This is a genomic window from Nonlabens sp. SY33080 (genome assembly GCF_011784885.1).
GTDB lineage: Bacteria > Bacteroidota > Bacteroidia > Flavobacteriales > Flavobacteriaceae > Nonlabens > Nonlabens tegetincola.
This window is the reverse complement of record NZ_CP050461.1, coordinates 2,422,199-2,537,541: the sequence shown is the minus strand read 5'-3', so window position 1 is coordinate 2,537,541 and position 115,343 is coordinate 2,422,199. Positions and strand designations below refer to the sequence as shown.

Below are 115,343 nucleotides of genomic sequence, written 5' to 3'. Positions count from 1 at the left end.
AACAATGTTCTTTACAACCCAGAAATTCCTCCCAATCTTACTATGAGTAAAGAAGAGTATAAAAAGGGTAATAACCCTACTATCAATCATTTTTACGAAAAACTACTGCTACTTAAAGACCTCATGAACACCTCTACTGGAAAGCGACTGGCACAATCACGACATAATTTTATGGAAAACTTTCTTGAACAGTTCTATGCAGAATGGAATGGAGAGCAATAGTCAAAAGTAAAAGATCTTATGAAAAAGAATGATCCCTTTTTACAGTTAAGCAGACAGTACTTTCTGATCAAATTGCAATATTTAGGTTTTAGATTTCACGGATGGCAACAACAACCTAATGATATTCCTACAGTCGAACGCATGATTAATAGAACGCTTAGGTTTGTTTTTGACCATAATGATTTTAAAGTAGTTGCAGCTGGTAGAACAGATTCAAAGGTATCTGTTAATGAAACCTGGGTAGAACTTTTTCTCGATGCAAAGGAACCTTTAAATCAAGAGCACTTTTTAGAACAATTTAATTTAAACTTACCTAGTGATATAAGAGCTTTAGAAATAAAGAAAACCACTGCAGACTTTAATGTTATCCAGCATCCTAAAATTAAAGAGTACATCTATTTATTCTCTCATGGAGAGAAGTTTCATCCTTTTTGTGCGCCATTAATGGTTTACATGAAGGATGAACTCAATATAGAACTCATGCAACAAGCTGCCCAGATGTTTGTAGGAACTCATGATTACTGGTCCTACACCTATAAACCTAAACCTACTACAAATACAATTTGCACCATCGAAAGTGCAGTGATTGAGGAGAATGAAATGTATACAGCAAACTTTTTTCCTGAAATCAGTTATGTTTTTCGAGTACGAGGCAGCGGTTTTAAAAGGTATCAAATTAGGCTTATGATGGGGATTCTCTTTGATATAGGGCATGAAAAGATTTCACTTGATGAGTACAAAAAAACATTAATAGGAAGTAATAGAATTCATTTGAGTCATGTTGCTCCACCTAGTGGTTTACAACTGTTTAAGACAGATTTAACAAGGCAGTGATACTTCTGTGAGAACAATTCATTTAGTTTAGACCTTTTAAAACCCGATATTATGAAAACAAAAATTCTATTAATGGCATTTTTAATAGGTGCCGGAAGTTTATTTGCCCAAGAATTGGATGATAAGCTTGATAAAAGTCCTATGGATGCTACTTTTTATCCAGCTGAAGCTGCTAAGAGAGCGTTTAGAAAGGGCGTTACTGCTCCAAAGGTTAGAGTATTATATTCAAGACCAGCATTAAAAGGCAGAGAAATATTTAAAAAAGAAAAAGAAGATAAAGGTATCACCATGTATGGTCAAGCATGGCGATTAGGAGCTAATGAGAGTACCGAATTATTATTAATGCAAGACGCAATGATAGGCGGTAAAAAAATTGCTGCAGGTAGATATACGATTGTGGTAACTCCACATGAGGATTATTGGGTATTCCACATCAATTCAGAAAACGATGGATGGGGAAACTATGGACATAAACCGGAATTAGATCTTGTAACTGTAAAAGTTCCAGTAAAAAATGTTGAAAATAGTCTAGAACATCTTACAATCGCATTATACTCTCCTAATGAAGACAATGTAATTCATTTAAAAGTGGGTTGGGGAACTTACCGTGCTGAAATGCCAATTACGCTCATGTAATTGAAGTAACATAAACAAAAAAAGCTGACTTAAAAGTCAGCTTTTTTTGTTAGTAATTTAAACGGTTATTATTCTTCAGGAGCTAACTCAATAACTAGACCATCAAGCTCTTCGGTAATTGGAATTTGACAACCTAATCTAGAATTATCTTTTACAAAACTAGCTTCCCACAACATAGCTTCCTCGTCATCATTGCGTTCTCCTAGATCATGATCACTAATTATATAACATTGACAAGTGGCACACATTGCCATTCCACCACATGTAGCCTGTACAGGAAGTTCGTATGACTTACAAATTTCCATTACATTCATATTCATATCTGTAGGAGCAAGTAGTTCATGCTTCTCTCCTTCTCTATCAATCACGGTAATAGTTACATCGACTGCCATATTGCATTAAGCTTTTTGACCTATTTTTTTTACAACAGCTTTTTCAGCAACTTTATGCGATCCATCAAAACCAGATACACCACCTACTGTTGTATATTTCATAACATATCTTTTGTCTGGAAATATACGTTGATAAGCACTTTGACACATTAAAGTTGCCTCATGAAAACCACAGAGTATTAATTTCAATTTCCCTGGATATGTGTTAACATCACCAATAGCATAAATTCCCGGTATGTTAGTTTGATAATCTAGAGTGTTGTCAACCTTAATAGCATTTTTTTCAATCTCTAATCCCCAATCGGCGATTGGACCCAATTTTGGGGCAAGCCCGAATAATGGAATGAAGGCATCACAGTCAATCACCTCCATTCTTTTTGCTTTATCATTATGCTGAATTTCAACAGACTCCACTCTACTCTCACCATTTATCGCCTTCACTTCTGCAGGAGTAATTAACCTAATTTTATCCTGCTCAACTAGTTCTTGAACTTTTTCAACGCTATCTAATGCACCTCTAAATTCTTCTCTCCTATGAACTAGTGTCACTTCACTAGCAACATCGGCCAAATAAATAGTCCAATCCAAAGCACTATCGCCACCACCAGCAATTACTACTTTTTTATCGCGATAATCCTCTGGATTTTTAATCATGTAGACTAGACCATTGTCTTCATACTTGTCTAGATTTTCAATAGCTGGTTTACGCGGTTCAAAGGATCCCAATCCACCAGCAATCGCCACTATTTTTGTGTGATGCTGCGTTCCCTTATTTGTAGTAACTATAAAGGAACCATCTTCTTGTTTCTCTATAGTTTGTGCTCTTTCTCCTAATGTAAAACCAGGTTGAAAAGGCTCTATTTGTTTCATTAGATTATCGATCAAATCACCAGCAAGAACATCTGGAAAGCCAGGAATATCATAAATGGGTTTTTTAGGATATAGTTCGGTAAGCTGCCCACCTGGTTGCGCAAGTGCATCAATTATATGACATTTAAGTTTAAGTAATCCAGCTTCAAAAACCGCAAATAATCCTGTGGGACCAGCACCGATAATAAGAATATCGGTTGTAATCATTTCTTTACTCATGATTTGATTTGTATTATACTACAAAGGTCGCTATCAACGTATTGCTATCCAAATAAAAGCAGACAATGTTAAAAAGAAATGATCTTAAAGTTTTGAGAAGAAAACAGTCAAGGAAGCGAGTGTAATAAAAAGAAAACAGCCCATCTTAATATCGTCAGATCACTCGCTTAACATGACCTTTCAAAACTATCGGTTAAAACTTAACGGTACGAATATACTTCATAAAGTAATACCCTACCAAAACAGTAGGGTATTATTTTTTACTTTAATAAATCTGCTAATGTTTGATTTTCTAATATAGCGAGTGTATTATCCCTTACTTGAGCCATAAGTCTATTCACACTGCAGGTTTCTTCGTCTTTACAGTCTTCGCACTTTTCATAAAAATTTAAACTTACACAAGGTAACATAGCAATAGGCCCTTCCAATATTCGGTGGACCGTACTCATTTTTATTTCATTAGGTGTAGTTAACAACAAGTATCCTCCACCTTTTCCCTTACGACTGGTAAGAATGTCCTGCCTACGTAATTCAAGTAAGATGCTTTCTAGAAATTTATGTGGGATGTTTTCTGCTTTGGCAATTGTCGATATAGCTATAGGCTTTTCATTGCCGTTTTTTGCTAGATATGTGAGTGCTTTAATCCCGTATTTTGTTTTTCTGGATAACATAGCTGCTTAATTTTACACAACGGTAAATATAAAAAACCTTTTATCTTAAAACCGGTTGTCCAGTGGTCATTGCTACCTTTATGATATCTGATAATAGACCGCGAGCTGTCACCTGTTTACCAGCTCCAGCTCCTTGAATGACTAAGGGTTGTTTTCCGTAAGATTTTGTGTAAACCTCAAAAAAACCATCACTGCCTCGTAATAAACCAGCAGGCGATTGTTTATCTACTACTTCTAACTTTACTGTAAGACTTTCTTTTTTAAGATCAAGAATACCTAGATGGCGTAATACGCTATTTTCACCTAGATTCTTCTTTAAATTTTGAAAAGGTGTGTCAAGTTCGTTTATACGGTCAAGGAATTCTTGCTTTCCAATATTCCTTAATTCAACTGGTACTAGATTATCGACCTCAATATCATCCAATTCGATCACATACCCTGCTTCACGTGCCAATATCAGTAATTTTCTAGCAACATCCATTCCAGACAAATCATCTCTAGGATCTGGCTCGGTATAACCATCTACAAGTGCGTCCTGTAACAACTGTGAAAATTGTTTCTCTTCTTGAGAAAAACGTGAAAAAATATAGCCTAGAGAACCAGAAAAAACTCCTGATATTTTCACGATCTCTTCACCGCTTTTATACAATTGCTTTATCGACTCTACAATAGGTAAAGCTGCACCTACATTAGTCTCGTATTCAAACCGTAAATCCTTAAAAGCCGCTATTTCACGAATTTCTTTGTAGTAGGTATAATTTAATGTGTTTGCAATTTTATTAGCTGTCACGATATGAAAACCCTTTGATAACAACTCTACGTAATAAAGGCTTAAATCTTTACTCGCGGTAGCGTCTACGGCAATTTTAAAATCTGGAATAGTGGCAAACGATTCATAAAAAGCATCGGGCTTGCGATCCATACCTTTAGATTTAAATTCATTTTGCCAGTCCTCATCAACACCCGATTCCTTTAAAACAGTATGTGTGCTGTTGGCCAAACCTACAATTCGTAGATCTAATTCGTGTTTTTCTTTGAAGAAGGTATGGGATTCAAGAACCTGTTCTATTAGAGTTTTACCCACATTTCCTATTCCAAAAATATATAAGTGTACTAGTTTCATCCTTTTAGTATTTTTAAGCAAGTGCTTTTGTTTCTGAAACCAAATGAAGTTTCACGCGTTTTTTTACAATCCGTTTTAAAATATTAATTAATTGATCGTGTTCAATGAGAAATGCATCGTGACCGTGAACAGATTGTATAATATTCAATGACGATGGAACCTTGTTTTTAATTGTTTCATACGTAGCTATATCTTCCTCAGCAAGGAAAAAACCGTCACTATTTATACAAATAATATCGATACTAGCTTTAGACTTAATAGCGATGGACTCAATATCATTGCTTCCATTTGTAACGTCAAATTGACTTAACAAATGATTTAAATGTCTGTATGCTGGTAGTGTAAATCGTTCTTGTAATGCAAGACCATGATAATTTAACCATGCTTGTACAGTTCCAGCATCTTTTTCAAATTTTTGATTAATGCCTGCTGGCGATCTATATAACGTCATCGCATGTTGTCTAGCTGTTTCAATAGGTTTATCACTGTTTTCTAAAATGGTTTGTTGTACATGACAACACGCTTGTAACCATAAAGTAGACTTCCAGTCTGCAGCAATAGGAACAATACTTTTAATTAGGGACGGCGCAATCGTAATTAACTCCCATAGTACAGCTCCACCTATACTTCCTCCTAAAGCTAGGTCAATGGTTGAGATGTTTAAGGTGTTGATCGCTTTCGCGAAAGCGTATCCCACATCTTTTAAATTCCAATCTTGATAATTAAAGATAAGCTCATCAACTTCTTCTGAGTATCCGTTTCCCGGTATATCAAAGGTCAATACGGTATAACGATCAAGGTCGATGACCTTTCCCAAACCTACCAATTGTGGCCACCAAGAAGTAACATTTGAATTGCCCGTGAGTGCATGAGTAATCAGAATTATGGGCGCGGTATGTAGTTCACGCCCAAAAATCTGATAGGAAACACTAATATCTTGAATTTTACCAGATACTGTTTTAAAGTCTGGAATTCTCACTTTTTTTAACTGTGACATATTAAATTTTTACAGTTTGTGATACTTTTTCAAAAGCAGATTCTAGATCGGCTATTAAGTCATCAACGCTTTCTAGACCTACCGAAAGTCGAATTAAATCTTTTGAAACACCTGTACTTAATTGCTGTTCATCAGACAATTGTTGGTGTGTGGTACTGGCAGGATGTATAATTAGAGATTTTGTATCGCCTATATTAGCTAAAAGCGAAAACAACTCCGTTTTATCGGCGATAGTTTTTGCTCCTTCAAAACCGGACTTTACTCCAAAGGTGACGATTCCACTTTGTCCTTTAGGCAAGTACTCTTGGGCAAGCTGATAATACTTACTCGATGATAGACCAGGATAATTAACCCAGGCAACTTCTTCCCTTGACTCTAACCAATTTGCGATTTTAAGTGCATTCTCAGAATGCTTTTGGATTCGTAACTCTAGAGTTTCTAGGCCTTGTATGATTTGCCATGCATTGAATGGTGAAATTGCCGCACCTAAATCTCTCAAACCTTCAATTCGCACCTTGGCAATAAATGCTGCCGCTTCTAAAGCCTCACTATACACAAGACCATGATAGCCCGGTGAAGGCTCTGTAAATTCAGGGAATTTACCATTTGTCCAATCAAACGTTCCCGCATCTATAATAATTCCTCCTAGCGCTGTTCCATTCCCATTTATGTATTTTGTAAGTGAGTGGATAACAATATTTGCACCATGTTCAATAGGGTTGAGTAAAAAAGGTGTTGCAACGGTATTATCAACAATTAACGGCACCTTTGCTTGTTGAGCTTGTGAACTTATTTTTTTAAGGTCGAGCACATCTAGTTTGGGATTTCCAAGTGACTCTACAAAAACAGCTCTGGTGTTTTCTTGTAACGCATTGATAAAAGAATCTGGCTCATTAGGATCTACAAAAGTGGTGGTAATCCCAAGTCTTGGTAAGGTTACTGATAGTAGGTTATAAGTACCACCATAAAGAGAATTGCTTGCAATAATATGATCACCAGCTCGCAATAAAGTTAGTAAGGTAGTTGATATCGCACTTGTACCAGATGCTGTGGCTACAGCAGCAATACCACCTTCTAGGGCAGCTAATCGCTGCTCAAGAACATCTACTGTAGGGTTGTTAATCCTAGTATAAATAAAACCAGGTTCAGCTAGTGAAAATAAATTTGCAGCATGATCGCTGTTATTAAAGACATAGCTTGTGGATTGATACAAGGGTACTGCTCTTGTACCAGCGTTTGCTTTAAAATCATGACCTGCGTGTAATGAAGTTGTTGAAAATTTTTGTGACATTGTAATTGTTTAAAAAAATTAATTAAATGCCCAAAACCGTATGAAATAGATATCCTCTTGCTCTATGCAAGAATCGATAAATCAAAAAAGAAACGTAATGGAGTAGTTACCTACTGGCCTGCGTATCATCTCTCCTATTAACTAGGCAGAAAGTAGCACCTTCTTAATTTAGAATTAAGGGTTGCTAAGGAGTCATCGGGTCTGTTCCCTCGTCCTTTCTTGATAATTTCAGTATGGTAATGAACGTGAGTACAAATATTCAAAAAGAAATTTTACAATTCCAAAGTTTTAATGAAATTTAATCCCTATTAATTTACTAGGATTTACAAATAGCTGTTTTTAAATACATTACACCTAATTAAAATAAAGTTAAACTCTCAAATTGTTAATTTAATATGAACTCTTAATAACTATTAATTTAATAACTCTTACATTTGTTGCCGATTAAACGAGGACAGATTTGGCTGATTGCGACCTCGAATTGAGATTTCTTAATTCATAAACGCTAAAACAGTAAGACTATCTAACTATACAGCCCAATTTTGTTCTTAATTATTAATGCGTAGTATGCTTTAAGGTATGCTTTCGCGAAAGCGTAATAAAAATATGCCCTATTTATTTACAAGTGAATCTGTGAGTGAAGGTCACCCAGATAAAGTCGCAGATCAAATAAGCGACGCTTTATTAGATAATTTTCTTGCTTTTGATCCAGAATCAAAAGTTGCTTGTGAAACTCTTGTCACAACTGGTCAAGTAGTTCTTGCCGGCGAGGTAAAAACTGATTCTTACATTGATGTTCAACACATCGCAAGAGATGTAATTAACCGTATAGGTTATACTAAAGGAGAATATCAATTTTCTGGAGATTCATGTGGTGTTATTTCTTTAATACATGAACAATCTCAAGACATAAATCAAGGTGTGGATAGAGCTACAAAAGAAGAACAAGGAGCAGGTGACCAAGGAATGATGTTTGGTTATGCTACGAATGAAACTGAGAATTTCATGCCACTAGCACTGGATATCTCGCACAAAATATTAATCGAACTAGCAGCCTTACGCAGAGAAAATAAGGATATTACTTATTTAAGACCAGATGCCAAATCACAAGTAACTATTGAATACAGTGATGATAATGTACCCCAACGTATAGATGCTATAGTAATATCTACACAACACGATCCGTTTTCTAATAATGATAATGAGATGTTATCGAAAATTAAAAAAGATCTTGTTGAAATTTTAATTCCTAGAGTTATCGCCCAGCTTCCAGAGTATGCTCAAAAGCTGTTTAATGATAATATCACCTATCACATCAATCCGACTGGAAAATTTGTAATTGGTGGTCCTCATGGAGATACTGGACTTACTGGACGTAAAATAATTGTAGACACTTATGGTGGTAAAGGAGCTCACGGTGGTGGAGCGTTTTCTGGTAAAGATCCTTCTAAAGTAGATCGCAGTGCTGCCTATGCTGCTAGACATGTTGCAAAAAATTTAGTTGCGGCAGGACTTGCAAGCGAGGTGCTTATACAAGTAAGTTATGCAATAGGTGTGGTAGAACCTACCTCAATCCTAGTAGACACTTATGGAACCGCAAATGTTGAAATGACTGATGGTGAGATTTCTAAAATCGTAGCCGAGATATTTGATATGAGACCTGCGGCAATAGAAAGTAGGTTGAAATTACGTAACCCGATTTATGAAAAAACAGCGGCTTATGGTCACATGGGTCGTGAACCTTATGTTGAAAAACGTGTTTTTGAAAGCCCTTATAAAGGTCGAGTAGAAAAGGAAGTTGAATTTTTCACTTGGGAAAAACTGGACTATGTAGACCAAGTTAAAGAAGCTTTTAATTTATAAGCTTTATAAGTGTTTCAATAAAAAAAGGGTAGCTTTTAAAAGCTACCCTTTTTTTATTGAGATAGATTTTTTTATCTGTATTCGATGGTAACTACCTCTTCTTTAACAGGCTCAACAATTAATTCCTTTTTAGTCTGATCCTCGTTATTAACTTGTGCATCTTCAGAATGACCGCCTAATATAGGAGCCACTACTAAACCAATTAAACAAGTCAATTTAATCAAAATATTCATGGAAGGACCAGATGTATCCTTAAATGGATCTCCTACTGTATCACCAGTTACTGCAGCCTTATGAGCATCTGACCCTTTGTATGTCATTTCACCGTTGATTTCAACACCTGCTTCAAAAGACTTTTTAGCATTGTCCCAAGCGCCACCAGCATTGTTTTGGAAAATTGCCCAAAGAACACCACTTACCGTTACACCAGCCATATAACCACCTAACATCTCGGCAATAGCAAGATGATCCATTCCAAATATCATAGGGACAAATGCAATAATCAATGGAAAACCTATGGTTAACAAACCAGGTAGTAACATTTGTTTTAAAGATGCCTGAGTTGATATAGCTACACATTTATCGTACTCTGGCTTTCCAGTTCCTTCCATTATTCCAGCTATTTCCTTGAATTGACGACGTACCTCATAAACCATTTCCATAGCTGCCTTACCTACCGCATTCATGGCAAGTGCGCTAAATACAACAGGCACCATGCCTCCTACAAATAACATCGCAAGAACAGGAGCCTTATAGATATTGATACCGTCTATTCCTGTGAATGTAACATAGGCTGCAAACAAGGCTAATGAGGTTAATGCTGCCGATGCAATTGCAAAACCTTTTCCGGTTGCTGCCGTAGTATTACCTACTGAATCCAATATATCAGTACGTTCTCTTACGATAGGGTCTTGTTCACTCATTTCGGCAATACCACCAGCATTATCAGAAATTGGTCCAAAGGCATCAATTGCTAATTGCATTGCAGTTGTAGCCATCATTGCACTTGCTGCAAGCGCAACACCATAGAAACCAGCAAAAGCATAAGATGCCCAAATCGCTCCGGCAAATAAAATTACTGAAGGAAAGGTAGAAATCATTCCCGTAGCTAGACCTGCAATAATGTTTGTTCCTGCACCGGTTGAAGATTGTTGTACAATCTTAAGAATTGGTCTTTTTCCCAAACCAGTATAATATTCTGTAACCGAGGATATAACTGCACCTACTACTAATCCAACAAGAGTTGCTAGAAAAACATTAAAAGAAGAAACCTCAACAGGATTTGTTATACCAAAGAAATCCATTTTCATCGTTTCTGGCAACATCCAGGTACACAGGCCATAACAGGCTATTGCTACAAGAACAATAGATGTCCAGTTTCCTATATTTAAAGCACCCATTACCTGAGCTTCTTTAGCCTCATTACTTTTAATTTTAACAAGCATCGTACCTATTACAGATATGATGATACCTACACCTGCAATTGCCATAGGTAATAAGATAGGACCTATTCCTCCAAACCCTTCACTAGTTATATCACCACCCATATCTCTAATTACATAATTTCCTAAAACCATAGCTGCTAGAACCGTTGCCACATAGGATCCAAAGAGGTCTGCGCCCATTCCTGCTACATCACCTACATTATCCCCAACATTATCTGCAATGGTTGCTGGATTACGAGGATCATCCTCGGGAATGCCAGCTTCTACTTTACCTACTAGATCTGCTCCAACGTCGGCTGCTTTAGTATATATTCCACCACCTACTCTAGCAAACAGTGCAATCGATTCTGCTCCAAGTGAAAAACCTGCTAGTGTTTCCAGTACAATAGTCATAAGATCTCCTGCTGTTCTTGTTTCACCCATAAATTCTGTTGCAGCCCATTCCCCATTCATAAATAACTGGAAAAACAAGATAAAGAATGCTGTGAGTCCTAATACAGCTAGACCAGCTACTCCTAGACCCATTACTGTTCCTCCACCAAATGAAATTCCAAGGGCTTTAGGCAAGCTCGTTTTTGCAGCTTGTGTAGTTCTAACGTTAGTTTTTGTAGCTATCTTCATTCCAATATTACCAGCATAAGCAGAGAAGACGGCTCCGAAAACAAAAGCAATAACAATCATCCAGTGTGTAGTAGGGACAACTACTGATACAATCGCCAGTAAAACACTGACAATGATTACAAAAATGGAAAGCAGTTTGTATTCTGCTTTTAAAAATGCGAGTGCACCTTCATAAATATGATCCGAAATTTCTTTCATCGTTCCATCTCCAGCATCTTGTTTCATAACCCAAGATTTTTTGATGACCATATAAACTAGGCCTAAAAGCGCCAGTGCAACTGGCAAATAAATCATGTATGATTCCATAAGTAATAAAATTGTTTGGTTTAAAATCTTGCTAATGTAACAAATAAATGTTAAGAAATCGATTGAGTAACTTAAATCTAATGGCCTTAATTATTGAAATAATGAAATAAATGTTAAAGCATCAATCGACCTTAAAAGGAGGTTCCATAAAGTTTTCTTATTTTTTGTTTAATTTTTATCTAATAAGCTTAAACAAAAAGATATGTGTGAGTACTTTTATAAAAAAAAGATGATACAAGATTTAGGTAATTCCAACTTTGAAAATTATGTAGGAGCGTCAGAAGGTTTCTCTGAAATGGCCTACCAAATGACCTCACATGTACTTACTTTAGGATATGCGGTAATGTTTGCAGGGCTTCTGTACTTTATCCTCACCATTAAAAACGTTGACAAAAAATATAGAATGTCCAACATACTATCGGCAGTTGTAATGGTTTCTGCGGCATTATTGCTATATGCACAAGCAGGTAACTGGACTTCTAGCTTTTCCTTTGATCCTGAAGCAGGTAAGTATTTTTTAAATCCAGATGGAGACTTGTTTAACAATGGATACAGGTACCTTAATTGGTTAATCGATGTTCCTATGTTACTTTTTCAAATTCTATTTGTGGTTACACTAACTAAATCTAAAGTTAGCTCTGTGAGAAATCAATTTTGGTTTTCAGGAGCGATGATGATTATAACCGGTTACATAGGTCAATATTATGAAGTAACAAATCTTCCTGCCTTTTTCATTTGGGGTGCTATCTCAACGGTATTTTTCTTCCATATATTATGGTTAATGAATAAGGTTATTAAAGAAGGTAAAGAAGGTATTCCAAAAAAAGGCCAAAAAATACTTTCTAATATTTGGATATTATTTTTAATCTCATGGTTCTTATATCCAGGAGCGTATTTAATGCCTCACCTAGCAGGGATAGAAGGTTTCTTATACAATGAGTCTGGTGTAGTAGGTAGACAGATCACTTATACGATTGCAGATGTTTGTTCTAAAGTTATTTATGGTGTTTTACTAGGTAACTTAGCTTTAGTCTTAAGTAATAATAAAAAAATGATTGAGACAGCATAATAGTAGTTGGTTGTTTGTTGATTGAAAAAGCCGATACTTTAAAATAAGCATCGGCTTTTTACTGTTTAATTACTAGGTATGGGTTTGTAGTATGCCACGCTTTCGCGAAAGCGCACACCTATATTTACTATTAAAAACTAAAACCAAAACTACCGGTTATTGCCATCGACCTAGCATCGGGTAAGAAGTTATAACTACCTCTAAAACTAACATCAATGCGCAATATTTTAAAGATATTACCTATACCTGCGCTATATTCCCAGTAAACATCCTCTGGAGCGCGGTACATTAAACCACTGCGATTTATAGCCCTGTTTTCATCACTGATAGTTCCATATACTGCCTTTACACCTACCAACTCTCTAAGCTGTAAATCTCTTAATCCTGGTATACGAGAAAACAAACGACCATTGAAATTATGATCTAAATGTATGGTGGCGTATTGATCTGTAACGAACTCGTAGAAATCCATCGTATTAAATGTTCCTTGTATATTAAAATAAGTTTGATTTCCTGGAACTACATTAAGTAAGGATAATGGAACGGTTCCAAAAGTTTTACCAGCTTCAACCCGAGCAGTCAATCGTCCAAAGGCACCTATTTGAAATGGGTGAGAATAATAAAAAGAAAACTTATCATAATTAAAGTCACTATTCAAAAGATCTTTAATCCCTTTGGTATAATTCATATACAAAATGGGATATGCGCCCTCATTTATCAATGTTCTATCAACTCCATAATTAGACATTTTTCTACCAGGCGTATAAGTGGTGGTTAATGTTATTGCAGATTGTTTTACTTCACCTGATACCTCACCTGTGTCAGGATCCAAATAATCCAAACTAAAAACTCCTGGATTAGCTGTTTCTATGGTTCTATAACTACCGTTTAATCTAACTTCAAAATTATAAACCGGTTCAAAACTTACACCTACGGTACTTAAGTTAATGTTAGATAATCTGTTATTGTTACCTGCACTTATCAGTGCGCTTGAAGCTAGACTGCGACCTAGTACGTCGTTTGTATTTGTTAAACTCGCTCCTAGTTGTTCTACATCTCTTCTGTTTCCTGCGTATACAGTAAGCCTGCTACGCTTGTCTAATAACGCTTTTCCAGAAATCCCATATTTAAACTTGTCGTCTCTAAATCCATAGGCGGTATATCCTTCAATACGCCACGGGTCATTGGAAGTAAAAAAAGTTCTTCCACCAGCTCTTAGTCTTAATCCTTCAACATCGTTAAATCCAAAGATTGAAAATATAGGTCCAATATCGTAACCATCCATTTCATAGTAACCAGATGCGAGTATGGTCCCTAAATTGTACAGTCGCTTAAATTTCTTATTCTTTTTAAGCGTGTCCAGCATTACATAAATTTGTTTCTCGTCTTTGTTAAGTTTTTCCAATCTATTTTGATCCCAATACGCCTCGTCACGATTATAAACTTCTGGATCAAAATCATTGACCCTACGCTTGTAAAAGTCTGCTGGTTTTTCAATATCAAATTGATAATTATCATAAAGGGTAGTACGCTTACCGTAAATACCCTTGGATTTTTCTTTTTTATTGAGTGCAAAATCACTCATGAAATAATCTCTGGTGATTAAGAATAAACTGTCATTGAGAACGTCAAATTCTTGCTCTATATAAATCTCTTTTACCCAATTAATATTAGCACTTTTAGTGGCTTGCATATTTATTTCTTTGATAGCATAGGATTCTGCAGCCACCCAAAAGTCACCTTTAAAAGTAAGTTCATTTTTACGTCGAGGATAGTAGATAATATTATAAGATTCGACACCATCAACTAAAGCGGTATCTCTCAAGACGTAATTATAAGTATCAATACCTGCTTTACCTACTGGGCTAGCAAAGCTCTTATCAAAGAATTTTAAATATCTATCGTAGACATCTATATCATTGTACAGATCTTTTACGAATGCGATTATAGTTTGATTGTTTGAAAAACCTGAGTTTTTATTAGCCTTGACATCTTCCTTTTTTTTATTTAATTGATTATCTCCGTATACCTTAGCGAGTGACTCATTAATAAAAATAGGCAAGTAAGTTTTACCTGTAACCCTACTTGTATCTGCATAATCAAAAATAAACTCCATCCCTCTAAAAAGCTTAGAATTAATCATGGCACTATCGATAGTGTTCATATCAAATTCTAATTTCTCGTATTTATCATATTGATACTGCTTAAATTGAGCTAGACCATTCTTACGTCTATTCTCCCATACTTTTCTCAAAATATCTATGGCAGGATTATTCTTTTTTGAAGTTTTACCAGTGTATACAACCACTTCATCTAACGAAGCTGTTTCAGTTTCCAAAGTGATAGTTAAATCTAGGGAAACTTTAGCATTAAGTTTTATAACTTGGGTTTTATAACCGATAAAGGAAACTTCTATACTGTCAAATGAATTATCAGATTGTAGGTAAAATCTTCCGTTGTCATTAGTGATCGTACCTTCACTTGAATTTGGAAACACCACATTTGCAAAAGCAACTGTTTCTCCTAGATCATCATAAACTACTCCACCTACTTTAGTTTGAGCCATGGAATAAGAAGAACATATAAAAATGGAAAACAGTAATAAATGGAGACTTCTCAATAAACAGGTAGGTAATTTTTCCATGACAAGTGGGATAGGTGTCAAATTATATAACAATAGAAGAAACGAATATAAGTAAGTGAAGTTATAAGTCTATTACTTTTTAATCACGAAGTGTTAACCTTTTAATTTAAAAACCCATAAACGAGAAACCAATTCTCATGAAAAACTTACTTATTTCATTGTTTTTAATTATTAATACCGTATGCCTAAGTCAGGTTGGTATAAACACCACAAGTCCTAATGCAAATCTTGAAATTGCAGCAGGAACAACTGCTGAATACAACGGTATTTTATTACCGAAAAATGATGAATTTCCAACTACCGCAACTTCAAACCAAGATGGCATGATGATATACATAACAGGTAACGGATCTGTTACAAAGGGTTATTGGTATTACGATCACGGTAGTGGCTGGAAAAAGCTAATTCAAGGAGAAAATGAAGGTTTCTTAAAAACATATTTAAATCCCAAATTCCCTGATGGAATGAACGAGCTACAACCAGTTACTGTAAACTTGAGCTTAGGCAGCTTTACTGTTCCTACTGGGAAAAATTTATATATTACCTCTGTTTATCGCGGGAATGCCGCCCTTACTTTACAAGCATTTGATTTTTCACAATCCTTATCTTATACGTTAATAAGTAATACTCGTGCTACCTATGGATTTCCGACATTTAATAATCCTATTATCATAGGACAACAAGATTACGCGTTAGGTAATTGTGTAATCAATGGTTTTTTAGTAGATGCCACTATAGTACCTATCTATGCAAATACTTCGTATACTGTTCCTGCAAACAAGGTATTCGTTTATCTAACTTCCAATCAAACTAACACTAACCCTATAAATGAAATTGAAATTGACGGATCCTTTGTTACCAATACAGGAACAAATAATAGTAATTCTGGCAATGCAGAAGCTTCCACCATGCCTCTATTTGTTGATGAAGGTCAGATAATAAGGTTAAGAAATGGAGGAATTATGAATGGTTACTTAATAGACAAATAAAAACCCAGCTAGAAAGCTGGGTTATAAACTCTTTATGTTATAGAAATCTATTTTCTATACATCACTTTTTTGACACCTTCTATCACATCCTCGTGATTAGGTAACCATTCCTTTAAAAGTACTGGTGAATAGGGTGCAGGAGTGTCTTGAGTATTAATTTTATAAATAGGAGCATCTAAGTAATCAAATGCTTCAGCTTGAACCATGTGCGAGATCTCTGTAGATACATTTCCAAATGGCCATGCTTCCTCAAGAATAACCAATCTATTCGTTTTCTTTACCGATTCAAGAATCGCTTCTTTATCATATGGTCTCACTGTTCTTAGATCTATGATTTCACAAGAAATACCATCCTTCTCAAGCTCTTCTGCTGCTGTATACGCTTCTTTAATAATTTTTCCAAATGAAACTATCGTAACATCAGTTCCTTCTCTTTTTATATCAGCAACACCTAGTGGCAATACATATTCATCCTCTGGCACCTCACCTTTATCACCATACATTTGCTCAGATTCCATGAAAATTACTGGATCATCATCTCGAATTGCAGCCTTCAATAAACCTTTGGCGTCATAAGGATTTGACGGTACAACAACTTTAAGCCCAGGACAGTTTGCAAACCAGCTTTCAAAAGCTTGTGAGTGAGTCGCGGCAAGTTGCCCAGCACTAGCTGTAGGTCCACGAAAAACGATTGGACATTTAATTTGTCCACCTGACATCTGACGGATTTTTGCAGCATTGTTTATAATTTGATCAATACCTACAAGAGAGAAATTGAACGTCATAAACTCAATAATAGGACGATTACCCGTCATGGTAGACCCTACTCCTACTCCTGCAAAACCTAACTCAGATATTGGTGTATCAATAACACGTTTAGGACCAAACTCATCCAACATTCCTTTTGATGCCTTATAAGCACCGTTATATTCTGCCACTTCTTCACCCATTAAATAGATAGACTCATCACGTCTCATCTCTTCACTCATGGCCTCACAAACGGCCTCACGGAATTGTATTGTTTTCATAGAACTGTTTTAACAATAAGGACAACAAAAATAAAGCACTACTATCAATAAAAATGCTAAAAAGCGTTATAAAATATTTGATATTTTCGATCCTTACAGACTACAACGTTTGAGAATAGCGTATATTTGAAGCACTACTACCTATAATTCAAGTTAAAATTCCATTTTTTTGTAAAAATTTATTATGCACGCATAGTTTTTTTGCCGATTTTATCGTAATTTCGCAAACGTTTGAAAAAGACGATAAAAGCATATAAATATGAAGATTTTAGTTTGTATAAGTCATGTTCCAGACACGACTTCAAAAATTAATTTTACCGATAACGATTCAAAATTTGACACTAACGGTGTACAATTTGTAATTAATCCCAACGATGAGTTCGGTCTTACTCGTGCCATGTGGTTTAAAGAAAAACAAGGCGCAAGTGTTGAGGTTGTAACAGTAGGTGGTGCAGAGGTAGAACCTACCTTAAGAAAAGCACTTGCTATAGGTGCCGATACTGCAATTAGAGTAGATGCTCCTGCAACAGATGGTTATTCTGTAGCTCAAGAACTTGCGGCAGTAGTTAAAGAAGGTGGTTATGATCTAGTTATAGGAGGACGTGAATCGATCGACTATAACGGTGGTATGGTTCCTGGAATGGTTGCTGCAATGACAGGTGCTAGTTTTGTAAACACTTGTATCTCTCTAGAAATCGATGGGAATAACGCTACTGCAATACGTGAAATCGATGGTGGTAAAGAAACAGTAACCACTACACTTCCTTTAGTTATAGGTGGTCAGAAAGGATTGGTAGAAGAAAGCGACTTACGTATTCCTAACATGAGAGGAATTATGATGGCTCGTAAAAAGCCTTTGAATGTAAAGCCAGCTGCTCAAGGTTCAGAAGAAACAAAAACTGTTTCATTTGAAAAACCAGCTCCTAAAGGTGATGTTAAGTTAGTAGATGCAGACAATCTTGATCAGCTTATCGACCTTTTACACAACGAGGCAAAAGCTATTTAAATAAAACATTAATGTGGTAGAGTTTACGCTTTCGCGAAAGCGTAATTACCACAAACTTTAAACACAACACATATGTCAGTTTTAGTATATACAGAATCAGAAAACGGTGCATTCAAGAAAAATGCATACGAAGTGGCTAGTTATGCAAAAGGTATTGCAGACATGCTAGGTACAGATGTTGCTGCAGTTGCATTTCATGCAAACGGCGCTGGTGATCTAGGAACTTATGGAGTGAATAGATTACACAATGCAACAGACAGCTCTCTAGAAAAATTTAATGCAGGCGCTTATGCCAAGGCTATTGCACAAGCTGCCAAGGCAGAAAATGCTCAAGTAGTAGTTATAAGCTCTAGCGCAAATTCAAAATACCTAGGATCCCTATTAAGCGTAGCTCTTGAAGCTGGATACGTTACTAATGTAGTAGGATTACCATCTAGTAGCTCTCCATTTACAGTAAAGCGTAGTGTTTTCACAAACAAAGCATTTGCCAATACAGAAATCACAACCGATGTTAAACTGGTAGGACTTTCTCAAAATGCTTATGGCCTTAAAGAGAATGCAGTTGAGTGTACGGTAAATGAACTTGCTACTCAAATTGAAGAATCAGATCTTAAGGTGCACGTGCAGTCTGTAGATAAAGCTACAGATAAAGTAAGTATCGCAGATGCAGAAATCGTAGTAAGCGCAGGTCGTGGTCTTAAAGGTCCAGAAAATTGGGGAATGATTGAAGAACTTGCAGAAGTTCTAGGAGCCGCTACGGCTTGTTCAAAACCTGTATCTGATATGGGATGGAGACCTCATGGTGAACACGTAGGACAAACTGGTAAGCCAGTTGCTACAAACCTATACATCGCAATTGGAATTTCTGGTGCGATACAACACCTAGCTGGTATTAACGCTTCAAAAACTAAAGTTGTTATTAATACAGACCCAGAAGCACCTTTCTTTAAAGCTGCTGATTATGGTGTAGTAGGTGACGCTTTTGAAGTTGTACCTGCTCTAATTGAGAAATTAAAGGCTTTTAAAGCAGCAAATTCATAATTTCTAGATTATTTCTTAAGAAAATCTTAGATTTAAGGCTGTGCAAAAGGAGAAAAACCTCATTTTTGCACAGCTTTTTTAATTCATGAAATAAATTTATGAGTCTAAAACGACTTAGCATACGAGGAATATCTTACAGCCAAACACAAAATGGCGCTTATGCACTCGTATTAAAGGAAGTAGATGGCACTAGACAATTACCTATTGTCATAGGAGCTTTTGAAGCACAAAGTATTGCCATAGCACTGGAAAAGGAATTAAGTCCACCCAGACCACTTACTCATGATTTATTTAAAAACTTTGCCGAACGTTATAGCATTGTTGTAAAACAAGTAATTATACACAAGCTAGTCGATGGTGTTTTTTACAGTAGTTTAATCTGTGAAAGAGATAAGATAGAAGAAATAATTGATGCAAGAACTAGTGACGCCATAGCACTTGCAGTACGTTTTAAAGCTCCTGTTTTTACTTATGAAAACATATTAGATGAAGCAGGGATTCAACAAAACATTACACCAGACAAAGAATTATCTCAAGATCCTGTAGACAGTGATGAGGTTGTTGAAGAATTGATGAGCTCCACAACAGATACAAAAGAAGATTATAGCAATTACAGCTTAAAAGAACTTAATAAAATGCTAGGCGATGCTGTTTCAAGAGAAGACTACGAATTGGCAGCACAAATAAGAGACGAGATCTCAAAACGATAATCCAATCACCACATGACAGCTCTAACAGCAAAACTTAAATACGTTTTACCTATTTTATTGTTTTTGGCACCCGTTTTTGGACTTGCTCAAACGGAAAGTACCACCGCGGCATTTGAATCCACTAAGGCTTTTGGAATAACATTTGAAAGTCTCTATCGTGGACTCATAGGAATGATTTTTATAATTGGAATCTGCTTTTTATTAAGTTCCAATCGCAAACAAATAGATTGGAAACTAGTAGGGATAGGTCTGGCCTAGCAAATATTATTTGCCATAGCAGTACTTAACTTTGAAACAGTAGCTATCATATTTGATGCAATATCTACCGGTGTAGTAAAATTTCTTAATGTTAGTGAGGCTGGTGCCGAGTTTGTTTTTGGGAGTTTTGTTGACGATAAACAATCATGGGGTTACATTTTTGCATTTAAAGTTCTACCTACCATAGTATTCTTTTCAGCTTTTACATCACTCATGTACTACCTAGGTATTTTACAAAAAGTGGTATTTGTATTTGCATGGGTAATGAGTAAAACAATGAGACTAAGTGGAGCAGAATCACTTGCTGCCGCAGCAAATATTTTTATTGGACAAACCGAAGCACCTCTTGTCGTTAAACCGTACTTAGAAAAAATGACTAAGTCAGAAATACTGTGTTTAATGGTAGGTGGTATGGCAACCATTGCCGGTGGTGTCCTTGCAGCTTTCATAGGGTTTTTGGGACAAGGAGATCCAGAACAAGAAGTATTTTTTACAAAACAATTGCTCACAGCATCTATTATGAGTGCCCCAGCAGCAATTGTAATAGCCAAAATGCTATTTCCTGAAACTAATCCTGAAAAAATTGATCGATCATTAAAAGTATCTAAAGATAAAATAGGAACTAATATACTTGATGCTATTTCACGAGGTACTACCGATGGTTTAAAGCTAGCTGTTAATGTAGGTGCTATGTTATTAGTATTTACAGCACTTATCGCCGTTGTAAACTGGACATTAGGCGATTTAATAGGTGAATGGACAGGACTTAATGTGGTAATTAACGATTACACTAACGGTCAATACGAGAATTTATCAATGCAGTATATATTAGGGAACATTTTTGCCCCAATAGCATGGATAATTGGAGTTCATAGTGACGATATTGTATTGATAGGACAGCTACTTGGTGAAAAAACAATACTTAATGAGTTTATTGCATATGGCTCATTGAAAGATCTCAAAGAAGCCGGTAAAATCGCACACCCTAAATCGATTATTATAGCTACCTATGCATTATGTGGATTTGCAAATTTTGCTTCGATTGGAATTCAAATAGGTGGAATAGGCGTACTTGCTCCTAGTCAAAGAGCAACTTTAGCTAAATTCGGAATCAAAGCATTGATAGGTGGAACTTGCGCAGCATTACTTACTGCTACCATAGCCGGAATGCTTTACGGTTAATTAACACTAATTTTAGCTACACCTTAACATTTCTTTAATAATTTGTATAAATTTGCAGACGAGTTTAAAACAATGACGTCTACAAATTATTTCAAAAAATATGAATACCCTAATGCCGAGTTGCTCTGCTACGACAACTACGTCATTGGCAAAGTTCATGAAGGCGCGACCGTAGATACTGAGCTAGCGATGCGCATGCTTACAGATGTTAATGAGTCTTATAAGGATAAAAAAGTAATTTTCATCTCAAACCGACAATTTGGCTATTCCGTTGACCCAAAAGTGTACAAACTAGTTAATCCGAAAAAGTTAATTGGTATTGCAATTGTAGGTCACACCAAAGAGCAAAAAATTCAGGCTACAATTGAACAAACTCTATATTCAGGATCCTTTGGTTTTTTTGATTCTTTAGATAAAGCAATCGCATGGGCTCACAGTTTTTTCCCAGAGTTAAGAAATTCCTCTGCTGGTTAAAACCACAATTAATTAGTTGTCTTTATATTTGATTGTTGGCATTTCGCTTTCGCGAAAGCGAAATATAACTAGTAGTAATTTTACACAATAACATTTTCATACATGAAGCAATATCACGACTTACTGCAATTAATTTTAGACCAAGGTATAGATAAAGGAGATCGCACCGGAACTGGAACTCGCAGTATTTTTGGACATCAGCTTCGATTTAATCTTCAAGAAGGTTTCCCGTTAGTAACAACCAAAAAAGTACATCTTAAATCAATAATTTACGAACTGCTGTGGTTACTTTCTGGAGACACAAATATTGCCTTTCTAAAGGAAAACAATGTACGTATTTGGAATGAATGGGCCGATGAGAATGGTGATCTAGGTCCCGTTTATGGTCATCAATGGCGCAACTGGAATAGTGAAGGCATTGATCAAATAAAGGATGTTATCCATACCTTAAAAACAAATCCCAACAGTCGCCGTATGATGGTAAGCGCCTGGAATCCTAGCGTTATGCCAAACACTAGCGTAAGCTTTTCAGAAAATGTAGCCAATGGAAAAGCTGCATTACCACCATGCCATGCTTTTTTTCAATTTTATGTAGCCGATAATAAGTTGAGCTGTCAACTTTATCAACGCAGCGCCGATGTTTTCTTAGGTGTTCCCTTTAATATAGCTAGTTACGCCTTACTTACCATGATGGTTGCACAAGTGTGTGGATTTGAATACGGTGATTTTGTTCACACATTTGGTGATGTTCATATATACCACAACCTAATGGATCAAGTTAAATTACAACTTACTAGAGAACCTAGAAAATTACCCGTCATGAAGTTAAATCCAGAAATTACTGATATTTTTGACTTCAAATACGAAGACTTTACTCTTGAAAATTACGATCCTCACCCAGCCATTAAAGGTGTCGTTTCTGTATAGCCTATTCTTTTTAGGATTATGCCAACTTATAAGTGCTCAAGGCACATTAACCGATCCTTTTGAAAACTACAGAAGTATTGACAATACACAATACAAACACTCTAAGACCTTATATGTATTTGATCTTAACATAAAGCCGCACAAGGACTCGACGCTGGCTATTCTAGAATGGCGGTCACATCCTAATTTGTATAAATACATGATAGAGATGTATGACCAACCAGGCGGAGAATTAATCTATAGACAAATTCACAGGTCCAAGGAAAATTACATGCCAGCTTCTGGACATTTTGTAGTTTATCCAATAACTGGAAAACTGTCTGGAACACCCTTAAGCATCAATTTAAACGAAGCCAAGGAACGAGAATTTGAGCCCAAGAACACCTCTAGATATCTACAAATAAAAAAACGTGAAGCCGAACAAAGGGAAATAGACAAAAGAAGAGAAGCCAAAGAGGCTCAACTGGAACTAGAGCGTAATTCAAGATTAACACCTCAATCTTTTTTAATGGTGCTGTACATTCTGATTATAGCAATCTTTGTTACTGTGGTAGTCCTGATTTTCAAAAATTCAGGAAAGTAATGCACTAGCCTACTTCATAAGGTATTCATAAAAAAAGCACCTTGAGTATCTTAATTCAAAAAAGGTTATAAATTTGAGTCGATGTCCGAACTCAAAGAACTATTTCTATCTACTAGACAACAAACTGAGAACATATGTAGGCCTTTAAAAACTGAAGACTATGTGGTTCAACCTATTGTTGACGTATCGCCACCTAAATGGCATCTAGGACATACTACCTGGTTTTTTGAAGAATTTGTATTATCCAAATTTTATAAGGGATACAAAAGGTTTCATGATCACTATGCTTACGTATTTAATAGTTATTACGAAAGCGTAGGAAAAAGAGTAGTTCGTACGGATAGAGGAAACCTATCTAGACCATGTGTTGAAGATATTTATAAATACCGTTCCTATGTGACTACTCACATGAATGAGTTTTTGAATCAAACTTTAACTAAGGAGCACACAGAGATCATAGAGATAGGAATTCATCATGAAAAACAACATCAGGAATTATTACTTACCGATATCAAATACATATTAGGTAACAACCCTTTACTTCCTGTTTATGATATTGACGCTACAGATGCACTTGTAGAGCCTCAAAACCAGGAATGGCTTGAAGTCCCAGAAGGTATCTACAAGATAGGCCATTCCAATGAAGGTTTTTCATACGATAATGAAAAACCACAACATAAAGTTTATGTTGAGCCCTATTCAATTTCTAACAAATTAGTTACGAATGGCGAATGGCTTGAATTTATAAATGACAATGGGTATAATCAAGTCTTACTTTGGCACACCGAAGGCTGGGATTGGGTTCAAAAAAACAACATTTGTGCACCACAGTATTGGTTCAATGAAAACAACCAGTGGAAACATTACACACTTAATGGTGTTCAAAATATTGATCCTAAAGCTATAGTAACGCACATAAGTTACTTTGAAGCATTTGCATTTGCTCAATGGTGCAAAAAAAGAGTACCTACAGAATTTGAATGGGAAATTGCAGCACCTAACTTTAATTTTGGCAAAAGATGGGAATGGACTGAAAGCGCCTATCTTCCCTATCCCAAATATCAAAAACCACCAGGAGCAATTGGTGAGTATAATGGTAAATTCATGGTGAATCAAAAAGTGCTACGCGGTTATTCGATCGCTACACCTGATCATCATGCCCGTTTGACTTACCGTAATTTTTTTCACGCACCACTAAGATGGCAATTTACTGGCCTTAGACTGGCCCAATCGATATGACAAAACAAGAACGTTTTCAAAAAGAATTTCAAGAACACGTAAAAGAAGGATTAACAGCTTATCCCAAATATTTAAGCTCGAGATATATTTATGATGAAAAAGGAGATGTACTTTTTCAAAAAATCATGGCCCTACCGGAATATTATTTAACTCAGGCCGAATACAATATAATAGACCAGCATAAAGATGCTCTTGCACAAATCGCTATAGATGAGAAGGGAATAGACCTTATTGAATTAGGAGCTGGTGATGGTAAAAAGACTAAGGTTTTACTTAAGCACCTAAACGATCGTAACGCAAATTTCACTTACATCCCTATTGATATATCGCAACACTCCATAGACGAACTCACCAGCAGTATTAAAGATCTATGGCCAGATATGGATGTGCAAGGAGAGCAAGGAAGGTATTTTAGCGTATTAGACAAACTCGCTTCCTACAATAACAGACCAAAGTTAATCATCGTTTTAGGTTCTAATATTGGAAATCTAGAACATCCAGAAGCTATTAAATTTCTGGAGCAAATCCAGAACAGTATGAGTGATAAGGACTATCTATTCATGGGGTTTGACCAAAAGAAAGATCCACTTACCATTCAAAATGCTTACTCAGATAAAACAGGAGTCACCCAAGAATTCAACAGGAACCTACTATATAGAATCAACAAGGAAATGGATGCAAATTTCCCTGTAGACACCTTTGAACACTGGGAATCCTATGATCCAGAAACAGGGACTGCTAAAAGTTTCTTATTAGCCACACAACCTTGTACGGTAAAGATAAACGCTATAGAATTAGATATCAATTTTGATAAATGGGAAACCATTCACACGGAGATTTCACAAAAATACGATGATCGCACGGTAGAGTGGCTAGCGCAGCAAGCAGGTCTAAAGATTAAAGAAATTTATGAAGATAACGACCAATTGTTCAAAAACTATTTGTTTATAAAAAATTAAATCATGAAAGCTATTTGGAACAACACTGTTATTGCTGAGAGTGATCAAACTCTAGTTATAGAAAACAATCATTACTTTCCTCCTAATTCAATTAAAAAGGAATTTTTTAAAGAAAGTAATACACAAACAAATTGCCCTTGGAAAGGTGTTGCAAGTTATTACAGCATTGACGTTGATGGAAAACAAAACAACGATGCTGCTTGGTATTATCCTGAAACAAAACACGCTGCTAAAGATATAGAAGGCTACGTGGCATTTTGGAAAGGCGTAGAAGTTGTCGAGTAATAGTGTTTACAACGCTTTCGCGAAAGCGTAATCACCAAAAATTACTAGAGTAACCTTCAAAAAAATAATTTAGCTCAAAGGCAAAGTGCAATAAAAGATAAGAATTAGTAAAAATATTTTAAAGAGCTGCTTGTCAATCTAAATATAAATATTACTTTTGCACTCCGATTTTAGTTAGAAAAAATCGTAATAGAGAATTAAAACAGTTTCATAGTGAATACTTTAAGTTACAAAACGATATCAGCAAACAGTGCTACAGTCAATAAAGAATGGGTACTTATAGATGCGGCAGACCAGCCATTAGGACGTATGTCGTCAATTGCTGCAAAGTTTTTAAGAGGGAAATACAAGACAGACTTTACTCCTCACGTAGATTGCGGTGATAACGTGATTATCATAAACGCAGACAAAGTAAAGTTAAGCGGTAACAAATGGAGCCAGAAGACTTACATTAGACACACTGGATATCCAGGTGGACAGCGCTCTTTAACTGCACAGGAACTTTATGATAAAGATCCAAGCCGTGTAGTAGAAAAGGCGATAAAAGGTATGTTACCTAAAAATAAATTAGGTAGTGCGATTTTCCGCAACCTTAAAGTATATTCTGGTGCAGAGCACGGTCATGAAGCTCAGCAACCTAAAACTATTAATCTTAACGAGGTAAAGTAATATGGATACGTTACACAAAATAGGTAGAAGAAAAACAGCTGTTGCGAGAGTATACCTTAATGAAGGTTCTGGTAATATCACTGTTAACAACAAAGAATTAAATGCATACTTTACCACTGCACCTTTACAGTACAAGGTAAAGCAACCATTTTCTCTTACAGAGAACGTTGACAAATACGATGTAAACGTAAATGTAAATGGTGGTGGAATCACTGGACAAGCAGAAGCTGTTCGTCTAGCTATTTCAAGAGCACTTGTAGAAATAGATGCAGAAAATAGAACTGCGCTTAAACCTGAAGGACTTCTTACTCGTGACCCAAGAATGGTAGAACGTAAGAAATTCGGTCAGAAGAAAGCAAGAAAGAAATTCCAGTTCTCTAAACGTTAATCAACAAATACTCATCCCACTTGTTTTTCAAGTGGGATTTGTTCTTTTTTATTTTCAATAATTTGCTGTCAAGCCTGGTTGCCACCAGAGCGTAGTTTAGCATCTAAATGAAATAGGCGATTGATTCATTTTCAAGACCACTAGTTCATTGCTATCTGACAGAACGTAAACTAAATTAATATGGCAAATCAAGTTGAAGTCAAGTCGTTACTTGACGCTGGTGTACACTTTGGACACCTTACCCGTAAGTGGGACCCAAACATGGCTCCGTACATCTACATGGAGCGTAATGGTATCCACATCATTAATCTTTACAAAACAGCTGCAAAGCTAGATGAAGCATGTGAAGCATTGCGTAAGATCGCTGCATCTGGTCGTAAAGTTCTTTTTGTTGCTACTAAAAAGCAAGCTAAAGATATCGTTGCAAAGCATGCTGGTGAAGCAAACATGCCTTACATCACAGAAAGATGGCCAGGTGGAATGCTTACTAACTTTGTAACTATTAGAAAAGCTGTTAAGAAAATGGCTCTTGTAGACCGCATGAAAAAAGATGGTCGCTATGAGACATTATCTAAAAAAGAGCGTTTACAAGTAGACCGTATGCGTGATAAGCTAGAAAAGAACTTAGGTTCTATTGTAGACATGACTCGTATGCCTGCTGCTTTATTTATTGTTGACACAGTACGTGAACACATCGCAGTAAAAGAAGCTCTTAAATTAGGTATTCCAATTTTTGCAATGGTTGATACTAATGCAAATCCACGTAATATCGATTACGTTATTCCTGCAAATGATGACGCATCAAAATCTGTAGATATAGTTGTAAAAGCTGCTGCCGATGCTATCAAAGCTGGTTTAGAAGATCGCAAAAAGGAGAAGAACGCAGAGCAACCATCTCCAAAAGCTGCTAAAAAAGAAGCTTCAAACGAAGAAGAAGAATAAACATTTAAAAACACACAATCATGTCTAAAATTAGTGCTGCAGACGTAGGTAAGTTAAGAAAAGCTACCGGAGCTGGAATGATGGACTGTAAAAAGGCCCTTGTTGAAGCCGAAGGTGACTTTGATAAAGCAATTGAAATCCTTAGAAAAAAAGGTCAAAAAGTAGCTGCAAAGCGTGCAGACCGTGATTCTTCTGAAGGACTTGTTGTTGCTAAAGTTAATGATGATAACAATAGAGCTGTTCTTATTTCTTTAAACTGTGAAACTGACTTTGTTGCAAAGAACGATTCATACAAAGAACTCGCTAATCAATTCGTTGATATCGCTTTAAATCACAACTCTAAAGAGGAGTTTCTTAAAGCAGATTTTGATGGAATGACTGTTGAGGAAAAGCTTATCGAACAAACTGGTGTAATCGGTGAAAAAATCGAAATAGGTAGCTTTGAAGTTTTTGAAGCTCCATTTATCGGTTCTTATGTTCATGGTGGGAAAATTGGTGCTGTAACTGGTCTTTCTACAAATAGCGATAACAAAGAAGAAGTTGCTAAAAACGTATCAATGCAGGTAGCTTCAATGGGTGCTACTACTTTATCTTACAAGGATTTTGATCCTGAGTTTGTAAAGGCAGAAACTGAAGCTCGTATTGCTGCTATAGAAAAAGATAATATTGAATTAGGTCGTTTAGGTAAGCCACAAAAAAATGTTCCAGAATTTATTTCTAGAGCACAACTTACTGACGATGCTATCGCTGCTGCTAAGAAACGTTTTGAAGACGAACTTGCTGCAGAAGGTAAACCTGAGGCTATTTGGGATAGAATTATTCCTGGAAAGATCGATCGTTACATTTCAGACAATTCAACTCTTGACAAAGAGCAAGCTCTTCTAGACCAAGATTTTATCATGGATGACAAAAAGACTGTTGCTCAGTACGTAGAATCTAAAGGTGCTGAAGTAGTAGGATTTAAAAGAGTTTCTCTTTCTTAATTAAAGAGATCTTTATACAATCAAAACCGCTTAGTAATCTAAGCGGTTTTTTTGTGCTTTACAATTATCTTTATATCATGAAGAAATTACTCCTAATTATTACTCTCACACTGATTTGTAATTGCTCAAAAGTACTTACTTCCAGCTCTTACTCTCATGAGAGTGACACAAGGTATATATTTACTACTATAGGTACTTTACCTTCATCCATCAATGAAAGCTCAGGGATAATAGCTCATAATAAACAACTATATACCCATAACGATTCGGGTGATACACCGTCACTTTTTAAAATTGACACTACTGGTCGGATTCTAAATAAAACCACCTACCAAAACATAAACAATTATGATTGGGAAGACATTTCTAACTCTGAAAACCACGTATATATTGCAGATATAGGTAACAATGCTGGTAACAGAAAAGACCTTACCATTTATCAGATAAACATATCAGATATAGAAAATAGCGAAGCTGTTTCTGACAATCTACACATTGAATATATAGATCAAAACGATTTTAGCATAAGAAATCAACAGCATCCTTTTGATGCAGAAGCAATTGTATATGTTCAAGACAAATTGCTCTTGTTTTCTAAAGATTGGAAAAACTTTACCACAAATGTTTACAACATACCGCTTGAGGTTACCTCGTCATCATTAAAAGCAACTCATACTTTAGCTATCAATGGTCTTATTACGGGTGCTACTACCAACAATCAAGGTACAATTACCCTTTGCGGTTATAATTCAAATTTAGAGGCGTTTGTTACATTCATTAAAATAGATCAAAAAGGGTATACGATTTTGGATAGATACAACCTACCGTTAGAAGGAGCACAAGTTGAAGCTATAACCTATTACGACTCTAATGAAAAGTACGACATTTACTATCTTACAAGTGAAGCGGTAAGTATCAAACTAGGCGATGAAGAAGCAAATAGTCTTGGTGAATTATATAAGTTAAAGGTAAAAAGAGACTAATACACCTTATCCCCATTCTTAATATAATCCGACCATTTCTTGCTGTACGTATGAACTTTATGGGTAGTGTTCCCATTTAAATCCACAACTTTATAACCAGTGTCAAACCACGTAAACAAGCCTCCTTGCAAATTATAGACGGTCTTAAACCCTTGTTCTAGGAGTTTTTCACCGTAATTCTCTGACCTTACCCCTATTGAACAATATACTACCACCATTTGAGATTTATCTAAATTCTCAATTCGTGAAGATTTAAAAAATTGACCTACCCAAATCGCATTCGGTAAGTGACTCACTTCAAATTCCGCACGTGTTCTCGTATCTAAAAGGATATAATCGCTCAAATTGTTGGATAATGTGTCAACTGTAATATAGGGCACAGTGTCATCATTGTATTTCTTTAATGCATCCTGAATTTGATCATTCTGAGCTAGTGCAATTGTAGAAATTAAAAAAAATAAAGCTGTTAGATATCTCATTTCTTAATGCGTTTTTCATTTTGCTTCACAAATGAAGCCCAACCAGAATAACTTTTGCTCACTTGGGGTTTCCCACTATTATAGAAATGACAAACAGCTGCTGCCAGACCATCAGTACTGTCTAAATTCTTAGGAAGTTCCTTTAATCCCAGAAGACTTTGTAACATGCGAGCCACTTGTTCTTTACTAGCCTGACCTCTTCCTGTAATAGCCTGTTTAATACGTAATGGAGCATATTCTACAACAGGAATATCTCTAGATAAACCTGCAGCCATAGCTACGCCTTGAGCTCTACCTAGTTTGAGCATTGATTGAACGTTTTTACCAAAGAATGGTGCTTCTAGCGCTATTTCATCTGGATTGAAGGTATCAATAAGTTCGATCGTGCGCTCAAATATTTTTCTTAGCTTGATATAAGGATCCTTTATTTTCCGCATATCAAGCTCGTTCATTTGAACAAAACTCATCTTGTTTCCCACCACCTTTATCACTCCAAAACCCATTATAGCAGTTCCTGGGTCAATCCCTAATATTATCCTCTCAGTTTTGTCGTAATTTGCGATCATGATCTCCTTATCCTACAAAACTAAACAATTACTAAGCATCCTTTTAAAAACGGCTGTTTTTTTAATAAGTATTGTATGGATCTACTTTACATGGAAGGACCGTTCCATGAATTTTAAATGGTTTATAGTCTCCATAAATCTGGAAATGATAAGTTGGATTATTCTTATGATTGCAATAAGCTTAATTAGTTGGCTTATCGAGAGTCGCAAGTGGCAATACCTTGTAAAAGAGTTTTATGAATTACGCTTTCGCGAAAGCGTACTACAAAACTTAACCAGTCAAGCTGCAAGTTTTATCACTCCTTTTAGGTTGGGAGAGTTTGCACTCAAATCACTTTTTTTTTCCAAAGCACACAGAAAAAACGTCGTTAGCAAAGTGTTTTGGGCCAATTTTAGTCAAATGGTTGTCACCTGTACATTTGGAATTGCATCAATAATCACTCTTTCAAGCATAAATGACAAACTAGATATTTATTTCATTTTACTAGTCTTAAGCATACTCATAATAGGATTATTCTCTGTAAGATTTATAGATAAAAAATTGCAAATTAGAGCCACTCCTCAAACACAGCTGGTAATCACTATTGGCTATTCCTTATTAAGATATTTAGTTTTTGCAAGTAATTGGATAATAGTATTATGGGCGCTTAATTATGATTTTGAACTCATTGATGTAATGTTAAAAATAGGCCTTTACTACCTACTAGTCTCTGTTGTTCCCGTTTTACAATTATTAGATCTTCCTGTAAGGTATACGGTTGCGAGTATCGTTTTTGAATCTACATTACAACAAGAAGAGGTAATATTAATCGCTAGTACTATAGTTTGGTTTACTAATACCGTTGTACCTACTTTATTCGGTTGTGCCTTATTACCTTTTAAATCATTCAAACTAGCACAGGCATGATCGTTCTAATCTTGGTCGTAGTTTTAGGATACTTTTTTATTATAACAAGTCTTTCTCTCGAGGCACACTCCTATCGGCCAGAAAGGCATTTCAATCACAAAAAATTAAAGTTAAATCCACCTACTGGCTTTAGTGTGCTAATTTGTTACCGTAACGAAGCTGGAAATCTATTGAAGCTCCTTAACGCCTTAGTCGATTTAAATAAAAATCGTATAGACGTAGAATTTATTTTTATAAATGATGAATCCACAGACCATAGTGAGTCTATTATCAATAAATTCTCTTCCCGATTAAATATGATTAATTTAAATCGTGTAAAACAATCAGCAAGCGGTAAAAAGGACTGTATTGAACAAGGAGTAGCAAAAAGTAAATTCTCACATATTGTAACGATTGATGCAGACTGTACTCCTCATAAAAATTGGTTACAATCTTACAAACAGTTCTACGACAATTATCCTGAGGCTCATTTTGTAAGTGGCCCAGTTGAAATCAGGTCTAAAAATACCCTGAATGAACAGTTGCAAAGACTAGAAATGAAAGCCCTTCAATTAACAGGAATAGGTGCGTATGGATGGAAAAAACCTTTCCTTGCAAATGGAGCTAATATGAGCTTTACCAAGGAAGTTTTTTATCAAGTAAATGGATATGCTGGAAATAACCATATTTCTAGTGGCGATGATATATTCTTACTAGAGAAATGTTGTGAAGTTGATAGTGCAAGATGTTATTTTATTAGAGATAAAGATGCCTTAGTCTTCACAGAACCAGTACAGACCTTTCGCAACAACATTAATCAACGTGCAAGATGGGCACAAAAAGGAACTCATACTAGCAGTATGCTGAATAAACTTGTTGCAGTACAAGTATTGTTCATGAGTGTGTTGTTCATATTAGCCCCATTTCTCTTATGGATGCAATTAATATCAATAGAGCTCTTCCTAACGATATATTTTCTGAAACTAATAGCTGATTACATCTCAAACTTTATCTACGATCATCACTTTAAAGATCACAAAGAATGGAAGTGGCTACTACTGGTGTACTTTACCTATCCGTTTTTGGTTTTATTAATAACCTATAAGAGTTTATTTAAAATTACGTGGCGAGGACGATCCCTTAATACTCAACCTCAATAGGTTCAAACACTACTGGAACAATAAAACTTGATGAAACTGGAATATCTTTTTTTAAGGCGCTATTGATACGAGGTAATTCGATTAATGCTTCTGATAGAAACAAGGTGATTTGATCACTATTTACATGATGAGCATGTGTAATTAGACTATCATATTTGATGTTACCTTCTTTCGTTACCGTTATGGATATTGATATACTATCCTGTTTAATAAGCTCGATTTTGTTAGTTGACGATGCAAGCTTTTTATGAATAAGGGAATGCAGTTCACGAGAAAAACATTCTTTATTATCTAACATTTCATCACAATTAGGAAATAAAGGATATTGATCAAGCTTTGAAAGATCTACTTTTTCAAACTGTTGTTGTGCAATTTTTGAAGCACGTTGTTGCCTTTCTTGCTCATTCATACAAGAACTTGAAAGAACTATCAATAACACAAGTAAAGACAACCTGTAAATCATAGTGCTAATTTACAATTAGTTTACTATTCCTTAGCCTCCATAAAATCTATCTTTCTCAAATCGCTCAATCTGGCTTGTGCCATTTCTTTAAATGAGCTTTTTGGGTGTGCTTTTATGAAGTTCTCGTAGTATTTGATAATTGTTTTTTTGTCTTTGAAATATTCATCTGCGGCGATGACTAATTGGTAATGGACAAGATCATCGTTTTTATTTTCTTGATAAGCCTTCTTTATAAAATTTAAAGCCTCTTTTTCATTGCGCTGACCTCTGTAAATGGTAGCCTTTTGTAAAAATTCATTTGACAAGGCCGGTCTACGAATTTCAATGGATCTATCTATCATTTCATGGGCCATTTCCCAGTTTTCCATTCTAGAATATGCCTTAGATAAATAGAAGTAAGATAAAGCGCTTTCCTTTTCAAACATTTCGATATATTTTTTAAGCCACTCTATTGATTTTTCATATTGTTGCGATTCAAAATAAGCAATACCAATAGTTCGTGTCGTATAGTCTGTAACCTTACCATTTTTAATTAATAATTCAAGTTCATCAACTGCATTTTCATACAGCTTGCTATTGTAAAAAGCCTGAGCTAGATATAACCTTGCTTTATTATTCTCAGGATGTTTTTTTAATATCTCTCGAGCATATTTAATGGCATAAATTTCATTACGTGTTTTAATATAAGATGCTATAAGTGCATAGTAACTATTTAGATAATCTTCATTTAAAGCAATAGACGTTTTAAATGATTCGGTAGCTTTTTCCTCTACACCTAATTCTTGTTGCGCTTTTCCTAGGTAATAGTAATAAGTAGCATTTTCTGGAAAACGTTCTGTCAAGTTTATAAAAAGAGTAAAGGCTCTTGCTGGATTATTTGACAATTCTATTTTCCCCAGTTGAAATTGCGCTTGAACGTGTTTAGAGTCTCTTAAAATAGACTGAGAAAGGTAAAAAACAGCTTGCTCTCTATTTCCTAGTTGCTGGTATATGCGCCCCAATTTATAAGCAGAATCAGCATCTTCTTTTACCTGGTATAAGGGAATTGCTTTTTTAAATTCACCTGCCTCGTACAAGCTGTCAGCTTGACTTTGTGAAATGGAAAAATTGATATTAAAAACACAAACAAATAAAAGAAATATTAGACTTTTCATTTTTAGGCACGCTTATTGAAGAAAGATAAGAAACTTTTACCATGAAAAAAATAATACTTTTAGTAATTGCAGCAGTAACATTTGCAGCATGTGAAGGACCACAAGGTCCACCGGGTTTTGATGGATTAGATGGAGTTAATGTAACAGCCCAGTCATTTGAAATTACAACTGACTTTTTTGCACCGGATTATGCACAACTAATTCCTTTCCCAAATAACATTCAAACTTTCCCAGATGACATGGTACTTACGTATTTATTGTGGGATGAAGTTCCAGGAAATAACGGCGGCACAGTTGATGTATGGAGATTACTACCACAAGTATTGTATACTGATTTTGGTGAATTTCAATATAATTACGATGCAACAAACGGTGACGTAGAGTTGTTTATTGACGCTCCTGCAACGACCGATTTGTCTCAACTTGCTCCTGCAGACTTACAAAATCAGACATTCAGGATAGTAATTTTACCTGTCGAATTAGCTGGTACTGTAGATGTAACCAATTATCAAGAAGTAATGAGCGCAGCACAATTATCTACCAATGATATTATAGTAATCGAATAGTAATTGACTGCACAACCTATATGAAAAGGCGGTCTTCACCATGTGTGAGGCCGCTTTTTTTATTGGAACAAACGAGAATTTTTTATTAACCAATTTGCAACACCATCTTGTTTATGATGGTCAGTAACTTCGACAGCAACCTCTTTCACCTTGTCTCTTGCGTTATCAACCGCTATCCCATAACCAACTTCTTTAATCATGGTAACGTCGTTGTAATTATCTCCAAAAGCAACAACCTGTTCAACAGTTACGTTGGAATAGTCGTGCTTTAAAAGCTCCTTCAATGCTTCTATTTTGGAAATTCCATTTGGAGTAATTTCGGTATACGTGTTTTTTGATCTGTATAAGTGTACGGGTAATTTTTTAGATTCCGCTTTCGCGAAAGCGAGATCCATAAACTCCTCGTCACCCATCAACATTATTTTATGTGCACCACCTTTATGTCTAGTCTGATTGAAATATTCTAAAGTACGCCCGTAATCCTGAACAACTGGCTCTACCTTTGTATTATTGATTTCTCTATTTGCCCAGAAATCCAACTCAGGAACAAACCACTCCTTACCTCTATAAATACTACAATGTAAATTATGTGTTCCGGCAATTTCGACAAAATCAGAAATGGTATTAAAAGGTATCGTTATATCAACTATTGACTGATCCTTTGAGATTACAAGCGCTCCATTGTAACAAATCATGGGATGATCTGTGATTTTTAAATCTTCTTGTAGGTGAGTCATGGCTTGCGGCATGCGTGCAGATATCAAAATTTTAGGAATATGAAGATCTTTAAATGCCTTTATAGTTGAAGATGAAACCTCTCGATTATCATTCAAAAGAGTCCCATCTATATCGGTAGCTAATAATTTTATCATAGCGTAAAAGTATCTAATCACCTTTAAACAAAGCTGTTTAGAATGCTATCATAAGGTTAAAAAATAAATTAATTGAAAAAAGTAAAAAATTGTTTGTGCAAAACTAAAAATAAGTATATATTTGCAACCGCTAAAGCAGAAAGCTGCGATAGCAAAGTTCTTTAGAACACGGTCTGGTAGTTCAGCTGGTTAGAATACATGCCTGTCACGCATGGGGTCGCGGGTTCGAATCCCGTCCAGACCGCTTTTCTTTTTAAAAGAAAACAAATCAAGTTGTGTGGTCTTCAATTTGAAGACAGAAAGTGTGAAAACACTTTGTGAGAAGCTTTTCCAAAAGGAGAGGCTTTTTTGTTTTACGGCTATTTTGAATTGAATCCATTTCTACATTTTATTCTACCGATTACAACACCATTAAAACATTGAATACTCTAGATAGTACTTTTGAGTTAATGTTTATCATTAATTTTGCTATACATCAACTATTAAACTAATCAGTGAATCCTAAAAGAATATTCTTTATTGATGCAGTAAGAGCATTTGCTATTTTAATGATGTTACAAGGGCATTTCATCTCTACCTTACTGGCGCCAGAATTTCATGTACAAGGAAACTTTTTTTACGAGATATGGAATTATTTTAGAGGAATAACCGCGCCTACCTTTTTCACGATCTCAGGATTAATATTTTCATTCCTTTTGTTAAAATCTAAAAAACAAGGAATAGCAAATGAACGCATAAAAAAAGGGTTTTATAGAGGTTTACTTTTAATAGGAATCGGCTACTCTTTACGTATCTCTTTATTTACCTGGCTAGATGGAAGACTAGGTACTAATTTTTTACGGGTAGATGTTTTACAGTGTATAGGTCTATCACTTATTATTACTGTAGGATGTTATTATCTAGTTCTTAAAAATTCTCTTGTTTTTTCCCTAATTCAATTTATTCTGGGTGTAAGCATCTTTCTACTAGAACCGTATTATAGAGAATTAGATACCAGCCAGCTGCCTGTTTTTATAGCCAATTATTTATCAAAAAATAATGGTAGCATCTTTACTATTTTGCCTTGGTTAGGATATATGTCCATAGGTAGTTTTATTGCCTCCATTTTTTATAAATATCATTTGAAAGAAAAGTTCAAGTCCGTATTAATTATCGGATTTTTTGTGGTTGGTATTTTATTGATTTATCACTCTAGCTGGTTTTTAATGATCTTATACCGCACTACTGATATTGAGCTATTTAAATCGGTCGCCTACTACAATTACCTTATTACTAGATTAGGAAATGTTTTTATTCTTTTCGGTACTTTTTATGCGCTCGAAAGGTTTTTTAAAGACTCTAAGCTTTTGATAATTGGGCAAAAGACTCTTTCTATATACGTTATCCATTTTATAATTATTTACGGGTCTTTTACTGGTTTTGGACTGCATCAATTGATAGGTAAAACATTAAATCCGTACACTGCTATTATTGGAGCGTTTACCTTTATACTTATCGTTTGTGCTCTGGCATTATACGGTGCTCGCACCAATAAATTTTTATATTCAAGAGCTAGAGAATACTTTAAAACAGAGCCATAAAAAAACTTCCCTCGGTAAAGGGAAGTTTATATTATTGAAGACTCAATTATTTTATTGATTGTAAATGTAATTTTGAAGCTGTCTTATTTTTTCATCATCATTAAATTTGCCTCCATAAAAAGCAGTCACGGTAGACGACGTATCATCCTTTACTCCTCGAGAAGAAACACACAAATGTTTAGCGTCTATCACAACTGCAACATCTTCTGTATTCAGAATCTCTTGTAGATCTGTCCCTATTTGATTTGTCAATCTCTCTTGGACCTGTGGGCGCTTTGCATAATACTGTACAATTCGATTAAGTTTTGACAAACCTATCACCCTGCCAGATGAAATATAGGCCACATGAGCTTTACCTATAATTGGAACAAAATGATGTTCACAGTTGGAATAAAAAGTAATATTCTTTTCAACCAACATTTGATTGTATTGATACTTATTATCGAATAATGCGATTTTGGGTTTATTTGCAGGATTAAGACCTGAAAAAATCTCGTCTATATACATTTTGGCCACTCTTCTGGGTGTTCCTTTGAGTGAATCATCTGTAAGATCAAGACCCATGACATTCATGATTTGAGAAAATAAATTGGCAATCTTATCCTTTTTCTCATCATCACTCATCATAAAAGCATCAGCTTTCATAGGTGTTTCCATTCCAGTAAATAAGTGATCGTCTCCTATTTCATCAAAGGTTAAATTGTTAAGTAGATTATCATTAGTAATCAACTCATCAACCTCAAGTTCTTTGTTTTTCATACGGTTTAATTCCAGTGAGTTTAATAACTCCAGTTCAATTAATTTTATCTAAAGATAGTATTTTGTTTAATTTATAATGTTAATTATTAAACAATTTAAAATCCCATAGATTAGTAGTAAGAATTTTACAAACTTACATATACATAAATCAAGCCAATTATTAAGTAGCCAATAATTGGTGATTTGCTATAAGATATATTGAAAACTAGATGAAATTAAAACTGCAACAGCAGATATTTGACATAAAAAAAAGCCCGCTTAAAGCGAGCTTTTCTTTTGTGCGGATGACAGGAATCGAACCTGCACACCTTGCGGCACTAGATCCTAAGTCTAGCGTGTCTACCAGTTCCACCACATCCGCATTACTGATAGTACCCTTACGGGACGGCAAATATACTAACTTTTCACATATTACAAATTCTTTCAGATAAATATTTTACCTCTTCCTTATCTTTACCTAAAACAACAACACATGAACACTAAACCTTATATAAAAAAACACAAGGATAGATTCATAAATGAATTGATTGAACTACTTAAAATTCCGTCCATTAGTGCTGATCCTGCTTATAAGAATGACGTGATAAAAACTAGTGAACATATCAAAAAGTCGCTTGAGGATGCTGGTTGTGATCAAGTAGAAATTTGTGAAACCCCAGGATACCCAATCGTCTATGGAGAAAAAATAATAAATCCAGATCTTCCTACTGTTTTGGTTTACGGTCATTATGACGTACAACCACCAGACCCTATTAATCTTTGGGACAGTCCGCCATTTGAACCGGTAATAAAAAATACTGAGCTTCATCCAGAAGGAGCAATTTTTGCTCGTGGTGCTTGCGATGATAAAGGACAAATGTACATGCATGTAAAGGCGCTCGAATATCTTACTGCAAATAACGAGTTGCCCTGTAATGTTAAATTTATGATTGAAGGTGAAGAAGAAGTAGGAAGTGAATCTCTAGGTTGGTTTTTAGAAAACAACAGGGAAAAACTAGCCAATGATGTCATTTTAATCTCTGACACAGGTATGATATCAAAAGAAGTACCTAGTATCACTACAGGTCTAAGAGGATTAAGTTATGTAGAAGTAGAAGTTACGGGACCTAATCGTGATTTACATTCTGGCCTTTATGGTGGTGCAGTAGCTAACCCTATTAACATTTTGTGCGATATGATAGCACAATTACATGATGAGAACAACCACATTACTATACCTGGATTTTATGATAAGGTCGAAGAATTAAGTAAAGAAGAACGTGCCGAAATGGCCAAAGCTCCTTTTTCACAAGAGGACTACAATAAAGCCCTAGACATAGCACAGGAACACGGTGAAAAAGGATACACTACAAACGAACGTAATAGCATACGTCCTACTCTAGATGTGAATGGTATTTGGGGTGGCTATACTGGTGAAGGTGCAAAAACTGTCATTGCAAGCAAGGCCTATGCAAAAATTTCAATGCGACTAGTCCCAGATCAAGATTGGAAGGAAATTACCGATCTTTTTCAAAAACACTTTGAAAGTATTGCTCCTAAAAGTGTAAAAGTTAAAGTTTCACCTCATCACGGTGGTACTGCCTATGTTACCCCAATTGATAGTGTAGGATACCAAGCAGCTAGCAAAGCCTATGAGGATACTTTTGGTAAAACTCCTATACCACAACGCAGTGGTGGATCTATACCTATCGTAGCTTTATTTGAAAAAGAATTAAATAGTAAATCTATTCTTATGGGATTTGGATTAGACAGTGATGCTATCCACTCACCTAATGAGCATTTTGGTATTTGGAATTATTTAAAAGGGATTGAAACAATTCCACATTTTTATAAACACTTTGCAACGATGAGTAAATAAATCACTTATGATTGCATTAAAAATCCCATTCACTTACTGAATGGGATTTTTTTATTGACGCTTTCGCGAAAGCGAAATATTTAAAACTATTTATCGTACACTTACGTTCTCTGAAAAAACAACCAATCCATCAGTTCCTGAACCGGTTAACCTATCAGCGAAAATCTCGATCCTATCACCAGGTTCAAGGGTTAATATCCCATTCAAGGCAACATTTTGAATTTGAGTATTGCTAGCAATTTGAACCACACTATTAGTTTCTAAAACGAGACTACCGTTTTTTGCAATCGCAAAAGCGTAAAAATCATTCACAGCATCAGTAACACGAATACTAAGTGAAACATTTATCTGAACATTTCTTCTTTTTTTGCCTTCATAAATCAGGTCATTATTATTATCCTCGGCTCTAAATCTAAAAAGGTCGGTAGCCACAAAATCAGTAGCGCTTTTAATTTGTACAGGAGCACCACTAGATATGGTCTGTGGGTAACCTGTCGTTAATGTACCACTATAATAAATATTCCCAGCTGCTACCTGATCGGACTCAAAGGGTATACCAGAACAATTTACATTCCAATCTTTTGTGAAACTAAATCCCGTATAAGAGCCTGTAGTATATCCATCAACAAATTGCCCATCACCTACAAAACTTAGTTGAGATAATGTGGCATCGTTTACAATGGTAGGATTTGCGCTTACATCAATTCCAATCTCAGTTCCGTTGGACTCTATACGACCACCATTCATTTGTAAATTGCTAAAAGAACCTGTAAGCTCCATGAACGTACCTGTATTGGATTGTGTCCAGAAAATATTACTTACAAAGAAGTTAGTAATATTATTGATAGTAAATCCATCATCATTATCAAGATATTGTGTTACGCTAAAAAATACCGTGCTCAAACCAGTTAATGTTCCAACCTTACTGGCATTGGCAACAATAGTATTGTTAATAAGTAATAATTCTCCAGCAGTTGCATTGATATCAAATATTTGTGTTTTTGTTCCAGCTGGTAAAGAGCCTGAAAGTGTTAAATTACGCAATCCACCACCCGTAGTACCTTCAAATAGACTACCGCTAGAAACATTAATCAAAATATCTTCAGATGAATCTACTCCTTCTACATAAGCTCCGTTCAAATCAATAGGAAAGTCAACCAATATCGCACCATTAATTTCGTAAAGAAAATTAGTATTAAGAAGATACTTAGTACCACCACCAGCTACCAATTCATCCGACAGGTCGTCAATACTTTTTACCAATTTGTAATTATCCCTTAATTGCTTTGAACCTAAAGAAACCCAAACAGTACCGTCAAAATACTGGAAAGCATTTAAATCAGTATCAAAAACTAATAATCCCGTTGCTGGACTTGTAATAGCATCCCGTTGGGCAGTAGTCATTCTAGGTGTGAGAAGACCTTTATCAACTGAATCTATATCCAGCATCGCACTAGGGTCTGGAGAATTAGTATTTATACCTACTTGTGAGTGAGCTATACTAACCAACAGTAGAAAAAACAGAAAAATAATTTTATTCATTACAATTGAATTTGAGTTAATTAAAAAAATAATGAATTCGACCGCAAGAATAATTCAAATTATAATTAATTTAACGATGGGTAATCTTTTTTAACAAAAATTAGGTCGTTTATCGATAATAAGTGCATTACAATTTTTCTTCTATCTCTCAAAGGAACGGCATCCTATAAGACAAGAGCTTGATATTGAGGCAAGCCTAGCTCTATAGTTAATTATTACTGAATTATATATTTTTTATATGACTTCGTTGAATACGTATTACATCGACAATGAAATTCGATTTTGATCGTAACCTGGTAAAATTTGTCACTAATTTCATAAAACACACTTCTACACTTGTAGAATTAAAATTTATTTCTACATTTGTAGAGTTAATTCTAATTATGTAGAACATGAAACTGTCAAAAAGTGAAGAAGAACTAATGAATCATCTATGGGAACTTGACAAAGCCTATATGAAAGATTTATTAGAAAACTATCCAGAGCCTAAACCAGCAACAACAACCGTTGCTACCTTATTAAAACGAATGACCGATAAAGGTTTTGTAGGTTTCAAGCTTTTTGGTCGTAGTCGTCAATATTATCCACTAATTAAAAAAAGTGATTATTTCTCTAAACATGTAAATGGCTTGATTAAGACTTTCTTTAATGACAGCGCTTCACAGTTTGCCTCTTTTTTTACAAAAGAGACGAATCTAAGCCAGGAAGAATTACAAGAATTACGGGATATTATAGATAGTCAAATTAAAAAGAAATAGTTATGGAACATTACCTTCTCAATAGCACTGCTTCTTTATTTGTACTATGGTTGTTTTACAAACTTACACTTGAAAACAGTTCATGGCATCATGTTAAAAGATATTACTTGCTTTTAGCAACAATTTTCTCTTTGTTAATTCCATTTGTGGTTGTAAACACAGTCGTTGTTTCAGTTGATCGTGCATCTGCTTTTCTAGTAGAGCAACCAATAATAACAGATTTATATAATGAGCAACCAACTGAAACCTTTGATTGGACCGCAGTTCTATTATCTGTTTATGCAGTTGGAATTCTCATCATGTCATGGCGATTTGTAAAAAACATCATCAGATTTAGGGTTGAAAACGAAGATGAGATTAAACCTTACAATAACTATCAATTAATACTTCGTCATGCATTTACACTCCCACATTCTTTTATCAATAGAATATTTGTATCTAAAAATCAGTATGCTAACAATCAAATACCTGAACTCGTTTTAGAACATGAAAAAGTACATTTGGATCAACGTCATTCGATAGATGTTTTGATGATCGAACTGTTATTAATTCTTCTATGGTTCAATCCCGTTTTATACCTTTTACGATACTCTATAAAATTAAATCATGAGTTTCTTGCCGATAAAGCTGTATTGGACAAAGGTGTAGACACCACAGAATACCAAGAAACACTTTTGAATTATAGCCAGCATAGTCATTATACCTCACTAGCTAACACCTTTAACTTCCCAATCATTAAAAAAAGATTCCGCATTATGAAAACTAAAACATCTAACACCAGCCTGTTCATTAAATCAGTTGCCTTAATTCCAGTACTTGCTATTTTAATAATCAGCTGTGGAAAAGAGGAAACTAAATTTCAGGAAGTTGAGCAAGTAATTGAAGAAGTAGAAGTACCTGAACAAAACAAAAAGATAATTGTCGTAGATGCTAGCACCACAGAAGGCTATCTAAAAATAGACAATGAAGACTATCTCTATAAAATCAATGATGATCAAATAAACATTTATAACAAATTCGGAGAACTACAGGATTTTGAAAAACAAGGATACACAGTGTCTAAAGAAATCATTGAAGAAAAAGAAGTGACTGAGGAGTTAGGCAATCTAAGTGCGATAGAATACATAAATCAACATAAAGAAGAACTCAACTATTACTTGAGAAATGATCAAATAGATGCAGATAATGCGATTTCCATCATTGAAAAAGTAGGTCAAAATGGTGTTGAAATAAGTCCAGACAGCAATGGAATCATGTCTATAAAAATCCTGGAAACGAATGATAATAAGAAGCTATTGCCGCCGCCGCCGCCGCCGCCGTTGACTAAATCAGGTTATATTAAAGTAGATAACAAAATACATTACTATACCACCAAAGATAATGACGGTAAATTATATGACAGAGATGGTAATGTCATTGACATTAAAAACAAAAGAATTGAACAAATAGATCCAAAGGATTTACCGCCACCACCGCCACCGGCGCCAGAGTATGAAGACTTGGTAAAATACAATTTGTGGGCAAAAGAAATCAATGCAAAAAATAAACTAGCTACTGAAAACGGTAACGCTGAATACCCTATTGTTAAATTAAAGGAAGTGGAAAAATATAAGGCTATTTATAATAAACTAACCAAAGCTCAAAAAGCAAATGCCCAGCCATGGCCCAACTTACCGCCACCGCCACCTGCTACGAATAATAAAATGTAAATTCAATACACAGCCAAACAACTAGAACATTTTCAATTTTAACTTCCTATGTAACATTCCACAATTTCAAGCGTTTATAAGATAACCTCAACTTGTAAACGCTTTTTTTTATGCAATCCTTTTTCATATTCTGCAGCGGCGCCGATGCCGATCTCCTAGACCAGTGTACAGCTGGTGAACGTAACAAATACGCCGGTATAGGTGCCACCGTTTTCTTTACCGCTCTTATGGCATTTTTTGCTGCGAGTTATGCGCTCTTTACCGTTTTTGATAATTACTGGATTGCGGGCTTTTTTGGCTTTATTTGGGGTTTACTCATCTTCAATCTGGATAGATACATTGTTTCCACACTAAAGAAAAGTGATAAAAAAATTAATGAAATATGGCAGGCAACACCACGTATATTATTGGCCATTATAATCGCTATGGTGATTTCAAAACCGCTTGAACTTAAAATCTTTGAAAAAGAAATTGATCAAGTCTTGCTAGAAGAAAAAAACGCGATGACACTAGAAAATCAGGAGCAAGTCGCTGCCTTATATGAGGTTGAGGAATCCGCTTTCGCGAAAGCGATCCAAGATCTAAAACAAGAGATTACAGATAAGGAAAGTGAAGTAAATGAACTCTACAACACTTACATCGCCGAAGCAGAAGGACGAGCAGGAACAAACTTGCTAGGTAAAGGTCCCGTTTACAAGGAAAAACGAGAAAAACACGATGCAGCTCTTGCAGAATTAACAGACCTAAAAGCTATTAATGCAGAAAAAATTGAGGCGCTAGAAACTCAAATGGCCACGCTCGCAGAACAAGAGAAAGCACAAATCGCAAGCACTCAACCCATCATAGACAAATTTGACGGACTTATGGCTCGTATTGAAGCATTAAATCAATTACCTTTTATTACTTCATTTTTCATCTTTCTACTTTTCCTAGCCATCGAAACATCGCCTATTATAGCCAAACTTCTCTCACCAAGAGGTGAATATGATTTAAAGTTAGAAGAACGACTAGCAGTAGTGGAGAATTGGGTAGCACAACAACGTCAACAGCATGCCATCTTGTTACAAACTGATCGCGAAGTAAACAATAGAGTTTATGCAGATATTGCTGAGGAGGACGCCCTATACAACCATCGTAAACGTGTAGCCCGAGAACTCATGCAACAACAAGCAGATGCGTTTTATAAGAAAAATAAAAAGGTACTTAGTTAAGGCCTTATAAATGGTTCAAAACTACCTAGTATAAAAACTAGGGATGTTCTTAGCTTTAAAAAAACACTTTGAACTACAATCATGCAATCTATTAAAACTAAAAAACCATGTAAAAGTGCAAAATGGGATCTAATGGATTCTAGTACAAAAGGCAAGTATTGTACATTATGTTCTAAGGATGTTCACGATTTTACTAAACTAGATCGTAATCAAATTGTCAACCTCATTAATGAACAAAAAGAATCCGTTTGTGGCTTATTAAACACCAATCAAATCTCTAAATCAAAGAGAAGGAATCTAGAGTCCATTTCAAAATATGCAGCTATATTAACGCTTCTTTTTGGCTCTTCAGATATTAAAGCAACATCTTATGTTGATGACTCAAAAAATTTTAAAAATCTATTCTATTCTACCAAAAAAATTAAGGTTCCGCATAGAACCTTAATAATTCAAGATTCAATCCTAATAAAAGGTAAATTAATTGAAATTGAGACCAATACACCAATTAAAGCTCTTTTAAAAATTGAAGAACTAAAATTATCAATTGAAAGCGACACGACTGGAAGATTCGCAATCCCTATCGCTAAGAACTTTACTAAAGATTCGATTGAGCTATCAATTACTTCTTTAGGTTATCATAAAAAAACAATTAGAATACCTATAAAGGCACACAGCGAGACAGTTATTGAATTAGAACCGGAACTCTATTTAGGTGAAGTAATTATAGTTAGAGAAAAAAAATGGTGGCAATTTTGGAAATGGTTTTAACCAATTTTATACAATCCATCCATGTTGTCTTGCGTGTTTTACTGCTTCATTTGACTCTTCGACTAGGATCATAGGACAAATGGTAAAGGAGTTTGCAATGGCTTTTACTCGCGCCATTTTCTTACTGTGTTTCACTGATCTTAAATAAATAGCTAAGATTCTATCTGGGAACTGTTGAGCAACCTCTTTATAATAATCTGCATCGTGCTCGCCGCTATCGCCTATCAAGATAAATTTGAGATCGGGATAATGTTTTAAGATATTTAATAATTCATGGGCTTTATGTGGCCGTTTAAGCTTTGGTGTGCGATCCCAAGGAGTAGGAAAATCTCTTAATAAAATAGGCCCTTTCGGAAATCCATGAAAATCCAAAAACTTTTCTAGATACTTGTATAGATTCCACGGACTATTGCTCAAATAAAACATAGGATTGTGATCATTTCCTCCCATACCGCGATGTAGCAATTGATACAAACTGGCAGCACCCTTTAAAGGCACACGCCTATCATAATTTTTAAAAAAAGTATTGAAAGCAACACGCATTTTCAAAAAACTAGTCACACCAGTATGCATGATGGTATCGTCGATATCGCTTATGATTCCGTAAGACGAAGTTTCTTTAGGGATTAAAATCTCACCGCTAAATCGGTTGATAGCTATACGCTTTTGAATTTTTGCTTTCGCGAAAGCGGCATTATCCTCGTGAAAACTTACTACAACAGGCAAGTAACCAGACTCATCTACCAGATCGAGCAAATTGTAATCAACCTCTAAATTGAATAAAAAGTATCCTTCATGATCGGCTCGCGTTTCAAACTTATCACCGTTTGATAAGGTTAACACTACTAAAGCATTGCGAATTTCATCGGTAGCAAAAGTGCGCCAGGTGTTACGTAAGGTTTGATAGAAGGTTTGTTGCTCATAGTGTTTAAGAGGTTGATCCTCAAGCGCTCTACCACGCACGTATAAGTGATGCTCGCCGCCGTAAGTACGGTAAACATCTAGAATCCAAGGATCTCTTTTGAACAACGCCATTGTGTGAATTTAGATAATCTTATTCAAATCTCATGGCTTTTACCGGTGATATCTTACTAGCGACGTAACTAGGCAACAATAAAGATAACAGGCAAACTACAAATGTTCCTGCATTTAGTAAAAGGACATGGTACCAACTTATGTACACAGGAGCCTGTGTAACGTAGTAATTTTGTGGGTCGAGAGTTATCGGGCTGAAGAAATATTGAACGGCTATTAAACCTATTCCTAATATATTGCCTATTATCAATCCTTGTAAAACAAGGTTCATAGCATTGTATAAGAAAATTTTACGCACGGTCCAATTGCTGGCGCCTAGAGATTTAAGAACGCCTATCATACGAGTACGATCCAAAATAAGCACTAATAACGCTGTTATCATATTTATAATTCCTACAACCAGAATGATTCCTATAATCCCATAAATATTTGAATCTAATAAACTTAACCACTGGAACATACTTGGGAATTGCTGTGTAAGCGTTCTTGCATTAAGGTTAAAAGGTGTTTTAGTTTGTATAAGTTTACCTACGTCATCTAATTGATCAAAATCTGCAATAAACACTTCAAAATTACCTACCTCATCCTCGTTCCATTTATTGATTTTTTGAATATGACGTAAATCTCCTAGAACAAATTTAGAATCGTATTCCTCTAGTCCACTGTCATATATACCTGAAATCACAAACGCCTTAGCTATTGGAGTAGATCTATCTGACCTCATAAAGAATGTAGGAGCTTTATCTCCTACCTCAAGTTGCAATCGTCTAGCAATATCGTCAGAAATCAATATTTCTTTGGATGCTTTATCAGTATCTAAATCAGGAGCTTGTCCCGAGATAATAAAATCACTAAAGTATTCCCATTTATAATCAAGCCCTATTCCTTTAAATATTATTCCTTCAAAATCCTTTTCAGTACGAATCATGGCACCTTTAGTGGCTACAGCTTGTATGTGCTCTACTTGTGGTGCTTCATTAAATTTAGGATAAAAGTCTTGATGAATACTTATAGGTTTTACTGTTGTGATAGAATTATTTCTGTCAAATAAAGCAATGGTAACGTGACCATTAAAAGCACTCACTTTTTCCTTTATTTTTCGCTGTAATCCAACTCCAGTGGCTATAGCAATTAACATTACGATTACACCTATTGCGATTGCTGCTATGGCAATTTTAATTATAGGTGCACTTACACTATTTTTATAAGCGGTACTACTTTGTATTCTTTTAGCTATGAAATATTCTAAATTCAAACTCTCTTTTTCTGCAATCAAATATAGCGTTTTACTGCTTTTACTAGTGTTTACAAACTGTAAACCTAAGGTAGAAAAAGTCGTTGCCATAAATGACGCTGCGATTGAAACCGCTGTTGACTCATCGATAAGTCCTACCTATCCCAAACCTGCTGCAGATCGTATTGGAATTTGGGGTCGTGGTTTTGTAAACAAAACCGTTGCTGTAGTAGGAAATCAAACAAGCGTAGTTCAAAAAATTAAAGATCAGGACACCACTTATGTACATCTTGTAGACACTTTACTATCGCTTGGAGTCAAAGTAAAAAGGGTGTTTGCTCCAGAACATGGGTTTAGAGGTACTGCCGATGCTGGCGCAACCATAAAGGATGGAATTGATGCAAAAACAGGTGTACCAGTTATATCGCTTTATGGAAAAAACAAACAACCTAAAGACGAACACATTACCGATGTGGATTTTGTCATTTTTGACATTCAAGATGTAGGCGCTAGATTTTATACTTACATAAGTACTTTACATTATGTAATGCAAGCTTGTGCAGCAAACGATCGAAAGTTATTTGTTCTAGATCGGCCTAATCCCAATGGACATTATGTCGATGGACCTGTTTTAGAAAAAGAACATCAAAGTTTCGTCGGCATGCATCCAATTCCGGTTGTACATGGAATGACTATTGGTGAATATGCTCAAATGATCAATGGTGAAGGTTGGTTAGATTATAAGTTGCAATGTCCTTTGTCTATTATTAAAATGAGTGATTACAGTCATGACAGTAAGTATTCAATACCCATAGCTCCTTCTCCAAATTTACCCAACGATAAATCCATCAATTTATATCCTAGCCTTTGCTTTTTTGAAGGAACAACGGTTAGTGTAGGTAGAGGTACGGATAAACAATTTCAAATTTTTGGAGCTCCTTATTATAAAAATGATTACGAATTTTCCTTTACTCCACAATCAAATCCAGGAGCACAATATCCAAAACATGAAAATAAAACTTGTTACGGTATGGATTTACAAGAGAGCAAGTCATTAAGCAATCTAGATCTTGAATATTTAGTTACCGCTTACGCGAAAGCGCCCAACCAAAGTGAATTCTTCAACTCCTTCTTCACCAAGCTCGCTGGAACAAAAAAGCTGCAAGAACAGATTCAAGCTGGCTTAACGCCTGAGGAAATTAGAGACAGTTGGCAAAATGACCTTAATGCCTTCTTGAAAATCCGTAAGAATTATTTACTATACCCTTAACTATAACCACTATGGAATCATTTTTTAATTCTCAATCCTATCATCAATTACTTGAAAGACTGGATTCTATTAATCCTGACAACGCACCTTTATGGGGTAAAATGACGACGGCACAAATGATGAATCATTGTCAAGAGCCCTTAAAGATTGCTCTGGGTTATAATGATAAAAATCTGAAATCAAATTGGGTCGTCAAACTATTATTCAAGAAGATGCTTTACAGCCCAAAACCTTTTAAAAAAAACGCTCCTACTCCACCTGCATTTCGATCAACCGCTACTTTTAATTTTGAAGAACAAAAAGCAGAATTAAAGAAATGGATGCAAAAATTGTATAACGATAGACATAATCCTAATAGGGCACCTCATCCTGTTTTTGGTACATTTACGGAAGAACAATGGGGAATTTTACAATGGAAACACCTTAATCACCACTTTGAACAGTTTGGAGTTTAAAGGAATTATTCAGTTACTTCTACCATATAGAAAATATGGCCTTTTTCTAAATCTTCAATTAGTAAGCTGTTATCAGTTTGTTGGTAAACAGCCCATTTTTTAAAAGATTGATTTTTACTTTCTATCAATATAATTCCTTTATCTTCAGTTGTTTCCCATTTAAGTTTAGCGTCCATAAACAAAACTTTAGTCGAAACAATTTCAGGAGATAAAAAGTGTAATGAAAAATCAAGAAGTAGAAGCTCTTCCCTAGAAGACTCCGGTGATTGATCACGCATTCTTACCTCTTTAGTTTTCCATTTTTTAAGAAGTTTGACCGTATCAACTTCAATGGTAGCATACTCTAATTTTTTAATATAAGAGTAATTCACTTTAGTATTAGCTACCTTTCTTTTATGCATGATGAGATGTGCATTTCCAGAAACTAGCACTCCTGTTTCATCACCGTTCCAATAGAATACTCCACTTTTATCACTAAACCTTATTACATTTTCTTCAATCTCATAGGTTAAGTTGTACGATTTTCCAGCAAAGTTAAGGACAGAGCTATTGTCTTTATTCAATTTAAAAGATAGGTCTTGAAACATCCTAGCTAATCTATTAAGTTCAACAGCTGTTGGTTTTACACCTTGAATGGCTGTCGTATCAACTTCCTTAAAGCTCCACTCTCCTAAATACTCTTGAGCTGTGAGCTCAATAGAAAAGAAAAGAATAAGAAATAATGAACAAAAACTTATTCGGCAGATTTGTTGAGCATGCTCCATAGTTGATCCTTTAACTCGGTTAGGTTGTAATGTGTAGCGCTAGAAATAAACATATAAGGCCTTCCTTGGAAAGCTCCTTGATCATCTAGTGATTCCCTCATTTCTATCATAAGTTCATCATCTAGCATATCAGATTTTGATATACAAATAAAGCGCTCTTTATCTAATAGTTCTGGATTGTATTTTTTCAACTCATTTACTAGTACATCATATTCTGCACTGATATCATCCGCATCAGCCGGAATTAGAAATAATAAGGTTGAATTACGCTCTATATGTCTTAAGAATCTATGCCCTATTCCCTTACCTTCTGCAGCGCCTTCAATAATACCTGGAATATCGGCTATGACAAAAGTTTTGAAATCACGATATTCTACAATTCCTAAATTAGGCTTAAGAGTAGTAAACTCATAATTGGCAATTTTAGGTTTAGCCGATGTTAGAACTGATAATAAAGTAGATTTACCTGCATTAGGGAATCCTACTAATCCAATATCTGCAAGAACTTTAAGTTCAAAAATCACATCCAGTTCCTCACCTTCGGTACCAGGCTGCGCATATCTAGGAGTTTGATTGGTAGAACTTTTAAAATGCCAGTTACCACGACCACCCATTCCTCCTTCACAGATGATAAACTCCTGACCATCATCTAGAATTTCGGTAATGACCTGGCCTGTTTCAGCATTTTTAACCACTGTTCCTATAGGAAGTTCAATGGTTACATCCTGACCATCCTCACCAGTACGACGTTGCTTGGCACCATTTCCTCCTGCGCCGGCTTTAAAATGTCGTTTGAATTTAAAGTGATATAAGGTCCAAAGATTTTTATTACCCTTAAGAATAATATGACCACCACGACCACCATCTCCACCATCTGGACCACCTTTTTCTACATACTTTTCCCTGTGCAAGTGCGTACTACCTTTTCCGCCTCGACCAGATTCTAAGTGTATCTTAGTATAGTCTACAAAATTTCCTTCGGTCATTTTTTCAATTTCTTATTTAATTAATAATGCTTATCGCATTTTTAGAGTGAGGTCAATGTTATAACTTATCAAACTCTACACTCAATCGCTGTGTAATTTCATCAATAGCTCCTACTCCATCAACTCCATAATACTTGTCTTGAGCAGCATAGTAGTCTTTAAGTGGTGCTGTTTGCTTATAATAAACTTTTACTCGGTCTCTAATAACATCTTCATTAGCATCATCGGCACGACCGCTTGTTTTTCCTCTTTCAAGTAAACGCTTTACTAAAATTTCATCTTCTACTTCTAGTGCAACCATACCGCTTACCTCAGTATCCATGGACTGCAATAAGTTATCAAGTGCCTCGGCTTGAGCGTTTGTTCTAGGAAACCCATCAAAAATAAAACCTTCGGCTTGAGGATTTTTTTCGACTTCGGCTTTAAGCATTTTGATCGTTACCTCATCAGGAACCAAATCTCCTTTATCTATATAAGATTTTGCAAGGGTACCTAGTTCTGTTGCATTTTTGATGTTGTATCTAAAAACGTCTCCTGTAGAAATATGAACGAGGTTGTATTTTTCCTTTAAACGTTCTGCTTGAGTTCCTTTTCCAGCACCAGGAGGACCGAATAATACGATGTTTTTCATTTTATTAGTTTGTACGTAAAGCTGGGGTAATTCTCTCCCCAAATTATTATAATCCATGCCGTATCCCACGACAAATTTGTTTTCAATATTAAGACCTATGTAGTCTATTTTAAGTTCTTGTTTGTAAACATCAGGTTTTAAAAACAAGGTAGCTACTAGTAGTTCTTTGGGATTTAGTTGTGTTAGCTTTCGCGAAAGCGTAACCACAGTAAGCCCAGTATCTACTATATCTTCTACTACTACGACGGTCCTATTGGTTAAATCTATATCCAATCCTTCTAACTTTACTTGGCCAGTACTTTGTGTTCCGTCGTAACTTTTTGCCTTGATAAATGCTATTTCACAAGGATGCTGAAATTTGCGCACCAAATCTGCAAGGACCATAAAACTACCATTCAGAATCCCGAGAAATATCGGCTTTTTATGTGCTAAATCACGATTAAGTTGATAGGCAAGATTATCAACAGCGCTATCAATTTCCCTAGCGCTCATAAAGGGTTTAAAATAAAGGTCGTGTAGTTTGATCAACTCGTAGCTTTTATGCAAAGATAGTTATAATGAAAATAGCCAATTTCTATTGAACGTGCTTATTTTTGAAGCATGGAACAAACTTATTTTTCTTCAGACTTTAGATTAGGGATTTTGGGCGGTGGCCAGTTGGGCAAGATGATGCTTTATACAACGCGCAAATGGGACATTCAAACCTATGTAATGGACAATGCTGAAACGGCTCCGGCGTTTGAAGGAAGTACCGTTTTCTTTGTAGGCGATATAATGAATTACGATGCTGTGATGGAAATGGGAGAACAAGTGGATGTTCTTACTATTGAAATTGAAAACGTCAATGTACAAGCACTTCAAGATTTAGAAGATAAGGGCATTGCAGTTTCACCTAGTGCCAGCGTACTTAATTTAATACGTAATAAATCTAGACAGAAAGAGTTTTACCGCTCACAAAATATTCCTACTAGTCCTTTTGAAACCTATGACTCTCCAAAAATGGATCACGGTCGTGAATTCCCGTTTATTTGGAAAAGCGCCGAAGGCGGTTATGACGGTAAAGGCGTCAAAGTAATTCGAAATCAAGATGATTTAAAAGAGTTACCTGAACAACCATGTTTATACGAGGACATGATTGATTTTGACCTAGAGCTTGCGGTTATCGTAGCACGTAATGCAAGTGGTGAAATGAAAACCTATCCTGTTGTTGAAATGGAATTTCATCCAGAGGCTAATCAAGTAGAATACGTGTTGTGTCCGGCAAGGATTAGTGACGATATTTCTAATAAGGCACGTGAAGTGGCTTTAAAAGTGAGCGAGGCTTTTAATCATGTAGGCTTACTCGCAGTAGAAATGTTTTTGACTAAGGATGGAGAAATACTTGTGAATGAAGTAGCTCCACGACCTCATAATTCTGGTCACTATTCCATAGAAGGCTCTATGACCGATCAGTTTGAACAACATATAAGATGTGTTTGCAACCTTCCATTAGGTGATACAGAAAGTGTTATAAGTAGCGTAATGGTAAATCTTGTAGGTGAAGAAAATCATACTGGCAATGTTATTTATGATGGAATTGAAGAAATTCTATCTATGCCTGGAGTAACTCCTCATATTTATGGTAAAAAACAAACTAGACCTTTTAGAAAAATGGGGCACGTTACCATAGTTAATAAGGATATAAACGAGGCACGTAAAATAGCCGAAGAGGTTAAAAAGAAAATAAGAGTTATTGCAGCAGAATAACCAATTATATTTTTAAAGAAAGAAAGCCCCAATTACAAATGGTAATTGGGGCTTTTCATCAACCAAACAAAAAATATTTTAGGCAATATTCTCCATTGCATTCACTCGATTAAGTGCAGTTTGAATGTTGTCTCGGTGTTTATTTAAAATTGTTCTTGTAGAAACTGGCAGCGATGTTTCGGCTAGAACTTCATTGTACTCCTCTACAGCCGCTTTTTCTCCACGTATGGCTTCTTCAAGTATAGTTTCTTCCTTATCAGATGAGAAGGTAGATTTTATATTCATCCATGCTCTATGGGCATCACCAGTGATACTTGTTCCTTTATCTGGTTCTTGACCAAAACTTCTTATTTCAGATTTTAGCTCATGACCAAAATCATATCGTTCTTGTGCTTGTTGAGAAAAGAAATCTTTCAATCTACTGCTATCTACCTGGTCTTTTGCTTCCTTGTAACCGGCTTCGGCGTCGTAGTTTTTCTCTAATAAATCGTTTAACTTGTTGGCAACTTTTTCTGTGTAACTCATAGCTTTTGTTTTTTAATTTATCTAAAAGTTAGCACGATCATAGGTTAGATACAGGTCACTTCACAAAGCTTTAGTAGGATATTAAAATCATTTTTTGAAATAGAATCAATAACCTACTAATTATGTTAAACCTGCTGTAAAATAAATGCCATAGCATTAACATAACCCTACTTATAGTTCTGTGCAATGTCCTCTAACTCTTCATACCATTGAGCACCAAATTTTCGTATCAACGAATCTTTCAAAAATTTATATACTGGAACCGACAATTCTTTACCCAACTCACAAGCATCATTACAAATTTCCCATTTGTGGTAATTCACTGCGCTAAAGTCGGTGTATTCTTGTATACGCACAGGATACAAATGACAAGAAATAGGTTTGTAAAAAGGTGTTTTACCTGCATGATAGGCTGCCTCGATACCACATTTTGCAGTTCCATCCTCATTAAAAATGGTATAAGCACACTCGGCACCATTTACTAAGGGCGTTTCCAATTCACCATTCTCACGCTCGATCCAGGTACCTTGTTCCTCTATTGCGGCCCTACCTTTATCATTTAAAAAGGGTTTGATATTTTCATACTCGTTATCGAGAATTTCCAATTCCTTTTGCTCGAGCGGCGCGCCTGCCTCACCAGCAACACAGCATATTCCTTTACAAGCGCTTATGTTACAAACAAATTCCTTTTCTAATAGATCGTCCGACACTATGGTTTTCCCTAACTGAAACATCTTCCTTACTTTTTTGCAAAGATACTTCAGTCGTACTATTGATGTAATTTTTTTAGATACGCTTTCGCGAAAGCGAACTCACACCTATTCCATTCCTATTTACTTTCAATTATATTTGCACAACTTTGTAAAAAACACCCATGGAATACAAGAGAATATTACTCAAACTATCAGGAGAAGCGTTAATGGGAGATCGCCAGTACGGTATAGACCCAAAACGTCTTGCAGAATATGCCCAAGAAATTAAAAAAGTCACTGATATGGGTGTAGAGGTAGCCATTGTAATTGGTGGCGGTAATATTTTTAGAGGTGTAGCAGGTGCTAGCGCAGGAATGGATCGCGTGCAAGGTGATCATATGGGAATGCTAGCAACGGTTATTAACGGACTGGCCTTACAAAGTGCTTGTGAAGATGCAGGAATACCTACTAGACTGCAAACTGCAATTAAAATTAATGAGGTGGCAGAACCTTTTATACGTCGCAAGGCAATACGTCATTTAGAAAAAGGACGTGTCGTAATTTTTGGCGGTGGTACTGGTAATCCCTATTTCACAACAGATAGTGCTGCTGTACTACGAGCTATTGAAATTGAAGCCGATGTAATCCTTAAAGGAACAAGAGTTGATGGAATTTACACTGCAGATCCAGAAAAAGACACTAGCGCCACTAAATTTGACTTAATAAGCTTTGAAGAGGTTCTTAATAAAGGCCTGAAAGTAATGGATACCACAGCGTTTACTTTAAGTCAAGAAAATAAATTACCAATAATTGTATTTGATATGAATACAAACGGTAATTTAGTAAAGCTTTTAAATGGAGAAAAAATAGGAACAAGAGTACAATAATTGAAAACGGCAATATATTTGTACAAGTGCTCAATAAATTGACATCATGAACGAAGAATCAACTTTTATTTTAGATACAGCTAAAGAAGCTATGGCTGGTGCTATCAAGCACTTAGAAAAAGAATTACTTAACATACGAGCTGGAAAGGCTAGTCCTGCTATGTTAGGAAGCGTGACTGTAGACTATTACGGTAGTCAAACGCCACTTACCCAGGTTGCAAATGTAAGTACTCCCGATGCGCGTACTATAAGTGTACAGCCATGGGAAAAAGCAATGATTCCTGAAATCGAGAAAGGTATCATGATTGCAAACTTAGGATTGAATCCCATGAATAATGGTGAGAGTATTATCATTAATGTTCCTGCTTTGACAGAAGAACGTCGTCGTCAACTTGCAAAACAAGCTAAGGCAGAAGGAGAAGATTCAAAAGTAGGTGTGCGTAATGACCGTAAAAATGCTCTTAATGATTTAAGAAAACTTGATTTATCAGAAGATGAACTTAAAAATGCAGAACAAGAAGTTCAGGTTCTTACTGATAAGTATGTTGCCAAAATTGATGAAATGATCGTGGTTAAAGAAAATGAAATCATGACTGTTTAAAAATATCTTTTATAGTATTTAAAAAGCGAGCCTTGAAAGGCTCGCTTTTTATTTTTAGGTATAATTAAATCTTATCACACCGCTCTATCCTTTTATACAGTTTCTCCTTTTTAAAGTCACTAGGTTGTATCTTTGTAATCAGATTAAGTGATACCCATGAAAATAGAGAAAAAAGATGTTCTCAAGGCTCTTGAAACTATATCAGTTCCTGGTGAAGGACAGAATATGGTGGAAAGTGGAGCCATTAAAAACGTTATAGTATTTGGAGAAGAGGTAGTGGTTGATGTTACTATAAACAATCCTAGCTTACAAGCAAAAAAGAAAACTGAAGTTTCCATCCTACAAGCTATTCACAAAGAGGTTTATCAAAAAGCTCAAGTGAAAGTTAATTTAAAGGTTGAAGCACCAGTTCAAGAAAATAAAGCTCCTCAAATTAAAGGAAAACCTATACCAGGAATTGATAATATCATAGCAGTAGCAAGTGGTAAAGGTGGTGTAGGAAAATCTACTGTAACAGCAAACCTTGCTGTTTCATTGGCAAAAATGGGATTTAATGTCGGATTATTAGATGCCGATATCTACGGTCCTAGTGCTACGATTATGTTTGATGTGATTAATGAAAAACCACTTTCTGTTAACGTGGATGGGAAATCCAAAATGAAACCAGTGGAAAGTTATGGTGTAAAGGTACTGTCCATCGGCTTTTTTACGCAACCAGACCAGGCAGTAGTATGGCGTGGCCCTATGGCAGCAAAGGCTCTTAATCAAATGATTTTTGACGCTGCATGGGGAGAATTGGATTTTTTACTAGTTGACCTTCCTCCAGGTACTGGTGATATTCATTTAAGCATAATGCAATCACTACCTTTAACGGGTGCAGTAGTAGTATCAACTCCTCAAAATGTAGCATTGGCAGATGCTCGCAAGGGTGTTGCTATGTTTCAACAAGAAAGTATCAACGTTCCTGTTCTAGGAATTATAGAAAACATGGCTTATTTCACTCCGCCTGAATTACCTGAAAATAAATATCATATCTTTGGAAAGGATGGAGCACGTAATCTTGCAGAAGATTTACAAGTAAGATTTTTAGGAGAACTACCATTAATGCAAACGATAAGAGAAGCCGGCGATGTAGGTAGACCTGCAGCCATGCAAGAAGATACTCTAGTTGAACAAGCATTTATTGATATTACTCGTAATGTAGTTGAAGAAACAGTTAAACGAAATGAAAACTTACCACCTACTCAAGCTATTAAAATAACTACTATGGCTGGATGTAGTCCGGTGAACAAACAAAAGCAATAATGACAGGAGCAGCATTACAAGCAGCAGTTGAAGCTGGATTAGAGGAAATCCGACCATTTCTACAAAGAGATAATGGAGATATTGAATTGGTTGAGATAAAAGACGATAAACATGTTATTGTTAGATTATTGGGAACTTGTGTAGGTTGTCACGTAAATCAAATGACTTTAAAATCTGGTGTTGAACTTACCATTAAAAAACATGCACCACAAATAGAGAAAGTTGAAGATATTTCTGGAATCGCAGAAAAAGAAGAATCACGAGATACTTTATAACTTTCATATAATTTCAAAAAAAAAGGCGCTTCATGATTATGAAGCGCCTTTTTTTATTTAATAACTTGAATGTTCTCTATTGCTTAGTAAAGCGTATTTCCAACTCATAAGAGGAATCACCGTCCACTTCATCAAGTGAAAGTGTCATGTTTGAACTTGTGAGTGTTTGCACTTCAAAAGTCTCATCTGCATCAGACAAGTAAATTGAATTTCCAACTACAGAATAAGTCCCAGAACTGGTTAAGGAATCAATGTCTGTATCTGTATCTACTACTACACCATTTACTTGCTCTTCATAATCATAAGTATAAGTACCAGAGCTCGTGTAAGTACCATTAGCATTAAATACAAAAATGGCGTTGTTAAAGGCAGTACCTTCTTCTAGGTATACCCTTGTTACTGAACTACCATTTACCGTTTCGTTGTAGGTTTCTTGAGATCTAAAAAAAGTCAAGGAATAAGTTCCAGCAATATTCTCGGCATTTACCGGTAAATTTTCTGGTCCATCATCCTCACCACATGATATGGTTGCAATTGTTAGTAAAGACAGAAATAAAATTTTTAAAGTTTTCATATCGTTAATTTGATTGATTAATTCTTCAAAAATATCTATTTCATTAATTACTCTATATTTTTATAAGTTAAATACTGCTAATTGTTAAGCAACTAGACTAATTCTGGAACCCCAATAGCTGCATAAATACCATCAAATAACTCAATACGTTTTTGTAAGGATTCATTTGCGACATGTGCTGCTTGTTCCCATTTCACACTATCATCGCCACACAAAAGAGCCACCATTTTATGCGCCATTGGGCCGTGCTCATCACCATCTAACTCAATGTGTCTATCAAAATAATATCGTATAGCAGTAAGATCTACTCCTTCTTCTACTCGCATTCCTTTAAGAATTTCAGTAAACATTTCAGGAATTAAATCTTCACGCCCATAAGTAAATGCAGCAGCAATTTCGTGAGGTTGATTACGCTCAATAATTTCAAATGTGAAGGTCAAAAATCTTTTGACAAAATCTGGTATGTCCGTTTTTGAAATTTGTTCAATAGGATTATTATGGTTAGAAATCGTTACAATTTGATTTACTATCAAATCTGTATTAACATCTAGTCCTTCCATGGCATTTAAATACATTTCAAAATGACTCAATCTATTGCCATCTTGATCAAGATCAGATTCTTCAGCTAGAACAATTTCATTAATTAAATATCTAGTATCATTACTACCTTTAGGAAACCACGGAGTAGTTGTACAGGTAAGTTCTCTTTGTAGAGCTTTGAGCAAAGACATAAAATCCCAAACAGCAAAAACATGATGAGTTGTAAAAACCTGTAAATCTCCTAAATTAGAAATAGCATTGTATAAAGGATGACTCAACAATCTTTTACGATTGTCACTAATTCTAGATTCAATTATCGTTGTATTCATAGCTCAATTTGTGCAAAAATAAAAGGCTGCCTATTGTTGTAGGCAGCCTCTATAATATATTTAACGATTACCTACTTAAAAGCATTTTCTCCAGTAATATCAAGTCCGGTGATCAACAAATGAATATCGTGAGTTCCTTCATAAGTAATAACACTTTCTAGATTCATCATATGTCTCATGATACTATATTCACCTGTTATTCCCATTCCTCCCAAAATTTGTCGAGCCTCACGAGCAATCTTAACAGCCATTTCAACATTATTACGCTTTGCCATAGAAATTTGTGCGCTTGTTGCCTTTCCTTCTTCACGCAACACTCCTAATCTCCATGCTAGTAGTTGTGCCTTGGTAATCTCAGTAATCATTTCGGCAAGCTTCTTTTGCTGTAATTGAAAAGCTGCAATTGGTTTCCCAAATTGGATACGTTCTTTTGCATATCTAAGCGCTGTATCGTAGCAATCCATTGCAGCACCTATAGCACCCCATGCAATACCAAAACGAGCACTATCTAAACAACTAAGAGGAGCACCTAGACCAGAGCGTCCTGGTAAAATATTACTTTTTGGAACTTTTACATCCTGAAAAATCAACTCACCTGTAGCGCTTGCTCTCAAAGACCATTTGTTATGAGTCTCTGGAGTAGAGAAACCTTCCATGCCTCTTTCTACAATAACTCCATGGATACGACCTTCTTCATTCTTTGCCCAAACCACTGCCACATCACAAAATGGGCTGTTTGATATCCATAACTTGGCTCCATTTAAAATAATATTTTCTCCATCTCCAGCATCTTTAAAATTAGTAGTCATTCCTCCTGGATTACTACCGTGGTCCGGTTCAGTAAGACCGAATGAGCCCATAAATTCACCACTTGCTAGTTTAGGTAAAAACTTTTTTCTATGTTCTTCACTACCGTATTTCCATATAGGATACATAACTAGCGATGACTGGACTGATGCTGTACTGCGCACACCACTGTCACCTCGTTCTATTTCTTGCATGATCAAACCATAAGAGATTTGGTCCAATCCTGCACCACCATATTCTTCTGGAATATAAGGACCAAAAGCACCTATTGATGCTAATCCTGGTATAATACTTTCAGGAAACTTGGCATCCTGTGCTGCTTGTTCAATGATAGGTGAAACATCACGTTTAACCCAAGAACGAGCTGCATCACGTATCATTTTGTGTTCCTCGGTAAGTAACTCATCTAGGTTGTAATAATCTGGTGCTTCAAATAGATCTGGTTTCATAGATATAATTTGTATAGAGTAACTACATCGTTTGAGTGTAGTTCCAATAGTTTTTGAATTGGTCGTAAAAATAAGAGAATGCTCACTTATTGCCCAGAAAAATGATAAGGATTACATTTTTAAATAAAAGTCCTTTGTAAGTGCGATATACTCATCGGTATACTCATGCCTAGAATGTTCAATTACCATATGCTGGGTAACTAGTTTTTGATTGGATTTTATTACGCTTTCGCGAAAGCGTAATTCCATAAACACTCTTTTAACAGGACTATCCACAGTTCCACGTACGTACATTTTACGTGTAGGCATCATAGTGAAGTAATCGGCAATTTCAAGAACTCGTTCTTCTCTATCTACAGGAAATACGAGTGCAAAAGTACCATCGATAGCAAGAAGCTTATAAACTCCATAGAAAAGCTCTTCAAAAGGTAAAGCATCGTCAAATCTTGCTTGTTGCCTACGACTCTCGATTTGATCATCAGATTTAATTGACTGAGCATTATAAAATGGTGGATTACTCACCATAAAATCATAGCGCTCATCAACCTCATCATAAAACTCTTGAAAGCTAGCATGATATGCATATAGCTGGTCTTTAAACTTGCTAGATTCAAAGTTTAATGCAGTTTGCTCAAAGGCATCGTGATCGATCTCTATAGCCTCAATAAACGCTTGTGGAAACCGTTGAGCGCACATTAAAGAGATGAGCCCTGTTCCTGATCCTATGTCTAATATTTTGTGTGGTTGCTTATCAAGACTACACCATGCTCCTAAAAGAACACCGTCGGTACCTACTTTTTGAGCAACCTTATCTTGAACGATGTCAAACTGTTTAAAAGAGAACGTACTCATTACTCTAAATACAACTCAATTAAACCTGGTGGTGTTTCTACTAATATTTGTTTGTTGTCACGGTCTACATTTAAAATAAACTCGTCGTGAACTGGTATAAGAATTTCTTTCTCACCTTGCTTTATTTCAAAAAGAGCTTGTGAGGTTGTATCGTTAACACCATCTACAATTCCCACCTCGCCATAATTAGAATCAACAATGGTAAAACCTATGATTTCATGGTAGTAAAATTTATTACCTGTAAGCGGTGGTAATGCAGTAAGAGGCAAATACAGATCCTTCTGAAGCAAGGAATCTGCCGTAGGTTCATCGTCTACATCTTCAAATTTGATACGCAGTAATGCAGATTTGTGTAGTTGACTGCGTTCAATAAAAAATGGAATCAAGTTTTTGCCTACTTCGACAAAAACTGATTCCATTTCAAGAAAAAGATCCGGTTCATCAGTGTCTAACTTGACAAGGATTTCACCTTTAAAACTAAATTTGTTTACGATCGTACCTACGTAAAAACAGTCTTTTTTACGCATGATATATCGATTTACTCTTCTTCTCCTGTTGCGTCTTCGCTAGCTGCAGCTGGCTCTTCCACTTCTGGTTCTGGAGCATTTGCTGCGATACGAGCTTCGTTTACTGCTTTTTCTGCTTCTAGAGCTTCAGCTGCAATTTTATCTGCATCAGCCTTAAGACCAGCAGCTTTGTTTGCAATTTTTGCTTCTTTTTCAGAAACCCAAGCTTGGAATTTTTCTTCAGCTTGTTCTTCAGTGATCGCACCTTTTTTCACACCACCTTTAAGGTGCTTTTTAAGTAACGCACCTTTGTAGCTTAAAAGAGCACGAGCTGTATCAGTAGGCTGCGCACCATTCTCTAACCACTGTACAGCACCATCTACATCTAGGTTGATAGTTGCAGGGTTAGTGTTAGGATTGTAAGTTCCTATTTTTTCAAGGAATCTACCATCTCTCTTTGCGCGAGCATCTGCTGCTACGATCCAGTAAAAAGGCTTTCCTTTTTTACCGTGTCTTTGTAATCTGATTTTTACAGGCATAACATTAAAGTTTGCGGGAACACGTCCCTTTTTATTAATTTAAGGCTGCAAAAGTACCATTATTTTAATAATGAGCATCATATATAAAGATTTAATTCTTATTAAATCCTTACATTTACCCCAAACTTAATGAAATTACCGATGAAAAAACTAATTGTAGCTGTCCTTACTTTGATTGCCATTGTAGGATGTGAAAAAAATCTAGATGAAGATAACAGCCCTGCAATCCAGGCTGTGCGTAATGGAGAATTTTTCAAAGCGCAGGATATGGCTGCTTCAATCGACATCGATGGAAGACTGATTATTCAAGGAACTAATCAATTAGAATCTCTAACAATTTCTCTAGACGACAGTAGTCCTGGAACCTACATTCTAGGTCAAGGTGCATCTAGTGAGGCTACTTATGTTTTTAACAACTCTCAATCTTTTTCTAGTAACGCAAATGATGGCCGTGGTGAAGTTACGATCACCTCTAGTTCCAATTCAGGTTTTGTATCTGGAACCTTCGATTTTGTCACCTACACTGCAAATGCTGCCGACTCCCTTTACATGAGAAAAGGTGTGATTTTTGAAGTCCCATTAGGAGGAACTATTAACCCAGGAAATGGCAATACAACAAATTCTTTTGCTGCCGATGTAGATGGACAAGCTCTTAATCCATCACTTATATCGCCTAATGTATCATCTGGTACGATTCTAATATTTGCAAGTAACCAAAACATAAGCTTATCTATTTCATTCCCTGATACTATCGTTCCAGGAGTTTACTCATTCCCAACGGATGCTACAGGATTATATGCTCAAGGTACTTCTGGTGAGACTGCTCAAAGTGGGACAATTGAAATTCTAACTCACGATACAGCAAACAATTCAATTACAGGTACATTTAATTACACTACTACTGGTGGAATTGTAATTGACAATGGAAGTTTTGATGTACAATATTAAAACTAACTAGAAACACTCATAAAAAAAAAGCTGCTCCACGAGCAGCTTTTTTTTTATACGCCTTACTTTCATCTATCACTTCATGTAAATATATTTTCCTTTATAATCAATAATCGCCTGTGAACTTATCAAAAAGTCTGCACCTAACAATCCCTGAATAGAATGCATGCGTTCACTTTTAAGCGCGGTATTAATAAAGGTCATATCCATTGATAAAACCGTCACATCTTGATCTTCCCAATCACCCAGTTCTAGTACATTATGATGAGCTATTCTTGGACGCAAGGAACCACTCGCGGTACCTATTGCTTTATCCATAAACTCTGTATTCAATTGAAACTCTTTATACAAATCTTGATTCACACAAGTTGCGCTAGCTCCAGTATCAATAATAAATCTGCCCTGATATCCATTTAACACAGCTTTGGTTACAATGTGACCGCTTTTTTTAGACAATCGTATTGGATGTGCTGTATAACCTTGACTGACGAGCCATTTTTTTAATGATTTCATATTCTTTGAATCTGGGTTTAAAGATATTCCGCTTTCGCGAAAGCATACCTACAACAAACCTTATTTTTGCAGTATGATTTTAACTGATACGCACACTCATTTATACAGCGAGGCCTTTGATGAAGATAGAGATGAAATGATCTCGCGTGCCAAGGCAGCAGGAGTTCAACGATTTTTTGTACCAGCTATTGATTCTGAGTATACAGATCGCATGTTACAATTAAAAGCAAATTATCCTAGCGAAGTGTTTTTAATGTGTGGTTTGCACCCTACGCACGTAAAGGAAAATTATAAAGATGAGTTAAAGCATGTTTCTCAAATGCTAGAACAACATGAGTATGTCGCTATTGGAGAAATAGGTGTTGATTTATACTGGGACAAGTCCTTTAAAAAAGAACAACTAGAAGCATTTCACACTCAAATCAAATGGTCATTGGACCGTGACTTACCCATTGCTATTCATTGTAGAGATGCGTTTGATGAAGTTTTTGAAGTTTTAGAAGACTATAGAAACACTTCTTTAAAAGGAATTTTTCATTGTTTTACGGGAACGATTGATCATGCAAAGCAAGCTGTGGACCTAAATTTACACCTGGGAATAGGTGGCGTTGCTACATTTAAAAATGGCAAAATTGATCAATTTTTAAATAAGATCGACCTACATCACATCGTGCTAGAAACCGATGCTCCTTACCTTGCTCCTGTGCCTTACAGAGGAAAGCGCAATGAAAGTGCTTACACTAAACTTGTTGCGGATAAACTTTCTTTGATTTACGATGTTAGTGTGGAAGAAATCGCAAGAATCACCACGGATAATAGTAAAAGAATTTTTGGGATATAAGTACATTTGCGACTAGAATGGAAGTTTACGACGACATACGATTTTTTAAGGATGATGAAGTGCAAACTGTCTTACAAAGTGCAGTAAGGCATCCTATGATTAAAACCTTATTCCAATATACATTTCCAGACAAATCCGACGATGAGATTAAGGATATCGTAACTAGATGCACGTCTATAAATGAGTTTCAAAGAGAAGTTATAAGTAAAACGGTAACGCGTGTAATCGACACCACAAGTGCTGGCATGACTAGTAGTGGTTTTGACGAACTAGATACTAATACATCCTATTTATATATATCAAATCATAGAGACATCGTACTAGATACCTCGTTGCTCAATCTTATTTTATTTGAAAAGAACTTAATAAGAACAGCAAGTGCTATAGGTGATAATTTAGTACAGCGCCCGTTTGTAAACATGTTAAGTAAACTTACTCGTAATTTTATAGTAAGAAGAGGTGGATCACCTAGAGAGACATTACTTAGCAGTATTAAACTTAGCGATTACATCTTTCACCTATTAAAGGAAGAAAATCGCAGTGTATGGATTGCTCAAAGACAAGGTCGAACGAAAGATGGAAATGATCATACGGAGCAAGGTGTTCTTAAAATGATAGCACTGGCTGCTGGTAAAAAAGACATTGCAAACTATTTAAACGATTTAAAAATAGTACCCGTTTCTATTTCTTATGAATACGACCCTACTGACGCCTTAAAAGTACCTGAATTGCTTGCCAAAGCGGCAGATCAAGAATACGTAAAGTCTGAAAACGAAGATTTTAACAGTATCATGTATGGTGCATTAGGACAAAAGAAACATATTCATATACACGCTTCAAAACCATTGGAAATAGTAAAAATAGTTGGTGAAAAAACAAACAAAACTTTACAACGTGTTGTTGACCAATTAGACACCACGATACAAAGTAATTATCATTTGTGGCCAACTAATTATGTTGCACACGATTTATTACATGTTTCTAGAAAATACAGCAAACATTATAGTGAGCATGATATGGCTCAATTTGAGAGACGATTGAGACTACGTGTTGATGTAGAAGATCAAATGACTGTAACTAGCTTTTTGAAAATGTATGCCCAACCTGTAACTAATAAAGAACTCCTAAACGCAGAATAATGAAACCAAATATCCTGCTTATCTACACAGGTGGAACAATTGGAATGATGAAAGACATTAAAACAGGTGCTTTAAAAGCATTTGATTTTGACAAACTTCTATACCACATTCCAGAGCTTAAACAACTAGACTGTACAATAGAAACCATTTCTTTTGAAACACCTATCGATAGTTCTGATATGAATACGGAAGAATGGCGCTTGATAGGAGACATGATTTATGATCGTTATGACAATTATGATGGGTTTGTTGTTTTACACGGCAGCGACACCATGTCGTTCACAGGCAGTGCACTCAGTTTTATGTTTGAAAACTTGACAAAACCTGTTATCCTAACAGGATCTCAACTGCCTATAGGCGATTTAAGAACTGATGCAAAAGAAAACTTAATTACAAGCATACAGATAGCTACGTTACGCAAGAAAAAGAAGCCCTTAATAAGGGAAGTTTGCATTTACTTTGAATATCAGCTATACAGAGCAAATCGTACCGCAAAAATGAATGCAGAACATTTTGAAGCCTTCAGTTCGCCTAATTTTCCACCTCTCGCTATAAGTGGTGTGCATTTAAATGTTGATGAAGATCTTTTATGGAAAGGATACAAAAACCGAGAGGTTCAAGTACATAGAGTCATACCTCGTAGTGATGATAGAATGCACTATCGACCACAAATGATAGCCGATGTCGTTGTACTCAAATTATTTCCTGGAATTACAGAGAACACCGTACAAGCCATATGTAATATTCCAAATCTAAAAGGTATTATCCTTGAAACTTATGGAAGTGGCAACGCTCCTACTAAATCTTGGTTTATTGATGCAATGAAAGATTGCTTGTCAAAAGATATTCGTGTTGTAAATGTAACACAGTGTCGTGGTGGATCAGTAGATATGGGTAAGTATGAAACAAGTCGTGCTTTGAAGGAAATGGGCATGATAAGTGGTAAAGATCTAACTACTGAAGCAGCTCTAGCCAAAATGATGTATTTACTTGCCTACATCGAGGATGATTTAATGTTTAAAGATTGTTTTGAAACAAGTTTAAGAGGTGAGATAACTAATTAGAAATTGGTAAACATAAAGTATTACGGTATTTTTGCGATCAGTTTTACAAAAATAGTGAGGTGGCCGAGTGGTCGAAGGCGCACGCCTGGAAAGTGTGTAAACGGCAAAACCGTTTCGAGGGTTCGAATCCCTTCCTCACTGCTAGAACCGTTGTTATCCCTTTGATAGCAACGGTTTTATTTTTTAAAATTAAAATTTTGTCAATCCTTTCCCTTAGAAACCTCTCTTTTTATAAAATCAAGTAGGTATTCCAACATGGTTAAAACAATCAACGGAATACACAATATTAAAGGACCATAAAGCAATTCTAATTCTACATTCCCTAAAATGTTTATTGATAGCGACAACACATTGAAATACGCAAGCAGAGCAAGAACTATGGAAAAAAGCAGAAACTTAAAAACTTTATTTTTTTCGTTCATTACTCAGGTAAAATAAGTAAAGGCACTTGACTTACTTTACCTATTTCCATTACCATATTAGTAGAAAACCAACTTGTAAATAGATTGTGTTTGCGATTTACGATTGCCACCATGCTACTATCCCTGCTCTCTACAAAATGTTTTACAGCTAGATTTACATCGCTACCCGTTAAAACATGAAAACTATGTTTGTTGTTGGATAATGCATCATCTAAAATTTGTTTATTATCTTCTTGAACTGTTTCTAGGCCGCTACTGGTATCAACATGTAAAACACAGATAGCTGCATCTTGAATAGTTGCAAGATCTATTAGGCTTTGCAATCTTAAACTACTATAGGCACTTTTATAATCAGTAGGAAAAACTATTTCTTTAATTTCTTCTACCTCTGAGTCATGTGGAACAGTAAGAATAGTACAATTACCAGCCTCTTTCATGGTCGCTATTGTATTACTACCAAATACACTTTTTTCATAATTAGTTATTCCTTTACTACCCATTACTATCAAAGAGATATTTTCAGTAGATAAGGTTTTTGTAACCGCAGTGGCTACATCATCATGCATTAAGTGTGTTTTATAGGTATGCTTTTCATTAGCACATTCTAATGCAATCTTTTCAAGCATTTTATTAAGTAAAACATCTCCTTTATCCTTTGGAGATTCATAAGTGAATGAAGCATCGTTGCCTTGTTTTAATTCATTGCGGCTATGATATTCAGTATCGTAAGCGTGCAATAAATGAAACATACAAGTTTCATCTTTAAAAAGCGTTGAAACATAAGTGAATGCGTGCCATGAATTTGAAGAAAAATCTGTTGCTACGAGGATATTTTTTGCCATAAAAACGGGTGTTTTCGTATTAAACCTATAGGTATAAATTTAATAAAAAAACAAAGGTGTTTAGCATAAACTACAGCTTTATTTCAAGCTTTATTATACCTGATTAGGCATCGATCGCATAAACTTTCAACGTTTCCAAATTTGTAAATTTCAATGCGTTACTATCAGTTCCTTTTAGAATAATATTAGGGGCACATCCAGCTTTTTCTGCTTCGATCCATCTTAATACACACAAACACCATTTATCACCTGGTTTAAGACCTGGAAATTGATATGCAGGTATGGGTGATGAAAGGTCGTTCCCTTTAGACTTTGTAAACTCTAAAAATTCTTCCGTCATAACAGCACATACCACATGGGTACCTACATCTTGTATCGACGTCCTGCAGTATCCATCACGCCAATAACCTGTAATCGGATTGGTACAACAGGACTCTAAAGCAGTTCCTAGAACGTTTTTGGGTCGCGTGTTATTTTGAGACATAGTTACCAAACATTTGGTTTAAAAATTAGTAAGTCGTAATTATGTCAAATTCCTATTATTATAAAAAGAAGACCCATTTAATTCTGAGACTCTTCCTTGCGGCGCACTGTATATTCATCTACCACTTCAAGCTCTGTACGGAAACTCAGAACCTTATCTGCCCATTTCTCAAGACCGTCTTTTTGCAACGCTTCAGAATGTTTGTCTTTATACTCCTGCAAGGCCTGTGCGCTATAAGCTTTGTATTGAATTGAGTAGGTATGGGAACCGTCTTGCTCCTTGACGAGCACTTTAGTAAACCTAGCTTCCATAAATAGCCCTGTTCCCAGCACTTGTGGTATATGTTCACGCATCCATACTATCCATTGATCGTGAACACTAGAATCTACATTACAGGTTACATTATAAATTACCATAATTAAAAAGCTTTTTCATTAGTATCACCACGCAATCTGCGGTATCGACGTCTAGCATCTGTGAAGTAAATGCTATCTGCGTGTGAGAAAATTATTTGTTCAAAATATTCTTGTGCTTTTGCAGGATCATCAAGTACTTCTTCATATAACTTTCCTAGCTCGTAAAGCGCATCATCACTCAAAATACCATCACCATGATTTTTGATAATCCTAGTGTAATTCTGGATAGCATTTTGGGTATCTCCTTCTACCTGATATAGCATTGCCTGTCTTAACAATGCCTCATCTTCAATGTCGTCGCCTGCATGGTTTTGCAGCACATTATTATAGGCTTCAATAGCTTGCTTTCTTTTGTTTTGATATTGTTTTAATTCCGCTTTCGCGAAAGCGGACAAAGCAACATACGTAGTATCTTGTCCAGAGTGGTCAGAAATCGTTAGGCTCAATTGCATGGCATCATTTGCTATAAGCTTACTGCTAGCGCTACGTAATACTTTTAATTGAGTAAGTGCCCAAGGAAAATCTCCTTTATAAAAACTGGTACGAGCTACTCTATATTGAGATTCCTGAGCCAATAAATCATTGGGCAAATCATTTTGAATTTGACTGTATAAAATAAGGGCTCGATTAAATTGCTCTTGAAGGACAAGGACATCGGCTAGTAACATTTTTACCCTAGCCTTATCAAATTGAGAAAAATTAGCTTTATTGAGATCTGCCAATAAATCAATGGCTAGTGATGCATTGTCATTTTTAAAAGCCAAGAACTGAGCATAATCTAGTTGTAACCTAAAACTGCGTTGATCACGACCATAGAATTCAAGCAGCTGCTCATATTCTTGCTTTATTTGAGAATATTCATCAACTGAAGCTCCATTAGAGCGTAATTTAAGTTTGAGTACCTGAGCATTGTATCTAGTAAAGGGAGATTGAGCATTCTCAATCATAAAGTCCAGTATGTCAAATGCAGCAGGAATATCATTTTCCTCGACTGCGACCTCGGCAAGGTCCTGCAAGTTGTCCATACTTTCTTTATCCCTATTGTAAATTGCCTTTTCTTGAATAAAAGCATTTTTAAAATCCTTTTGCTGCACAAACAACCATGAAAGCAATTGATTGTATAAAACATCTGGATTTGAACGTAATCTTTTAAGAAGTACTTTACGCAATATCGTATTAGTCTCGGACAATGCGTCGTCAGTTATATATTGAGAAAAAAGAGCTTGTGCTCTTGCCCTGTAAGCGACATTTTTTTCAATGAGTTTAATGTTTTCCTCAAACATTTTCTCCATATCACCTAGTTCACCATACAATCTAGCCAACTGAAAACTATAATTTGCTTGTGGCCTAAGCTGGGTTCCTATTTCATAGACTTGTAAAGCCTCATCCAGTTCTGTACGTTTTTCAAACCTACTTGCGATACTGTAAGTAAGCTCTGGCTTTTCTTTTACTAGATCGATTGCTTGTTGATAATAGCTACTAGCTATCGAATCATTTCCTTGCAATACTTGATTATAACCTTTTTCTATTAGTAGGGTTTGTTTGTATGCAAAAGATGTAGATACCTTTTTATCAATTAAAGAATCTACTTTACCGTATTCTTCTAATTGATGATAAGCATCAATTAAAGAAAATACGGTATTGTAGTTCCTATTTTTCTTATCGTTGACTAATTTTTCATATATGCTGGCTGCCTTACTGTACTCGCCTTGGTCCATGTAGTTTTGCGCCAACTGCAAACTTTGGGCCGTTGACCACGTCACTAAAGACAAAAAAAGAAGCGTTACAGCATATTTCATAAATTATTGTATCATATCAAAACCGCAGTAAGGTACAAGAACTTCAGGGATCTTAATACCATCAGCTGTTTGATAGTTCTCCAAAATCCCTGCCATTATTCTAGGTAATGCTAGTGCGCTCCCGTTAAGAGTATGTAACAGTTCTGTTTGTTTTTCACCTGCACGGTATCTTAATTTCAAACGATTTGCTTGAAAGGTTTTAAAATTAGAAACACTACTTACTTCTAACCATTTTTCTTGTGCCGTACTATAAACTTCAAAATCATAAGTAAGTGTTGAAGTAAACCCAAGATCACCACCGCACAATCTAAGAATACGATAAGGCAATTTCAATTCATCAAGAATATTCTTTACGTGGCTTACCATATCATCAAGAGCCTGATCACTTTTATCAGGATGCTCTATTCTTAAAATTTCTACTTTATCAAATTGATGTAAACGATTAAGACCTCGTACATGTGCTCCATAACTTCCTGCTTCCCTTCTAAAACAAGGAGTATAACCAGTCATTGCAATAGGAAGGTCCTTTTCTTCTAATAGATCACCTCTATAAAGATTAGTAATGGGAACCTCGGCAGTAGGAATTAAATACAAATCATCATTACCTACATGGTACATTTGACCTTCTTTATCGGGCAGCTGACCTGTGCCGTATCCGCTTGCCTCATTAACAAGGTGTGGCACTTGCATTTCTTGATAACCTGCTGCTGTATTTTTATCTAGAAAGTAGTTTATTAAAGCTCTTTGAAGTCGCGCTCCTTTATTTTTATAAACAGGGAATCCTGCTCCGGTAATTTTATTACCTAGTTCAAAGTCAATAATATCGTATTTTTTAACTAGTTCCCAGTGCGGTTGAGCTTGTTCATCTAGCACTGGCACGGCACCATGCTCCTCAACAACTTCATTATCCTCGTCTGTAGAACCTGCTGGAACACTTTCTTGAGGCACATTAGGAATGTTGTACAACAACTCTTGTAAGTCATTTTGAGCAGTTTGTAACTGCTCAGCAAGATTCTTTGAAGATTCTTTAAGCTCGCCAGTTTGTGCTTTTAGCTCATTAGCCTCTTGTGCTTTACCAGATTTAAATAATTCTCCTATTTGTTTGGACAACTTATTACTTTGAGAAAGTGTTTCATCTAGTTGAGCTTGCAAACTTCTTCTGCGCTCATCTACTTCGATAGCTTGTTCTAGCATAGGCATGGCATCAATATTACGCTTGGTAAGTGCCTGAGCAAATGCCTCTTTGTTTTCTCTGATTGCTGCAATTTGTAGCATTGAAATAAGTTTTAATTATTTAAGCCGATAAAATTACTGATTCTCCTTGTATTAAACGAGAATCAAGGTCGGTTTGTTGGCGTATCTTGTAAAGGTGACGGCATTAACCAATTTGCGTGTTTAAATTGAGACCATGGTTGTGATGCGATGTCAATAGTATCATTTGTAAACTTTGATCTAGGTCTACCATTTATAGAAACACTTGAAGAGATATAAACAGCTACATCTTCACCTTTATCAGCATACTCTTTTTTAAGTCTTTGAGCCAGTTGCCACATGAAATCAGGCTTCGTATTTGCCGAATTAAATTGTTTTCTAGACAATCTTTCTTTGATATTTACGCGTTCACGCTTACCAGTTTCTTTATTCTCCACATAATAAACAGCTCTTCCAGAACGACTGCGCAACATCATGCGCCAGCTTAATCGATGACCTTCTTCAGTCCATAATACATCATCCTCTATCACCCAATGACGCAATGGAAGAACTAGCATAACAAGCAGAAAACTAATAGTAAACACTTTTATAATACCTGCGTGTTTTGGTACAATCACCTCTCGTGCAGCATAAAAAGTTTTTTTACTTAAAAATCTTTTATGAACGGTTTCAGTGGTAAGAAAAAACAATAAAAATGATAGTGCGAGATAAGGAAAAACACCAATCTTAAAAACTATAGAGTTGAATAAATGGAAGAATACACTTGCTATAATTGCAATCCACCTAGTTCGTTTCCACAATAACAATGGGACAATAATTAAATCGAAAAGTAGCCCGTAGTATAGAATAGCAACATGAGCCCAATCTTGTTGAAGAATCTCATAATCACGTCCACGAGTAGACATCAAAAATTTCTCAAAACTTCCATCCAACCAGTCTGGGTAAAACTTAGCTATACTGGCATAGCTGTAAACGATCCATACAAATCCGATGATTAGAATATAAATCCATCGACTCATGTGAATTTTCAATAACTCTTTGTTCTTCTTAGCATCAATAGATCCAGCTTTATGAGCAGGTAAGAAAACAAGTAACCAATTAAGTAACATAATCAAATAACAATGATTATTGTAACTAGATTTTTGAAGTAAATAAACGTAAGTCCATGTAATCGCATAAAACAGCATTGCCATCCTATACTTGTACCCTAACATAATAAAGATACCTGCTATTCCCATAGCACTGTATAGAACGTACATGCCATATCCTGGCAATGGCTCTAAAAACTCAAAACCTATGAATGTAAATGTAAACTCAGTATCTATAAATAAACGTTTAACAGCACCCAAGGCAATACTTCCAAAAGCCTCGCAAGTAAGAATGAGTCCATAGACCATTCTAAAAACAACAAGAGCAGAATTATCTACTTGGGTAAAAAACCATTTATTTATCGTCTCTCGCATAATCTTGTGTACGCTTTAAATCATCATCCATAGCACTTACGAGTTCCTGCATGGTATCAAACTTCTTTTCATCCCTTAACCGTTTATGAAAAAACAGCTCCATTGAAGTATCATACAAATCACCATCAAAATCTAAATAATAGGTTTCAATGGTACGGTAGTTTCCATTCCCAATGGTAGGGTTAACACCTATGTTAGTCATTCCAAAAAAGTGTTTCCCGTTAATACAACTAGATGTTATATAAACTCCATTTCCTGGAATTAATTTGTACTCTTGGTGAACATGTAGGTTTGCAGTTGGGTAACCAATAGTTCGGCCTATTTGTTTACCAGATCTTACATGACCTTTTAAACTATAAGTTCTATTCAAATAGCGATTTGCTCGTTCTATCTCGCCGCTTTCTAGTGATTGTCTCACTTTAGTACTGCTTACTGCAACCTCTTCTACTTCTTCCTTTGAGATTTCAATTATATCAAAATGGTACTCACTAGCATATTCTTTAAGTTCTTGAATGCTTGCACTACGATTACGACCAAAACGATGATCATAACCTATAACGACAACACTAGCCTTTAATTGATCAACCAGTATTTCCTTAACATATTCCTGTGCGGTAGTTCTTGAAAACTCTATTGAGAAAGGGTGAATGACCATGTTCTCAATTCCTTGATCTTTTACAAGTTCTGTGCGTTCCTCGATACTATTAATTAATTTCAAATCATGGTCTGGTTGCAATACCATTCTAGGATGAGGAAAAAAGGTAAGAAGCACACTCGTCAAATTGTCTGCTTGAGCACGATTAACCACACGTTGTAAAATTTTTTGATGTCCATGATGCACACCATCAAATGTACCTATGGTAACCACACTCTTTTTATCTGAGTTAAATTCGGATATGTTATTATATATTTTCAATTCGCAATTAGTCGATTACTTTATTAAGTCTAGTATACTATTTTTTCAGCTTGATGATTTAAGTTTTGTACGCTTTCGCGAAAGCGTACTAACTCTACTCACTACTTACCATTAAATTCATTCATAGCATTAGACAATCCTGCATGAATAAAAGCCAAAGCAGCATTTGAAGCTTTGTCAATACGTTCTGGTAAAGCTGCTTGTTCTTCCTTATTCCATTCTCCCAACACATAATCAACCTGTCGACCTTTACCAAATTGGGCCGAAATACCGAATCGAAGCCTAGGGTAGTTAGGAGTATTCAACGTAATTTGAACGTCCTTGAGACCGTTATGACCACCATCACTACCTTTTCCCTTCATGCGTATTGTCCCGAACTCCAGATTAAGATCGTCTGTAATAATTAGGATATTCTCTTTTTCTATTTTTTCCTGTTTCATGTAATATTTCACCGCCTTACCACTCAAATTCATAAAGGTATTAGGTTTAAGGAGCACCACTTTCTTTCCTTTATGTGTAGTAGTTGCTACATCGCCTAACTTTAGAGTCTCAAAGGTAACATCTTTCATGGCAGCAAGTTCGTCTAGTATCTTGAAACCTATATTATGTCGTGTTTCTGTATATTTTGAACCTGGATTTCCTAATCCTACAACTAGAAATTTTTTCATATCACTTTCATGAGTTTTTACTTTATCACCTAGTAATTTTTGCAACCATGTAAACATCTTTCAAAGCTATAAAAACGAGACGATCTTTTTGTTATAAGTTTATAAAATGCTGGCACAAAAAAAAGCCTTGAGAACTCTCAAGGCTTGTAATTTAGGTTTAAGAAAATTTATGCATCTTCCTTAACTGCTGCTACATCGCTAGTTTCAGTAGCTGGCACATCTTCATCATCATCATCGTCATCTGCAACAGCATTACGAGATGTTTTAACCATTACTACAACCATTGTATCTGGGTGCATAATTTCATAAGAATCAGAACGCAATTCCTTAACCTGTCTCTTCATACCAATTTTAAGGTCTGAAATTTCTACATTAATGTAGTCAGGTAAGTTTGCAGGTACTGCTTTAACTCTAAGCTTACGGTTAGGGAATTTAAGTACACCACCGTTAAGCACACCACGTGAATTACCGTGTAGTTTCACAGGGATTTCCATAGTCACTGCTTTATCATCAAAGATTTGATAGAAATCAGCATGTAATAATAATTCTCTTACTGGGTGCCATTGTAAATCTTGAGCAATAGCATTGTAAGTACCGTCTTCTCCTAGATCGATCACTACAGTGTGAGCATCTGGAGTATAAACAAGGTTTCTGAACGCATTTTCGTGCGCTGCAAAGTGTACTGGCTCGTCTCCTCCGTAGATGACACAAGGAACCATACCAGCATTACGTAGGGCTTTAGTTGCCTTTTTACCCACGCTTTCTCTTTTAGATCCGTTGATCGTGATTGACTTCATTTATTTAAATTTAAATTAATTTACATTATAAAATTATCGCTGATGGACTCATTTTGTTGCACGCTTTTCATCACAGTCGCAAACAGTCCTGCACAGGATAATACTTTTATTTTAGAACTCTCCTGTCTTAAAGGAATAGAATCGGTTACAATTAACTCTTCTAATTGAGAGTTCTCAATTCTCTCATAGGCTTTACCAGAAAGAATTGCATGAGTACAAATAGCTCTTACACTTTTTGCACCGCGCTCCATCATTACATCAGCAGCTTTAGTTAATGTCCCGGCAGTATCTACCATATCATCAACTAGCACCACATTCTTACCTGTCACGTCTCCAATTAACTCCATGTGAGAAATAACATTGGCCTTTTGACGTTGTTTATAACAAACTACCACATCACTTTCTAGAGTTTTGGCATAAGCATAAGCTCGTTTGGAACCACCCATATCAGGTGAAGCAATAGTAAGATCCTCTAAAGCTAATTCCTTCAAGTGAGGTACAAATAAAGAGCTTGCAAAAAGGTGATCTACTGGTTTTTCAAAGAAGCCTTGAATTTGATCAGCATGTAAATCCATTGTAATGATTCTTGTTGCACCTGCTGTCTCAAGCACTTTAGCAATCATTTTTGCTCCTATTGGAACACGTGGTTTATCTTTTCTATCTTGTCTAGCCCATCCAAAATATGGAATTACCGCTGTGATGTGTCTTGCACTTGCTCTTTTTGCAGCATCTAGCATCAATAACATTTCCATAAGGTTATCGCTACTAGGCTGTGTTGATCCTATGATAAAGATACGACGACCTCTTATAGATTCTTCAAAGCTAGGTTGAAACTCACCATCACTAAAGGTAGAGAAGTTAACCTGACCTAACTCGGCACCATATGCCGTAGCAATTCTTTTGGCAAGGTCCATACTTTGCCTGCAGCCGAATAATTTTGCGTCCTTAAGTGCGTAGCTCATTTCTCTAGTCTTTATAGGATGTTGGTTTTGAGCGTGCAAAAGTACAATTATATATTGAGTTGTCCATATTTATCAATAATAATATCGCTACAATGATTACTTTTATTACTTTTGCGCTCTCTACTTATTGCCTCAGTGGTGGAATTGGTAGACACGTTGGATTCAAAATCCAATGCTTCACGGCGTGCCGGTTCGATTCCGGCCTGAGGTACTTAAAGCGAAAAGCCTTGTATTTACAAGGCTTTGTTTGTTTTGCAGCTCTTTTAGTTGTTCCGTTTTTTTGTAACAAAGGACTACAAAAAGGACTACAAAAACATGAAATTCGAAATTGAAGTTAAAACAGTGAAATACACCGCGTCAGCTCTATATATTCCAAAAACAAACAATAAGCTGAGCCTTAAAAAAAGGCGGTACGTTTGATTTAGATAGGACGGTAAGCTAAATACTTTCAAAAAAGGCATTAACCGCCTTAAAACCAATGCAGAACGCAAACAAGTTGATAAAGGCCTGTGCGCTGCATATTTGGAAATACTGCAGAGCGGTTGGGATCTTGGTTTCAACAATTATAAAAATGATAAAAAGGATTTCTATACACTAGAGCGCGCTATTAAAACCGCTTTAGCAAATAAAAAACTAGACGTTAGAGAAAATAACCTTTATCGATTATGAATATAGGGTAAACAAATTCTAAGAATATTACCGTAACAATTTCCTACTAGGTACCGATGTAAATAATTTTGAAAAAAACAATTTGCAGCTTATCAAGATCATGTTAATAAACAAGGTGCTCGCAATACAACTATCAATAACAACCGTAAAGGTAATTAGTGCAATGTTCTCTAACCTGGCTCAAAATTTAATTATCTAGCAAAATCCTTAACAGGACTTTGCAACTGTAAAAAGTAATCCTAAAAAACACATCGTTTACAGCATCAACAAATACCGAAAATGGCGACAACGGACAAAATTCCTCAACTAATTTTTCAAAACAAATCTTTGCATCATATAATTTACGGTATTCGTAAAACTTGTTATACAATTTAGAATCTCTTATTGTAGCATCTTCTTCGGAAAATGCTCGTTTTTTGAGGTAGTTGTATTATTTGGTTATTGTTTATATTTACAAGTATTTCATTGCAAATCTGTATTTAAAGCCTTAATAAATTCAACTTTTGGTTGATTTTTTGAATTAATATTTTCATTATTTTGTTTATTAACCACAATATCAAGCACTTAGTTAAAACGAAGTTCCGCAATAGGAGCGCGTTTGCTGATGAATTTGGTATTACACCTACTGCAGTTGCTAAATATGAAAAAAATCTTGCGTTACCTAGATTGGATTTAGTGGTTAAAATTGCAGATAGGTTTGAACTATCATTAAGTGAAATTGTACTTAGCGATATAACACTACTCGATAAAAACAAAAAAGCAAATAAATCAACAAAAAAGGAAAGTGAATTGATTGCTGAAAAAGATAGAAGAATTAAAGAATTAACTGAAACTATTGAATATCAACGTAATTTGATAGATAAATTATTACCAGCAAACAGCAGGACCGGATAGAGCCAGTAATCCGCATAGTACATAGAAAAGTGCGCGATTATACATAGTTTTTATAGGATTATTCCTACCAATCGACGACTGTAATAAAACTCGTTGTAGGGTGTTTTTTTTAAACCGTTGGTGGATACTAAAAGGACTACAAATTTTTAAATAAACAACTTAAACCATAAACACAAAAACCTAATTAACAACGTCTTACAACTTGAAAAGACTTGCGCTTAGAATTCAAAATCCAATGCTTCACGGCGTGCCGGTTCGATTCCGGCCTGAGGTACAAAAGCCCATCCTTAAGGTTGGGCTTTTATTTTACAATAAATTTTAGCGTTTAAAGTTGACTATATATTAAGGAACACTAACATAGGTATAAATGTTAAGTTAATGTCATTTTTTACGATTGTTAGTCCTTTGCTTGTATAATCTGTTTGAGATATTATATATTTACCTCCTTAACTTGAAAATTCAAATAAATCAATATCTAAAAATGAAACGATCACTTTCAATTTTACTCGTTGCGGTTATGATGATGCTAGGTATGGCAAACACTTCAACTGCTGCTACAACAACGACTACTAATGCTGCGATTACTACAATTGTTACGCAAAATGCTGACCCTGTAGAAAAGGTAAGCTTTCACCAAGAGCTTAAAAAGCGATTCATAGAAGGTGGTCCTGTGTTTATGGCGATTGTATTACTTTGTCTTATCTTAGGTCTAGCTATCGCTATTGAAAGAATTATTTATCTAAACCTTTCTACAACAAACTCTAAGAAACTAGCTGCAAACGTAGAAGACGCTCTTAAGAGTGGTGGTGTTGAAGCTGCTAAGGAAGTTTGTAGAAACACAAAAGGTCCAGTTGCTTCTATCTACTACCAAGGTTTAGACCGTGTAGATGAAGGTATAGACGCTGCAGAAAAAGCCGTAGTTGCTTATGGTGGTGTACAAATGGGCCAATTAGAAAAAAATGTTTCTTGGGTATCTTTGTTCATCGCACTAGCGCCGATGCTTGGTTTCATGGGTACAGTAATCGGGATGATCAAATCTTTCGATAGTATCGCAGAAGCAGGTGCTATGGAGCCATCACTAGTTGCAACAGGTATTAAAGTTGCACTTCTAACAACTGTATTTGGTCTGATTGTTGCTATTATTCTTCAAATCTTTTACAACTACATCATTGCTAAAATCGATAGTATTGTAAATGACATGGAAGATGCATCAATTACATTGATAGACATCTTGTCTGACTACAAAAACGGTAAACTTTAATAGTAGAATCTTAAAAAACTAAAACCATGGCATTACATAAAGTAATAAAATATCTTGTACTCTTGCTAGGTTTAGTGGCTTTTGGATTCTTTTTCTACACCCTTGCTGTGGGTGATGAGGCTATTGAACTTAATGAGAACGGAGTTCAAAGCTCTACAGTAACACCAATGATGTATCTATCTTATATCATTTTAGGAATAATCATATTATCTGTAGTAGTATTTGTACTTAAAGGACTATTTACAAGTCCAGAAACTCTTAAAAAGAGTTTGATCTCAATAGGTCTACTCGTAGTAGTAGTTCTAATTTCTTATTTTGCATTTGCTGATAATTCAGTAGTAAACGCACAAGGAGAAGCTATCATGTTAGACGACGGCGAGCAGTTAACTGCGAGCACCTCACAATGGATCGGAACATCTTTATATGTATTCTACATACTAGCAATAGTTGCTGTAGGTACTATTGTTTGGTCTGGAGTGAGTAAAGTTTTAAAAAGATAAATTATGGCTAGAAGATCAGCACCAGAAGTGAATGCAGGTTCCATGGCTGATATAGCGTTTTTGCTACTTATCTTCTTCCTAGTTACAACAACTATTGAAGTTGATAGTGGTATCAAACGTAAGTTACCGCCACCTGCGCCAGAAGAGCAAGAAGCTCCACCAATTAAGGAAAAAAATATCTTCCAAGTACTGGTTAATAAAAACGACCAGCTACTAGTAGAAGAGAAACCTATGGAAGTTAAAGATTTAACTAAAGCTGCTATAGAATTCCTAGATAATGGTGGTGGAGACACACCTAGAACTGCTTGTGGATACTGTCAAGGTAAAAAAGATCCAGCATCATCTGATAATCCAGATAAGGCTGTGATTTCACTTGTAAATGATAGACAAGCTAGCTACAGTATGTACATCACCGTAATGGATCAATTAGTAAAGGCTTACACAACACTTAGAAATCGTGAAGCTAATAGACTATATGGTGTATCTTACGAGGAGCTAAAAGCAGAAAAGGATGGTTGGCCAGAAACAGAAAAGGAAGACAATCCTGATTATGAAAAACTGGTTGAGAAAATCGAAAAAGTAGAAGAGTTGTTCCCTGGTAAATTATCAGAAGCAGAACCTCAAAAAGCAGGATAATTATGTCAAAGTTCAAAAAGAAAAAGAGTGGTGATTTACCAGCGATTTCTACGGCTTCGCTGCCAGATATCGTATTTATGCTTTTATTCTTTTTCATGGTTGCTACGGTAATGCGTGAAAACGAATTAAGCGTTGAAAATAATCTTCCACTTGCAGGTGAGGTAGAAAAGTTATCCGACAAAAACAAAGTAGCTTTCATTTACATTGGAAAACCTAACGAAAAAATGCAAAAGCAATTTGGTACTAATGATGTAGTACAACTAGGTGATAAAATCTCAAGTGTTAAACAAGTTCAAGACTACGTTAACACTAAGAGAAATAAAATGAATGAAGACGAAAAGGATGAATTTTTGGTTTCACTTAAAGTAGATAGAAACTCTAAAGTTGGTATTCTTACTGATGTAAAACAAGAACTTAGAGATGCCTATGCACTCAAGGTTAATTACACTTCTAAAGAAGGTAATTCAATGAAAAACATTAAGAAGTAAATTTCACTTTAATACAAGTTAAAAGCCAGTCCTAGGGACTGGCTTTTTTTGTTTTATTGCATTTCATACAATTGCCTGATAATCAGTGGCACGACCTTTGATTTTGGTTACAGGAGTACTTACGAATTACTACTAAGCTTTATCAACTTATTGCTTCGTAATTCTCATTAATGTTAACCTTAAATTTTATCAAAATGGCAAAACGAAATGCACCAGAAGTGAATGCAGGCTCAATGGCAGATATAGCATTCCTGTTACTTATCTTCTTTCTAGTAACAACAACCATTGAAACAGACACCGGAATCTTAAGAAAATTATCTAAGCCTAACGACACACCTGCGGTTAGTATTCCTGAAAGAAACATTTATCAAGTAATAGTAACATCGGACAATCAAATAATGGTAGAAGGATCACCAATGGAGATAGAAGACATCACAACAAGCGCTATTGCCTTTTTAGACAATGGTGGTGGATCTGGAAATAAAACCTGTAATTATTGTCAAGGAGAACGAAATCCAGAATCCTCTGACAATCCAGATAAGGCAGTGATCTCACTGGTAAGTGACCGACAAACCGATTATAAGACCTATTTGACAGTTACTGATCAACTTATCAAAGCATATAACCATTTACGAGACAGAGAGGCTCTAAGACTTTTTAACACGAGTTACAAAGCGTTGAAGCTAGAACGTCAAAATTGGCCACAAAACGATTTAAACTCACCTGAATTTCTCGAATTGAAAAGGAAAATTGAACTGGTTGAAGATCTCTTTCCAGGAAAGCTATCGGAGGCTGAACCTGTAAAAATTGAATAATCTCAAAATCAACAACAATATGGCTAATATGTGACTTTAATATATTGTACAATCCTTGCCTTGTCAAATAATTACAATTTTATAGTCACATATTTTCTTTTACTATTAGTAACTTGCTTACGGCAAAACAAACCTTATGAGAACATACTCGCTTTTACTAATTATCTTTCTTGTTAGTTATATCTCTTTTGGACAGGATACCACTGTTCAAACACAAGAATTTGAGAAAATACCAGAAAGCGTAAATGATTCATTGTATAGAGAAGATCAAATATATGTAGGACTAACTTTTAATCTAATCAACAATGAACCCGATGAGTTTTCTCAAAATGGATTTTCAGGTGGTCTACATTTAGGGTTTATTAGAGACATGCCAATTAATAAAAGAAGAAATATTGCCATAGGTATAGGTTTAGGATACAGCACAAATAGATATAATTCCAACTTATTTATTAATACCGATGAAAGCGGTAAAACAACTTATCAAATTATTGATGACGACATTGATGTGGATCGCAATCGTTTACACACCAATCTAATTGAGATGCCCATACAATTTAGATGGCGCACTTCTACACCTACAGAATATACCTTTTGGCGTATCTACACCGGTGTAAGACTAGGGTATATCTTTCATCACAAATCCGACTTTCAAGGCGATGGAGTTACAAGAGTTTTAAAAGACATTCCAGAACTAGAAAAATTTAGATTTGCTGCAACCTTAAGCATCGGTAATGGAAGTTTTAACGCTTTTGTGATGTATAATCTAAATCCATTATTCAATGAAAACGCACAAATAAATAACGATCCTATCAATCTTCAACCGATAAAATTTGGAATAGAATTTTACATTCTATAATACGTATTAAACCCCAATATAAATTTGAGTAATCAAACCGGTCAAAAAGCCAAATATTATTTCGTGATTAGAATGTGCTTTTAAATATAATCTTGCAGATGCTGTAACCCCAGCTATTATACTTATACCAGCTATTAAATACAACAACGGTAGATTCATTGTGAATAAAAGAACAAACACAAAACCTAGCAATCCACCTATCCCCATCATATGTAAACTTATTTTATACCTCATAAAAGAGAGAACTGCTGCGATAAATGAAGCGACTACAATCCCGATAAAGAAATAATACAATGGTGTATGAAATCCATCTCTAAAGCCGCCACGTGCTACGATCACAATCAATATCGTATAACAAATAAGTGGCCAGGTGCGTTCCTTTGATGTTTTTAAATCTATAGATTGAACTATACCAAGTATCTTTAGTATTACATAAATCAACAACGGGATAATAATGGTAAGCAATCCTATCAAATACAACTTGACATCAATTTGTTGATCATTATCATAGGTATTATAACTAAGAAACCAAAACGACACAACAAAAGGAATCCATAAAGGATTTGTCACGACGCTCCATATCTTAAAAAAGCGTTCTTGCATTAGATCTCTTTACGCAATCTTGCTACGGGAATATCTAGCTGCTCACGATACTTAGCTACCGTTCTTCTGGCTATAGGATAACCTTTATCCTTAAGGATCTCAGCTAGTTTTTGATCCGTAAGAGGTTTTTTCTTATCCTCTTCATTAATCACAGTTTCTAGTATTTTCTTTATTTCCCTAGTAGAAACCTCTTCTCCATCTGTATTAGTCATGGATTCAGAGAAAAATTCCTTGATCAACTTTGTTCCATAAGGTGTATCCACATACTTTGAATTTGCCACACGGCTCACGGTAGAAACATCCATACCAATTTCATCGGCGATGTCCTTTAAAATCATAGGGCGTAAGTTACGTTCATCACCTGTAAGGAAATATTCCTTTTGATAATGCATAATGCTAGACATCGTTACAAACAGTGTTTCTTGTCGTTGCTTTATTGCCTCAATGAACCACTTTGCACTATCCAGCTTTTGTTTAATGAACATAACAGCGTCCTTTTGAGACTTAGTCTTCTCCTTTGCCTCTTTATAACCTTTAAGCATGTTAGAGTAGTCTCTAGACACGTGTAGCTCTGGAGCATTACGACCATTTAGAGTAAGTTCTAACTCGCCGTCTTTAATTCTAATTGTAAAATCTGGAACGACTTGCTCTACGATTTTTGTACTGCCGCCAGCGTATGAGCCTCCTGGTTTTGGGTTTAAATGCTCTATTTCTTCAATAGCATCACGCAGTTCTTCCTCACTTACGTTGTATTTAGAAAGTAATTTTTTATAGTGCTTTTTACTAAAAGCGTCAAAACTGTCTCTAATCAACTTAATTGCAAGCTCAGTATCTGGGGAATTACGCTTTCGCGAAAGCTGAATCAATAAACACTCCTGCAAACTACGGGCTCCTACTCCAGCAGGATCTAGCTGTTGTACGATACGCAACACCTTTTCTACCTCATCCACATCGGTGTAAACGTTCATGGTAAAGGCTAGGTCATCTGCAATATCCTCCAATGATCTGCGTATGTAACCGCTTCCATCGATACTACCTACTAAAAATTGCGCGATACTAGCTTCTTGATCGGATAATCGCCTAGTATTAAGCTGATCAAGAAGGGTTTGAGTAAATGATTTTCCTGCTGCATAAGGAACACTTTTCTCGTCCTCATCCGCACTGTAGTTATTAGATTGGGTACGATATTCTGGTATCTCGTCGTCGCTTAAATATTCATCAACATTGATATCTGCCTCGATGGTTTCATTATCTTGATCAAAATCGTCGTTAGTAAGTGAGTCATACTCATCTTCTGATTTTTCCTTACCACTATCAAGTGCAGGGTTTTCCTCAAGTTCAGATTTAACTCGTTGTTCAAATGCCTGTGTAGGCAGTTGAATCAATTTCATGAGTTGAATTTGCTGCGGAGACAGCTTTTGAGAAAGTTTAAAATTGAGTGTTTGCTTAAGCATTTACAAATATTCTTACATGTAAAAATAAAAAAAGCCTGTGTGATCACAGGCTTAAGTTTGATTTTTGTGAATTATTTAGTTAGAATTCAGCATTTCCTGGTGTTCGAGGATAAGGAATTACGTCACGTACATTACCCATTCCTGTAACAAACATTACCAATCGTTCAAATCCTAATCCAAATCCGCTATGTACTACACTACCGAATTTTCTCATCTCTAGATACCACCAAAGTTCCTCTTCTGGAATTCCCATGTCATCCATTTTTTGTTTAAGTACATCATAACGCTCTTCACGTTGAGAACCACCAACAATTTCACCAATTCCAGGGAATAAGATATCCATGGCGCGCACAGTTTTATGATCATCATTTAACCTCATATAAAAGGCTTTAATTTTTGCAGGATAATCAAAAAGAATCACGGGACACTTAAAATGTTTTTCAACTAGATAACGTTCATGTTCCGATTGAAGATCTGCTCCCCATTCTTCTATGACATAGTTGAACTTTTTCTTCTTATTAGGCTTAGAATTTTTAAGTATATCTATCGCCTCGGTATAAGAAACACGTTTAAAGTTATTTTTTAAAACAAACTCTAACTTTTCACGTAACGGCATAGGACTACGTTCTGATTGAGGCTTGAGCTTATCTTCATTAACCAATCGTTGCTCTAGAAATTCTAAATCATCGGCGCATTGTTCAATGGTATACTTAATTACTTCTTTAATAAAATCCTCGGCAAGATCCATGTTTGCATCTAGATCATTAAACGCTACTTCAGGTTCAATCATCCAAAATTCGGCTAAATGTCGAGATGTATTGGAATTTTCTGCTCTAAAGGTAGGTCCAAAGGTATATACTTGACCTAATCCCATGGCATAAGTTTCTGCTTCTAACTGTCCTGAAACAGTTAAGTTGGTTTCTTTACCAAAAAAATCTTTTGAGTAATCTATTTCACCTTCTTCTGTAAGCGGAGGATTTTTTGTATCTAAGGTAGAAATACGAAACATTTCTCCAGCTCCTTCGGCATCACTACCAGTAATGATTGGTGTGTGAGCTTGATAAAATCCTTTTTCTTGGAAATATTTATGAATAGCAAAAGATAAAGCTGCTCTTACACGCATTACCGCTCCAAAGGTATTAGTACGCACGCGTAAGTGAGCTTGTTCTCTTAGTGTATCCAATTTATGCCTTTTAGGAGACAAAATTGTTTTTGCTACTTCTTCAGAATCTGCGGTTGCAAGAATCTCTACCGAAGTAGCTTGTAGTTCTACACGCTGTCCTTTTCCTTCACTTTCGACTAAATTACCTGTAACCGCCACAGCAGATGCTACTGTAATTTGATCTCTTACAGCTTGATCTATTTTTTCAGGATCTATTACTGCTTGCAAATTCTTTATGGTCGAACCGTCATTAATCGCTATAAATCTATCGTTTCTAAAACTGCGCACCCATCCTTTAACGGTAATTTCAACCATACTAGGATCGTCCTTTAAAATATCTACTATTCTTTTCATTTCTAGGAATAACTTGAATGGCAAATATAGATTTTATGCACTCTATGAACAATAATTGCTGCAACGAATTACACTAGAGATACGCGTCCTATTCTTCCTCGTCAGATTTTGGTGCGATAATAGGAATGGCTGGTTTTTTAAATGTACGTTCATTTGCAATGCTGCGTTCTAGTGATAACAACATACTAGGCAACAACAAAAGATTGGACAACATAGCAAATAACAAGGTTGCACTTACTAAAGCTCCTAATGCAACAGTGCCTCCAAAACTCGATATGGTAAATGTAGAAAATCCAAAAAATAAAACGATACTAGTATAAAACATACTAACTCCAGTTTCTTTTAAAGCGCTATAAACAGACTTCTTAATTTTCCAATTATTTGCCATAAGCTCTTGCCTATACTTAGCTAAGAAGTGAATAGTATCATCAACAGAAATTCCAAAGGCTATTGAAAAAACCAAGATGGTTGAAGCTTTTATAGGCACACCTATGAAACCCATTAATCCAGCAGTCATTAACAAAGGAAGTAAGTTAGGTACAATCGAAACAAAAATCATCCTAAGCGACTTAAACATAAACGCGATAAACAATGCTATTAATAAAATGGCCAAGGATAATGACAAAATCAAATTATTAATTAAGTAATTGGTTCCTTTTTGAAATACAAGCGCTTTACCCGTTAAAGTAATTTCATAATCTTCAACAGGAAAAAGGGTTTCAAGTTTTGCTCTTAAATTTTCTTCTACATACTCAAGACGTTCAGTAGGCATATCTTTCATGAAAGTTGTCACGCGTGCGTATTGACCTGTACTATCCACATAACTTTTCATCAAACCTACTTCTCCATTACTATTCTTGAGAAATTTAGCCATAAATAAACGTTCATTGCTTGTTGGCAGATCAAAGAACTCGGGATCACCTTGATAGAAAGCCTGTTTTGCAAACTTAATTAATGAAATTACCGACATTGGTCTGGACAACTCGGGTGTTTCAATAATATGCTCTTCTAACTTGTCAATCTTTTTAAGCGTTTTTGGTTTATTAACACCTTTCTTTTTCTTGGTATTGATGACAATTTCAACAGGCATGACACCATCAAAACTTTCTTCAAAAAATTTAATATCCTTGTAAAAGCTCATGCTTTTAGGCATATCCTCAATTAAACTTCCAGAAACTCTAATTTGATACATCCCAATGAAGCTGAGAATAAGGACAACAACGCTGGTAATATAAATAGCGATTCTATAGTTCTTCACCATAACACCTAGCCAATTGGCAAAACTGTTGATCCACGTTTTTCCTAAATGCTTAAGATGTTTTTCCTTAGGCAACGGTAAATAGCTATAAATGATAGGAATAATCATCAAGCTTAAAACAAATATGGTAACGATACAGATACTTGCTACAATACCAAATTCTTTAAGCAATTTACTTTGCGTAAAAATAAAAGTTGCAAATCCACTTGCAGTGGTAAGGTTAGTCATTAAAGTAGCATTACCTACCTTAGTAATGACTCGTTGTAAAGAGAGAGCTTGATTACCGTGTTTCCTGATTTCCTGCTGGTATTTATTGATTAAGAATATGCAATTAGGTATTCCTATTACAATAATTAAAGGAGGAATGATAGCTGTGAGTACAGTGATCTCAAATCGAAATAGACCTAAAAATCCAAATGCCCACATCACTCCTATTATCACGGTGACAATAGATATAAAAGTTGCGCGCCACGATCTGAAAAAGAAAAAGAACAACCCAGAGGTTATAAGCAATGCTGCTAACAAAAACATACCTATTTCATCAACAATATTTTGTGCATTTAAGGTACGTATGTAGGGCATTCCTGATGTTCTAACATCTAGTCCATTATTTCTATAAGAATCTATTAACGGAACTAATTCATTAAGAACAAACTCTTTTCGAGTGATTGTATTTACAATGTCTTTCTTTAAATAAACAGCGGTACGTATTACACTATCCTTTTCACTATAAATTAAATTTTTGTAGAACGGTAAATCGGTAAATAGCTTTTTCTTAAAAGTGGCATAGTCTGCCTCGCTTTTTAATTTTGTAGGCAGTAATTCGTTTACTTTAAAACTAGAACTAGGTTCATCTAATTCAAGAACAGGTAAGTTACTGGTTGATAAAACGAAGTCGATTTCCTCAAATTTTGAAATACTATCTGCCAGTTGGTTCCAAGCATTTAATTTCTCGTAAGTATTAAGAGTCTCTTGGGTAGCTCCAAGAATAATTAAATTTCCTTCTTCACCAAATTGTTTAATAAACTCATCATACTCAATATTCGCTGGATGATCATCAGGAAGTAAATTAGCCTCAGTATGAGAAAACTTCATGTATTTCCACTGAGTTCCTAGGGCAATTGTAGCAAGAACAATAAGTCCGAGAATCACCTCACGATTGCGCAGTATTAATCGCGCTAAACTATTCCAAAAGCTGAAACTAAATAATTTATGCATAGGTCTTTACCGATGGGCTGCAAAGGTAAATCTTATACACGTGATAATCCTTATTTGAAGTGTAAACTATTCTAAAGGCTACAATTCCAAATAAAAGGTAAATTTTAACGCAAGATTGTCCTCAATATCAGGCAAATGATAAGCTCCATATCGGTAAGAAAAGCTTAATCCAAATCCGAAAAGGAGTTTATTTAACTCAACACCACTTTCGAAATAACCGTGTTCTAGAGTGTCAAACCCAATTCCTATGTGCTCTTCAGTATTGTTCATACTACCTAAGGCCGCTCTAGTAATAAAGGCAACTTCAGGCTTTAAAAACGATGCAATGTTAAGTGCAGGGAACCTATGTTTTACTTGTGCTGTGATCAATCTATCAGAAAAGAACTCATTGAAATACATGGTTTCAAAACTGCGCCTACCTGCAACTGAAAATCTTTGCAACAATTCATCTTTTGTAGGTGAGTTAGGGTAAGCATGATATAGATGGGTAAGAGGAATATCACCACGGCCGTAGTGACCTTCTACCTGCAATTCAGTAAAAGAATTGTCCTTCCAGGGTTGAAAATATACTGCTTTGGCAGACAACTTTCCGTAATTAAAGTTTGATCCATACAATCCTTTTATTCCTTGTGTGTATTGAGCACTTAATATTGGATAACCTCGGGTTATTTCTTGATAACCGCTAGGAGTAAGCATAAAGGTGCTTACTGGACTATACCTCGCACCTATAACCACTTCAGATAAGGTATAGTTAGTAAAACTATTATCCCTAGGCCTGAATTCATAAAATGTTGTTTGAGTAATTCGCTTTCGCGAAAGCGAGATCTCACTTATCAACGAAGGGAATAATCGCTGTTGTAGTGAGGCTCCTACACTATTGTATTTAAAGAAGGTTGGAATATTGATAAGTCTAGGCTCAAAAAGACTATAAACACGTGCATCAGTCAAGAATTTTTCGGCACCTATTTCAGCAATATCCTCACTTTTGTATAGGTTGAGCCATGTGTTTTTTTCTTCATCAATTCTAAATCCTGCGCTTATTTTATACTTAAATCGATCATCCTTAGTACCGTAGGCCACGTAACCACTTAACCTCCATTTTTCACTTAATTTCTCATTAGTTTGACCACCAACTCCCAATCTAAACGCCTCGTAATCATTGTATTTTACTAGATACTTTAAATCAATATCAAAAAATCCTACTGGATAATAGCCCACCTTAAACTTATCAAGTGTTTCTAGTTTTCTATTAATCTTGGTCGCGGTAACCACACTATCCAAGTTTGTAAATTGAGCTAGTTGTGTTGTTGTATAGGCCTCTTTTGAATCTCGATAATCATCCCAATATGATTCTGGCCGACCTATTGCCTCGTCAGGGATTTCAGTAAGAATACCTTTCTTTCCAAAATCTACCGGTATATTTAATTCATAATTGAAGTAATCCACTTCTAGAATCATATACAAATCTTGTCCTGTTTGATTCTCGGAAGGAGATTCGTTACCTACCTCTAGCCTACCACCAAAAAGCTCCAATTCCTTTTTAGTTTTCTGCTTTTTTACATACAAAGATCTTTTTAAAGGAACCCAAACTCCGGCTTTTGTATTGTAGGTAAAGCTATGAAGAGTCTCTATATTGAGTTCTCCTGGTGTATCAATTTCAAAGAGAACAACATCATAATTAACAGCATCTATGTAAACGGTACCTTCTAGTAAATTAGGAATTTCTGCAAGAGGTTGTGGTTTAAAATTTACTTTATAGACAGTTCTGTTCTCTATTACGGAATCTTTTTCGATTTGATAATCGTAGAATTGAGTTCTTGAAGAATGCAATGGATTTTTAAATCGTTGATCAAGTATTATATAATCCTTTTGATTTAAAAACTGGGATTGAAATATGATAGTATATACAGGATATACAGGTTTTTCAAAACCTGGCATTTGAGCTGCTGTTACTACCTCTTTATATCCTTTTATTGAATCGTATACATGCAGGATGGTACGCTCTGAAAAAAGTACTTGCGTTTTTTTTAAAGTCTTACGTAATTCGGTTTTTTTATAACCTGGACCTGTTAAAGCCTCTGGATCACCAGTTATTTTAAAATTCTCATAAGACTCATAGCTAAAGCTATTTACTTGATTAAGCAGTTCGTTTTGTGATAATCTTTCGGCTGCCTTTTGAATGATAAAAGGTGTAGACTCTTGCGCCATCATTATAAATGGCAAGAAAAAGACGAACAAAAAACTGTTTCTCATAGCAATGGCATAGACGCGGTGTAAAAGTAAATAACTGTATGAGTAATCCACCTATAATTATTGTTATTGTTAAACACTACAGATTGTTTGCCTGAAAGGTTGATTTACTCATTGTATAAAACCTACCGGGAATAATGCCTTCCCATAAAAACCTATGATGGATTTGCATTCCCAACCTTTCTGCAACAATTTGAGATCCTATATTTTCCTCGGCTATATGTGCTGCTATTGAATCAAAATTTCTAGTATTGAATCCATGATCTAGAAGAGCTTTACAAGATTCTGTTGCGTAACCTCGACCCCAAAATTCCTTTAAAAATTTATATCCTATCTCAATAATGTTTTTAGATTGAGTATAATTTAAACCTGCGCTGCCTATTTTTTTTCCTGTAGATTTATCAATAACGGCATACCTTCCTAATTGGTATAAAGCGTATTGACCTTTTTCTGGATGCAATATTTCTTCTAATAAGAGTTTTGCCTCTAGAACAGTTGTCATAGGTTGTTTTCCTGTAAACTGCATGACCTGAGGATCCTTGTGCAAGTCAAACACAAATTCTTTATCAGAAATCTCAAACGGCCTTAATAGTAATCGTTCAGTTTCTAATATTGGCATCAAACCCTTAGATCGCTCCATTGGTCGTTTTCATCAAATAAAACTTCAGCAAATGGACATAAAGGATGAACCTTCATATTATTTTTTTGAGCATACTCAACCGCCTTATGAACTAAATGAGTTCCTATTCCATTACCTTCTAAATCTGGATTTACTTCGGTATGATCAATGGTCATAACATTATCCTCATGAGAGTATGTAAGTTCGGCCATCGTTTTTTCCTCCTTTTTATAAAAGAAGATTCCTCTACTATCGTTTTGATTGTGTTTTATATCAATATTCATAGGTTTAAGATTTAAGTTAATGTGGCAAAATCAAAATCTGGTGAGACCTCAACCGGTCTATTATCTTTTTTAAAAACTCGTGCGGTCAATTCACCTTTGAGCAATTCTTTATCTCCTAGCACTCTTATGTAACTACCTTCTCGCAATCCAACTACCGGTATGTGATGGTACGTGTGAAACTCGTTGATTCTTGTTTCTCTAGTTTCACCCATGTGAGTAGATCCTGAAACCGGATCTAGATAATGCGGATTAATATTATAACCTATTACGCCTAATGCTTTGAGACTCGGAGGATGAACAATAGGCATATCATTAGTATTATTAACTGTGAGGCCACACAAATTGCTACCAGCACTAGTTCCTAGATAGAAGGTTCCTGAAAATATCGCTTTTCTAAGAGCAGTTAAAACATCTCGTTTGTAAAGCTCATTAAGTAATACAAAGGTATTTCCACCACCGGTAAAAATTGCTTTGGCCTCAAGAATAGCCTGTTTAGGATCCTGCACTTCATGCAAACCAACTACCTTAATACCGGTGTCTTCTAGTGCTACTTGCACTTTTTTAGTATAATCTTCATGCGTAATTCCACCAGGTCTTGCGAATGGAATAAAGAGTAGACTTGTAGCTTCAACTTCTTTGAGGGCTGTAAGAACATCTTCTTTAATATATTCTAAATATCCAGATCGATGTATCGTAGATGTACTAGCAATAATAAGATTGCGCATAAATTTTTACCACTTTAAGAATAACAATTATCATCAAAATTACAAGTTAATCTCTCCTTGTATTTGTAAATTAAGTAAACTTTAATGTAAAGTCTTTTTACAAACATTAACTTAAAGCTTAATTTAAGTGTGTCATACAGTAACAAGTATGAGTAACTTTGTTTTAAATAGAATAAGCTATGAAAGCAATTATTAATATCGGTCTCCTATTATTTTCAGTCCTTTTATGGTCACAAAATAATCGCACTCAAATAGAAGGAAAAATTCTAAGCGCAACAGAAGAACCGCTATCTGGAATTACCATTTTTAATAATAACAGCATTGATGGTACTGTCACTAATGATGATGGTATCTTTTATTTGAATGTAAAAGCAGGTGATAAACTCACCTTGAGAGCTGTACAATATGAACCTCTTACTTTAGTGGTCACTGAGCAAACTGTTGAGGATAAAAAAGCCACTATTCAACTTAGGCAAGGAGTAAACGTTCTAGATGAGGTTGTTATTAATGAAAGCTTGATGCTTATAGATGTAAAAGAAGTTACCAACGTCGATCCCAAAATAGACGAAGTAAGTGAATTTAATGTACGTACAAGAGCAGTAGATCGTATTGACAACACCTTTTCTGATCGTCAACGTCAACCAGAAGAATACGCTATAAGGCATGAAGCCATGGCCCAAAGTATGCCCAGGTTTAATATGTTTAACCTAGTAGGACTACTAGGTGCAGTTGTTCTCAACAGTACTTTGAGCGCTCTTGATTTAAACTCGGGACCAGTAGAAGAAAAAAAAGAGTTTGACGTGATTTTAATTAAAAATAAATACCAAACTAAGTTCCTAACTGAATTCTTGAAATTAGAAGAAAAATACCTCTATGAATTCATGTATTACGCCAAGGACAGAGGATTAAATGAAGAAATGTTCTCTAAACAAAATGAGTTAGATTTACTTCAGTTTCTTAACATGACCGCAACAGAATTCAAAAGAAAAAAGAATCTACCTGACTATCATCCAACTGAATCAACACAAGAAACCAATATTCAAGTTGACTCAATGTCCACAGACTCTTTAAAAATGAAAGAAACCATTAAAAAGCAATAAAATGACTACAAAAAACTTATTCCCAATAAAGTTAGTGCTATCCTTATTCCTAATTATAGGGATCAACTCTTGTAGCAATGATGATGATTTGCCAGAATTGCCACCCATTACCTTTAATGTTTTTTGTTACGGTCCCGATCTTCAAAACAATCAAGGCGTAAGACCGGCTTATCTTGAAGAATTTTTACAAATTTCTAGCGACACTTATTCCACACAATTATTGATTACCGACGAGAATATCACAGAAAATTCTGGTACGCTTTCAGGTACAGGCTTTGCCATTGATCTCGAGTTTTTTGGCAATCGAAACACCCCATTACAAAGTGGTACTTATGAAATCAACTCAACACAAGAAATTGGTGATGTGAATGCAGGTTTTTCAGAGAATTATGATACCGGTAACAACCTCAATGCGATTACCGCATTTGAATCAGGTTTTATACGAGTAAGTCCATACAGCACTGGATTCTACATTGAAATAGATGCTGTTTATAATACTGATGAGCGCTTTCACGGCATCTTTCTAGGTAACGTGACACAATTATAATTTTTGGAACATAACTTGTAACATTTAAGTGCAAAATTTATCTAGTAAGTATGAAATACCTTATTCTAATTGTAACCAGTAGTTTGATGCTGTTTACGCTTTCGCGAAAGCATACTAAACAAAACGATCATAAATACTATTTATCAGTTTCCAATGTCGCTTATAAACAAAAGGCTAGCGCACTTCAAATGACCAGTCGATTTTTTATAGACGATATGGAAGATGCCTTACAAGATCGTTTTGGCAAGGAAGTGAAGCTAGATGGAATTAAGGATTTAAAAACTGTAAATTTTTATTTAGAAAAGTATTTTCAAAGTAAAATTGAAGCCACTGTAGATAGTAAGGAACTAACTGTAAATGTATTGGGCGCAGAGTTTATTGATGATCAAATTGTGCTTTACATAGAATTACCGGTTACCAAAATGCCAGAAACTATTAAAATGAAATTCACTGCTCTTTTTGAGGTGTTTGATGACCAAAAAAATATGGTACATTATAAAATCAACGACAAAAGAAAGAGCATGGTAATGACAAAAGAACGCCCACAAGAAACCTTAACTTTTTCTTAATCTTTATAAAAGGTGCGTATATTTCTTATTTTAGCAATCCTTAAACCAAATTTGCAACATGAAAACTATTAAATTTTTGTTTTTCAGTTTGTTAATGATTTCCTTCGGTTTACAAGCACAGGAAACAGAACAACAAGAAGAACCAAAAGCAGAGGAACACTATAACATCAACAAGTTCCGTCAACTGTACCAAGAATTTTCCACTCCTAACCAATACCGCAGTGCAAGTGGAGCACCTGGTCCTGCCTACTATCAGCAACGAGCAGACTACAAGATGGACATCAAATTAGATGATGCCAATCATCATATTTATGGTTACGAAACAATTACTTACACAAACAACTCACCAGATGCATTAGACTATCTATGGGTACAGTTAGACCAAAACGTAAGACAGAAGGATACTAAGTCTGCACTTATTGAAGGTGGTGGCGTTAATCCATTCATGCGTCCGTCTGATTTTGCATCTCAATATATGAAAGAACCGTTTGATGGTGGTTTCAATATAAAGAAAGTATTAGATTCAAAAGGTAACGCTCTTCCATACATGATTAATCAAACTATGATGAGAGTTGAATTACCTAAAACGCTTAAAACCGGTGAGAAATTTAGTTTTGATATAGAATGGGACTACAACATCAACAACCACGTTGATGGTAGAGGACGTAGTGGATATGAGCAATTTCCTGATGGACATAGAGCATATGTAATCGCTCAGTTTTATCCTCGCATGTGTGTGTATAACGACGTTGAAGGATGGCAGAATAGTCAATTCTGGGGTCGTGATGAGTTTGCATTACCATTCGGAACTTTTGAAGTAAACCTTACTGTACCAGAAGATCACTGGGTTGATGCCACTGGTAAGTTAGAAAACAGAAAAGACGTTTATTCTAAAACAGAATTAAAGCGTTATGAGCAGGCTACAAAAAGTTATGACAAACCTGTTATAATAAGAACTCAACCAGAGGCTGAGAAACTTGCAATGATGCCAGGTGCTACTAAAACTAAAACTTGGGAATTCAAGGCTGATTATGTACGTGACTTTGGATGGACTTCATCTCGTCGTTACGTAGCAGATGCTATGGCTGTTAAGGTAGGTGATAAAGATGTTATGGCTGTTTCTATATATCCGCCAGAAGGTAATCCGTTATGGGAGCAATGGTCCACATATGCAGTAGCGCAAACTTTAAAGTCTTACAGTAGAATGACTTTTGACTACCCTTACCACAAAGCAATATCGGTTCACGCAAAGAATCAAGGAATGGAATATCCAATGATTTGCTGGAACTACGGTAGACCAGATGCTGAAGGAAACTACACAGATCGTACTAAATTTGGTATGATCTCAGTAATTATCCACGAGGTTGGACACAACTTCTTCCCAATGATTGTTAATAGTGATGAGCGTCAATGGACATGGATGGACGAAGGTCTTAATACTTTTGTACAATATGTTGCCGAACAAGATTTTGGTGAAAATTATCCAGCCGCTATTGAAGGTTTAGATGCGTACCCATCTCGTCGTGGACCTGCTGCGAAAATTGTTCCTTATATGGCAGGTGATCAAAGATACATCGCTCCAATTATGAGTAAAGGTTTAAATACGTATCAATTTGGTTCAAACGCTTATAGTAAGCCTGCTACTGGTCTTAATATCTTAAGAGAAACCGTAATGGGTCGTGATCTTTTTGATTATGCATTCCGTACTTATTCTCAAAGATGGATGTTCAAGCATCCTACACCAGAGGACTTTTTCCGTTCTATGGAAGATGCAAGTGCTATGGATCTAGACTGGTTCTGGAGAGGATGGTTCTACACTACTCGTTTCAATGATATGGGACTTAAAGAGGTAAGCAAATATTATGTTTCAAATGAAATGAACCAAGCTATGAAGGATTATGCTAAAGAAAACGGCATTCCTGTTGAACGTATTAAAGAAGCTGGTCTCGTTTACATGGTAAAAGAAGATAGCGAAGACTTTGACGCTGCCTTGAAAGGTAAGCAACCAGGAGAAGTAGTAAGTGGTATAGATGATTACTTAAAAGAAAATTTCACTGCCGAAGAAAGAGCTAGAATGAAAGCTCCTAAATACTTCTATGAAATTACTGTTGAAAAACCAGGAGGATTAGTTATGCCTATTATCATTGAATACACGTTTGCAGATGGTACTAAAGAACGTGTCACTCATCCAGCAGAAATTTGGAGATACAATGATAAAGAAGTTGGTCTAAGTAAAGCAAGCGATAAAGAAATCGTAGGTATTACTATAGATCCAGACCTAGAAACAGCTGACATTGATGTGTCAAACAACAGCTGGCCACAACAGCCTAAAGTTGATAAATTTGAAGAAATGAGAAAGCAATAATCTCTGTTTTATAAACGTTTAAAAAGCCAGTTTCAATAGAAACTGGCTTTTTGTTTTACCATAAATTGTACTTTTACTCTGTTGTAAAACTATCAATCCAATTCAATCGCTTTTACGTGAAATATTTATATACTCTATTAATTCTACTTTTCGTTTCTTGCGATGAGGATCCTACATTGTCCAATAATCAAAATCAAGGAGATAACGATATTACTACTATTGACGATAAAGTAAGACTTAGTTCAATTCAAATAGCAGAAAACACAGCTAGCAATATTGTAACAAACATTGATATAGTATACGATAATGATAATCTTATATCTGAGATCGTATTCTCTGGTCAACAATCAAAAACATATCAATTTCAATACGCACCAAACAACCAAGTAATCAATTATACAAAGATTGAAAATCAAAGTACTAGTTCTTATAGTATAGAATACGATGAAAATATCATTACAAGCAGCAATGTTTCAAACCCTAATCAAATACAACAATTTGAAATAGATAATTTTAATCGTGTAAATGAAATTCTTTCTAGAACAACCAGCTCTAATGGTTCAGTGATACAAGAAAATAGCGAGGTGTTTGATATCAATGCAAACTTTAATATTGAAAGAATAACCTATCTAGAAAATAACAACACGACAGGATTTAGCGACTTTACTTATGAATTAAATGATAATCCTTTTAAGGATATGAATGATATAATAAGGTTACTTGTTTTTAAAGATTTTATACCTTCATCAAGATTTCTACCCTTAACTCAAGAAAAGTACGATACGAGTACTGGCTCAATACAGCTCGTTCAAGAAATGATTTACACCTACAACTTGAATTCTGAAGGTATGCCAGTGAGTAGAGAAATTTTTACCACTAATAATGGTATTTCTAGAACTAGTTATAACCTATTCTCTTATTTATAAAATTAGAAAATTAATTACTCAAGAAGCGTACTGCATTAACATTATGTAATTGCACACGATATACTATAAATGTATCTTTGTCGCATGATTCATCATGTACTTTTTATAAGCACACCAGAACTATTCTTAGTAGGATTAGTAGTGTTATTAGTATTTGGAAGTGACAAGCTTCCAGAAATAGCTCGTGGTCTGGGAAAAGCCATAAAAACAGTTCGCAATGCAACTGATGACATTAAACATGAAATCACTAAAACTGCTACTGATGACTTTAGTTCTAAAGAAGTAGAACATTTCAAAAAGCAAATCGAAGAAGTAAAGGACAAAATTGAAGAAACCGGTTCCATTAAACGTAAACTTTAATGTGGGAATCTCTTCTAGAAATTGATCGAGAATTACTCAAACTACTCAATAATTCTTTTCTTAACAACGTACCAGAATTTTGGGAGTTCATAACGCATCCAGAACGATCTATACCTATCTTTCTTTTTTATAGCTTCTTGTTGTACAAACAATATAACAAACCTATGAGTTACTATCTCATCGTTTGTTTGCCAGTGATAGCTGGAATAACTCTTTTCATTACTAACCTGGTTAAAAATGCCGTAGAAAGATTGCGACCAAGCAATGAACCCGTTTTACTAGATAGTATTTTAATAAGTCAACGTCCAGAAAACTTTAGTTTTTGGTCAGGACATAGCGCAGTGAGTTTTGCTGTCACATTTTTTGTTTATTCATTATTATTTAGCCCTACAAAAAATCACTTTTTAAAACTCTTGTTTCTATGGCCTATTTTATTTGCACTGTCTAGAATAATGGTTGGTGTACATTATCCTGCCGATGTTATTGTAGGTGCTATCGCAGGTAGTATTTTAGGTTGTCTAGGTTATAAACTAGCTCTTTATTACACGAGAAAGAGTAAGACCATCACGCACCGACAATAGAACAGTTTGCAACCTAGGATCTTCTTTCAACAACTTATTATACTCGAGAAGCACAGGTGTCGATAGATCTTTTTTCTTTACAGTTTCGACCACTTTACCGTGCCACAAAACATTATCAGAAATTATTAAAGAACCAGGCCGCACTTTCTTCATAATTTGATGAAAGTAGTTAACATAGTTTGGCTTATCAGCATCAATAAATACTAAATCAAAATAGCCTTCTAATTCGGGTATAATATCCAGCGCTGGACCTATTTTTTGAATGAAATTAATTTTCTTTACGCTTTCGCGAAAGCGTAAAAAATACCTACTACATAAGGATTCTAACTCTTCATTGATATCTATGGTAACTAGATCGCTGTTTTCTGGCATACCTTCGGCAAGACATAGTGCAGAATAACCTGTGAAAGTACCAACTTCTAGCACACGTTTGGGGCTTACCAAACTAGAAATCATACTTAATACTCGACCTTGATAAGGACCAGAGAGCATTATAGGCTGAAGCACTTTTTGATAAGTCTCTCGACTAAGATCTTTTAAAATTTGAGGTTCATTTTGAGAATGAGCTACTATATAATCATCTAGATCTTGAGGTAAAAAAAACATGCTAATACTTTGGAATTTTATTCACGCAAAAGTACCGATTACGTGTAAGAGTTTTGCAGCAACATTAAAATCGTTTGTTAATCCAAGTCGCCATGGTTTCTAAGACTACTGGCGCTATTGTCTCCTCGATTTCAAAATATTCTGATCCTGCACCGGTAGTAGCATTTTGGAACAAATGATTTAAACCAGGAAAAATTTTAACTGTAACATCGTTGTTTCCAGATTCTTTTAAAGCTTTTTCAACTGGCGGCACATTAATTTCAGGTATTACTTGGAAATCTATCGAGCCATTCATTATTAAAGTTGGTACCTTAATTTTTGCAACGTCGTCAACAGGATTATAATTCATGAAATACACAAACCAATCAGTGCTGAATTGATCGGCAAGAGATTGTGCTGTTTGATCAGAGTATTCTGCGGCAATCAAAGGATCAACCTGACTTCTTTTAGTCTCAATCGTTTTAAGGATGATCTTCTTTCTTTGATCAATAGATAAATCCTTTACTCCATCTTTAGCCATTTCATCAATGACAGCATCCATTATTTTCATTCCTTCTTCAACAGCTGCTTCAGGTTGACCTTGTAACAGCGCCGATTTACGTATTTGTGTTTTTAGAACTTCTACACCAGTAGTTCCTGTTCCTGCCATCGATATGAAGAATGCAATATCTTTAGGATGATCGGCTATAACCATAGGCGCTATCATACCACCTTCACTGTGACCTATCAATCCTATTTGTGAGGTATTTATATCCTTTCTCTTCTTAAGAAATGCTATTGCAGCGTATACATCTGTGGCAAAATCGGCGCTAGTGGCAGTACTGTGATCACCTTCAGATTTGGCCGTGCCGCGATCGTCATAACGTAAAACCGCAATTCCATTTTTTGCAAAATAATCTGCAATAACCGCAAACGGTTTGTGATCTAACAACGTTTCATCGCGATCCTGTGGACCTGATCCTGAAATTAAAATTGCAACAGGAGGATTTTTAACCTTTTGGGGTAATGTAAGGGTGCCTGATAATTTAATATCACCTGCTGTTTTATTTTTAAAAGAAACTTCTTCAACCTTATAATCAAATGGTGCTTTGGGTGTTTGAGGCCTTGAGGCTTGATTTAAATACAATCCTTTTTTTAAGCTTAGTGCATTTGACATTCCACCTTGTGTAAAGGTACCTACGATTAAATCACCTTTTTTTATTCCTTTGTACACGATTTGAAAAGCACTTAATTTGAATGAGATACTATCACCGTTTATTTTGACCTCATCTAACGAAGCGTAATTTTTAGATTGCTTAGGACTTTGTAATTTACCTACATACCCTAACTCCACCTGCTCAAAATTCAGGTTAAGAGGTAATGGTCCTAGTTGCCCATTCCAGTTACCCGCAAACTCTTGTGCGTTCCCTATCAATATAGATAATAATCCTAAAAAAAGTACTTTATTTTTCATAGCAGGTTGTTGATTAGTTCATTGATAGGTAGCTTTTTAGATTAAAAAGTTACAATAAATTTAATTCATATGTTTGGACAATTGACTTTTAAGCTCGTGTAACGGTTGCACACCACTACCGCGCCATTGCTGGGTTCCATTTTTAAATATCATAAAGGCAGGTACTCCTCGTACTTGAAATTGTGCTGCAAGGGCTTGATTTTTATCAACATCAATCTTTAGGATTGTAACTTTCTCTCCTAGATCCTTTTTAAGTTGATCGAGCACTGGCATCATGGTTTGACAAGGTCCACACCAGGTGGCATAAAAATCTATAAGTACCGGTGTATCTTGATTAATGAGTTCAGAAAATTTTGCCATAATTAGTCTATTAAATGATTAAAAAAAAGATATGCGGTAAAACAAATTACCAAAACAGTTTTAAACAACCATGAGAAGGTAATTTTTCGATATTGCTTTAAAGAATACAACATTAGATAAAGGGAGAATACTGAAATAAATAAAGTTATAATCCATATCCAATCCCATCCATAATCCTTACCCAGCTTATATAATAAAAAATTACCAATCAAACTGGTGCTTGCCCATTCTTGGATTTCAAGTGATTTTGAATGTTCCACAACCATAATTTTCACTAAGTTAAATTTCTTCTTGTAGCGAGAGTTTTAAAGAAATGATAAAAGTGAGTGAGAAATGGATATATATTTCGCTTTCGCGAAAGCGAAATTTTAAAAAGATAGTACCTTTACCTAGCTATGAATAGTGCTCCCTTAGAAGTTCAGATTAAAACATTACCGCTATCACCAGGTGTATATCTTTATTACGATAAAAAAGATAAGCTGCTTTATGTAGGTAAGGCAAAAAAACTTAAAAAAAGAGTACAATCTTATTTTACAAAAAATCATGATAGCCACCGAATACGCACTCTGGTTAAAAACATAGCTCGTATCGAGCACATTGTTGTTCAAACTGAAACAGATGCGCTCTTACTAGAAAATAGTTTGATTAAATCTCGTAATCCACGATACAACATCATGCTACGAGATGACAAGACTTACCCGTGGCTATGTATTAAAAAAGAGAGGTTTCCTAGAGTTTTCCTTACTCGTAAAATGATTAAAGATGGTAGTGAATACTTTGGACCTTTTACCAGTGTGCGTACAGTAAAAACATTACTCGAACTAGTTAAATCATTATATCCTATACGTACTTGTAATTATGATTTGCAGCAAGACAAGATAGATGCTGGCAAATTCAAATTATGCTTGGAATATCACATAGGTAATTGTAAAGGACCCTGTACAGGTCTACAGTCAGAAGTAGCCTACAACCGAAATATTGAGGCGATTAGACAGATCGTGAAAGGAGATTTTAAACAAGCTGTAAAATATTTTGAAGAACTCATGATGGAACACGCTGAGGCTATGGAGTTTGAAGAAGCACAGCGTATAAAGGAAAAATTAGATGTGCTAACTAGATATCAAGCAAAATCTACTATCGTAAACCCTAATATATCTAATGTGGATGTATTTACCATTATTAGTGATGAAAGTGCTGGATATGTAAATTACCTACAAATAAATCATGGTGCCATTACTCGTTCACATACTATGGAGCTTAAAAAGCAGTTAGATGAAACCGATAAAGAATTACTTGAGCTCGCTGTTGTTGAAATACGTAATCGATTTGATTCTCAATCCAGAGAAATCTATACATACCTAAATATTGATGTAGGAGAAGAGCTTAAAATAACCATCCCAAAATTAGGAGACAAGAAACGAATAGTTGAATTAAGTCAACGTAATGCTAAGTTCTATCGACAGGAGCAATTCAAAACCATTAAAATTGTAGATCCAGAACGACATGTAAAAAGATTGATGGTTCAAATGAAGGCTGATTTAAGGTTAGATGAAGAACCACGTCATATGGAATGTTTTGACAATTCAAATATTCAAGGAACTAATCCGGTTGCCGCATGCGTAGTGTTTAAAAACGGGAAGCCTAGCAAGAAAGATTACAGGCACTTCAATATTAAAACTGTTGAAGGACCTGATGATTTTGCTAGTATGGAAGAAGTGGTTTATAGACGCTATCGCCGATTGTTAGAAGAAGATGAACCGCTACCACAACTTGTTATTGTTGATGGTGGTAAAGGTCAATTGTCTAGTGGTGTAAAAGCCTTGGACAGATTAGGATTAAGAGGAAAAGTCCCAATTATAGGAATTGCAAAACGACTAGAAGAATTGTTTTACCCAAACGATCCTGTACCTTTATACCTAGATAAAAGATCTGAATCATTAAAAGTGATTCAACAAATGAGAAATGAAGCTCACCGCTTTGGGATTACTCACCACCGTAACAAAAGAAGTAAAGGTGCGATAGAAACCGAACTGGATAACATTCCTGGTATAGGAGAAAAAACTGTGGTTGAGTTATTAAAACATTTTAGAAGTACAAAAAGAGTTAAAAAGGCTACTAAAAAGGAATTAGAAGAAGTAATAGGATTGTCAAAAGCTCAAAAAATTATTGATTATTACAAAAAACATGAAGATTAGCGTTACTTTTTTATGTTCCTTGCTTTTGCTCGTAGCTCCCATTTTAACCAAAGGTCAAAATGCTATTCCTGCAGATTCTTTATTGAAACCTACTCAACCAACTAAAGTTGATAGCATTCTGCAAAAAGTACAAAATCCCAAAATAGGTCTAGTCCTTTCTGGTGGTGGAGCTAAAGGATTGGCGCACATCGGTACACTTAAAGTAATTGATAGTTTAGGTATTAAAATAGATTACATAGCAGGAACATCTATGGGAGCTATTATAGGCTCTCTTTACGCTTCTGGATATTCAGGTAAACAACTAGACTCGATTTTTTACGCTACCGATTTTGATAAAATTATAAGTGACGATATCCCAAGACGGGCAGAAACTTTTTACGAACGTAAGGACCGGGAAAGATATGCAGTGACTTTACCCTTTAAAGATTTTCAGGTAAGTCTTCCTAGCTCGTTGAGTAAAGGTCAAAACATATACAATTTCTTATCCAAGTTGATGGGTCCAGTGAATCAGATTGATGACTTTTCAAAACTTCCTATTCCATTCTTCTGTATTGCCACCAATGTAGTCACAGGTGAAGAAGTAGTTCTAGATAAAGGTAGCCTGCCTAAGGCTGTAAATGCAAGTGGTGCATTACCTAGCTTGTTTGCACCTGTACAAATCGATAATATGTTATTAATTGATGGTGGTGTAATCGATAATTATCCTATTGAAAAGTTAAGGGAAAAGGGAATGGACATAATCATAGGAGTAGATGTTCAAGATGATAAAAAGGAAGAAGAGGAATTACAAAATGCACTTGACATATTATCACAGATAAATAATTTCCGCACGATTAGTGATATGGAAATAAAACGTCCCAAGACAGATATTTATATTCAACCTGATATCGAACAATTCACTGTCATTTCTTTTGACGAAGGTCAGGCCATAATTACAAAAGGTAAAGAAGCCTCCTTACAAAAAATTGACGACCTTATAAAAGTCGCAACAGGTTATAGGAGACCTGATCTAAAAAATATCGCAAGTGATAGTTTATACTTAACTCGTATAGAAATAAAGGGTAATAAACAATATTCAAGAGCTTTTATAAGTGGGCGATTCAAATTGAATGCTCCAGAAATGATAGCTTATGATGATATCTCTAACGGGATTAACAACTTACAAGCGACTAACAATTTTAAAAAGATAAACTACTCATTAATCCCTGAGTTATTAGGTTATGCCCTAGAGATTGAAGTTGTTGAATCTGATGTACGTAATTATTTAAGACTAGGAATCCACTACGATGAATTATTGCGCAGTAGTGCTTTGATTAATCTGAGTAGAAAAGGTGTTTTAGTGAGCAACGATGTCATAAGCGCCGATGTTATCGTTGGTGACAATATTAGATACAATTTAGATTACTACATAGACAAAGGACGTTATTGGTCAATTGGTGTTAATAGCAATTATGTTCAATTTGATCAAGATATTCAAGCTGATTTTGTAGCAGATGTGGACAATACTAACTTAGGAGTAAACAGTATTGAAGTAAAATATAAGGATTGGACCAATCAGGTGTTTATGCGTTCTAGATTTAATAAAAATCTGTACTTAACAGCTGGATTAGAATTTAAATACCTTGATATTTTTACGAGTACAATTTCAGATCCTAACAGACCGAATGAGGATCTTACTTTTGATGATAGTTTGTACACTAGCTTGTACGGAGAAATCCTGGTAGACAGTATGGATAACATGTTTTTTCCTAATGAAGGTTGGCGTATTAACGGAGATTTTCATGTTTACCTAGCAAACTCTGAACAAGAAGACTTTAGTAGTTTCAGCATTGCTCAATTACAAGTACAAAGAGCTTTTAGCTTTGATAAATTAAGTTTTATTGGAGATGCTCAGGTGGGAATCGCAATAGGAAATCCAGCTAATAGTAGTCTTGATTTCTTTTTAGGCGGCTATGGATCGAGGCCCATAAATAATTTTGTATCATTTTACGGATATGACTTTGTCAGTATAAGTGGTGATACCATGATTAAATTTGGGATCACCGCAGACTATGAAATATTCAAAAAAAACCACATTAACTTCACCGCTAATTATGCCAATGTAGATGATGAACTTTTTGAACAAGATGACTGGTTCAGTCAAGCAAGATATACTGGTTATGCAATTGGCTATGGAATAGAAACCTTTCTGGGACCAATCGAAATCAAGTATAGCTTCTCTCCACAACTTGATGACGATCAATTTTTTGTTTCTTTAGGTTATCGCTTCTAAATAATTCTAGAAAGACATTCAGATTCAAAAAAGATACATATATCTATGGAATGGTCTGAAGAATTTCCGAAATTTAGGGCAGAAAAGTTAAACGCATGCCCTTTTATCACAAACTAGGAAAAATTCCACCTAAAAGACACACTATTTTTAGGAAAGAAAATGGTGAATTATATTACGAACAATTGTTTGGAACTATTGGATTTGATGGAATGTCAACAAATTCATATCACGTTTACCGCCCGACAATGGTGAAAGAAATTTCGGGTCAATATTCTGTAAAGCCAGAAATAGCAATTCCCAATAATATGAAAAGCTATCGTTTTAGAGGATTTGAAGTGACACCCGAGTTAGATTATCTAGATTCTAGGAAGATTGTATTAACAAATAGCGATTGTAACATTACACTTGCTTCACCGCAAAACAAAACTCAGGACTATTTTTATAAGAATACCGATGCTGATGAACTCCTATTCATTCATAAGGGATCTGGGAAATTGCGTACTCATTTAGGAAATTTGGATTTTAAATACGGTGATTACTTGCTAATTCCAAGAGGGATTATTTACAAAATTGATTTTGATACCACTGACAACAGGTTGTTTATTGTTGAAAGTCGAAGACCTATTTATACCCCAAAACGATATAGAAATTGGTTTGGACAATTATTAGAACATTCTCCTTTTTGTGAAAGAGACCTTAGACAACCACAGGAGCTAGAAACTCATGATGAAAAAGGTGAGTTTTTAATTAAAGTGCGCAAGCAAGATGAGATTTTTGATATGGTGTATGCATCCCATCCATTTGACGTTGTAGGATACGATGGTTATAATTATCCGTACGCCTTTTCAATACATGATTTTGAACCGATCACTGGACGTATTCATCAACCACCACCAGTTCATCAAACCTTTGAAACTGATGCATTTGTTGTATGCAGCTTTGTTCCTAGATTATACGATTATCACCCGCAAAGTATTCCTGCACCGTACAATCACAGTAACATCGATAGTGACGAAGTACTATATTATGTAGATGGTGATTTTATGAGTAGGAACGATATTGCTCCTGGGCACATAAGCTTGCATCCTGCTGGAATTCCACACGGACCACATCCAGGTGCTGCCGAGCGCAGTATAGGGCAAACGGTTACAGAAGAACTCGCAGTTATGGTAGATACCTTTGCACCATTGCAAGTAACTAAGGAAGCAATGAAAGTTGCAGATGAGAGTTATCACAAAAGTTGGTTAGAATAACCGACTATATTTGTCTATAATTTAAATAAACCTTTACATTGGAAAATAATAACGACTCGCAGAATCCTTTTGGAAATCAACAATCATCAGCTGGTTACGAAAGTACACCTACACATCATCAACAATCCTATTCTGATGGAGGATTTGATAATAGGATACAACAATCTGTCCCTGGTGATCCTGCAGCACTTGTTATTGGGATAATTTCTATTGTCTTTTTCTTTATTTCATGTTGCTTATACGGTATAGGAGCACCATTATCTTTAATAGGTGGAATTATAGGTTTAGTGATAGCCAATAAAGGAGTAAGAGCCTATAAGTCGGATCCTAGATCCTATTCACAATCATCATATAAATCAGTTAATGCAGGGAAAATCATTAATATAATTACCATTGCAATATCTGGAATAACCACTCTTATCATCATCTTATTTGTTGCTATTATAGGTCTTTCTTTAAGTGAACTTGCCGATGGAGATTTTAGTAATTTTGGACAAGAGTATGAATATGAAAAGGAAGAAACTATAGAAGATGATTGGTATTATTATGAGGAAGATATTGACACATTAGATCAAAAAGTAGACTCTTTAAATACAGAAGGAATAATTGAGATAGAAGAGTTAATTGAAGAAGAAAATGAGCAAGAACAATAACAGTAAATTAGAATGTGCTGCACACATGAGAGCCATGTGGTAATTATTTTTTTAACAGCCGCAATTAAAAATTAATTATCAAAAAACAAAATCATGCCAGCAGAAATAAAAAATCTAAAAGACTTAAAAAACACAGAATACTCGCTCAAAAAATTATTTAAAGAAGCAGAAGATTTTCTACCTCTATTAGGGACAGACTATGTAGAACTATATGTAGGTAATGCAAAACAAAGTGCACACTTCTATAAAACAGCCTTTGGTTTCCAATCAGAAGCCTATGCAGGACTTGAAACGGGTTTAAAAGACCGCGTTTCATATGTACTTAAACAAGATAAAATACGACTAGTTCTTACATCACCACTACAGAAAGACGGACCAATCAACGACCACGTAAACTTACACGGTGACGGTGTTAAAGTAGTGGCTTTATGGGTAGAAGATTCTCGTAAAGCTTTTGAAGAAACAACCAAAAGAGGTGCAAAACCCTACCTAGAACCTACTGTTGAAAGCGACGAACATGGTGAGGTAGTGAGGTCTGGAATCTATACTTATGGTGAGACCGTTCATATATTCGTCGAACGTAAAAATTACAATGGCGTTTTCTTACCAGGATTTGAAAAGTGGGAATCACACTACAATCCAGAACCAGTTGGACTTAAATTTATTGATCACATGGTCGGTAACGTAGGTTGGGACCAAATGAATACATGGTGTAAATTTTACGGAGAAGTAATGGGCTTTGCTCAAATCATATCTTTTGCCGATGATGATATCTCTACCGAATTCACTGCTCTCATGAGTAAAGTTATGAGCAATGGTAATGGTCGTATAAAGTTCCCTATTAATGAACCAGCAGAAGGAAAGAAAAAATCTCAAATTGAGGAGTATCTAGACTTCTATAACGGTCCTGGTGTACAGCACATTGCAGTCGCAACGGACGATATTGTTGCAACTGTAAGCGCTATGAGAGATCGTGGAGTAGAGTTCCTTTACGTACCAGACACGTACTATGATGATATTTTAGAGAGAGTAGGTGATATAGATGAAGACGTTGAACTCCTTAAAAAACATGGAATTCTTATTGATCGAGACGAAGAAGGATACCTTTTACAACTATTTACAAAAACAGTTGTAGACAGACCAACCATGTTTATAGAAGTAATACAACGTAAGGGTGCACAGTCTTTCGGAGTTGGTAATTTTAAAGCCTTATTTGAAGCTATAGAAAGAGAACAAGCAAGAAGAGGAACCTTATAACAAAATGGTATAACCTTTGTAATACATCATGTGAAACGATTAATCCATAAATCATGAGACATATTCTTTCTTTATCATTAGTAGTTGTTTTGTTTTTGAGTACCGCCTTTAGTAGTGCTACCTATAACAATTCTCTACAACAAACATTTCAAGAAGGAGAATGGTTTAAGTTTAGAATTCACTACGGTATTTTCAATGCAAGTTATGCAGAACTAGAGGTCATTGACAGTCAACTTGAAGGTAAGGATGTTTACCATATTAAAGGACATGGTAGATCAACGGGACTACTAGATCTCTTTTTTACGGTAGACGATCATTACGAATCTTATATTGACAAAAACGAGGTTAAACCCTATAGATTCATAAGAGACATCAATGAAGGTGGTTATAAAAAGGACATTGTAATAGATTTTGATCACGAAAAAAATGAAGCACTAGTTCACGATAAAAAACGTAACACAAAAAGTACCGAAAAAATAAAACCTGGCACACAGGATATGGTGAGCGCCTTCTATCATTTACGAGATCAAATAGACACTAAAACTCTTAAAAAAGGCGACGAATTTATTTTACCCATGTTCTTTGACAAGGAGAATTATGACTTTAAACTGAAGTTTTTAAAACGCACCACAGTAAAAACTAAATTTGGTAAAGTTCCTGCTTTAAAATTCAAACCTTACGTTCAATCTGGTCGTGTTTTTAAAGAACAAGAAAGCCTTACCGTATGGATATCTGATGATGAAAATAAAATTCCACTACGCATTAAAGCAAAGTTGGCTGTAGGTTCACTAACCGCAGATTTAGAAGCTTTCAAAGGATTAAAACACAGTTTTAAAATTATCCCATAATTAGTTAAAACTAATTAACACTTAAGCCGTATAAACATTGAACAGTTTATACGGCTTTGTTATTTTTGTAAATCCACCAAGATTCAATCTATGTCACAAGAAATTAGTCCAGAAATCGCAAAGCGTATCGAACTTCTTCAGGAGAAGTTCAAGAATTCTGGACAGGATATGTTATCCTACCTCGATGGTTTGTTATACGACCAGTACATTACTTACTGGGATTACATAAGACTAGACACACTTTTGAGCCTACAAGTTCCTGCTACACATTTTCCCGATGAAATGATATTTATCGGTTATCATCAAATAACTGAACTGTATTTTAAGCTTATCATTCACGAGCAGAAACAAATTATAGAAAATGAGCAGTTAACAGGTGCTTTTTTTGCTGAAAAGGCAAAGCGAATTAATCGTTACTTCACAGTCTTGATCAATTCATTTGATGTGATGGTACGAGGAATGGAACGTGAGCAGTTTTTAAAATTCCGTATGTCGCTACTTCCTGCAAGCGGTTTCCAAAGCGCTCAATTTAGAATGATTGAATTTTACAGCACTGATCTTATCAACCTGGTCCATCCTACCGTGCGTGATAACTATCGCAATAAAGATAATGTGCAGGATTACGCTTTCGCGAAAGCAGAATCAGTAACAAATCAAGAACTATACGAAAACATCTATTGGAAAAAAGGCGGTATTGACATGCATACCGGTGAAAAAACACTTACCTTAAAACAGTTTGAAAAAAGATATACCCCACGTTTTTTAAGAATCGCAGGTGAAGTTCAAAATACTAATTTAAACCAGCAATTTTTACAATTACCAGATGAAGAAAAAACAGAGGACCTTATAGAGGCCTTGCGCATGCTAGATCAAAATGCAAATATCAACTGGTTACTCATGCACATGGGTGCAGCGCACAGGTATTTACGCAAAGAAGGACAAGCTGTTCAAGCAACTGGTGGTACAAACTGGAAACAGTTCTTACCGCCTAGTTTTCAGAAAATTAGTTTCTTCCCATCGTTATGGACACAGCAAGAACACGACGAATGGGGTAAGCAATGGGTTACACACGCACTTAACACAAAATAATACATGAAAAAGTATCTTATAGGTTGTTTATCTGTTTTATTACTATTTATTTCTTGTGACAAGAAAAAACAAAAGCAAATACCTGTTAATCAAATAACACCAGTAGCGCCAAAACCGATAATGAAATATGGGTTTAACCTTACTGATTTTGAAGTAGTGGAAGACACTGTAAAGTCAGGTGACACCTTTGGTGATCTATTAGACGATTATTTAGTTGAAGGTCAAAGTACCTTTAAAGCAGCCCAAGAATTTAATGAAGTATTTGACGTGCGTCGTATACAAACCGGCAAACCATTTAAAATTTTAAGAAAAAAAGACAGTATAGGAACTCCTGCCGCCTTTGTGTACGAGCCTACTAGACTAGACTATGTAGTTGTAGAATTGACCGATAGTCTTAATGCTTATCGAGACAAACACCCTATTTCATTCAAACGTAAAACCGCTAGTGGAGTAATAACCTCTACACTTTCAGAAGCAATGGAAGAAGAAGGTTTAGGATTGAGTGCAATCTATGAATTATCTGATATTTATAGATGGTCCATCGATTTCTTTAGATTACAAAAAGGCGATCGTTTTAAAATGATTTATAACGAACGTTACATAAACGACAGCATTTTTGCAGGTATTGAATCTATAGAAGCAGCGGTGTTTGAAACTGATGGCAATCCTTACTATGCTTTTGATTACCAAACTGATTCCATAGCAAACATTCATGATTATTACGACGAGACTGGTAAAACATTGCGCAGTTTCTTCTTAAAAGCACCGGTAAATTACACCCGAATTTCTAGTAGATTCACAAAACGTAGATTTCATCCAGTACAAAAGCGATGGAAAGCACACAAGGGAACAGATTATGCAGCACCGCGAGGCACACCTATCGTTGCAACCGCAAATGGTGTCGTTACTAAATCCAGCTACACACGAGGTAACGGTAATTACGTAAAAATTAAGCACAATGGCACCTACTCAACTCAATACCTACACATGACCAAGCGTAAAGTAAAGGTAGGTCAACGAGTTAAACAAGGTCAGGTAATAGGTACTGTAGGTAGTACCGGTCTTGCAACAGGTCCACACGTATGTTATCGTTTTTGGGTAAACGGCGTACAAGTTGACCCTTACAAACAAAAACTACCTGCTGCTGACCCATTACCAAAAGAAAAAATTAATAACTACCTAGAGTTCATCGCCCCATTAAAGGAGGAAATAGATCAGCTAGCTTTTAAAAATGACGACATTTTATAACAGCCGCCATTATTATGAAAAACATCAATCCTACTCAAACTGAAGCTTGGAAAAAGCTAGAAGAACATTATAATAACAACCAAGGTTTAAACCTGAAACAGGCTTTTAAAGACAACAGCAATAGAGCTCAAGAATTCACCACTATTTTTGAAGATTTCTATGTTGACTTTTCAAAAAACTTATGGGATTCAACTACAAAAGATCTATTAGTTCAACTTGCTCGTGAAACTCATCTAGAGGCAGCCATAGAAGCGTATTTTTCTGGTAAGCCTATTAACGCAACTGAAGGAAGGTCAGTCCTTCACACTGCTCTACGAGCACAACAAGCTCATGAAGGAGCACAACATTTCGTGGACGCTGCTGTTACAAGCAAACAGAAAATGTTTGAATTTGTAGACAAAGTAATAAGCGGCGAATTTAAAACTGCTAGTGGAGCAGCTTTTGATACTGTTGTGAATATAGGAATAGGTGGTAGCGATCTAGGGCCAGTAATGATTACTGAGGCTTTACAAGCCTATAAGAATCACCTCAATCTTCATTTTGTTTCTAATGTTGAAGGTGATCACGTAGAAGAAGTTTTAAAAACGATTAATCCTGGTACCACACTCTTTGTAATAGTTTCAAAATCCTTTGGAACTCAGGAAACCTTATCCAATGCCACTACTATACGTAATTGGTTTACACAACAAGTGAATCAAGATGCTGTAGGAACACATTTTATAGCAGTAAGCAGTAATGTAAATAGAGCTGTAGATTTCGGTATAGAGGAAGAAAATATTTTTCCAATGTTTGATTGGGTAGGTGGTAGATTTTCTTTGTGGAGCACGGTAGGAATGAGTATAGCATTGAGTGTGGGCACTCACAACTTCCAACAACTACTTGATGGAGCAACACAAATGGATGATCATTTTAAAACAGCTTCATTTGAAAATAACATACCTGTTCAATTAGCTTTATTAACTATTTGGTACAACAACTTTTATAAGGCTCAAAGCGAGGCAGTAATTCCATACACTCAATATTTACATCGATTACCAGCCTACCTACAACAGGCTATAATGGAAAGTAATGGTAAAACTATAGATCGTAACGGTTCTAGAGTGAATTATGAAACTGGTAATATCGTTTGGGGAGAACCTGGAACAAATTCTCAACACGCCTTTTTCCAACTTATTCATCAAGGATCAAAACTGATTCCTGCTCATTTTATCGCTTTCGCGAAAGCGAAATACCAACATCAAGATCATCACAACAAGCTTATGGCAAACTTTATTGCTCAAACAGAAGCATTAATGAATGGTAAGACAAAAGAAGAAGCCTTTGACGATCTAATAACTGCAGGAAAAAACCAAGACGAGATAGAATTTCTATTACCATACAAAGTTTTTGAAGGGAACAAACCTACTACTACCCTACTTATAGATGAGCTTACACCAGCTAGCCTAGGCAAATTAATAGCGATGTATGAACACAAAATCTTTACAGAAGGTGTTATATGGAATATTTATAGCTATGACCAATGGGGTGTAGAATTAGGAAAAGTTCTAGCTGATGCTGTTTTACAAGACATAGAGAACGTCTCGACTGGCCAGCACGATGCTAGTACACAACAAATCTTGAGTAGATTTTACCAATTGCGATAACATAATTAATTAGAACCAGAAAAAATAAGTGTTAAAAAGTGTAATTTAATGTTAGCTTAATATTGGAAAGGGATTTAGTACGGACATTTGCAAAAATTTTAACTCAAGCTAATTCATACCCAAATGAAGAAACAATTACAATTTTTAGCAACGCTAGCAATGTTTTTTGTTGCGCTAGTGGCCACTGCTCAGGTTACAACCTCGAGTATTAATGGTCGAGTTCTAGAAGCTGGTGACGAACCACTTTTAGGCGCTACAATCGTTGCTGTGCACGGACCTACAGGTACAAACTACGGTTCTG

Annotated in this window: 115 protein-coding genes, 4 tRNA genes, 1 pseudogene and 1 riboswitch (2 of these 121 running past the window's edge); of the genes and pseudogenes, 68 read left to right on the top strand and 52 right to left on the bottom strand. The window is 35.5% G+C overall.

The genetic code is table 11. The annotated features are described in order from the left end of the window. The 3 genes in view from HCN53_RS11460 to HCN53_RS11450 are tightly spaced (at most 51 nt apart) and all read left to right on the top strand, a layout consistent with a single transcriptional unit that may run on beyond the window. On the top strand, positions 1-222 hold the 3' portion of the coding sequence (locus HCN53_RS11460; protein WP_167343027.1) for an HD domain-containing protein. The gene continues 435 nt to the left of window position 1, outside the view; 222 of the gene's 657 nt are visible here — the last part of the coding sequence; its start codon lies off the left edge, out of view; its stop codon occupies positions 220-222. An 18-nt stretch (positions 223-240) separates the two neighbouring features. Beyond that, entirely contained in the window at positions 241-1,056 is an 816-nt protein-coding gene (locus HCN53_RS11455) for a tRNA pseudouridine synthase A (protein ID WP_167343026.1), read from the top strand. Positions 1,057-1,107: 51 nt separating this feature from the next. Beyond that, the gene (locus HCN53_RS11450; protein ID WP_085774105.1) at positions 1,108-1,692 is read left to right on the top strand and encodes a DUF2911 domain-containing protein; all 585 of its coding nucleotides are present in this window, start codon (positions 1,108-1,110) and stop codon (positions 1,690-1,692) included. Positions 1,693-1,760: 68 nt separating this feature from the next. Here HCN53_RS11450 and HCN53_RS11445 read toward each other — a convergent pair whose 3' ends face one another. The 6 genes from HCN53_RS11445 to HCN53_RS11420 form a co-directional block, all read right to left on the bottom strand. Beyond that, the gene (locus HCN53_RS11445) at positions 1,761-2,084 is read right to left on the bottom strand and encodes a 2Fe-2S iron-sulfur cluster-binding protein (protein ID WP_042275921.1); all 324 of its coding nucleotides are present in this window, start codon (positions 2,082-2,084) and stop codon (positions 1,761-1,763) included. 6 nt (positions 2,085-2,090) lie between these two features. Then, positions 2,091-3,161 carry an NAD(P)/FAD-dependent oxidoreductase gene (locus tag HCN53_RS11440; RefSeq protein ID WP_167343299.1) on the bottom strand — a complete coding sequence of 357 codons (1,071 nt, stop codon included), beginning with the start codon at positions 3,159-3,161 and terminating at the stop codon, positions 2,091-2,093. A 272-nt stretch (positions 3,162-3,433) separates the two neighbouring features. Then, on the bottom strand, positions 3,434-3,844 hold the full coding sequence (locus tag HCN53_RS11435; RefSeq protein WP_167343025.1) for an RrF2 family transcriptional regulator: 411 nt from the start codon (positions 3,842-3,844) through the stop codon (positions 3,434-3,436). Positions 3,845-3,884: 40 nt separating this feature from the next. Further along, positions 3,885-4,967, bottom strand: coding sequence for an aspartate kinase (locus HCN53_RS11430; protein ID WP_167343024.1), 1,083 nt, complete (start codon positions 4,965-4,967; stop codon positions 3,885-3,887). A gap of 13 nt (positions 4,968-4,980) precedes the next feature. Continuing rightward, positions 4,981-5,964, bottom strand: coding sequence for an alpha/beta fold hydrolase (locus tag HCN53_RS11425; RefSeq protein WP_167343023.1), 984 nt, complete (start codon positions 5,962-5,964; stop codon positions 4,981-4,983). A 1-nt stretch (position 5,965) separates the two neighbouring features. Further along, a complete protein-coding gene (locus tag HCN53_RS11420; protein ID WP_167343022.1) occupies positions 5,966-7,255 on the bottom strand; it encodes an O-acetylhomoserine aminocarboxypropyltransferase/cysteine synthase family protein in 1,290 nt (429 codons plus the stop codon). Between the two features lie 122 nt (positions 7,256-7,377). After that, positions 7,378-7,484: riboswitch (SAM riboswitch) on the bottom strand. A 377-nt stretch (positions 7,485-7,861) separates the two neighbouring features. On the opposite strand from HCN53_RS11420, the gene metK reads away from it, so the two are divergent. Further along, entirely contained in the window at positions 7,862-9,118 is a 1,257-nt protein-coding gene (gene metK, locus HCN53_RS11415) for a methionine adenosyltransferase (protein ID WP_167343021.1), read from the top strand. Positions 9,119-9,189: 71 nt separating this feature from the next. Here the strand turns inward: metK and HCN53_RS11410 are convergent, their stop codons facing one another. After that, entirely contained in the window at positions 9,190-11,490 is a 2,301-nt protein-coding gene (locus HCN53_RS11410) for a sodium-translocating pyrophosphatase (RefSeq protein WP_084692470.1), read from the bottom strand. Positions 11,491-11,719: 229 nt separating this feature from the next. Here HCN53_RS11410 and HCN53_RS11405 point away from each other — a divergent pair, with 229 nt between their 5' ends. Next, positions 11,720-12,559, top strand: a complete 840-nt coding sequence (locus tag HCN53_RS11405) for a bacteriorhodopsin (protein ID WP_167343020.1) — start codon at positions 11,720-11,722, stop codon at positions 12,557-12,559. Positions 12,560-12,689: 130 nt separating this feature from the next. Here the strand turns inward: HCN53_RS11405 and HCN53_RS11400 are convergent, their stop codons facing one another. Continuing rightward, positions 12,690-15,203 (bottom strand): DUF5686 and carboxypeptidase-like regulatory domain-containing protein, encoded by a 2,514-nt coding sequence (locus HCN53_RS11400; RefSeq protein WP_167343019.1) that lies wholly within the window; start codon positions 15,201-15,203, stop codon positions 12,690-12,692. Between the two features lie 137 nt (positions 15,204-15,340). Between HCN53_RS11400 and HCN53_RS11395 the strand changes: the two genes are divergently transcribed. Then, positions 15,341-16,192, top strand: coding sequence for a hypothetical protein (locus HCN53_RS11395; RefSeq protein ID WP_167343018.1), 852 nt, complete (start codon positions 15,341-15,343; stop codon positions 16,190-16,192). A gap of 47 nt (positions 16,193-16,239) precedes the next feature. On the opposite strand, the gene HCN53_RS11390 is transcribed toward HCN53_RS11395, so the two are convergent. Further along, positions 16,240-17,220, bottom strand: coding sequence for a pyruvate dehydrogenase complex E1 component subunit beta (locus tag HCN53_RS11390; protein WP_105018277.1), 981 nt, complete (start codon positions 17,218-17,220; stop codon positions 16,240-16,242). Positions 17,221-17,479: 259 nt separating this feature from the next. Between HCN53_RS11390 and HCN53_RS11385 the strand changes: the two genes are divergently transcribed. From HCN53_RS11385 to HCN53_RS11315, 15 genes and pseudogenes are all read left to right on the top strand, one after another. Further along, positions 17,480-18,226, top strand: a complete 747-nt coding sequence (locus HCN53_RS11385; protein ID WP_042275932.1) for an electron transfer flavoprotein subunit beta/FixA family protein — start codon at positions 17,480-17,482, stop codon at positions 18,224-18,226. 72 nt (positions 18,227-18,298) lie between these two features. Continuing rightward, on the top strand, positions 18,299-19,267 hold the full coding sequence (locus HCN53_RS11380) for an electron transfer flavoprotein subunit alpha/FixB family protein (protein ID WP_042275934.1): 969 nt from the start codon (positions 18,299-18,301) through the stop codon (positions 19,265-19,267). Positions 19,268-19,365: 98 nt separating this feature from the next. Then, positions 19,366-19,977, top strand: a complete 612-nt coding sequence (locus HCN53_RS11375; RefSeq protein WP_042275936.1) for a bifunctional nuclease family protein — start codon at positions 19,366-19,368, stop codon at positions 19,975-19,977. Positions 19,978-19,989: 12 nt separating this feature from the next. Continuing rightward, a pseudogene (locus HCN53_RS11370) lies at positions 19,990-21,417 on the top strand (NupC/NupG family nucleoside CNT transporter). Between the two features lie 72 nt (positions 21,418-21,489). After that, positions 21,490-21,891: a thymidylate synthase gene (locus HCN53_RS11365; protein WP_105018273.1), complete on the top strand. Its 402-nt coding sequence runs from the start codon at positions 21,490-21,492 to the stop codon at positions 21,889-21,891. Positions 21,892-21,993: 102 nt separating this feature from the next. After that, positions 21,994-22,818: a thymidylate synthase gene (locus HCN53_RS11360; protein ID WP_105018272.1), complete on the top strand. Its 825-nt coding sequence runs from the start codon at positions 21,994-21,996 to the stop codon at positions 22,816-22,818. Then, positions 22,802-23,401 carry a hypothetical protein gene (locus tag HCN53_RS11355; RefSeq protein WP_157539236.1) on the top strand — a complete coding sequence of 200 codons (600 nt, stop codon included), beginning with the start codon at positions 22,802-22,804 and terminating at the stop codon, positions 23,399-23,401. The genes HCN53_RS11360 and HCN53_RS11355 overlap by 17 nt, the downstream gene beginning before the upstream one ends. Before the next feature lie 81 nt (positions 23,402-23,482). Continuing rightward, positions 23,483-24,640: an ergothioneine biosynthesis protein EgtB gene (egtB, locus tag HCN53_RS11350; protein WP_167343017.1), complete on the top strand. Its 1,158-nt coding sequence runs from the start codon at positions 23,483-23,485 to the stop codon at positions 24,638-24,640. Next, positions 24,637-25,599, top strand: coding sequence for an L-histidine N(alpha)-methyltransferase (locus HCN53_RS11345; protein ID WP_167343016.1), 963 nt, complete (start codon positions 24,637-24,639; stop codon positions 25,597-25,599). The genes egtB and HCN53_RS11345 overlap by 4 nt, the downstream gene beginning before the upstream one ends. Positions 25,600-25,602: 3 nt before the next feature. Then, positions 25,603-25,884, top strand: coding sequence for a DUF427 domain-containing protein (locus tag HCN53_RS11340; protein ID WP_172792945.1), 282 nt, complete (start codon positions 25,603-25,605; stop codon positions 25,882-25,884). Positions 25,885-26,097: 213 nt separating this feature from the next. Further along, entirely contained in the window at positions 26,098-26,553 is a 456-nt protein-coding gene (rplM, locus tag HCN53_RS11335) for a 50S ribosomal protein L13 (protein WP_042275954.1), read from the top strand. A gap of 1 nt (position 26,554) precedes the next feature. Then, complete coding sequence (rpsI, locus tag HCN53_RS11330; protein ID WP_042275957.1) at positions 26,555-26,941, top strand: 30S ribosomal protein S9; 387 nt, start codon at positions 26,555-26,557, stop codon at positions 26,939-26,941. Positions 26,942-27,121: 180 nt separating this feature from the next. Continuing rightward, positions 27,122-27,883 carry a 30S ribosomal protein S2 gene (rpsB, locus tag HCN53_RS11325; protein WP_042275960.1) on the top strand — a complete coding sequence of 254 codons (762 nt, stop codon included), beginning with the start codon at positions 27,122-27,124 and terminating at the stop codon, positions 27,881-27,883. A gap of 20 nt (positions 27,884-27,903) precedes the next feature. Further along, positions 27,904-28,866, top strand: a complete 963-nt coding sequence (gene tsf, locus HCN53_RS11320) for a translation elongation factor Ts (protein ID WP_105018269.1) — start codon at positions 27,904-27,906, stop codon at positions 28,864-28,866. A 77-nt stretch (positions 28,867-28,943) separates the two neighbouring features. Continuing rightward, the gene (locus HCN53_RS11315; protein WP_167343015.1) at positions 28,944-29,849 is read left to right on the top strand and encodes a hypothetical protein; all 906 of its coding nucleotides are present in this window, start codon (positions 28,944-28,946) and stop codon (positions 29,847-29,849) included. Here HCN53_RS11315 and HCN53_RS11310 read toward each other — a convergent pair. Next, positions 29,846-30,328: a rhodanese-like domain-containing protein gene (locus HCN53_RS11310; RefSeq protein WP_105018267.1), complete on the bottom strand. Its 483-nt coding sequence runs from the start codon at positions 30,326-30,328 to the stop codon at positions 29,846-29,848. The two genes, HCN53_RS11315 and HCN53_RS11310, sit on opposite strands and share 4 nt — an antisense overlap. Then, a complete protein-coding gene (gene ruvC / locus HCN53_RS11305; protein ID WP_060523217.1) occupies positions 30,325-30,894 on the bottom strand; it encodes a crossover junction endodeoxyribonuclease RuvC in 570 nt (189 codons plus the stop codon). The genes HCN53_RS11310 and ruvC overlap by 4 nt, the downstream gene beginning before the upstream one ends. On the opposite strand from ruvC, the gene HCN53_RS11300 reads away from it, so the two are divergent. Both HCN53_RS11300 and HCN53_RS11295 read left to right on the top strand, forming a co-directional pair. Further along, positions 30,893-31,801, top strand: a complete 909-nt coding sequence (locus tag HCN53_RS11300; protein ID WP_167343014.1) for a lysylphosphatidylglycerol synthase domain-containing protein — start codon at positions 30,893-30,895, stop codon at positions 31,799-31,801. The two genes, ruvC and HCN53_RS11300, sit on opposite strands and share 2 nt — an antisense overlap. Next, a complete protein-coding gene (locus HCN53_RS11295; protein ID WP_167343013.1) occupies positions 31,798-32,940 on the top strand; it encodes a glycosyltransferase in 1,143 nt (380 codons plus the stop codon). Before HCN53_RS11300 ends, HCN53_RS11295 begins: the two co-directional genes overlap by 4 nt. On the opposite strand, the gene HCN53_RS11290 is transcribed toward HCN53_RS11295, so the two are convergent. Together HCN53_RS11290 and HCN53_RS11285 are read right to left on the bottom strand one after the other, a co-directional pair. Then, on the bottom strand, positions 32,921-33,403 hold the full coding sequence (locus tag HCN53_RS11290; RefSeq protein ID WP_167343012.1) for a hypothetical protein: 483 nt from the start codon (positions 33,401-33,403) through the stop codon (positions 32,921-32,923). The genes HCN53_RS11295 and HCN53_RS11290 overlap by 20 nt on opposite strands. Positions 33,404-33,426: 23 nt before the next feature. Beyond that, positions 33,427-34,557, bottom strand: coding sequence for a tetratricopeptide repeat protein (locus HCN53_RS11285; RefSeq protein ID WP_167343011.1), 1,131 nt, complete (start codon positions 34,555-34,557; stop codon positions 33,427-33,429). Positions 34,558-34,598: 41 nt separating this feature from the next. On the opposite strand from HCN53_RS11285, the gene HCN53_RS11280 reads away from it, so the two are divergent. Further along, positions 34,599-35,123, top strand: coding sequence for a dihydrolipoamide dehydrogenase (locus HCN53_RS11280; protein WP_105018262.1), 525 nt, complete (start codon positions 34,599-34,601; stop codon positions 35,121-35,123). Between the two features lie 59 nt (positions 35,124-35,182). Here the strand turns inward: HCN53_RS11280 and HCN53_RS11275 are convergent, their stop codons facing one another. Next, on the bottom strand, positions 35,183-35,995 hold the full coding sequence (locus HCN53_RS11275; protein WP_167343010.1) for a Cof-type HAD-IIB family hydrolase: 813 nt from the start codon (positions 35,993-35,995) through the stop codon (positions 35,183-35,185). 170 nt (positions 35,996-36,165) lie between these two features. Between HCN53_RS11275 and HCN53_RS11270 the strand changes: the two genes are divergently transcribed. Continuing rightward, positions 36,166-36,239 (top strand) — tRNA-Asp (locus HCN53_RS11270). Between the two features lie 250 nt (positions 36,240-36,489). Continuing rightward, positions 36,490-37,575 carry a heparan-alpha-glucosaminide N-acetyltransferase domain-containing protein gene (locus HCN53_RS11265; protein ID WP_167343009.1) on the top strand — a complete coding sequence of 362 codons (1,086 nt, stop codon included), beginning with the start codon at positions 36,490-36,492 and terminating at the stop codon, positions 37,573-37,575. Positions 37,576-37,626: 51 nt separating this feature from the next. On the opposite strand, the gene folE is transcribed toward HCN53_RS11265, so the two are convergent. Further along, the gene (gene folE / locus HCN53_RS11260; RefSeq protein WP_167343008.1) at positions 37,627-38,334 is read right to left on the bottom strand and encodes a GTP cyclohydrolase I FolE; all 708 of its coding nucleotides are present in this window, start codon (positions 38,332-38,334) and stop codon (positions 37,627-37,629) included. A gap of 279 nt (positions 38,335-38,613) precedes the next feature. Further along, a tRNA-Leu gene (locus tag HCN53_RS11255) sits at positions 38,614-38,695 on the bottom strand. 111 nt (positions 38,696-38,806) lie between these two features. Between HCN53_RS11255 and HCN53_RS11250 the strand changes: the two genes are divergently transcribed. Continuing rightward, the gene (locus tag HCN53_RS11250; RefSeq protein ID WP_167343007.1) at positions 38,807-40,192 is read left to right on the top strand and encodes a dipeptidase; all 1,386 of its coding nucleotides are present in this window, start codon (positions 38,807-38,809) and stop codon (positions 40,190-40,192) included. Positions 40,193-40,282: 90 nt separating this feature from the next. Here HCN53_RS11250 and HCN53_RS11245 read toward each other — a convergent pair whose 3' ends face one another. Next, positions 40,283-41,734 carry a cell wall anchor protein gene (locus HCN53_RS11245; protein WP_167343006.1) on the bottom strand — a complete coding sequence of 484 codons (1,452 nt, stop codon included), beginning with the start codon at positions 41,732-41,734 and terminating at the stop codon, positions 40,283-40,285. 392 nt (positions 41,735-42,126) lie between these two features. Between HCN53_RS11245 and HCN53_RS11240 the strand changes: the two genes are divergently transcribed. The 4 genes from HCN53_RS11240 to HCN53_RS11225 all read left to right on the top strand — a co-directional run bounded on the left by HCN53_RS11240 (position 42,127) and on the right by HCN53_RS11225 (position 46,180). Next, on the top strand, positions 42,127-42,492 hold the full coding sequence (locus HCN53_RS11240) for a BlaI/MecI/CopY family transcriptional regulator (RefSeq protein WP_167343005.1): 366 nt from the start codon (positions 42,127-42,129) through the stop codon (positions 42,490-42,492). A 2-nt stretch (positions 42,493-42,494) separates the two neighbouring features. Further along, positions 42,495-44,201 carry a M56 family metallopeptidase gene (locus HCN53_RS11235; protein ID WP_167343004.1) on the top strand — a complete coding sequence of 569 codons (1,707 nt, stop codon included), beginning with the start codon at positions 42,495-42,497 and terminating at the stop codon, positions 44,199-44,201. Between the two features lie 110 nt (positions 44,202-44,311). Next, positions 44,312-45,412 (top strand): DUF4407 domain-containing protein, encoded by a 1,101-nt coding sequence (locus tag HCN53_RS11230; protein ID WP_085774077.1) that lies wholly within the window; start codon positions 44,312-44,314, stop codon positions 45,410-45,412. An 81-nt stretch (positions 45,413-45,493) separates the two neighbouring features. Continuing rightward, the gene (locus HCN53_RS11225) at positions 45,494-46,180 is read left to right on the top strand and encodes a hypothetical protein (protein ID WP_167343003.1); all 687 of its coding nucleotides are present in this window, start codon (positions 45,494-45,496) and stop codon (positions 46,178-46,180) included. Positions 46,181-46,186: 6 nt separating this feature from the next. Here HCN53_RS11225 and HCN53_RS11220 read toward each other — a convergent pair whose 3' ends face one another. Continuing rightward, positions 46,187-47,215, bottom strand: coding sequence for an App1 family protein (locus HCN53_RS11220; protein ID WP_167343002.1), 1,029 nt, complete (start codon positions 47,213-47,215; stop codon positions 46,187-46,189). Positions 47,216-47,234: 19 nt separating this feature from the next. Beyond that, positions 47,235-48,470, bottom strand: a complete 1,236-nt coding sequence (locus tag HCN53_RS11215; RefSeq protein WP_167343001.1) for an ABC transporter permease — start codon at positions 48,468-48,470, stop codon at positions 47,235-47,237. Here HCN53_RS11215 and HCN53_RS11210 point away from each other — a divergent pair. Together HCN53_RS11210 and HCN53_RS11205 are read left to right on the top strand one after the other, a co-directional pair. Further along, a complete protein-coding gene (locus tag HCN53_RS11210; protein WP_167343000.1) occupies positions 48,451-49,719 on the top strand; it encodes an exo-beta-N-acetylmuramidase NamZ domain-containing protein in 1,269 nt (422 codons plus the stop codon). The genes HCN53_RS11215 and HCN53_RS11210 overlap by 20 nt on opposite strands. A gap of 11 nt (positions 49,720-49,730) precedes the next feature. Continuing rightward, positions 49,731-50,174: a DUF1569 domain-containing protein gene (locus HCN53_RS11205; protein WP_167342999.1), complete on the top strand. Its 444-nt coding sequence runs from the start codon at positions 49,731-49,733 to the stop codon at positions 50,172-50,174. A gap of 5 nt (positions 50,175-50,179) precedes the next feature. Here HCN53_RS11205 and HCN53_RS11200 read toward each other — a convergent pair whose 3' ends face one another. The 3 genes from HCN53_RS11200 to HCN53_RS11190 are packed head-to-tail and all read right to left on the bottom strand — an operon-like array spanning position 50,180 to position 53,083. Then, complete coding sequence (locus HCN53_RS11200) at positions 50,180-50,938, bottom strand: hypothetical protein (protein ID WP_167342998.1); 759 nt, start codon at positions 50,936-50,938, stop codon at positions 50,180-50,182. After that, on the bottom strand, positions 50,908-51,924 hold the full coding sequence (gene obgE / locus HCN53_RS11195; protein ID WP_105018250.1) for a GTPase ObgE: 1,017 nt from the start codon (positions 51,922-51,924) through the stop codon (positions 50,908-50,910). The genes HCN53_RS11200 and obgE overlap by 31 nt, the downstream gene beginning before the upstream one ends. Positions 51,925-51,982: 58 nt before the next feature. Further along, the gene (locus HCN53_RS11190) at positions 51,983-53,083 is read right to left on the bottom strand and encodes an adenylate kinase (protein WP_167342997.1); all 1,101 of its coding nucleotides are present in this window, start codon (positions 53,081-53,083) and stop codon (positions 51,983-51,985) included. Positions 53,084-53,155: 72 nt separating this feature from the next. On the opposite strand from HCN53_RS11190, the gene HCN53_RS11185 reads away from it, so the two are divergent. Next, positions 53,156-54,301, top strand: coding sequence for a 5-(carboxyamino)imidazole ribonucleotide synthase (locus HCN53_RS11185; protein ID WP_167342996.1), 1,146 nt, complete (start codon positions 53,156-53,158; stop codon positions 54,299-54,301). Between the two features lie 78 nt (positions 54,302-54,379). On the opposite strand, the gene HCN53_RS11180 is transcribed toward HCN53_RS11185, so the two are convergent. Together HCN53_RS11180 and HCN53_RS11175 are read right to left on the bottom strand one after the other, a co-directional pair. After that, positions 54,380-54,826, bottom strand: a complete 447-nt coding sequence (locus tag HCN53_RS11180; protein ID WP_167342995.1) for a ferritin-like domain-containing protein — start codon at positions 54,824-54,826, stop codon at positions 54,380-54,382. 167 nt (positions 54,827-54,993) lie between these two features. Continuing rightward, positions 54,994-55,560, bottom strand: coding sequence for a DUF3109 family protein (locus HCN53_RS11175; RefSeq protein WP_042276016.1), 567 nt, complete (start codon positions 55,558-55,560; stop codon positions 54,994-54,996). Between the two features lie 140 nt (positions 55,561-55,700). Here HCN53_RS11175 and pyrH point away from each other — a divergent pair, with 140 nt between their 5' ends. The 4 genes from pyrH to HCN53_RS11155 all read left to right on the top strand — a co-directional run bounded on the left by pyrH (position 55,701) and on the right by HCN53_RS11155 (position 58,586). Beyond that, complete coding sequence (gene pyrH / locus HCN53_RS11170) at positions 55,701-56,405, top strand: UMP kinase (protein WP_042276018.1); 705 nt, start codon at positions 55,701-55,703, stop codon at positions 56,403-56,405. A 46-nt stretch (positions 56,406-56,451) separates the two neighbouring features. Next, complete coding sequence (frr, locus tag HCN53_RS11165; RefSeq protein WP_167342994.1) at positions 56,452-57,006, top strand: ribosome recycling factor; 555 nt, start codon at positions 56,452-56,454, stop codon at positions 57,004-57,006. A gap of 156 nt (positions 57,007-57,162) precedes the next feature. Next, on the top strand, positions 57,163-58,311 hold the full coding sequence (locus tag HCN53_RS11160) for an Mrp/NBP35 family ATP-binding protein (protein ID WP_042276021.1): 1,149 nt from the start codon (positions 57,163-57,165) through the stop codon (positions 58,309-58,311). Further along, on the top strand, positions 58,311-58,586 hold the full coding sequence (locus HCN53_RS11155) for a NifU family protein (RefSeq protein ID WP_042276023.1): 276 nt from the start codon (positions 58,311-58,313) through the stop codon (positions 58,584-58,586). Before HCN53_RS11160 ends, HCN53_RS11155 begins: the two co-directional genes overlap by 1 nt. A 76-nt stretch (positions 58,587-58,662) precedes the next feature. Here HCN53_RS11155 and HCN53_RS11150 read toward each other — a convergent pair whose 3' ends face one another. The 6 genes from HCN53_RS11150 to HCN53_RS11125 form a co-directional block, all read right to left on the bottom strand. After that, positions 58,663-59,160: a hypothetical protein gene (locus tag HCN53_RS11150; protein ID WP_167342993.1), complete on the bottom strand. Its 498-nt coding sequence runs from the start codon at positions 59,158-59,160 to the stop codon at positions 58,663-58,665. 92 nt (positions 59,161-59,252) lie between these two features. Then, positions 59,253-60,029, bottom strand: a complete 777-nt coding sequence (locus HCN53_RS11145) for a DUF3050 domain-containing protein (protein WP_167342992.1) — start codon at positions 60,027-60,029, stop codon at positions 59,253-59,255. A 71-nt stretch (positions 60,030-60,100) separates the two neighbouring features. Continuing rightward, positions 60,101-61,285 carry an acyl-CoA dehydrogenase family protein gene (locus HCN53_RS11140; protein ID WP_042276030.1) on the bottom strand — a complete coding sequence of 395 codons (1,185 nt, stop codon included), beginning with the start codon at positions 61,283-61,285 and terminating at the stop codon, positions 60,101-60,103. 111 nt (positions 61,286-61,396) lie between these two features. Then, positions 61,397-62,137 carry a tRNA1(Val) (adenine(37)-N6)-methyltransferase gene (locus tag HCN53_RS11135; RefSeq protein ID WP_167342991.1) on the bottom strand — a complete coding sequence of 247 codons (741 nt, stop codon included), beginning with the start codon at positions 62,135-62,137 and terminating at the stop codon, positions 61,397-61,399. Then, a complete protein-coding gene (gene rimM, locus HCN53_RS11130) occupies positions 62,137-62,664 on the bottom strand; it encodes a ribosome maturation factor RimM (protein ID WP_167342990.1) in 528 nt (175 codons plus the stop codon). Before rimM ends, HCN53_RS11135 begins: the two co-directional genes overlap by 1 nt. A gap of 11 nt (positions 62,665-62,675) precedes the next feature. After that, the gene (locus HCN53_RS11125) at positions 62,676-63,182 is read right to left on the bottom strand and encodes a 30S ribosomal protein S16 (RefSeq protein ID WP_042277229.1); all 507 of its coding nucleotides are present in this window, start codon (positions 63,180-63,182) and stop codon (positions 62,676-62,678) included. 141 nt (positions 63,183-63,323) lie between these two features. Between HCN53_RS11125 and HCN53_RS11120 the strand changes: the two genes are divergently transcribed. Beyond that, a complete protein-coding gene (locus HCN53_RS11120; RefSeq protein WP_105018243.1) occupies positions 63,324-64,130 on the top strand; it encodes a DUF6252 family protein in 807 nt (268 codons plus the stop codon). Between the two features lie 75 nt (positions 64,131-64,205). On the opposite strand, the gene HCN53_RS11115 is transcribed toward HCN53_RS11120, so the two are convergent. Continuing rightward, on the bottom strand, positions 64,206-64,643 hold the full coding sequence (locus tag HCN53_RS11115) for a retropepsin-like aspartic protease (RefSeq protein WP_042276039.1): 438 nt from the start codon (positions 64,641-64,643) through the stop codon (positions 64,206-64,208). A gap of 73 nt (positions 64,644-64,716) precedes the next feature. Between HCN53_RS11115 and HCN53_RS11110 the strand changes: the two genes are divergently transcribed. From HCN53_RS11110 to HCN53_RS11095, 4 genes are all read left to right on the top strand, one after another. After that, positions 64,717-65,484 carry a TatD family hydrolase gene (locus HCN53_RS11110; protein ID WP_167342989.1) on the top strand — a complete coding sequence of 256 codons (768 nt, stop codon included), beginning with the start codon at positions 64,717-64,719 and terminating at the stop codon, positions 65,482-65,484. Positions 65,485-65,501: 17 nt separating this feature from the next. After that, complete coding sequence (locus tag HCN53_RS11105; protein WP_167342988.1) at positions 65,502-66,623, top strand: 1-acyl-sn-glycerol-3-phosphate acyltransferase; 1,122 nt, start codon at positions 65,502-65,504, stop codon at positions 66,621-66,623. Next, positions 66,623-67,687: an asparaginase gene (locus HCN53_RS11100; protein ID WP_167342987.1), complete on the top strand. Its 1,065-nt coding sequence runs from the start codon at positions 66,623-66,625 to the stop codon at positions 67,685-67,687. The genes HCN53_RS11105 and HCN53_RS11100 overlap by 1 nt, the downstream gene beginning before the upstream one ends. Positions 67,688-67,740: 53 nt before the next feature. Then, positions 67,741-67,828: transfer RNA gene (locus tag HCN53_RS11095), tRNA-Ser, on the top strand. Positions 67,829-68,108: 280 nt separating this feature from the next. Here the strand turns inward: HCN53_RS11095 and HCN53_RS11090 are convergent. The 10 genes from HCN53_RS11090 to HCN53_RS11045 form a co-directional block, all read right to left on the bottom strand. Further along, positions 68,109-68,951 (bottom strand): universal stress protein, encoded by an 843-nt coding sequence (locus HCN53_RS11090; protein ID WP_167342986.1) that lies wholly within the window; start codon positions 68,949-68,951, stop codon positions 68,109-68,111. A 103-nt stretch (positions 68,952-69,054) separates the two neighbouring features. Continuing rightward, positions 69,055-69,435: a DUF2237 family protein gene (locus HCN53_RS11085; protein WP_167342985.1), complete on the bottom strand. Its 381-nt coding sequence runs from the start codon at positions 69,433-69,435 to the stop codon at positions 69,055-69,057. A gap of 77 nt (positions 69,436-69,512) precedes the next feature. After that, on the bottom strand, positions 69,513-69,851 hold the full coding sequence (locus HCN53_RS11080) for a DUF4286 family protein (RefSeq protein ID WP_042276080.1): 339 nt from the start codon (positions 69,849-69,851) through the stop codon (positions 69,513-69,515). A 2-nt stretch (positions 69,852-69,853) separates the two neighbouring features. Beyond that, complete coding sequence (locus HCN53_RS11075; RefSeq protein WP_240919354.1) at positions 69,854-71,650, bottom strand: tetratricopeptide repeat protein; 1,797 nt, start codon at positions 71,648-71,650, stop codon at positions 69,854-69,856. A 3-nt stretch (positions 71,651-71,653) separates the two neighbouring features. After that, positions 71,654-72,925 carry a serine--tRNA ligase gene (gene serS, locus HCN53_RS11070; protein ID WP_105018237.1) on the bottom strand — a complete coding sequence of 424 codons (1,272 nt, stop codon included), beginning with the start codon at positions 72,923-72,925 and terminating at the stop codon, positions 71,654-71,656. A gap of 62 nt (positions 72,926-72,987) precedes the next feature. Then, positions 72,988-74,325: an HTTM domain-containing protein gene (locus HCN53_RS11065; protein WP_167342984.1), complete on the bottom strand. Its 1,338-nt coding sequence runs from the start codon at positions 74,323-74,325 to the stop codon at positions 72,988-72,990. Next, positions 74,306-75,241 (bottom strand): bifunctional riboflavin kinase/FAD synthetase, encoded by a 936-nt coding sequence (locus HCN53_RS11060; RefSeq protein ID WP_167342983.1) that lies wholly within the window; start codon positions 75,239-75,241, stop codon positions 74,306-74,308. The genes HCN53_RS11065 and HCN53_RS11060 overlap by 20 nt, the downstream gene beginning before the upstream one ends. A gap of 101 nt (positions 75,242-75,342) precedes the next feature. After that, positions 75,343-75,966 (bottom strand): aminoacyl-tRNA hydrolase, encoded by a 624-nt coding sequence (pth, locus tag HCN53_RS11055; protein WP_042276086.1) that lies wholly within the window; start codon positions 75,964-75,966, stop codon positions 75,343-75,345. A 110-nt stretch (positions 75,967-76,076) separates the two neighbouring features. After that, positions 76,077-76,706, bottom strand: a complete 630-nt coding sequence (locus tag HCN53_RS11050) for a 50S ribosomal protein L25/general stress protein Ctc (RefSeq protein WP_167342982.1) — start codon at positions 76,704-76,706, stop codon at positions 76,077-76,079. Between the two features lie 20 nt (positions 76,707-76,726). After that, positions 76,727-77,668 (bottom strand): ribose-phosphate pyrophosphokinase, encoded by a 942-nt coding sequence (locus HCN53_RS11045; protein WP_042277238.1) that lies wholly within the window; start codon positions 77,666-77,668, stop codon positions 76,727-76,729. A gap of 129 nt (positions 77,669-77,797) precedes the next feature. Here HCN53_RS11045 and HCN53_RS11040 point away from each other — a divergent pair. From HCN53_RS11040 to HCN53_RS11005, 8 genes are all read left to right on the top strand, one after another. Then, positions 77,798-77,879, top strand: a tRNA-Leu gene (locus tag HCN53_RS11040). Between the two features lie 995 nt (positions 77,880-78,874). Next, on the top strand, positions 78,875-79,231 hold the full coding sequence (locus HCN53_RS11035; RefSeq protein ID WP_167342981.1) for a helix-turn-helix domain-containing protein: 357 nt from the start codon (positions 78,875-78,877) through the stop codon (positions 79,229-79,231). Between the two features lie 481 nt (positions 79,232-79,712). Then, entirely contained in the window at positions 79,713-80,492 is a 780-nt protein-coding gene (locus HCN53_RS11030; protein WP_105018565.1) for a MotA/TolQ/ExbB proton channel family protein, read from the top strand. A gap of 26 nt (positions 80,493-80,518) precedes the next feature. Further along, entirely contained in the window at positions 80,519-80,992 is a 474-nt protein-coding gene (locus HCN53_RS11025) for a hypothetical protein (protein WP_042276090.1), read from the top strand. Between the two features lie 3 nt (positions 80,993-80,995). After that, entirely contained in the window at positions 80,996-81,628 is a 633-nt protein-coding gene (locus tag HCN53_RS11020; RefSeq protein ID WP_042276092.1) for an ExbD/TolR family protein, read from the top strand. 2 nt (positions 81,629-81,630) lie between these two features. Then, positions 81,631-82,116: an ExbD/TolR family protein gene (locus HCN53_RS11015; protein ID WP_042276095.1), complete on the top strand. Its 486-nt coding sequence runs from the start codon at positions 81,631-81,633 to the stop codon at positions 82,114-82,116. A 194-nt stretch (positions 82,117-82,310) separates the two neighbouring features. Further along, positions 82,311-82,931 (top strand): ExbD/TolR family protein, encoded by a 621-nt coding sequence (locus HCN53_RS11010; protein ID WP_105018564.1) that lies wholly within the window; start codon positions 82,311-82,313, stop codon positions 82,929-82,931. A gap of 136 nt (positions 82,932-83,067) precedes the next feature. After that, complete coding sequence (locus HCN53_RS11005) at positions 83,068-83,790, top strand: porin family protein (protein WP_167342980.1); 723 nt, start codon at positions 83,068-83,070, stop codon at positions 83,788-83,790. A 6-nt stretch (positions 83,791-83,796) separates the two neighbouring features. Here HCN53_RS11005 and HCN53_RS11000 read toward each other — a convergent pair whose 3' ends face one another. From HCN53_RS11000 to pepE, 8 genes are all read right to left on the bottom strand, one after another. Next, positions 83,797-84,393 (bottom strand): hypothetical protein, encoded by a 597-nt coding sequence (locus HCN53_RS11000; protein ID WP_240919353.1) that lies wholly within the window; start codon positions 84,391-84,393, stop codon positions 83,797-83,799. After that, the gene (rpoN, locus tag HCN53_RS10995) at positions 84,393-85,847 is read right to left on the bottom strand and encodes an RNA polymerase factor sigma-54 (RefSeq protein WP_105018231.1); all 1,455 of its coding nucleotides are present in this window, start codon (positions 85,845-85,847) and stop codon (positions 84,393-84,395) included. Before rpoN ends, HCN53_RS11000 begins: the two co-directional genes overlap by 1 nt. Before the next feature lie 79 nt (positions 85,848-85,926). Next, on the bottom strand, positions 85,927-87,363 hold the full coding sequence (gene asnS, locus HCN53_RS10990; RefSeq protein WP_167342979.1) for an asparagine--tRNA ligase: 1,437 nt from the start codon (positions 87,361-87,363) through the stop codon (positions 85,927-85,929). 88 nt (positions 87,364-87,451) lie between these two features. Then, the gene (locus tag HCN53_RS10985; RefSeq protein ID WP_167342978.1) at positions 87,452-89,839 is read right to left on the bottom strand and encodes an efflux RND transporter permease subunit; all 2,388 of its coding nucleotides are present in this window, start codon (positions 89,837-89,839) and stop codon (positions 87,452-87,454) included. A gap of 78 nt (positions 89,840-89,917) precedes the next feature. Beyond that, positions 89,918-92,092 (bottom strand): DUF5686 family protein, encoded by a 2,175-nt coding sequence (locus tag HCN53_RS10980; protein WP_167342977.1) that lies wholly within the window; start codon positions 92,090-92,092, stop codon positions 89,918-89,920. A 76-nt stretch (positions 92,093-92,168) separates the two neighbouring features. After that, complete coding sequence (locus tag HCN53_RS10975) at positions 92,169-92,729, bottom strand: GNAT family N-acetyltransferase (protein ID WP_167342976.1); 561 nt, start codon at positions 92,727-92,729, stop codon at positions 92,169-92,171. Beyond that, complete coding sequence (locus tag HCN53_RS10970) at positions 92,708-92,992, bottom strand: GNAT family N-acetyltransferase (RefSeq protein WP_240919352.1); 285 nt, start codon at positions 92,990-92,992, stop codon at positions 92,708-92,710. The genes HCN53_RS10975 and HCN53_RS10970 overlap by 22 nt, the downstream gene beginning before the upstream one ends. 11 nt (positions 92,993-93,003) lie before the next feature. After that, a complete protein-coding gene (gene pepE / locus HCN53_RS10965) occupies positions 93,004-93,717 on the bottom strand; it encodes a dipeptidase PepE (protein WP_167342975.1) in 714 nt (237 codons plus the stop codon). A gap of 179 nt (positions 93,718-93,896) precedes the next feature. On the opposite strand from pepE, the gene HCN53_RS10960 reads away from it, so the two are divergent. The 7 genes from HCN53_RS10960 to HCN53_RS10930 all read left to right on the top strand — a co-directional run bounded on the left by HCN53_RS10960 (position 93,897) and on the right by HCN53_RS10930 (position 100,165). Beyond that, positions 93,897-94,817: a carboxypeptidase-like regulatory domain-containing protein gene (locus HCN53_RS10960; RefSeq protein WP_167342974.1), complete on the top strand. Its 921-nt coding sequence runs from the start codon at positions 93,897-93,899 to the stop codon at positions 94,815-94,817. 1 nt (position 94,818) lies between these two features. After that, entirely contained in the window at positions 94,819-95,364 is a 546-nt protein-coding gene (locus HCN53_RS10955; protein WP_167342973.1) for a hypothetical protein, read from the top strand. Positions 95,365-95,414: 50 nt separating this feature from the next. After that, on the top strand, positions 95,415-95,933 hold the full coding sequence (locus HCN53_RS10950; RefSeq protein WP_167342972.1) for a DUF6702 family protein: 519 nt from the start codon (positions 95,415-95,417) through the stop codon (positions 95,931-95,933). Positions 95,934-95,991: 58 nt separating this feature from the next. Beyond that, positions 95,992-98,298, top strand: coding sequence for a M1 family metallopeptidase (locus HCN53_RS10945; RefSeq protein ID WP_042276112.1), 2,307 nt, complete (start codon positions 95,992-95,994; stop codon positions 98,296-98,298). Between the two features lie 116 nt (positions 98,299-98,414). Next, a complete protein-coding gene (locus HCN53_RS10940; protein ID WP_167342971.1) occupies positions 98,415-99,224 on the top strand; it encodes a hypothetical protein in 810 nt (269 codons plus the stop codon). Between the two features lie 84 nt (positions 99,225-99,308). Continuing rightward, positions 99,309-99,584 (top strand): twin-arginine translocase TatA/TatE family subunit, encoded by a 276-nt coding sequence (locus tag HCN53_RS10935; protein WP_042276117.1) that lies wholly within the window; start codon positions 99,309-99,311, stop codon positions 99,582-99,584. Continuing rightward, the gene (locus HCN53_RS10930; RefSeq protein WP_167342970.1) at positions 99,584-100,165 is read left to right on the top strand and encodes a phosphatase PAP2 family protein; all 582 of its coding nucleotides are present in this window, start codon (positions 99,584-99,586) and stop codon (positions 100,163-100,165) included. The genes HCN53_RS10935 and HCN53_RS10930 overlap by 1 nt, the downstream gene beginning before the upstream one ends. Here the strand turns inward: HCN53_RS10930 and HCN53_RS10925 are convergent. From HCN53_RS10925 to trxA, 3 genes are all read right to left on the bottom strand, one after another. Continuing rightward, positions 100,115-100,771 carry an O-methyltransferase gene (locus tag HCN53_RS10925; RefSeq protein WP_167342969.1) on the bottom strand — a complete coding sequence of 219 codons (657 nt, stop codon included), beginning with the start codon at positions 100,769-100,771 and terminating at the stop codon, positions 100,115-100,117. The two genes, HCN53_RS10930 and HCN53_RS10925, sit on opposite strands and share 51 nt — an antisense overlap. 64 nt (positions 100,772-100,835) lie before the next feature. Beyond that, positions 100,836-102,224, bottom strand: coding sequence for an alpha/beta hydrolase family protein (locus HCN53_RS10920; RefSeq protein ID WP_167342968.1), 1,389 nt, complete (start codon positions 102,222-102,224; stop codon positions 100,836-100,838). Positions 102,225-102,284: 60 nt separating this feature from the next. Continuing rightward, positions 102,285-102,584 (bottom strand): thioredoxin, encoded by a 300-nt coding sequence (trxA, locus tag HCN53_RS10915; protein ID WP_167342967.1) that lies wholly within the window; start codon positions 102,582-102,584, stop codon positions 102,285-102,287. Positions 102,585-102,979: 395 nt separating this feature from the next. On the opposite strand from trxA, the gene uvrC reads away from it, so the two are divergent. The 10 genes from uvrC to HCN53_RS10865 all read left to right on the top strand — a co-directional run. Beyond that, complete coding sequence (gene uvrC / locus HCN53_RS10910) at positions 102,980-104,779, top strand: excinuclease ABC subunit UvrC (RefSeq protein WP_167342966.1); 1,800 nt, start codon at positions 102,980-102,982, stop codon at positions 104,777-104,779. Beyond that, on the top strand, positions 104,769-107,051 hold the full coding sequence (locus tag HCN53_RS10905) for a patatin-like phospholipase family protein (protein ID WP_167342965.1): 2,283 nt from the start codon (positions 104,769-104,771) through the stop codon (positions 107,049-107,051). Before uvrC ends, HCN53_RS10905 begins: the two co-directional genes overlap by 11 nt. A 95-nt stretch (positions 107,052-107,146) precedes the next feature. Beyond that, on the top strand, positions 107,147-108,304 hold the full coding sequence (locus tag HCN53_RS10900; RefSeq protein ID WP_167342964.1) for a homogentisate 1,2-dioxygenase: 1,158 nt from the start codon (positions 107,147-107,149) through the stop codon (positions 108,302-108,304). A 38-nt stretch (positions 108,305-108,342) separates the two neighbouring features. Continuing rightward, positions 108,343-108,957 carry a CCC motif membrane protein gene (locus HCN53_RS10895; protein ID WP_167342963.1) on the top strand — a complete coding sequence of 205 codons (615 nt, stop codon included), beginning with the start codon at positions 108,343-108,345 and terminating at the stop codon, positions 108,955-108,957. Positions 108,958-109,050: 93 nt separating this feature from the next. After that, positions 109,051-110,214, top strand: coding sequence for a 4-hydroxyphenylpyruvate dioxygenase (hppD, locus tag HCN53_RS10890; RefSeq protein WP_167342962.1), 1,164 nt, complete (start codon positions 109,051-109,053; stop codon positions 110,212-110,214). 53 nt (positions 110,215-110,267) lie between these two features. Next, complete coding sequence (locus tag HCN53_RS10885) at positions 110,268-111,062, top strand: DUF3108 domain-containing protein (protein WP_167342961.1); 795 nt, start codon at positions 110,268-110,270, stop codon at positions 111,060-111,062. Positions 111,063-111,152: 90 nt separating this feature from the next. Then, positions 111,153-112,151, top strand: coding sequence for a tryptophan 2,3-dioxygenase family protein (locus HCN53_RS10880; RefSeq protein ID WP_060523266.1), 999 nt, complete (start codon positions 111,153-111,155; stop codon positions 112,149-112,151). 3 nt (positions 112,152-112,154) lie between these two features. After that, positions 112,155-113,399, top strand: coding sequence for a M23 family metallopeptidase (locus HCN53_RS10875; RefSeq protein ID WP_060523267.1), 1,245 nt, complete (start codon positions 112,155-112,157; stop codon positions 113,397-113,399). A gap of 14 nt (positions 113,400-113,413) precedes the next feature. Beyond that, entirely contained in the window at positions 113,414-115,042 is a 1,629-nt protein-coding gene (pgi, locus tag HCN53_RS10870; protein ID WP_206063924.1) for a glucose-6-phosphate isomerase, read from the top strand. 123 nt (positions 115,043-115,165) lie between these two features. Continuing rightward, positions 115,166-115,343 carry the 5' end (the start) of a carboxypeptidase regulatory-like domain-containing protein gene (locus HCN53_RS10865; protein ID WP_167342960.1) on the top strand. Its footprint extends 3,134 nt past the window's final position, so the window shows 178 of its 3,312 coding nt (coding positions 1-178); the start codon lies at positions 115,166-115,168; its stop codon lies beyond the right edge, outside the window.

Bases quoted from the DNA above. Each gene is read 5' to 3' on its own strand.
- HCN53_RS10885 (WP_167342961.1), top strand. From the start codon at position 110,268: ATGAGACATATTCTTTCTTTATCATTAGTAGTTGTTTTGTTTTTGAGT.
- HCN53_RS11430 (WP_167343024.1), bottom strand. From the start codon at position 4,967: ATGAAACTAGTACACTTATATATTTTTGGAATAGGAAATGTGGGTAAA.
- HCN53_RS11185 (WP_167342996.1), top strand. From the start codon at position 53,156: ATGGAACAAACTTATTTTTCTTCAGACTTTAGATTAGGGATTTTGGGC.
- rpsI (WP_042275957.1), top strand. From the start codon at position 26,555: ATGGATACGTTACACAAAATAGGTAGAAGAAAAACAGCTGTTGCGAGA.
- rpsB (WP_042275960.1), top strand. From the start codon at position 27,122: ATGGCAAATCAAGTTGAAGTCAAGTCGTTACTTGACGCTGGTGTACAC.
- tsf (WP_105018269.1), top strand. From the start codon at position 27,904: ATGTCTAAAATTAGTGCTGCAGACGTAGGTAAGTTAAGAAAAGCTACC.
- HCN53_RS11385 (WP_042275932.1), top strand. From the start codon at position 17,480: ATGAAGATTTTAGTTTGTATAAGTCATGTTCCAGACACGACTTCAAAA.
- HCN53_RS11050 (WP_167342982.1), bottom strand. From the start codon at position 76,706: ATGAAGTCAATCACGATCAACGGATCTAAAAGAGAAAGCGTGGGTAAA.
- pgi (WP_206063924.1), top strand. From the start codon at position 113,414: ATGAAAAACATCAATCCTACTCAAACTGAAGCTTGGAAAAAGCTAGAA.
- HCN53_RS11310 (WP_105018267.1), bottom strand. From the start codon at position 30,328: ATGAGATATCTAACAGCTTTATTTTTTTTAATTTCTACAATTGCACTA.
- HCN53_RS11245 (WP_167343006.1), bottom strand. From the start codon at position 41,734: ATGAATAAAATTATTTTTCTGTTTTTTCTACTGTTGGTTAGTATAGCT.
- HCN53_RS10880 (WP_060523266.1), top strand. From the start codon at position 111,153: ATGTCACAAGAAATTAGTCCAGAAATCGCAAAGCGTATCGAACTTCTT.
- HCN53_RS11405 (WP_167343020.1), top strand. From the start codon at position 11,720: ATGATACAAGATTTAGGTAATTCCAACTTTGAAAATTATGTAGGAGCG.
- pepE (WP_167342975.1), bottom strand. From the start codon at position 93,717: ATGCGCAATCTTATTATTGCTAGTACATCTACGATACATCGATCTGGA.
- HCN53_RS11005 (WP_167342980.1), top strand. From the start codon at position 83,068: ATGAGAACATACTCGCTTTTACTAATTATCTTTCTTGTTAGTTATATC.
- HCN53_RS11160 (WP_042276021.1), top strand. From the start codon at position 57,163: ATGAAAATAGAGAAAAAAGATGTTCTCAAGGCTCTTGAAACTATATCA.
- HCN53_RS11280 (WP_105018262.1), top strand. From the start codon at position 34,599: ATGAAAAAAATAATACTTTTAGTAATTGCAGCAGTAACATTTGCAGCA.
- rpoN (WP_105018231.1), bottom strand. From the start codon at position 85,847: ATGCTTAAGCAAACACTCAATTTTAAACTTTCTCAAAAGCTGTCTCCG.
- HCN53_RS10905 (WP_167342965.1), top strand. From the start codon at position 104,769: ATGAAGATTAGCGTTACTTTTTTATGTTCCTTGCTTTTGCTCGTAGCT.
- asnS (WP_167342979.1), bottom strand. From the start codon at position 87,363: ATGAAAAGAATAGTAGATATTTTAAAGGACGATCCTAGTATGGTTGAA.
- HCN53_RS11065 (WP_167342984.1), bottom strand. From the start codon at position 74,325: ATGCGAGAGACGATAAATAAATGGTTTTTTACCCAAGTAGATAATTCT.
- HCN53_RS11455 (WP_167343026.1), top strand. From the start codon at position 241: ATGAAAAAGAATGATCCCTTTTTACAGTTAAGCAGACAGTACTTTCTG.
- HCN53_RS10875 (WP_060523267.1), top strand. From the start codon at position 112,155: ATGAAAAAGTATCTTATAGGTTGTTTATCTGTTTTATTACTATTTATT.
- HCN53_RS11020 (WP_042276092.1), top strand. From the start codon at position 80,996: ATGGCTAGAAGATCAGCACCAGAAGTGAATGCAGGTTCCATGGCTGAT.
- trxA (WP_167342967.1), bottom strand. From the start codon at position 102,584: ATGGCAAAATTTTCTGAACTCATTAATCAAGATACACCGGTACTTATA.
- HCN53_RS10975 (WP_167342976.1), bottom strand. From the start codon at position 92,729: ATGGAGCGATCTAAGGGTTTGATGCCAATATTAGAAACTGAACGATTA.
- HCN53_RS11445 (WP_042275921.1), bottom strand. From the start codon at position 2,084: ATGGCAGTCGATGTAACTATTACCGTGATTGATAGAGAAGGAGAGAAG.
- HCN53_RS11030 (WP_105018565.1), top strand. From the start codon at position 79,713: ATGAAACGATCACTTTCAATTTTACTCGTTGCGGTTATGATGATGCTA.
- HCN53_RS11390 (WP_105018277.1), bottom strand. From the start codon at position 17,220: ATGAAAACAATACAATTCCGTGAGGCCGTTTGTGAGGCCATGAGTGAA.
- HCN53_RS11090 (WP_167342986.1), bottom strand. From the start codon at position 68,951: ATGGCAAAAAATATCCTCGTAGCAACAGATTTTTCTTCAAATTCATGG.
- HCN53_RS10930 (WP_167342970.1), top strand. From the start codon at position 99,584: ATGTGGGAATCTCTTCTAGAAATTGATCGAGAATTACTCAAACTACTC.
- HCN53_RS10955 (WP_167342973.1), top strand. From the start codon at position 94,819: ATGACTACAAAAAACTTATTCCCAATAAAGTTAGTGCTATCCTTATTC.
- HCN53_RS11010 (WP_105018564.1), top strand. From the start codon at position 82,311: ATGGCAAAACGAAATGCACCAGAAGTGAATGCAGGCTCAATGGCAGAT.
- rimM (WP_167342990.1), bottom strand. From the start codon at position 62,664: ATGCGTAAAAAAGACTGTTTTTACGTAGGTACGATCGTAAACAAATTT.
- HCN53_RS11440 (WP_167343299.1), bottom strand. From the start codon at position 3,161: ATGATTACAACCGATATTCTTATTATCGGTGCTGGTCCCACAGGATTA.
- HCN53_RS11000 (WP_240919353.1), bottom strand. From the start codon at position 84,393: ATGCAAGAACGCTTTTTTAAGATATGGAGCGTCGTGACAAATCCTTTA.
- HCN53_RS11435 (WP_167343025.1), bottom strand. From the start codon at position 3,844: ATGTTATCCAGAAAAACAAAATACGGGATTAAAGCACTCACATATCTA.
- HCN53_RS11315 (WP_167343015.1), top strand. From the start codon at position 28,944: ATGAAGAAATTACTCCTAATTATTACTCTCACACTGATTTGTAATTGC.
- HCN53_RS11150 (WP_167342993.1), bottom strand. From the start codon at position 59,160: ATGAAAACTTTAAAAATTTTATTTCTGTCTTTACTAACAATTGCAACC.
- HCN53_RS11410 (WP_084692470.1), bottom strand. From the start codon at position 11,490: ATGGAATCATACATGATTTATTTGCCAGTTGCACTGGCGCTTTTAGGC.
- metK (WP_167343021.1), top strand. From the start codon at position 7,862: ATGCCCTATTTATTTACAAGTGAATCTGTGAGTGAAGGTCACCCAGAT.
- HCN53_RS11080 (WP_042276080.1), bottom strand. From the start codon at position 69,851: ATGGTAATTTATAATGTAACCTGTAATGTAGATTCTAGTGTTCACGAT.
- HCN53_RS11145 (WP_167342992.1), bottom strand. From the start codon at position 60,029: ATGAATACAACGATAATTGAATCTAGAATTAGTGACAATCGTAAAAGA.
- HCN53_RS11180 (WP_167342995.1), bottom strand. From the start codon at position 54,826: ATGAGTTACACAGAAAAAGTTGCCAACAAGTTAAACGATTTATTAGAG.
- HCN53_RS11365 (WP_105018273.1), top strand. From the start codon at position 21,490: ATGACGTCTACAAATTATTTCAAAAAATATGAATACCCTAATGCCGAG.
- HCN53_RS11300 (WP_167343014.1), top strand. From the start codon at position 30,893: ATGATCTCCTTATCCTACAAAACTAAACAATTACTAAGCATCCTTTTA.
- HCN53_RS11375 (WP_042275936.1), top strand. From the start codon at position 19,366: ATGAGTCTAAAACGACTTAGCATACGAGGAATATCTTACAGCCAAACA.
- HCN53_RS11290 (WP_167343012.1), bottom strand. From the start codon at position 33,403: ATGATTTACAGGTTGTCTTTACTTGTGTTATTGATAGTTCTTTCAAGT.
- HCN53_RS11015 (WP_042276095.1), top strand. From the start codon at position 81,631: ATGTCAAAGTTCAAAAAGAAAAAGAGTGGTGATTTACCAGCGATTTCT.
- HCN53_RS11025 (WP_042276090.1), top strand. From the start codon at position 80,519: ATGGCATTACATAAAGTAATAAAATATCTTGTACTCTTGCTAGGTTTA.
- HCN53_RS11285 (WP_167343011.1), bottom strand. From the start codon at position 34,557: ATGAAAAGTCTAATATTTCTTTTATTTGTTTGTGTTTTTAATATCAAT.
- HCN53_RS11360 (WP_105018272.1), top strand. From the start codon at position 21,994: ATGAAGCAATATCACGACTTACTGCAATTAATTTTAGACCAAGGTATA.
- egtB (WP_167343017.1), top strand. From the start codon at position 23,483: ATGTCCGAACTCAAAGAACTATTTCTATCTACTAGACAACAAACTGAG.
- HCN53_RS11210 (WP_167343000.1), top strand. From the start codon at position 48,451: ATGAAATATTCTAAATTCAAACTCTCTTTTTCTGCAATCAAATATAGC.
- serS (WP_105018237.1), bottom strand. From the start codon at position 72,925: ATGCTACAAATTGCAGCAATCAGAGAAAACAAAGAGGCATTTGCTCAG.
- HCN53_RS10960 (WP_167342974.1), top strand. From the start codon at position 93,897: ATGAAAGCAATTATTAATATCGGTCTCCTATTATTTTCAGTCCTTTTA.
- HCN53_RS11155 (WP_042276023.1), top strand. From the start codon at position 58,311: ATGACAGGAGCAGCATTACAAGCAGCAGTTGAAGCTGGATTAGAGGAA.
- HCN53_RS11220 (WP_167343002.1), bottom strand. From the start codon at position 47,215: ATGGCGTTGTTCAAAAGAGATCCTTGGATTCTAGATGTTTACCGTACT.
- uvrC (WP_167342966.1), top strand. From the start codon at position 102,980: ATGAATAGTGCTCCCTTAGAAGTTCAGATTAAAACATTACCGCTATCA.
- HCN53_RS11400 (WP_167343019.1), bottom strand. From the start codon at position 15,203: ATGGAAAAATTACCTACCTGTTTATTGAGAAGTCTCCATTTATTACTG.
- HCN53_RS11450 (WP_085774105.1), top strand. From the start codon at position 1,108: ATGAAAACAAAAATTCTATTAATGGCATTTTTAATAGGTGCCGGAAGT.
- HCN53_RS11340 (WP_172792945.1), top strand. From the start codon at position 25,603: ATGAAAGCTATTTGGAACAACACTGTTATTGCTGAGAGTGATCAAACT.
- HCN53_RS10935 (WP_042276117.1), top strand. From the start codon at position 99,309: ATGATTCATCATGTACTTTTTATAAGCACACCAGAACTATTCTTAGTA.
- HCN53_RS11225 (WP_167343003.1), top strand. From the start codon at position 45,494: ATGCAATCTATTAAAACTAAAAAACCATGTAAAAGTGCAAAATGGGAT.
- obgE (WP_105018250.1), bottom strand. From the start codon at position 51,924: ATGACCGAAGGAAATTTTGTAGACTATACTAAGATACACTTAGAATCT.
- HCN53_RS10970 (WP_240919352.1), bottom strand. From the start codon at position 92,992: ATGAATATTGATATAAAACACAATCAAAACGATAGTAGAGGAATCTTC.
- HCN53_RS11105 (WP_167342988.1), top strand. From the start codon at position 65,502: ATGGAAGTTTACGACGACATACGATTTTTTAAGGATGATGAAGTGCAA.
- HCN53_RS10925 (WP_167342969.1), bottom strand. From the start codon at position 100,771: ATGTTTTTTTTACCTCAAGATCTAGATGATTATATAGTAGCTCATTCT.
- HCN53_RS10900 (WP_167342964.1), top strand. From the start codon at position 107,147: ATGCCCTTTTATCACAAACTAGGAAAAATTCCACCTAAAAGACACACT.
- HCN53_RS11135 (WP_167342991.1), bottom strand. From the start codon at position 62,137: ATGAGTACGTTCTCTTTTAAACAGTTTGACATCGTTCAAGATAAGGTT.
- folE (WP_167343008.1), bottom strand. From the start codon at position 38,334: ATGAAAAACAAAGAACTTGAGGTTGATGAGTTGATTACTAATGATAAT.
- HCN53_RS11075 (WP_240919354.1), bottom strand. From the start codon at position 71,650: ATGAAATATGCTGTAACGCTTCTTTTTTTGTCTTTAGTGACGTGGTCA.
- HCN53_RS11235 (WP_167343004.1), top strand. From the start codon at position 42,495: ATGGAACATTACCTTCTCAATAGCACTGCTTCTTTATTTGTACTATGG.
- HCN53_RS11125 (WP_042277229.1), bottom strand. From the start codon at position 63,182: ATGCCTGTAAAAATCAGATTACAAAGACACGGTAAAAAAGGAAAGCCT.
- HCN53_RS11200 (WP_167342998.1), bottom strand. From the start codon at position 50,938: ATGGAGCATGCTCAACAAATCTGCCGAATAAGTTTTTGTTCATTATTT.
- HCN53_RS11345 (WP_167343016.1), top strand. From the start codon at position 24,637: ATGACAAAACAAGAACGTTTTCAAAAAGAATTTCAAGAACACGTAAAA.
- HCN53_RS11295 (WP_167343013.1), top strand. From the start codon at position 31,798: ATGATCGTTCTAATCTTGGTCGTAGTTTTAGGATACTTTTTTATTATA.
- HCN53_RS11250 (WP_167343007.1), top strand. From the start codon at position 38,807: ATGAACACTAAACCTTATATAAAAAAACACAAGGATAGATTCATAAAT.
- HCN53_RS10985 (WP_167342978.1), bottom strand. From the start codon at position 89,839: ATGCATAAATTATTTAGTTTCAGCTTTTGGAATAGTTTAGCGCGATTA.
- HCN53_RS11420 (WP_167343022.1), bottom strand. From the start codon at position 7,255: ATGTCACAAAAATTTTCAACAACTTCATTACACGCAGGTCATGATTTT.
- HCN53_RS11115 (WP_042276039.1), bottom strand. From the start codon at position 64,643: ATGAAATCATTAAAAAAATGGCTCGTCAGTCAAGGTTATACAGCACAT.
- frr (WP_167342994.1), top strand. From the start codon at position 56,452: ATGAACGAAGAATCAACTTTTATTTTAGATACAGCTAAAGAAGCTATG.
- HCN53_RS11120 (WP_105018243.1), top strand. From the start codon at position 63,324: ATGAAAAAACTAATTGTAGCTGTCCTTACTTTGATTGCCATTGTAGGA.
- ruvC (WP_060523217.1), bottom strand. From the start codon at position 30,894: ATGATCGCAAATTACGACAAAACTGAGAGGATAATATTAGGGATTGAC.
- HCN53_RS11275 (WP_167343010.1), bottom strand. From the start codon at position 35,995: ATGATAAAATTATTAGCTACCGATATAGATGGGACTCTTTTGAATGAT.
- HCN53_RS11100 (WP_167342987.1), top strand. From the start codon at position 66,623: ATGAAACCAAATATCCTGCTTATCTACACAGGTGGAACAATTGGAATG.
- hppD (WP_167342962.1), top strand. From the start codon at position 109,051: ATGCCAGCAGAAATAAAAAATCTAAAAGACTTAAAAAACACAGAATAC.
- HCN53_RS10920 (WP_167342968.1), bottom strand. From the start codon at position 102,224: ATGAAAAATAAAGTACTTTTTTTAGGATTATTATCTATATTGATAGGG.
- HCN53_RS11395 (WP_167343018.1), top strand. From the start codon at position 15,341: ATGAAAAACTTACTTATTTCATTGTTTTTAATTATTAATACCGTATGC.
- HCN53_RS11110 (WP_167342989.1), top strand. From the start codon at position 64,717: ATGATTTTAACTGATACGCACACTCATTTATACAGCGAGGCCTTTGAT.
- HCN53_RS11240 (WP_167343005.1), top strand. From the start codon at position 42,127: ATGAAACTGTCAAAAAGTGAAGAAGAACTAATGAATCATCTATGGGAA.
- HCN53_RS11205 (WP_167342999.1), top strand. From the start codon at position 49,731: ATGGAATCATTTTTTAATTCTCAATCCTATCATCAATTACTTGAAAGA.
- HCN53_RS11045 (WP_042277238.1), bottom strand. From the start codon at position 77,668: ATGAGCTACGCACTTAAGGACGCAAAATTATTCGGCTGCAGGCAAAGT.
- HCN53_RS10945 (WP_042276112.1), top strand. From the start codon at position 95,992: ATGAAAACTATTAAATTTTTGTTTTTCAGTTTGTTAATGATTTCCTTC.
- HCN53_RS11380 (WP_042275934.1), top strand. From the start codon at position 18,299: ATGTCAGTTTTAGTATATACAGAATCAGAAAACGGTGCATTCAAGAAA.
- HCN53_RS11175 (WP_042276016.1), bottom strand. From the start codon at position 55,560: ATGTTTCAGTTAGGGAAAACCATAGTGTCGGACGATCTATTAGAAAAG.
- HCN53_RS11230 (WP_085774077.1), top strand. From the start codon at position 44,312: ATGCAATCCTTTTTCATATTCTGCAGCGGCGCCGATGCCGATCTCCTA.
- HCN53_RS11140 (WP_042276030.1), bottom strand. From the start codon at position 61,285: ATGAAACCAGATCTATTTGAAGCACCAGATTATTACAACCTAGATGAG.
- HCN53_RS11425 (WP_167343023.1), bottom strand. From the start codon at position 5,964: ATGTCACAGTTAAAAAAAGTGAGAATTCCAGACTTTAAAACAGTATCT.
- pth (WP_042276086.1), bottom strand. From the start codon at position 75,966: ATGTTTACATGGTTGCAAAAATTACTAGGTGATAAAGTAAAAACTCAT.
- HCN53_RS10950 (WP_167342972.1), top strand. From the start codon at position 95,415: ATGAAATACCTTATTCTAATTGTAACCAGTAGTTTGATGCTGTTTACG.
- pyrH (WP_042276018.1), top strand. From the start codon at position 55,701: ATGGAATACAAGAGAATATTACTCAAACTATCAGGAGAAGCGTTAATG.
- HCN53_RS11085 (WP_167342985.1), bottom strand. From the start codon at position 69,435: ATGTCTCAAAATAACACGCGACCCAAAAACGTTCTAGGAACTGCTTTA.
- HCN53_RS10980 (WP_167342977.1), bottom strand. From the start codon at position 92,092: ATGAGAAACAGTTTTTTGTTCGTCTTTTTCTTGCCATTTATAATGATG.